Annotated in this window: 91 protein-coding genes, 5 tRNA genes and 1 pseudogene (1 of these 97 running past the window's edge); 42 read left to right on the top strand and 55 right to left on the bottom strand. The window is 68.2% G+C overall.

Annotated elements, in window-relative coordinates:
- On the bottom strand, positions 1 to 382 hold the 5' portion of the coding sequence (locus tag Q9R39_RS06465) for an OsmC family protein (RefSeq protein WP_058250071.1). Its footprint begins 77 nt before the window's first position; 382 of the gene's 459 nt are visible here — the first part of the coding sequence; the start codon lies at positions 380 to 382; its stop codon lies beyond the left edge, outside the window.
- A gap of 134 nt (positions 383 to 516) precedes the next feature.
- On the opposite strand from Q9R39_RS06465, the gene Q9R39_RS06460 reads away from it, so the two are divergent.
- Positions 517 to 1,395 (top strand): hypothetical protein, encoded by an 879-nt coding sequence (locus Q9R39_RS06460; protein ID WP_083229499.1) that lies wholly within the window; start codon positions 517 to 519, stop codon positions 1,393 to 1,395.
- Between the two features lie 36 nt (positions 1,396 to 1,431).
- Here Q9R39_RS06460 and mutM read toward each other — a convergent pair whose 3' ends face one another.
- The 6 genes from mutM to rsmD form a co-directional block, all read right to left on the bottom strand.
- On the bottom strand, positions 1,432 to 2,343 hold the full coding sequence (gene mutM, locus Q9R39_RS06455; protein ID WP_165630198.1) for a bifunctional DNA-formamidopyrimidine glycosylase/DNA-(apurinic or apyrimidinic site) lyase: 912 nt from the start codon (positions 2,341 to 2,343) through the stop codon (positions 1,432 to 1,434).
- 33 nt (positions 2,344 to 2,376) lie between these two features.
- Positions 2,377 to 3,102, bottom strand: a complete 726-nt coding sequence (rnc, locus tag Q9R39_RS06450) for a ribonuclease III (RefSeq protein ID WP_065628999.1) — start codon at positions 3,100 to 3,102, stop codon at positions 2,377 to 2,379.
- Positions 3,095 to 3,727 carry a DUF177 domain-containing protein gene (locus Q9R39_RS06445; RefSeq protein ID WP_171011583.1) on the bottom strand — a complete coding sequence of 211 codons (633 nt, stop codon included), beginning with the start codon at positions 3,725 to 3,727 and terminating at the stop codon, positions 3,095 to 3,097. Before Q9R39_RS06445 ends, rnc begins: the two co-directional genes overlap by 8 nt.
- A gap of 93 nt (positions 3,728 to 3,820) precedes the next feature.
- Complete coding sequence (locus Q9R39_RS06440) at positions 3,821 to 4,690, bottom strand: DivIVA domain-containing protein (RefSeq protein WP_058250067.1); 870 nt, start codon at positions 4,688 to 4,690, stop codon at positions 3,821 to 3,823.
- Between the two features lie 118 nt (positions 4,691 to 4,808).
- Complete coding sequence (gene coaD, locus Q9R39_RS06435) at positions 4,809 to 5,297, bottom strand: pantetheine-phosphate adenylyltransferase (RefSeq protein WP_068972574.1); 489 nt, start codon at positions 5,295 to 5,297, stop codon at positions 4,809 to 4,811.
- Between the two features lie 16 nt (positions 5,298 to 5,313).
- Entirely contained in the window at positions 5,314 to 5,865 is a 552-nt protein-coding gene (gene rsmD, locus Q9R39_RS06430) for a 16S rRNA (guanine(966)-N(2))-methyltransferase RsmD (protein WP_068972575.1), read from the bottom strand.
- 164 nt (positions 5,866 to 6,029) lie between these two features.
- Between rsmD and ectA the strand changes: the two genes are divergently transcribed.
- The 4 genes from ectA (at position 6,030) to Q9R39_RS06410 (ending at position 9,412) form a co-directional block, all read left to right on the top strand.
- Positions 6,030 to 6,557 (top strand): diaminobutyrate acetyltransferase, encoded by a 528-nt coding sequence (ectA, locus tag Q9R39_RS06425; RefSeq protein ID WP_311277212.1) that lies wholly within the window; start codon positions 6,030 to 6,032, stop codon positions 6,555 to 6,557.
- A 228-nt stretch (positions 6,558 to 6,785) separates the two neighbouring features.
- Positions 6,786 to 8,057, top strand: a complete 1,272-nt coding sequence (gene ectB / locus Q9R39_RS06420; RefSeq protein WP_068972586.1) for a diaminobutyrate--2-oxoglutarate transaminase — start codon at positions 6,786 to 6,788, stop codon at positions 8,055 to 8,057.
- Positions 8,054 to 8,485 carry an ectoine synthase gene (locus Q9R39_RS06415; RefSeq protein ID WP_058250063.1) on the top strand — a complete coding sequence of 144 codons (432 nt, stop codon included), beginning with the start codon at positions 8,054 to 8,056 and terminating at the stop codon, positions 8,483 to 8,485. The genes ectB and Q9R39_RS06415 overlap by 4 nt, the downstream gene beginning before the upstream one ends.
- A 48-nt stretch (positions 8,486 to 8,533) precedes the next feature.
- Positions 8,534 to 9,412 carry a Sir2 family NAD-dependent protein deacetylase gene (locus Q9R39_RS06410; RefSeq protein ID WP_068972577.1) on the top strand — a complete coding sequence of 293 codons (879 nt, stop codon included), beginning with the start codon at positions 8,534 to 8,536 and terminating at the stop codon, positions 9,410 to 9,412.
- A 7-nt stretch (positions 9,413 to 9,419) separates the two neighbouring features.
- Here the strand turns inward: Q9R39_RS06410 and proB are convergent, their stop codons facing one another.
- The 11 genes from proB to Q9R39_RS06355 all read right to left on the bottom strand — a co-directional run bounded on the left by proB (position 9,420) and on the right by Q9R39_RS06355 (position 23,389).
- Positions 9,420 to 10,571, bottom strand: coding sequence for a glutamate 5-kinase (proB, locus tag Q9R39_RS06405; RefSeq protein WP_068972578.1), 1,152 nt, complete (start codon positions 10,569 to 10,571; stop codon positions 9,420 to 9,422).
- Positions 10,568 to 12,037 carry a GTPase ObgE gene (gene obgE, locus Q9R39_RS06400; protein WP_068972579.1) on the bottom strand — a complete coding sequence of 490 codons (1,470 nt, stop codon included), beginning with the start codon at positions 12,035 to 12,037 and terminating at the stop codon, positions 10,568 to 10,570. The genes proB and obgE overlap by 4 nt, the downstream gene beginning before the upstream one ends.
- Before the next feature lie 95 nt (positions 12,038 to 12,132).
- Complete coding sequence (rpmA, locus tag Q9R39_RS06395; RefSeq protein ID WP_004019626.1) at positions 12,133 to 12,396, bottom strand: 50S ribosomal protein L27; 264 nt, start codon at positions 12,394 to 12,396, stop codon at positions 12,133 to 12,135.
- A gap of 38 nt (positions 12,397 to 12,434) precedes the next feature.
- Positions 12,435 to 12,746 carry a 50S ribosomal protein L21 gene (gene rplU, locus Q9R39_RS06390; protein ID WP_004019625.1) on the bottom strand — a complete coding sequence of 104 codons (312 nt, stop codon included), beginning with the start codon at positions 12,744 to 12,746 and terminating at the stop codon, positions 12,435 to 12,437.
- Positions 12,747 to 13,029: 283 nt separating this feature from the next.
- A complete protein-coding gene (locus tag Q9R39_RS06385) occupies positions 13,030 to 16,536 on the bottom strand; it encodes a translation initiation factor IF-2 N-terminal domain-containing protein (RefSeq protein WP_068972580.1) in 3,507 nt (1,168 codons plus the stop codon).
- Between the two features lie 428 nt (positions 16,537 to 16,964).
- Positions 16,965 to 17,381, bottom strand: coding sequence for a nucleoside-diphosphate kinase (gene ndk / locus Q9R39_RS06380; RefSeq protein WP_058250057.1), 417 nt, complete (start codon positions 17,379 to 17,381; stop codon positions 16,965 to 16,967).
- A 38-nt stretch (positions 17,382 to 17,419) separates the two neighbouring features.
- A complete protein-coding gene (locus Q9R39_RS06375) occupies positions 17,420 to 17,872 on the bottom strand; it encodes a hypothetical protein (protein ID WP_065629007.1) in 453 nt (150 codons plus the stop codon).
- A 225-nt stretch (positions 17,873 to 18,097) separates the two neighbouring features.
- Positions 18,098 to 18,487, bottom strand: a complete 390-nt coding sequence (locus Q9R39_RS06370) for a DUF4233 domain-containing protein (protein WP_058250055.1) — start codon at positions 18,485 to 18,487, stop codon at positions 18,098 to 18,100.
- Positions 18,484 to 20,016, bottom strand: a complete 1,533-nt coding sequence (locus tag Q9R39_RS06365; RefSeq protein ID WP_311277211.1) for a folylpolyglutamate synthase/dihydrofolate synthase family protein — start codon at positions 20,014 to 20,016, stop codon at positions 18,484 to 18,486. The genes Q9R39_RS06370 and Q9R39_RS06365 overlap by 4 nt, the downstream gene beginning before the upstream one ends.
- Positions 20,013 to 22,676: a valine--tRNA ligase gene (locus Q9R39_RS06360; protein WP_139115598.1), complete on the bottom strand. Its 2,664-nt coding sequence runs from the start codon at positions 22,674 to 22,676 to the stop codon at positions 20,013 to 20,015. Before Q9R39_RS06360 ends, Q9R39_RS06365 begins: the two co-directional genes overlap by 4 nt.
- Positions 22,677 to 22,771: 95 nt before the next feature.
- On the bottom strand, positions 22,772 to 23,389 hold the full coding sequence (locus tag Q9R39_RS06355) for a molybdenum cofactor guanylyltransferase (protein WP_082652852.1): 618 nt from the start codon (positions 23,387 to 23,389) through the stop codon (positions 22,772 to 22,774).
- A gap of 67 nt (positions 23,390 to 23,456) precedes the next feature.
- Here Q9R39_RS06355 and Q9R39_RS06350 point away from each other — a divergent pair, with 67 nt between their 5' ends.
- Positions 23,457 to 25,793: an FdhF/YdeP family oxidoreductase gene (locus Q9R39_RS06350; protein WP_139115599.1), complete on the top strand. Its 2,337-nt coding sequence runs from the start codon at positions 23,457 to 23,459 to the stop codon at positions 25,791 to 25,793.
- An 80-nt stretch (positions 25,794 to 25,873) separates the two neighbouring features.
- On the opposite strand, the gene clpX is transcribed toward Q9R39_RS06350, so the two are convergent.
- The 5 genes from clpX to Q9R39_RS06325 form a co-directional block, all read right to left on the bottom strand.
- Positions 25,874 to 27,154, bottom strand: a complete 1,281-nt coding sequence (gene clpX / locus Q9R39_RS06345; protein ID WP_058250051.1) for an ATP-dependent Clp protease ATP-binding subunit ClpX — start codon at positions 27,152 to 27,154, stop codon at positions 25,874 to 25,876.
- Between the two features lie 209 nt (positions 27,155 to 27,363).
- Positions 27,364 to 28,059 carry an ATP-dependent Clp protease proteolytic subunit gene (locus tag Q9R39_RS06340; RefSeq protein ID WP_058250292.1) on the bottom strand — a complete coding sequence of 232 codons (696 nt, stop codon included), beginning with the start codon at positions 28,057 to 28,059 and terminating at the stop codon, positions 27,364 to 27,366.
- 64 nt (positions 28,060 to 28,123) lie between these two features.
- The gene (locus Q9R39_RS06335) at positions 28,124 to 28,723 is read right to left on the bottom strand and encodes an ATP-dependent Clp protease proteolytic subunit (protein WP_078113597.1); all 600 of its coding nucleotides are present in this window, start codon (positions 28,721 to 28,723) and stop codon (positions 28,124 to 28,126) included.
- A 279-nt stretch (positions 28,724 to 29,002) separates the two neighbouring features.
- Positions 29,003 to 30,370, bottom strand: coding sequence for a trigger factor (gene tig / locus Q9R39_RS06330; RefSeq protein ID WP_068972583.1), 1,368 nt, complete (start codon positions 30,368 to 30,370; stop codon positions 29,003 to 29,005).
- A gap of 88 nt (positions 30,371 to 30,458) precedes the next feature.
- Positions 30,459 to 30,532 (bottom strand) — tRNA-Pro (locus Q9R39_RS06325).
- A gap of 233 nt (positions 30,533 to 30,765) precedes the next feature.
- Between Q9R39_RS06325 and Q9R39_RS06320 the strand changes: the two genes are divergently transcribed.
- Positions 30,766 to 30,839 (top strand) — tRNA-Gly (locus Q9R39_RS06320).
- A 57-nt stretch (positions 30,840 to 30,896) separates the two neighbouring features.
- Here the strand turns inward: Q9R39_RS06320 and Q9R39_RS06315 are convergent.
- The gene (locus Q9R39_RS06315) at positions 30,897 to 31,067 is read right to left on the bottom strand and encodes a hypothetical protein (RefSeq protein ID WP_175401035.1); all 171 of its coding nucleotides are present in this window, start codon (positions 31,065 to 31,067) and stop codon (positions 30,897 to 30,899) included.
- Between the two features lie 139 nt (positions 31,068 to 31,206).
- On the opposite strand from Q9R39_RS06315, the gene Q9R39_RS06310 reads away from it, so the two are divergent.
- On the top strand, positions 31,207 to 31,392 hold the full coding sequence (locus tag Q9R39_RS06310; protein ID WP_058250048.1) for a hypothetical protein: 186 nt from the start codon (positions 31,207 to 31,209) through the stop codon (positions 31,390 to 31,392).
- 271 nt (positions 31,393 to 31,663) lie between these two features.
- Positions 31,664 to 32,398, top strand: a complete 735-nt coding sequence (locus tag Q9R39_RS06305; RefSeq protein ID WP_240198622.1) for a L,D-transpeptidase — start codon at positions 31,664 to 31,666, stop codon at positions 32,396 to 32,398.
- Positions 32,399 to 32,428: 30 nt separating this feature from the next.
- On the opposite strand, the gene Q9R39_RS06300 is transcribed toward Q9R39_RS06305, so the two are convergent.
- The 4 genes from Q9R39_RS06300 to Q9R39_RS06285 all read right to left on the bottom strand — a co-directional run bounded on the left by Q9R39_RS06300 (position 32,429) and on the right by Q9R39_RS06285 (position 35,333).
- Positions 32,429 to 33,382 carry a PE-PPE domain-containing protein gene (locus Q9R39_RS06300; protein WP_078113595.1) on the bottom strand — a complete coding sequence of 318 codons (954 nt, stop codon included), beginning with the start codon at positions 33,380 to 33,382 and terminating at the stop codon, positions 32,429 to 32,431.
- Positions 33,383 to 33,490: 108 nt separating this feature from the next.
- The gene (locus tag Q9R39_RS06295; protein WP_311277210.1) at positions 33,491 to 33,928 is read right to left on the bottom strand and encodes a homocitrate synthase; all 438 of its coding nucleotides are present in this window, start codon (positions 33,926 to 33,928) and stop codon (positions 33,491 to 33,493) included.
- A 103-nt stretch (positions 33,929 to 34,031) separates the two neighbouring features.
- On the bottom strand, positions 34,032 to 34,835 hold the full coding sequence (locus Q9R39_RS06290) for an Fpg/Nei family DNA glycosylase (protein ID WP_078113593.1): 804 nt from the start codon (positions 34,833 to 34,835) through the stop codon (positions 34,032 to 34,034).
- A 15-nt stretch (positions 34,836 to 34,850) separates the two neighbouring features.
- Positions 34,851 to 35,333: a ribose-5-phosphate isomerase gene (locus Q9R39_RS06285; RefSeq protein WP_058250044.1), complete on the bottom strand. Its 483-nt coding sequence runs from the start codon at positions 35,331 to 35,333 to the stop codon at positions 34,851 to 34,853.
- A 22-nt stretch (positions 35,334 to 35,355) separates the two neighbouring features.
- Here Q9R39_RS06285 and Q9R39_RS06280 point away from each other — a divergent pair, with 22 nt between their 5' ends.
- The gene (locus Q9R39_RS06280; protein ID WP_058250043.1) at positions 35,356 to 36,402 is read left to right on the top strand and encodes a M48 family metallopeptidase; all 1,047 of its coding nucleotides are present in this window, start codon (positions 35,356 to 35,358) and stop codon (positions 36,400 to 36,402) included.
- A 33-nt stretch (positions 36,403 to 36,435) separates the two neighbouring features.
- On the opposite strand, the gene Q9R39_RS06275 is transcribed toward Q9R39_RS06280, so the two are convergent.
- Complete coding sequence (locus Q9R39_RS06275) at positions 36,436 to 37,056, bottom strand: DsbA family protein (RefSeq protein WP_078113592.1); 621 nt, start codon at positions 37,054 to 37,056, stop codon at positions 36,436 to 36,438.
- A 194-nt stretch (positions 37,057 to 37,250) separates the two neighbouring features.
- Here Q9R39_RS06275 and Q9R39_RS06270 point away from each other — a divergent pair, with 194 nt between their 5' ends.
- Together Q9R39_RS06270 and pepN are read left to right on the top strand one after the other, a co-directional pair.
- Entirely contained in the window at positions 37,251 to 38,516 is a 1,266-nt protein-coding gene (locus tag Q9R39_RS06270; RefSeq protein ID WP_078113591.1) for a TetR/AcrR family transcriptional regulator, read from the top strand.
- Between the two features lie 19 nt (positions 38,517 to 38,535).
- A complete protein-coding gene (gene pepN / locus Q9R39_RS06265) occupies positions 38,536 to 41,139 on the top strand; it encodes an aminopeptidase N (RefSeq protein WP_078113606.1) in 2,604 nt (867 codons plus the stop codon).
- Positions 41,140 to 41,157: 18 nt separating this feature from the next.
- Here pepN and Q9R39_RS06260 read toward each other — a convergent pair whose 3' ends face one another.
- On the bottom strand, positions 41,158 to 41,838 hold the full coding sequence (locus Q9R39_RS06260) for a response regulator (RefSeq protein WP_058250040.1): 681 nt from the start codon (positions 41,836 to 41,838) through the stop codon (positions 41,158 to 41,160).
- The gene (locus tag Q9R39_RS06255) at positions 41,835 to 43,394 is read right to left on the bottom strand and encodes an ATP-binding protein (protein ID WP_078113590.1); all 1,560 of its coding nucleotides are present in this window, start codon (positions 43,392 to 43,394) and stop codon (positions 41,835 to 41,837) included. Before Q9R39_RS06255 ends, Q9R39_RS06260 begins: the two co-directional genes overlap by 4 nt.
- 143 nt (positions 43,395 to 43,537) lie before the next feature.
- On the opposite strand from Q9R39_RS06255, the gene Q9R39_RS06250 reads away from it, so the two are divergent.
- Positions 43,538 to 44,959: a cation:dicarboxylate symporter family transporter gene (locus tag Q9R39_RS06250; protein ID WP_078113589.1), complete on the top strand. Its 1,422-nt coding sequence runs from the start codon at positions 43,538 to 43,540 to the stop codon at positions 44,957 to 44,959.
- A gap of 68 nt (positions 44,960 to 45,027) precedes the next feature.
- On the opposite strand, the gene Q9R39_RS06245 is transcribed toward Q9R39_RS06250, so the two are convergent.
- The 3 genes from Q9R39_RS06245 to Q9R39_RS06235 form a co-directional block, all read right to left on the bottom strand.
- Positions 45,028 to 45,522: a DUF5130 family protein gene (locus Q9R39_RS06245; protein ID WP_171011575.1), complete on the bottom strand. Its 495-nt coding sequence runs from the start codon at positions 45,520 to 45,522 to the stop codon at positions 45,028 to 45,030.
- Complete coding sequence (locus Q9R39_RS06240; RefSeq protein ID WP_058250036.1) at positions 45,509 to 45,763, bottom strand: hypothetical protein; 255 nt, start codon at positions 45,761 to 45,763, stop codon at positions 45,509 to 45,511. Before Q9R39_RS06240 ends, Q9R39_RS06245 begins: the two co-directional genes overlap by 14 nt.
- Positions 45,764 to 45,913: 150 nt before the next feature.
- On the bottom strand, positions 45,914 to 46,495 hold the full coding sequence (locus Q9R39_RS06235; RefSeq protein WP_078113605.1) for an HNH endonuclease: 582 nt from the start codon (positions 46,493 to 46,495) through the stop codon (positions 45,914 to 45,916).
- A gap of 133 nt (positions 46,496 to 46,628) precedes the next feature.
- On the opposite strand from Q9R39_RS06235, the gene Q9R39_RS06230 reads away from it, so the two are divergent.
- Positions 46,629 to 47,075 (top strand): globin, encoded by a 447-nt coding sequence (locus tag Q9R39_RS06230; protein ID WP_226513045.1) that lies wholly within the window; start codon positions 46,629 to 46,631, stop codon positions 47,073 to 47,075.
- 77 nt (positions 47,076 to 47,152) lie between these two features.
- On the top strand, positions 47,153 to 48,943 hold the full coding sequence (locus tag Q9R39_RS06225) for a glycoside hydrolase family 13 protein (RefSeq protein ID WP_311277209.1): 1,791 nt from the start codon (positions 47,153 to 47,155) through the stop codon (positions 48,941 to 48,943).
- A 13-nt stretch (positions 48,944 to 48,956) separates the two neighbouring features.
- Here Q9R39_RS06225 and Q9R39_RS06220 read toward each other — a convergent pair whose 3' ends face one another.
- From Q9R39_RS06220 to ettA, 5 genes are all read right to left on the bottom strand, one after another.
- Entirely contained in the window at positions 48,957 to 49,646 is a 690-nt protein-coding gene (locus Q9R39_RS06220; RefSeq protein WP_058250035.1) for a hypothetical protein, read from the bottom strand.
- Positions 49,646 to 50,134: a thioesterase family protein gene (locus Q9R39_RS06215; RefSeq protein ID WP_078113587.1), complete on the bottom strand. Its 489-nt coding sequence runs from the start codon at positions 50,132 to 50,134 to the stop codon at positions 49,646 to 49,648. Before Q9R39_RS06215 ends, Q9R39_RS06220 begins: the two co-directional genes overlap by 1 nt.
- Before the next feature lie 73 nt (positions 50,135 to 50,207).
- Complete coding sequence (locus Q9R39_RS06210; RefSeq protein WP_078113586.1) at positions 50,208 to 52,469, bottom strand: molybdopterin-dependent oxidoreductase; 2,262 nt, start codon at positions 52,467 to 52,469, stop codon at positions 50,208 to 50,210.
- Positions 52,470 to 52,537: 68 nt separating this feature from the next.
- The gene (locus Q9R39_RS06205) at positions 52,538 to 57,271 is read right to left on the bottom strand and encodes an NAD-glutamate dehydrogenase (RefSeq protein WP_078113585.1); all 4,734 of its coding nucleotides are present in this window, start codon (positions 57,269 to 57,271) and stop codon (positions 52,538 to 52,540) included.
- Positions 57,272 to 57,311: 40 nt separating this feature from the next.
- Positions 57,312 to 58,985 carry an energy-dependent translational throttle protein EttA gene (gene ettA / locus Q9R39_RS06200; RefSeq protein WP_065629023.1) on the bottom strand — a complete coding sequence of 558 codons (1,674 nt, stop codon included), beginning with the start codon at positions 58,983 to 58,985 and terminating at the stop codon, positions 57,312 to 57,314.
- Between the two features lie 270 nt (positions 58,986 to 59,255).
- Here ettA and Q9R39_RS06195 point away from each other — a divergent pair, with 270 nt between their 5' ends.
- The 5 genes and pseudogenes from Q9R39_RS06195 to Q9R39_RS06175 all read left to right on the top strand — a co-directional run bounded on the left by Q9R39_RS06195 (position 59,256) and on the right by Q9R39_RS06175 (position 64,243).
- The gene (locus Q9R39_RS06195) at positions 59,256 to 60,248 is read left to right on the top strand and encodes a glycoside hydrolase family 26 protein (protein WP_078113584.1); all 993 of its coding nucleotides are present in this window, start codon (positions 59,256 to 59,258) and stop codon (positions 60,246 to 60,248) included.
- On the top strand, positions 60,245 to 61,477 hold the full coding sequence (locus Q9R39_RS06190; protein WP_078113583.1) for a PP2C family protein-serine/threonine phosphatase: 1,233 nt from the start codon (positions 60,245 to 60,247) through the stop codon (positions 61,475 to 61,477). Before Q9R39_RS06195 ends, Q9R39_RS06190 begins: the two co-directional genes overlap by 4 nt.
- A pseudogene (locus tag Q9R39_RS06185) lies at positions 61,474 to 63,451 on the top strand (glycosyltransferase family 2 protein). The gene Q9R39_RS06190 and the pseudogene Q9R39_RS06185 overlap by 4 nt, the downstream one beginning before the upstream one ends.
- Positions 63,451 to 63,789: an STAS domain-containing protein gene (locus Q9R39_RS06180; RefSeq protein ID WP_058250027.1), complete on the top strand. Its 339-nt coding sequence runs from the start codon at positions 63,451 to 63,453 to the stop codon at positions 63,787 to 63,789. The pseudogene Q9R39_RS06185 and the gene Q9R39_RS06180 overlap by 1 nt, the downstream one beginning before the upstream one ends.
- Positions 63,790 to 63,829: 40 nt before the next feature.
- A complete protein-coding gene (locus Q9R39_RS06175) occupies positions 63,830 to 64,243 on the top strand; it encodes an ATP-binding protein (RefSeq protein WP_058250026.1) in 414 nt (137 codons plus the stop codon).
- 32 nt (positions 64,244 to 64,275) lie between these two features.
- Here the strand turns inward: Q9R39_RS06175 and Q9R39_RS06170 are convergent, their stop codons facing one another.
- Entirely contained in the window at positions 64,276 to 64,704 is a 429-nt protein-coding gene (locus tag Q9R39_RS06170) for a single-stranded DNA-binding protein (RefSeq protein ID WP_058250025.1), read from the bottom strand.
- Positions 64,705 to 64,863: 159 nt separating this feature from the next.
- Here Q9R39_RS06170 and Q9R39_RS06165 point away from each other — a divergent pair, with 159 nt between their 5' ends.
- On the top strand, positions 64,864 to 65,448 hold the full coding sequence (locus Q9R39_RS06165) for a chorismate mutase (protein ID WP_068972493.1): 585 nt from the start codon (positions 64,864 to 64,866) through the stop codon (positions 65,446 to 65,448).
- 13 nt (positions 65,449 to 65,461) lie between these two features.
- Here Q9R39_RS06165 and Q9R39_RS06160 read toward each other — a convergent pair whose 3' ends face one another.
- Positions 65,462 to 67,486, bottom strand: coding sequence for a cytochrome c oxidase assembly protein (locus Q9R39_RS06160; RefSeq protein ID WP_078113581.1), 2,025 nt, complete (start codon positions 67,484 to 67,486; stop codon positions 65,462 to 65,464).
- A gap of 133 nt (positions 67,487 to 67,619) precedes the next feature.
- On the opposite strand from Q9R39_RS06160, the gene Q9R39_RS06155 reads away from it, so the two are divergent.
- The 3 genes from Q9R39_RS06155 to Q9R39_RS06145 all read left to right on the top strand — a co-directional run bounded on the left by Q9R39_RS06155 (position 67,620) and on the right by Q9R39_RS06145 (position 69,878).
- Positions 67,620 to 67,693 (top strand) — tRNA-Arg (locus Q9R39_RS06155).
- A gap of 110 nt (positions 67,694 to 67,803) precedes the next feature.
- On the top strand, positions 67,804 to 68,166 hold the full coding sequence (locus Q9R39_RS06150) for a hypothetical protein (protein ID WP_058250023.1): 363 nt from the start codon (positions 67,804 to 67,806) through the stop codon (positions 68,164 to 68,166).
- Entirely contained in the window at positions 68,166 to 69,878 is a 1,713-nt protein-coding gene (locus Q9R39_RS06145) for an alpha/beta hydrolase (RefSeq protein ID WP_058250022.1), read from the top strand. Before Q9R39_RS06150 ends, Q9R39_RS06145 begins: the two co-directional genes overlap by 1 nt.
- A 145-nt stretch (positions 69,879 to 70,023) precedes the next feature.
- Here Q9R39_RS06145 and Q9R39_RS06140 read toward each other — a convergent pair whose 3' ends face one another.
- Positions 70,024 to 71,343 carry a uracil-xanthine permease family protein gene (locus tag Q9R39_RS06140; RefSeq protein ID WP_058250021.1) on the bottom strand — a complete coding sequence of 440 codons (1,320 nt, stop codon included), beginning with the start codon at positions 71,341 to 71,343 and terminating at the stop codon, positions 70,024 to 70,026.
- A gap of 138 nt (positions 71,344 to 71,481) precedes the next feature.
- Here Q9R39_RS06140 and Q9R39_RS06135 point away from each other — a divergent pair, with 138 nt between their 5' ends.
- From Q9R39_RS06135 to cmrA, 3 genes are all read left to right on the top strand, one after another.
- Positions 71,482 to 72,030 (top strand): PadR family transcriptional regulator, encoded by a 549-nt coding sequence (locus Q9R39_RS06135; protein ID WP_058250020.1) that lies wholly within the window; start codon positions 71,482 to 71,484, stop codon positions 72,028 to 72,030.
- A 73-nt stretch (positions 72,031 to 72,103) separates the two neighbouring features.
- Entirely contained in the window at positions 72,104 to 74,167 is a 2,064-nt protein-coding gene (locus Q9R39_RS06130; RefSeq protein WP_058250285.1) for an NADPH-dependent 2,4-dienoyl-CoA reductase, read from the top strand.
- 41 nt (positions 74,168 to 74,208) lie between these two features.
- Positions 74,209 to 75,015 carry a mycolate reductase gene (gene cmrA, locus Q9R39_RS06125; RefSeq protein ID WP_058250019.1) on the top strand — a complete coding sequence of 269 codons (807 nt, stop codon included), beginning with the start codon at positions 74,209 to 74,211 and terminating at the stop codon, positions 75,013 to 75,015.
- Between the two features lie 19 nt (positions 75,016 to 75,034).
- Here cmrA and Q9R39_RS06120 read toward each other — a convergent pair whose 3' ends face one another.
- Entirely contained in the window at positions 75,035 to 76,591 is a 1,557-nt protein-coding gene (locus Q9R39_RS06120) for a helicase HerA-like domain-containing protein (protein ID WP_396275645.1), read from the bottom strand.
- A gap of 62 nt (positions 76,592 to 76,653) precedes the next feature.
- On the opposite strand from Q9R39_RS06120, the gene orn reads away from it, so the two are divergent.
- From orn to Q9R39_RS06095, 5 genes are all read left to right on the top strand, one after another.
- Positions 76,654 to 77,253 carry an oligoribonuclease gene (orn, locus tag Q9R39_RS06115; RefSeq protein WP_068972491.1) on the top strand — a complete coding sequence of 200 codons (600 nt, stop codon included), beginning with the start codon at positions 76,654 to 76,656 and terminating at the stop codon, positions 77,251 to 77,253.
- A 102-nt stretch (positions 77,254 to 77,355) separates the two neighbouring features.
- Positions 77,356 to 77,428: transfer RNA gene (locus tag Q9R39_RS06110), tRNA-His, on the top strand.
- A gap of 160 nt (positions 77,429 to 77,588) precedes the next feature.
- On the top strand, positions 77,589 to 77,933 hold the full coding sequence (locus tag Q9R39_RS06105) for a YciI family protein (RefSeq protein ID WP_010841666.1): 345 nt from the start codon (positions 77,589 to 77,591) through the stop codon (positions 77,931 to 77,933).
- 3 nt (positions 77,934 to 77,936) lie between these two features.
- Positions 77,937 to 79,244 carry a DUF6596 domain-containing protein gene (locus tag Q9R39_RS06100; protein ID WP_311277207.1) on the top strand — a complete coding sequence of 436 codons (1,308 nt, stop codon included), beginning with the start codon at positions 77,937 to 77,939 and terminating at the stop codon, positions 79,242 to 79,244.
- Between the two features lie 343 nt (positions 79,245 to 79,587).
- Positions 79,588 to 81,639, top strand: a complete 2,052-nt coding sequence (locus Q9R39_RS06095; protein WP_078113576.1) for a neutral/alkaline ceramidase — start codon at positions 79,588 to 79,590, stop codon at positions 81,637 to 81,639.
- A gap of 57 nt (positions 81,640 to 81,696) precedes the next feature.
- Here Q9R39_RS06095 and Q9R39_RS06090 read toward each other — a convergent pair whose 3' ends face one another.
- From Q9R39_RS06090 to Q9R39_RS06080, 3 genes are all read right to left on the bottom strand, one after another.
- Entirely contained in the window at positions 81,697 to 82,887 is a 1,191-nt protein-coding gene (locus Q9R39_RS06090) for an Ig-like domain-containing protein (protein WP_058250283.1), read from the bottom strand.
- A 313-nt stretch (positions 82,888 to 83,200) separates the two neighbouring features.
- A tRNA-Lys gene (locus tag Q9R39_RS06085) sits at positions 83,201 to 83,273 on the bottom strand.
- 127 nt (positions 83,274 to 83,400) lie between these two features.
- Positions 83,401 to 83,625, bottom strand: coding sequence for a DUF3618 domain-containing protein (locus Q9R39_RS06080; protein ID WP_058250014.1), 225 nt, complete (start codon positions 83,623 to 83,625; stop codon positions 83,401 to 83,403).
- A gap of 150 nt (positions 83,626 to 83,775) precedes the next feature.
- Here Q9R39_RS06080 and bcp point away from each other — a divergent pair, with 150 nt between their 5' ends.
- A complete protein-coding gene (gene bcp, locus Q9R39_RS06075) occupies positions 83,776 to 84,252 on the top strand; it encodes a thioredoxin-dependent thiol peroxidase (RefSeq protein ID WP_055474734.1) in 477 nt (158 codons plus the stop codon).
- Between the two features lie 10 nt (positions 84,253 to 84,262).
- On the top strand, positions 84,263 to 84,889 hold the full coding sequence (locus Q9R39_RS06070) for a TetR family transcriptional regulator (protein WP_055474733.1): 627 nt from the start codon (positions 84,263 to 84,265) through the stop codon (positions 84,887 to 84,889).
- 13 nt (positions 84,890 to 84,902) lie between these two features.
- Here the strand turns inward: Q9R39_RS06070 and Q9R39_RS06065 are convergent, their stop codons facing one another.
- Both Q9R39_RS06065 and Q9R39_RS06060 read right to left on the bottom strand, forming a co-directional pair.
- The gene (locus tag Q9R39_RS06065) at positions 84,903 to 85,295 is read right to left on the bottom strand and encodes a holo-ACP synthase (RefSeq protein WP_055474732.1); all 393 of its coding nucleotides are present in this window, start codon (positions 85,293 to 85,295) and stop codon (positions 84,903 to 84,905) included.
- Positions 85,296 to 85,333: 38 nt separating this feature from the next.
- The gene (locus Q9R39_RS06060) at positions 85,334 to 94,597 is read right to left on the bottom strand and encodes a polyketide synthase (RefSeq protein WP_311277206.1); all 9,264 of its coding nucleotides are present in this window, start codon (positions 94,595 to 94,597) and stop codon (positions 85,334 to 85,336) included.
- A gap of 584 nt (positions 94,598 to 95,181) precedes the next feature.
- On the opposite strand from Q9R39_RS06060, the gene Q9R39_RS06055 reads away from it, so the two are divergent.
- Both Q9R39_RS06055 and Q9R39_RS06050 read left to right on the top strand, forming a co-directional pair.
- Complete coding sequence (locus Q9R39_RS06055; RefSeq protein WP_065629038.1) at positions 95,182 to 95,607, top strand: HIT family protein; 426 nt, start codon at positions 95,182 to 95,184, stop codon at positions 95,605 to 95,607.
- Positions 95,604 to 96,413: an NAD-dependent deacylase gene (locus Q9R39_RS06050; protein WP_311277205.1), complete on the top strand. Its 810-nt coding sequence runs from the start codon at positions 95,604 to 95,606 to the stop codon at positions 96,411 to 96,413. Before Q9R39_RS06055 ends, Q9R39_RS06050 begins: the two co-directional genes overlap by 4 nt.
- A gap of 12 nt (positions 96,414 to 96,425) precedes the next feature.
- Here the strand turns inward: Q9R39_RS06050 and Q9R39_RS06045 are convergent, their stop codons facing one another.
- The 3 genes from Q9R39_RS06045 to Q9R39_RS06035 form a co-directional block, all read right to left on the bottom strand.
- Positions 96,426 to 100,607 carry an AAA domain-containing protein gene (locus Q9R39_RS06045; RefSeq protein WP_311277204.1) on the bottom strand — a complete coding sequence of 1,394 codons (4,182 nt, stop codon included), beginning with the start codon at positions 100,605 to 100,607 and terminating at the stop codon, positions 96,426 to 96,428.
- A gap of 105 nt (positions 100,608 to 100,712) precedes the next feature.
- Positions 100,713 to 101,045, bottom strand: a complete 333-nt coding sequence (locus Q9R39_RS06040) for a rhodanese-like domain-containing protein (protein WP_058250009.1) — start codon at positions 101,043 to 101,045, stop codon at positions 100,713 to 100,715.
- 200 nt (positions 101,046 to 101,245) lie between these two features.
- Positions 101,246 to 103,018, bottom strand: a complete 1,773-nt coding sequence (locus Q9R39_RS06035) for a DEAD/DEAH box helicase (RefSeq protein ID WP_058250008.1) — start codon at positions 103,016 to 103,018, stop codon at positions 101,246 to 101,248.
- Positions 103,019 to 103,254: 236 nt separating this feature from the next.
- On the opposite strand from Q9R39_RS06035, the gene Q9R39_RS06030 reads away from it, so the two are divergent.
- The 3 genes from Q9R39_RS06030 to Q9R39_RS06020 all read left to right on the top strand — a co-directional run bounded on the left by Q9R39_RS06030 (position 103,255) and on the right by Q9R39_RS06020 (position 107,591).
- Positions 103,255 to 105,042 (top strand): long-chain fatty acid--CoA ligase, encoded by a 1,788-nt coding sequence (locus tag Q9R39_RS06030; protein WP_311277203.1) that lies wholly within the window; start codon positions 103,255 to 103,257, stop codon positions 105,040 to 105,042.
- Positions 105,043 to 105,111: 69 nt separating this feature from the next.
- Positions 105,112 to 106,413, top strand: a complete 1,302-nt coding sequence (gene opgC / locus Q9R39_RS06025; protein WP_058250006.1) for an OpgC domain-containing protein — start codon at positions 105,112 to 105,114, stop codon at positions 106,411 to 106,413.
- Positions 106,414 to 106,421: 8 nt separating this feature from the next.
- The gene (locus Q9R39_RS06020) at positions 106,422 to 107,591 is read left to right on the top strand and encodes a PLP-dependent aspartate aminotransferase family protein (RefSeq protein WP_058250282.1); all 1,170 of its coding nucleotides are present in this window, start codon (positions 106,422 to 106,424) and stop codon (positions 107,589 to 107,591) included.
- Positions 107,592 to 107,773: 182 nt separating this feature from the next.
- Here the strand turns inward: Q9R39_RS06020 and Q9R39_RS06015 are convergent, their stop codons facing one another.
- Complete coding sequence (locus Q9R39_RS06015) at positions 107,774 to 109,327, bottom strand: methyltransferase (RefSeq protein ID WP_311277202.1); 1,554 nt, start codon at positions 109,325 to 109,327, stop codon at positions 107,774 to 107,776.
- A gap of 46 nt (positions 109,328 to 109,373) precedes the next feature.
- Positions 109,374 to 110,132: an HNH endonuclease family protein gene (locus tag Q9R39_RS06010; protein ID WP_311277201.1), complete on the bottom strand. Its 759-nt coding sequence runs from the start codon at positions 110,130 to 110,132 to the stop codon at positions 109,374 to 109,376.
- A gap of 191 nt (positions 110,133 to 110,323) precedes the next feature.
- Between Q9R39_RS06010 and Q9R39_RS06005 the strand changes: the two genes are divergently transcribed.
- The 3 genes from Q9R39_RS06005 to Q9R39_RS05995 all read left to right on the top strand — a co-directional run bounded on the left by Q9R39_RS06005 (position 110,324) and on the right by Q9R39_RS05995 (position 113,070).
- Positions 110,324 to 112,009 carry a hypothetical protein gene (locus Q9R39_RS06005; RefSeq protein WP_311277200.1) on the top strand — a complete coding sequence of 562 codons (1,686 nt, stop codon included), beginning with the start codon at positions 110,324 to 110,326 and terminating at the stop codon, positions 112,007 to 112,009.
- A gap of 112 nt (positions 112,010 to 112,121) precedes the next feature.
- Complete coding sequence (locus Q9R39_RS06000) at positions 112,122 to 112,481, top strand: Lsr2 family protein (RefSeq protein WP_226513021.1); 360 nt, start codon at positions 112,122 to 112,124, stop codon at positions 112,479 to 112,481.
- A 310-nt stretch (positions 112,482 to 112,791) separates the two neighbouring features.
- Entirely contained in the window at positions 112,792 to 113,070 is a 279-nt protein-coding gene (locus Q9R39_RS05995) for a hypothetical protein (RefSeq protein ID WP_311277199.1), read from the top strand.
- A 174-nt stretch (positions 113,071 to 113,244) separates the two neighbouring features.
- Here Q9R39_RS05995 and Q9R39_RS05990 read toward each other — a convergent pair whose 3' ends face one another.
- Both Q9R39_RS05990 and Q9R39_RS05985 read right to left on the bottom strand, forming a co-directional pair.
- Entirely contained in the window at positions 113,245 to 114,465 is a 1,221-nt protein-coding gene (locus Q9R39_RS05990) for a hypothetical protein (protein ID WP_311277198.1), read from the bottom strand.
- A complete protein-coding gene (locus Q9R39_RS05985) occupies positions 114,462 to 114,989 on the bottom strand; it encodes a hypothetical protein (RefSeq protein WP_311277197.1) in 528 nt (175 codons plus the stop codon). Before Q9R39_RS05985 ends, Q9R39_RS05990 begins: the two co-directional genes overlap by 4 nt.
- Positions 114,990 to 115,343: the final 354 nt, after the last annotated feature.

Raw genomic sequence — 115,343 nt, 5'->3', positions numbered from 1 at the left:
CGCGTTCGACGACGACGAGCAACCGGGCCGCGGCGTCGGGCTCGAGTTCGGACAGGTCGATCTCGAGGATCTCCTCGATGCGCGGGTACACCTCGTTCTCGCGGTCGGCGTCGCCGCTGACGCGGATCGTCGCGTCGTAGTCGTCACCGAGGCGTCGCGCCAGCGGCCGGTCCGACGACATGCCGGTGCAGGCGGCCAGCGCGATCTTGAGAAGTTCACCCGGGGTGAAGACGCCCTCGACGTCCTGCGAGCCTATCAGCACCTCCGCGCCGCGCGAGCTGCGACCGGTGTACCGGCGCGTGCCGGTTCGCTCGACCCACAGATCGGTGTGGGCCTGGTCGGCGGGAACCCCGGACGCGGGGGCAGTTGCTTCGGTGGTCATCGAAGACGGGTCCTCTCAAGATGTTGTCGGCCGGCGCCGCCGGCATCGCGACCAATAGTAAGAGCCCCGGCACGTCGATTGTTCCCGGCGCATGTCTGCCGAGGTGAGTCTGCCTGGTGGCTAGGGTCTTCCGCATGCGTCGCAGAACCGCAGTCACGAGGACCCACCGACCGACGATGCACGTGCTGGATCCGTTGAGCCGTCGGTGGTGGCGAGCGGTCGGCCGGCGGGTCGACATGTCGACGCCTGAGTTCGCATTCCTGGGCGCGCCGCACAATGGCCGGCACGAGGTCGGCGACGCCTGGCTGCGCCAGTACGAGAAGCAGGGTGCGGTCGCGCCGCCGTCGCCGACCGCCGGCCTGTTCGAAGACATGGCAGTGCTCGACGGACCGGACTTCCGGGCATCAGCGCTGCACCCCGCGGTGCGAGACTTCTACGAACGGACCGGATCGTGGCGGATGGAGGTCTGGTCGCAGTGGAACCCGCTGTTCGCACCCGGCGGGATGGCGGTCGCAGCGTTGTTCGGGCGGCGCGTCGAACAACTCGCTCTGCCGACCGAACCGCTATCTGTCAGCCGTGGCATGTCCAGCGAGATCCGGGTCGTCACCGACCACTCAGGACACAGAGTGGGCGCGGCGTGGCTGCGACGGCTCCGCCTGGACAATTCCCCTGTGTACAGCGGGTTCTATCGATCGGCTTCGCTTCCAGGACAACCGCAGCCGCACGTCGCCGTCGCGTTTCCCCTGGAACTCGGCAACATCCACGTTTTCCTTGCTCCACGCGCCGAGGCCGACGGGGCGCTCACCTTGACATCCCGCTCTCGACGATTCGGGGCGGACGGCGCCTACGTGTCGGTCCTGTTCGGCGATCAGTGGTATTCGGCGCAGCCGACACTGGCGGAGTCGTTCCGGGTATACGTCGACGAGGAAGGCGTACTCCGCACCGATCATGAGTTGAAGGTCGGACGATTCCGGGCGCTTCGCCTGCACTACCGCCTCGAACGCCAGGCCTGATACTCCCGATGCAGCACCGCCGCGGATACCGGACGGTCAGCCCGGGTTCGCCTTCGACGCCCGCTGGCATCGCGGACACGAGAACGAGCCACGGTTCATGAACTGCTCGCGGCGCATGATCGCGCCGCACCGACGACACGGCTCCCCCGCCCGTCCGTAGGCGTTCAGGGACCGCTCGAAGTAGCCGGACTGTCCGTTGACGTTCACGTAGAGCGCGTCGAACGAGGTACCGCCGACCTTCAGCGCATCCGCCATCACGTCGGTGACGGCATCGATGAGTTCGCGCAGTTTCTTGCGACTGATCGTCTCGGCGATCCGCGAGCCGTGCAGACGTGCGCGCCACAGCGCTTCGTCGGCGTAGATGTTGCCGACGCCGGAGATCACCGTCTGATCCAGCAGGACCCGTTTGATCTCGGAGTGTTTGGCGCGCATGCGATCCACCACGCGGACGGGATCGAAGGCCGGGTCGAACGGATCGGTTGCGATGTGCGCCACCGAGACCGGGATGTCGGCGGGCGACGGGTCGGTCGTGTCCGTACTCCCCGAGGGCGCATACACATCGGGTGTGTAGTCGTCGAGATGCCAACCCCCGAAGGTCCGCTGATCGACGAAGCGGAGTTCGTTCTCGTCGTCGAGGACCGCGCGGATCCGCAGGTGCGTGTGATCGGGAGTTCCGGTCCGGGCGATCAGCATCTGGCCACTCATCCCGAGGTGGACGACGAGCGCCGCACGGTCGGCGGAGTCGGCGACATCGATCCACAGGTACTTGCCGCGGCGCCGGACGCCGGTCACCCGCTTGCCGGCGAGCCGACCGATCAGATCCGGCTCACCGCCGGCGTGACGACGGACCGCGCGCGGATGAAGGACCTCGGTCGAGGCCACCACCCGACCGACGAGATGGGTCTCGAGACCGATGCGGACGGTCTCGACCTCGGGGAGTTCAGGCATCGCAGATCGCGAAAAGCCGGCTGACAGAAGGGTTCACGACGCCGACGCGCGCTCGGTCAGCACTTTCCAGGCGTGTGCGGCGGCCTGCTGCTCCGCTTCCTTCTTGGTCCGGCCGACACCCTCGCCGAGGCTCTCGCCGGCGACCAGCGCGGTCGCGGTGAACTCCTTGTTGTGGTCGGGACCGGTCGCGCTGATCTGATACTGCGGCGGACCGAACCCGCGCTCCGAACTCAACTCCTGCAGCGACGTCTTCCAGTCCAGCCCTGCGCCGAGGTTGCCGGCACGTTCGAGGCGCTCGTCGAACAGACGCAGGATGACGCGCTGCGAGGTCTCGAGTCCGTGACTGAGGAAGACCGCGCCGAACAGCGACTCCAGACCATCGGCCAGGATCGAGTCCTTGTCGCGCCCGCCGGTCATCTCCTCGCCGCGGCCGAGGAACAGGTACTTGCCCAGACCGCCCTCGTCCCCGAGACCACGCGCGACGTCGGCGAGCGCATGCATGTTGACGACGCTGGCCCGGATCTTCGCCAGCTCGCCCTCGGGTCGATCGGGATAACGCAGGTAGAGACGCTGGGTGATGACGACACCGAGCACCGAGTCCCCGAGGAACTCCAGGCGCTCGTTGGTCGGCAGACCGCCGTGTTCATACGCGTAGGAACGATGGGTCAGTGCCAGCGTCAGCAGGTCGTCGGGAATGTCGGTGTCCAGCGCGTCGAGCAGGGCCGCACGCGGACCGTCCGCACGCACGGCCTCAGTCACGATGTCGTTCCGGGTCGGGGTCGTTTGCGGCACCGTCCGTCGGCGAATCGTCCTTCCCGAGGTCGGCGAACTTGTCGGCGAGTCCGGCCCAGCGCGGGTCGATGACCTCGTGGGAGTGACCCGGTTCGGCGATGGCCAGACGCACCCCGCAGGTCTGGCACAGACCCTCGCAGTCCGACGAACAGAGGGGCGACATCGGCAGTTCGAGTGCCACGGCGTCGATGATCGACTGTTCGAGGTCGATACGGTCGTCGGCGATGCGATGGATGTCGTCGGCGTCGGTGGTCTGCTCGGTCGCGCTGTCCGGGTAGGCGAACAACTCGGTGAGGAAGACCGTCACCGTGCCGTCGATCGGCTCGAGGCAGCGCGAGCACTGACCGACGGTTTCACCGCACACCGTCCCGGTCACCAGGATTCCCTCGGACACCGCCTCCAGACGGAGGTCGAGGTCGACATCGGAATCCGCTGGGATCCCGACCATCTCGACGCCCAGCCGTTCGGGTGTCCGGACAGTACGGTGCACCTCCGACATCGTGCCCGGGCGGCGTCCCATCGAACGCACATCCAGCACGAAGGGCTCGCGCCTGGGAGTAGAACCGGGACCGTGCGACGGCTCTGATGTCACAGCATGATCAGCCACAAACGCCCACCATACGCTCGCACCCGGGAATGATCGACCGACGCCGGCGGCGTGTGGACAGCCGGGTCGACGAGCGTGTCACACCGCGAGCGGCGAACCGTGGTCGCGGTCGTAGGTGTGGCGGGCCGAGGTCTCGCGCGAGCGGGGATCGTCGCCACGGGACTCGCGCGAACGCGCACCGTCGCCACGCCCGGACTCGTCGACACCACGGGGGTACTCGACATAGTCGTGCATGCCGGCGCCGGTCCGTAGCTGGTGCCGACCCCGGTTCACCGATCGCAGCGTGCCGGTCAGGATCTCCTCGAATTGCGCGAGCTTCTCGTCCACGTAGACGTCACAGTCACCGCGCAGGCGGTCGGCCTCGGCGTGGGCGGCGTCGATGATCCGCTCGGCCTCGGACTTCGCCGCGCCGACGACCTCGGTCTCGGAGACGAGGCGCTGCTGCTCGGCGATACCGTCGGCCACCGACTTGTCGTAGGAGTTGTTGGCGGCGTCGATGGTGCGCTGCGCCTCGGCCCGCGCCCGGCCGGTGACGGCCTCGAACTCGCGCGCCGCGCTGGTCTGCAGACGGTGTGCCTCCTCGGCGGCGTCCTCCACCAGCGAGCCCGAGTGCGCGCTCGCCTCGTCGACCATACGGTCGGCCTGCGCCTTCGCCTCGGAGAGGATCCGGTCGGCCTCGGCGCGAGCGTGCGCGAGCACCGCCTCGGACTCCGAATCCGCCTTGGACACCGTCGTCTCGGCGTGCTCGCGGGCATCACCGATCAGCGTGTCACGCTGGTCGAGGACGTCCTGCGCGTCGTCGAGCTCGCCGGGGATGGAGTCCTTGATGTCGTCGAGGAGTTCCAGCACGTCGCCGCGCGGCACGACGCACCCGGCGGTCATCGGCACACTCCGCGCCTCTTCGACGATCGCGACCAGCTCGTCGAGAGCCTCAAATACCCGGTACACAGCCACCCCAATCCGGCGCTTGCCTGGTTGCAACAGTTGGTGATTCTGTGACTATTGTGCCGAATGTTGCGCTTGTGACTCGTGAAGCGCGTGGGGTGTGTCGCGCCCGACCGGTGGGTCAGGCCGAGCGCTCGCCGGACAACCGGCTCATCAGGCTCTTGTGGACATGTGCGGACAAGAATGGCGTCACGTCTCCACCCAACTTCGCCACCTCCTTCACCAGCGAGCTCGAGACGTGGGCGAATCGTGGGTCGGTCAGCAGGAAGATCGTCTCCACATCGGCGAGCTCGCGGTTCATCTGGGCCATCGGCACCTCGTAGTCGAAGTCGACGGCGGAGCGCAGCCCCTTCATGATGGTGTGGATCGACTCCTGCCGCAGGTAATCGACGAGCAGGCCCTCCCACCGGTCCACCCGCACATTCGCCAGGTCCGCACAGTCCTCTTCGATGAGTTCGATCCGCTCGTCCACACCGAACATGCCGCGCTTGTTGGGGTTGACCACCACGGTGATCACGACCTCGTCGAAACACGCCGCAGCGCGTTCCACCACGTATCGGTGACCGAGGGTGAAGGGATCGAAGGAACCGGGACACACTGCCGTCGTCATGGCCCGAACTTACCGGTCAGACCAGGCGGGCGATCTCCACCCGGGTGTCGCCATAGGACTTGTCGACGACCACCTCGTACTCGGATGGCCAGATCTCGCCGGTGGACCGCGTCGAGCGTTCGACGACGATCAGCGCGTCGTCGTCCAGGTGTGACCGCAGTAGCTCCAGGTCCGCGGTGATCCGGTCGGCCCGGAGGTCGTACGGCGGATCGGAGAAGACGAGGCCGAACCGCCGTTCCGCGGCGCCGGCGAGGTAGGCCGACACCGTGCGCGTATGTACGGTGGCGTTCGGGGCCACCCCACAGGCCCGCACGTTGGCGGATATCGTGACCGCGGCCCGGCGCCCGGAGTCGACGAACGTCGCCCCTGCAGCACCACGCGAGATCGCCTCGAGACCCAGCGCCCCCGATCCCGCGTACAGGTCGAGGACCCAGACTCCGTCCAGATCGGATCGGGCGGCCAACATGTTGAACACCGATTCGCGGACCCGGTCAGAAGTGGGCCGGGTACCCTCGCCCGGAACACGCAGTCGCCGCCCACCCAGCCGGCCGGCGATGATCCTCGTCATGAGGCCATTCTGCAATCCCGGAAGCCACCCGAACCAATCCGGACTCACGTCTTTGTGACCCGCTTCACATTGTATGTCTGAACAGGGACAAGGTAGGCGTTCCGCGGACCAATTTCCGCAGGTACATGACTTCTACGACACGCATTGTTAACGTCGTTTGCGTTATGAGCCCTTCCCAAACAAGAACGGCCCCGACAACAACCCTCACCGTCGATTACCGGGTTCCCACGGTCGACGACGGTATCCGCCTCTGGGAAATCGCTTCGGACTCTCAGGTTCTCGACGTCAACTCGAGCTACTCCTACGTGCTGTGGTGCCACGACTTCGCCACCACCTCGATCGTCGCCGAAGTCGATGGCCGCGCAGTCGGTTTCGTCACCGGCTACCGGCGGCAGAGCGACCCCTCCACCCTGATGGTCTGGCAGGTCGCCGTCGACGACGAGGTGCGCGGACACGGCATCGCGGCGACCATGCTGCACGAGCTGTTCGACCGCGTCAACCGTCAGGGCATGGTCGCCATGCACATGACGATCAGCCCGGACAACGTCCCGTCCCAACGCTTGTTCGCCTCGGTGGCCAAGGCCCGCGGACTTCGTTTCGAACGTCGAGACCTGTTCGCGGCGAACGCATTCCCCGACTCCCACGAGCCGGAAGATCTCTACATGCTCGAGCCGGAGATCCCCGAGCCCTGAGTCCTGCGCGATCCCGGTCGTCGCCATGACCACAGGGCCGACGCCTCAGATGCGGCACGCGCGCTAGGTTTCCATCCTGCCGACCCCGTAATCGGTAGTCCCGCATGACATCCCGACCAAAGGCCGACCCCAGCCCGTAGGGCTCAGCCGAACCCGGCGATCGCGATGAGGCGACCTCGAGCCGGGCACATGAACCCCACGTTGTCACACCAGAAGGAAGCACACGACATGCCACTTCTCGACACCCACATGGACGATTCAGTCTTCACCGCCCACGAATCCGAGGTGCGCAGCTACTGCCGTAACTGGCCGGCTGTGTTCACCACCGCCAAGGGCTCCTACATCACCGATCAGGACGGCCGCGAATACCTCGACTTCTTCGCGGGCGCCGGGTCCTTGAACTACGGCCACAACAACCCGGTCCTGAAGAAGGCCCTTCTCGAGTACATCGAGGCCGACGGCATCACCCACGGTCTGGACATGGCGACCGTCGCCAAGGGGAACTTCATCGAAAAGTTCACCAGTCACATCCTCGAGCCGCGCGGACTCGACTACAAAATCCAGTTCCCCGGCCCCACCGGTACGAATGCCGTCGAGTCGGCACTCAAGCTGGCGCGCAAGGTGACCGGTCGCGAGTCGATCATCAGCTTCACCAACGCCTTCCACGGCATGACGCTCGGATCGCTGTCGGTGACCGGTAACTCGATGAAGCGTGCCGGCGCTGGTATCCCGCTCGTCCACGCGACGCCCATGCCCTTCGACAACTACTTCGGCGGCGTCATGGAGGACTTCGCCTGGTTCGAGCGTGTGCTCGACGACTCCGGCAGCGGCCTGAACCGCCCGGCGGCGGTCATCGTCGAGACCGTCCAGGGTGAGGGCGGCGTGAACGTCGCTCGTGCCGAGTGGCTGCGGGCACTGTCGGATCTCTGCCGGCGACGCGACATCCTGCTGATCGTCGACGATGTCCAGATGGGCTGTGGCCGCACCGGCGAGTTCTTCTCGTTCGAGGAAGCCGGCATCAAGCCCGACATCGTCACACTGTCGAAGTCGATCAGCGGCTACGGGCTGCCGTTCGCGCTGACCCTGTTCAAGCCCGAGCTCGACGTGTGGACCCCCGGCGAGCACAACGGCACCTTCCGCGGGAACAACCCGGCCTTCGTGACCGCCGCCAAGGCGATCGAGACCTACTGGGCCGACGACGCGCTGACCCGCGACATCCATGCCAAGGGCGAGCGGATCCACGAGGTCTTCACCGACCTGTGCAACCGCTACGACGGCATCTCCACCCGGGGGCGTGGCATGGTGCGCGGACTCGCGTTCGAGGACCATACCGCCGCGGGCAAGGTCTGCGCGCAGGCCTTCGGCGCGGGACTCTTGGCCGAGACGTCGGGCCCGTCCGACGAGGTGGTCAAGCTGCTCCCGCCGCTGACCATCTCGCGCGAGGACCTCGACCGCGGCCTGTCCATCCTGTCCGATGCAGTCAAGGAGGTGCTCGGATGATCGTCCGAACCACTGAAGAAATCACCGGGACCGACCGCGACGTCGCCGACCCCAAGGGCAACTGGGTCTCCAAGCGCATCATCCTCGGCGGCGACAATGTGGGCTTCTCGTTCCACGAGACCACGATCAAGGCCGGCTCGGTCAACGAGTTCCACTACGCCAACCATGTCGAGGCCGTCTGGCTCGTCGAAGGCACCGGCACGCTCCTCGACCGAGAGACCGGCGAGACCTATCCGCTCGCGCCGGGCACGATGTACCTGCTGAACGGCCACGAGCGGCACACCGTCACCGCCGACACCGAGATGCGCATGCTGTGCGTGTTCAACCCGCCTGTCGTGGGCACCGAAGTCCACGACGAGAACGGCGTGTATCCGCTGGTGACCGTGCCGCAGCCGGCCGGCAAGCACGCGGAGACGCCCGTCACCTGACGGCTCTCGCAGACACCTCGAGTACGCACCCTGCCTATCCTGGGCAGGGTGCGTACTCGTCTCCAGCTCGGCTCCGCCCCGGCCGAACACACCCCCCTCGACGATGACGTCGCGGACCGGATCGCACTGGCCGCCGACATCCTCGCCGGACGCCGTTTCGCGGTTCTGACCGGCGCCGGCATCTCCACCGACTCCGGCATCCCCGACTACCGGAGTCCCGGCTCGCCGCCGCGGACGCCCATGACCCTCGAGATGTTCCTCTCGTCGCCGGACTTCCGACGCCACTACTGGGCACGCAACCACCTCGGCTGGCGGCACATGGACGCCGCGGTCCCCAACAGAGCCCATCTGGCGCTCACCGAACTCCAGCAGCGCGGGTGGATGTCGCGGGTGCTCACCCAGAACGTCGACATGCTGCACACCAAGGCCGGCACCCGCGGGGTCATCGAACTCCACGGATGCTACGGCCGTGTCCGCTGTGTGAACTGCGACTGGCGTATCTCCCGTCACCGGCTCGCCGGACAACTCGAAGAGATCAACACCGAGTTCGCGCGTCGGGTCAGCGGCCGCGGTGCCATCGAAGTCGCGCCGGACGCCGACGCCACCCTGTCCGACACGTCCGACTTCATGATGATCGACTGCCCGAACTGCGGCGGCATCCTGAAGCCCGACATCGTCTACTTCGGCGAGACGGTCACGAAAGACGTTGTGGACGAGGCGTATTCGGTGGTCGACGAGGCCGACGCCCTGCTTGTCGTCGGGTCGTCGCTCACCGTCATGTCCGGCCTGCGATTCGCGCGGCGCGCGCACCGCGCCGGCAAGCCGCTGATCATCGTGAACCGCGGGGTCACCCGTGCCGACGAGATCGCGACCTTGAAGATCGATCACGAGGCCGGTTTCGTGCTCCCGGCGCTGGCGACGTTCTGACCTCTGGTCAGCGGCCCACGACCACCAGATCGTCGGCGTGCACCACCGGACGCTGTAGTTCAGGTGGGAGGTCGCCGGTGGAGCGGCCGACCATCGACGCGATGTCGTCGACGCCGTAGGCCGCGACTCCCCTGGCCCGCACCGTGTCGTACTGGTCGACGAGTTCGACGACGTCGCCCTCGTAGAACCTGCCGGTGACCCCGACGATCCCCGCGGCGAGCAGTGAACGCCGCCTGCGCGACACCGCGTCCACGGCGCCGTCGTCGAGCACGATCCGACCCCGCGCGTCGGCGGCGTGACGCACCCAGAACCGACGCGCGGACAGCCGCTCGGGCCGGGCGGCGAACACCGTGCCCACCGAGGCGTCGGCCAGCGCCTGCGCCGCCGACGAGGCGGCCGCCAGCAATACGGGCACGCCGGCATCCGCCGACAAGCGGGCCGCGGCCAGCTTGGAGGCCATGCCACCCGTACCCAGCGCGCCGCCGGAGCCGGCGATCACCCCGTCGAGATCCTCGGGGCCGTTGACCTCGGGTATCAACCGGGCGCGACGGCCGTCGACGTCGACCCGGCGCGGATCACCGTCGTAGAGGCCGTCGACGTCGGAGAGCAGGATGAGCGCATCGGCACCCGACAGGTGGGCGACGAGCGCGGCCAGCCGGTCGTTGTCCCCGAAACGGATCTCGTTGGTGGCCACGGTGTCGTTCTCGTTCACCACCGCCACGGCGCCGAGTGAACGCAGACGGTCAAGTGTCCGTTGGGCATTCGCGTGGTGACTACGGTTGGAGATGTCGTCGGCGGTGAGCAGGACCTGACCCACCGTGCGGCCGTAGCGCGCGAACGACGTACCCCACGCATGCGCGAGGGCCAGCTGCCCGACGCTTGCCGCCGCCTGCTTGGTGGCGAGATCCGTGGGCCGTTTCTTGAGTCCGAGCGGGGCGATCCCGGCCCCGATGGCCCCCGAGGACACGACGATGACATCCGAGCCGGCCCGCATCCGGGCCTCGAGCGCGTCGGCCAGTGCGTCGAGGCGGTTGCGGTCGAGTCCCTCGGTGAGGTCGGTGAGTGCCGACGAGCCGATCTTCACGACCACGCTGCGCGCGTGCGCGATCCGGTCGCGTACCGACCCCTCGTGAACGCGGTCGGCGGAACCGGTGCTCACGGGAGGTCCCGCTCCCCGCCGTCCTCGTCCGGCAGCCCGCGCCGCAGGCGACGCGCCTGTTTGCGTTCGGCGGCGCCGACGCGATCGGAACGATCGAGCCGGATGTCGGTGCCGCGCCCGGTGACTGGGACGTCGTCGCCCATCGGCGTGGACGGTTCCCAGTCGAACGTGACCGCACCGATGGTGACGGGCGCACCCGGTTGTGCACCCCGCTTCACCAGTTCGTCTTCGACGCCGAGCCGGTTGAGCCGATCGGCGAGGTAGCCGACGGCCTCGTCGTTGTCGAACTGCGTCTGCGCGATCCACCGCTCCGGGCGCGAACCCCGGACGATGAAGCCGCCCTCGTTGTCCGGGTCGGTCTCGATCGTGAAGCCGGTGTCGTCGACGGCCTTGGGGCGGATGATCGCGCGCCGGGCGACCTTGGCGGGCTGGGCATCTCGGTATTCGCGCACCATCCGCGCCAGTGCGAAGGTGAGCTCGCGCAGACCTTCGTGGGCGACCGCCGAGATCCGGAACACCGGCCAACCACGTTCGGCCAGTTCGGGTTCGACGAGGTCGGCGAGCTCGGCGGCGTCGGGTACGTCCAGCTTGTTGAGGATCACCACGCGGGGGCGGGAGGCGAGGTCGCCGAGTCCGTGGTCGTCGTCGAGTGCCGGGACGTACGCGGCCAGCTCGGCTTCGAGCGCATCGATGTCGGAGATCGGGTCGCGCCCGGGTTCCAGTGTGGCGCAGTCGACGACATGCGCGAGCACCGCGCAGCGCTCGAGGTGGCGGAGGAACTCGAGGCCGAGCCCGCGGCCGGTCGAGGCGCCCGGGATCAAACCGGGGACGTCGGCGATGGTGAACACGTCGCCCGCGGTCTGCACGACCCCGAGGTTCGGGACCAGCGTGGTGAACGGGTAGTCCGCGATCTTCGGCTTGGCGGCCGAGAGCACCGACACCAGCGACGACTTGCCGGCCGACGGGAAACCGACGAGCCCGACGTCGGCGACCGACTTGAGTTCCAGGACCAGCGAACGCTGCTGCCCCTCTTCGCCCAGCAGGGCGAAGCCGGGGGCCTTGCGCGCCTTCGACGCGAGCGCCGCGTTCCCCAGCCCGCCGCGGCCCCCCTGCGCGGCCTCGAAGACCGTCCCCTCGCCGACCAGATCGGCGAGGATCGTGCCGCGCTCGTCGAGGACGACCGTGCCGTCGGGAACCTTGAGGACGAGGTCGCCGCCGGTGGCGCCGTCGCGGTTGTCTCCGGCCCCGGGCTTGCCGTTGGAGGCCTTCGCGTGCGGGTGGAAGTGGAAGTCGAGGAGCGTGTGCACCTGGGGGTCGACGACGAGCCGCACGGACCCGCCGTTGCCGCCGTTTCCGCCGTCGGGTCCGCCGAGAGGCTTGAACTTCTCGCGATGGACCGACGCGCAGCCGTGGCCGCCGTTCCCCGCGGCGACGTGGATGGTCACGCGGTCGACGAACCGAGACATCGAAATCCTTCTTCCGTCAAAAAAGAACAGGGCGGGCGGGGTACGCGATGACCCTGCCCGCCCTGTGTAAGAGCTTGTCGTGCCGGTTGCTCAGGTCAGACCGAAGCGGTTTCCGGGACGATGTTGACCGTCTTGCGGCCACGCTTGGAGCCGAACTCCACCGCGCCCGCGGCGAGCGCGAACAGGGTGTCGTCGCCACCGCGACCGACGTTGACGCCGGGATGGAACTTGGTGCCGCGCTGGCGGACCAGGATCTCACCTGCGCTCACCTGCTGGCCGCCGAAGCGCTTCACGCCGAGTCGCTGGGCGTTGGAATCGCGACCGTTGCGCGAGCTGGACGCGCCCTTCTTGTGTGCCATGTGTCAGTCCTCCTGAGGTCTTCTCGAAGCGGGTCGAACTACTTGATGCCGGTGACCTTGAGGACCGTCAGCTTCTGACGGTGACCCTGGCGCTTGTGGTAGCCGGTCTTGTTCTTGAACTTGTGGATGCGGATCTTGGGGCCCTTGACGTGGTCGACGACCTCGCCGGTGACCGAGATCTTGGCCAGCTTGTCGGCATCGGTGGTCAGGTTCGACCCGTCGACGACCAACGCGACCGGCAGGCTCACCGTGCTGCCGATCTCTCCGTCGATCTTCTCGACCTTCACAGTGTCGCCTTCAGCGACCTTGTACTGCTTACCGCCGGTCTTGACGATCGCGTACGTTGCCATCGAAGTATTCCTCTTACTCGTCTACTCGGACCCTGGGGGCGCGAGCGCTCCTGGGGCGTTTGTGTTGTGCGTGCCGGGGCGGGCCGCAGGGCACCCGGGCATGTGGCCGGGGAAGCTGCGGTTCGCACCAGAGGGCCTGCCGACGGACTACGCACCGTTGCTGTGCCGAAGCGGGCAGAACAGCGCAGACCCTCCGCGGGAGGCGACTTTCCAAGGTTACGGGAACGTCGGCGGTCGGGTCAAACTAGCCCGACCCGGGTCCGACGCGGCCCGGTCACCCGGATCAGTCGTCGGCCGGTGGCGGTCCCGCGGGACGGCCCGCGCTGCGCTTGCGCGGCCGGCGCCGTACCGCGACCGCCGCCTCCGAGTTCCCGGTGGAGACCGGACCCGAGGTCGTCACCGGCGTCTCCGCAGCGACATCCGCCGCGGTCATCACCACGGTGTCCGGCGGTGTGGTCGTCTGCGCCGGACGCCGGACGACCCGTCGACGACGCCGTGCGGCCGCCGGAGCCTGTCCGTCGGTGGCCGAGCCGGCCGGCTCTGGCTCCGTCTCGACCGCCGCAGGTTCGGACTCAGCCGATTCCGTCCCAGCCGAATCCATCTCAGCCGGTTCCGTCGCCACCGGATACGGCAGGGTCTCGGTCGGCTCGGCAACAGCGGTGTCCACCCGGCTGTCGGCCGTCTGCTGCGGCGACGACGCCTCGACGACGGGCTTCGGCGCGTCCTCGGCCCGACTCGTGGTGTCACCGTCGGTGGTCGCGCCGGACTCCTGGTCGTGTTCGTCGTCGTGCGCGTGCGCCGCCATCGCCCGGAACATCGGGTGTTCGGCCGGCTTGTGAGCGGGCGCGACGGCCGGGGCGACTGCCTCCGGTTGCGCGTCGGCCTTCTTCTTGCCTCGACGGGACCGCTTCGAACCGGCACCGTCGCCACGCGAAGAGTCGTCGGTCTTCACCTCGACGGGATTCGCGTGCACGATGATGCCTCGACCGCTGCAGGCGGTGCAGGTGGTCGAGAACGCTTCCAGCAGACCGGTTCCCAGACGTTTACGTGTCATCTGGACGAGGCCCAGCGAGGTCACCTCGGACACCTGGTGACGGGTGCGATCACGAGCGAGCGCCTCGGTGAGCCTGCGGAGCACCAGATCCCGGTTCGACTCGAGGACCATGTCGATGAAGTCGACGATGATCATCCCGCCGATGTCGCGCAACCGCATCTGCCGCACGATCTCCTCGGCGGCTTCGAGGTTGTTGCGCGTCACCGTCTCCTCGAGGTTGCCCCCCGAGCCGGTGAACTTGCCGGTGTTGACGTCGACGACGGTCATCGCCTCGGTGTGCTCGATGATCAGCGTGCCGCCGGAGGGCAGCCACACCTTGCGGTCGAGCGCCTTCGCGAGCTGCTCGTCGATGCGGTGCACGACGAACGAATCCGGCGCGTCGGCGTGCGGCTTGTCGAATTTCTCGACCCGCTCCATGAGATCCGAGGCCACCGAGCTGACGTAACCCTCGACCAGGTTCCAGGCCTTGTCACCTTCGACGACGAGCTTCTTGAAGTCCTCGTTGAACAGGTCACGGACGACGCGCACCAGGAGGTCGGGCTCCTCGTACAGCGGCTTCGGGCTCGACGACCCGCCCTTCTTGGCCTGGGCCACCGCCTCGTCGATGGACTTCCACTGCGACTCGAGGCGGGCGATGTCGGCACCGAGTTCCTCGGCGCTGACTCCCTCCGACGCGGTGCGGATGATGACCCCGGCCTCGTCGGGGACGAGCTTCGCCAGGATCTGCTTGAGACGTTTGCGCTCGACGTCGGGCAGCTTGCGGCTGATCCCGGTCGACGAACCGCCGGGCACGTACACCAGGTAGCGGCCGGCGAGGGAGATCTGCGTGGTCAGACGGGCGCCCTTGTGACCCACCGGGTCCTTGCTGACCTGGACGAGCACGTTGTCGCCGGGCTTGAGCGCCTGCTCGATCTTGCGCGAACCGCCGTCGAGTCCGGCAGCGTCCCAGTTGACCTCACCGGCGTAGAGCACGCCGTTGCGTCCGCGACCGATGTCGACGAATGCGGCTTCCATACCCGGAAGGACGTTCTGGACGCGTCCGAGGTAGATGTTGCCGACCATCGACGACGACGTCGCGGTCGTCACGAAATGCTCGACGAGGACACCGTCCTCGAGGACCGCGACCTGCGTGTAGTCCTCGACCGCGGCGTGCTCGTGCCCGTCGTTGCCGGAGATGCGGCTGTTCGCGCTGCGCTCTCGGACGACCATGACGCGGTCGACCGCCTCACGGCGTGCCAGGAACTCCGACTCGGTCAGGATCGGCGGACGACGCCGGCCGGCATCGCGCCCGTCGCGCCGGCGCTGACGCTTGGCTTCGAGTCGGGTCGACCCCGAGATGCCCTGCACCTCGTCGCGGGCGCGCTTGCTGCGCGGCTCGCGCTCGTGCACCACCGTGTTCGGCGGATCGTCGGGAGACGCCTCATCGGGTTCGCCGCCACCTTTGCGACGGCGACGGCGACGGCGGCGGCGAGTCGACGAGGAGTCACCGGAGTCGTCGTCATCGGATGCGTCTTCGGCGTCGGCGGAGTCGGCATCGTCACCGGACTCGTCGGCGCGGTCGCCCGTGGCGCCGGACGCCTCGGAGTCCTCCGCCTTGTCCGCACCCGAACGACGGCTGCGGCGGCGGGTGCGTTTGCCCGACGGACGGCCCTCCTCCGAGCGCGAGTCCTCGGCCGACTCGTCGGACGTGGTGTCCTCCGAGTCCGTGTCGGCATCGGTTGCCCCGTCACCGGTCGACTCGTCGGCATCGGACGCCTCGGCGTCGGACTCATCCGTGTCCGAATCAGAGTCGCCCCCCTGGTCTCCCCTACCGCGCCCGCGTCCACGACGTCCGCGTCGACGCCGGCGACTCCGGCCCGACCCGGAATCATCAGCGTTGGAATCATCGGCGTTGGAATCATCGGCGTCGTCGGCGCCGGATTCGTGAGGGGTCGAGACGTCGGCGTCCCGGTCGGCCGCAGTCGAATCATCGGCTCTCGACCTGTCCGAGCGGGCGGGCGCGTCCGCTGATGTCGAGGTCGAGGTCTCGGCAGCGACGGACTCGTCTGCCGGGGTGTCCGCCGACTCGTCCTTCGCGCCCGTCTCAGCGCGGGTCTTCGCACGACCCGAGCGGGCGGCGCGGGGCTTGTCGGCCGGGGCCTGAGGCTGCAGGAACAGCGGCTGCGCGCCGGTCGAGGCGTCGGTCTCCGCGGCCGGGGTCGCCACCGGTGCGTCGTACTGGGCGGCCGAGAACAACGTCGGGGCTGCGGTCGGTGCCGCGGGCGAGTCGTCGGCGGTGGTCTGTGCAGCATCCTCGGTCGATGCGACTTCGGCCGTCGGTGCGTCGTCGGCGGGCGCCGCTTCGGCGGACACCGCCTCGGTTGGTGCGGCTTCGACCGATGCCGCCTCGGCCTGTGCCGCGTCCGTCGGCGGGGTGTCGGCAGGGGCCTCGGCCGGCGTCGTGTCGGCAGCGGCGTCAGGCAGAGCCGCGTCGCCGGCCGGGGCGGCCTGCGGCGGCGTCTCGCCGGTCTCGTCGACGCCGGAGCGCACCCGTTCGGCCACGGCTTTCGCCAGGTCACGATCGACGCTGGATTGCGGGCTGCGGGTCTGCACGCCGAGATTCGCCAGGTGAGCCAGAACCTGTCGACTCGTGAGGCCCAGGAAGCGGGCCAGGGCGTGCACACGAAGTTTGCTGGGAAATTCTTCCGCCGATTCCGACGCTGCGTTCGCGTCAGCCGGCGACCCGTTGTCGGTCACTCAGTCTCCTCGAACCCCCGGGCGCGTCGGGCTGACGCGGCCACGCGAGGGTCTGCTCTGTGTCCCGGTCCTCGTCGGACCGGTGTTGTGTGGTCTGCGCGTCGTCGCGGCGGTCCGTCTCACGGGTCGTCTGACGACGCTCTTGCTGTGTCGATGACCGCGTCCCTGATCGCTTTCCACGCCACCGGGCACAGGCGGAACCTGAGTGTTCGCCCGCTGGCAGCAGGGCGAACTCGGTGGGGTCAGCTGCGGTTCCGTGGCGTCGCGGTGCGTCAGTGCCGCACCGCGACGCGCCGGTACCGGGGCGCGTCATCCGGTCGTCGTCGACAAAGTGTGTCGGCGATAACTGTGCAAGTATCCCACACCGCGGTCGGATGACCGCAAAGGATGAGCGTTTGACGTTGCGCGTCGAGCCGAGGCGCTCGCGTTCAGCCCTCGAGTCCGGGGAACCAGAGAGCGATCTCGCGCTGTGCCGATTCGGGCGAATCGGACCCGTGGACCAGGTTGTACTGGGTGTCGAGCGCGAAGTCGGCACGGATCGTTCCGGGCACGGCCTTCTCGACCGGGTCGGTACCGCCGGCGATCTGGCGAAACGCCGCCACCGCGCGGGGCCCCTCGAGAACGGCCGCGACCAGCGGACCGGACGTGATGAACTCGAGCAGCGAGGGGTGGAACGGCTTGCCCTCGTGCTCGGCGTAGTGCCCGCGAGCGACCTCGTCGCTCGCGGTCTTGAGTTCGAGAGCCACCAGGGTCAAGCCCTTGCGCTCGATACGGCTGATGATGTCGCCGACGAGGTTGCGTTCGACGCCGTCCGGCTTGATGAGTACGAGAGTGCGTTCAGTCACGACTGACACCCTATCGACCGGCTACGGTCACGTACCGGTCAGGAGCAGTACTCGCCGGCGACCGGGAAGAAGCCGTAGTCGAAAAGGCTGCCGGTTCGCGAGCGCGGATCGACGACCACCTGCAGACAGCCGCCGGGCGAGGCGAGCGCGCCGGCGAGCGCGAGATCGAACTGTTGCGCCAGACCGAGATTCGCGGGCCGGTACTGGGCGGGCACCGGGAGGCTGGCGATGGCCTCGGGCGCCTTCATGGTCGCGGCACGCTGGGTGATCTCGTGGGTGGCGACATAGCTGTACTCCCCCGGACCGACGGGAACAGGTGCGTCCGCGGCGGGTATGAGGTTCGCGATCCCGATGGGTGCCTGGTCCTGCTCCGGTTCGGCCGCCGCCGTGGCCGGGACGGTCAGTGCGAGCGCCGCGCCCGCGAGGACGACGACGGGGAGCACGGGGCGTCGGGTTCGGGCGGAGGTGGTCCGGAAGAGCTGGAACTGCACGTATGTCCTCACATCGGGTGTCTCGAGAAGGGGTTCGACAAGCTGCGAGGATCGACTTGTCGGCCCCCGCGGCATGGGCCATTGTTACAGCAAGCCCACCTGGCCGCCCGGGTTCGGCGATAACGGTCCGGCCACAGGTCTTGCGGCCACCAAACCCCGCCCTGAGCAACGAGAACACCGCTGGTCGGACAGCCGGCGGCGAGACGGCCGTGGCCGCCGGACCGATTACTCGATCGGCTCCTGGCCGGGCAGCATCCCGCGTTCGACCCGTTTCTCGACGTCGGCCTTGATGTAGCGGATGTACAGCCAGACCGACCCGAAGACGACTCCCACCACCGCGATCGACCAGTGGAAGAGCCCCCCGATGATCAGGACGACCTGCAGGCCGAGATCGAGGTTGATCGCGTACGGCCGGCCCTGCATCCCGGCGGCCAGGATCATCGCGATGACGACGAGCGTGAGGTATCCGCCGGACAACCAGGTCAGCCCGTCGCCGAGGCGCCACACGATAGGGAACGCCAGGATCACGACGATGACCTCCAGGATCATCGTGCCGGCCATCACGCCGCGGAGCCCCTTCCACGGATCGTTCGTGGGTGGGGTGTACCGGGTCATGAGGGTTCCTTACCGAAGAGTGTTCGCGCGGCACCGGCGGTCACGACGGACCCGGTGATGACCACGCCCGCACCGGACACGCGTTCGCCGTCGGCTTCCTCGGCCAGTGCGATGGCCTCCTCGACGGCGTCGGGCAGGAAGGGTTTGACGACCACGCGGTCCTCGCCGAACACCTCCCGCGCGTACTCCGCGAGCGTCTCGGGCTCCAGGGCCCGTGGCGACCCGTTGTCGGTGACGACGACCGCGTCGAGCACCGGCTCGAGGGCTTCGAGGACTCCGCGGGCGTCCTTGTCACCCAGCACGCCGATGACGCCGACGAGTCGACGGAAGTCGAACTCCTCGGCCAGCGCCTGCGCCAGCGCCGCGGCTCCGTGGGGATTGTGCGCCGCGTCGGCGAACACCGTCGGGGCGCTGCGCAGTCGCTCGAGCCGTCCGGGGTTGGCGACGGACGCGAAACCCGTACGCACCGCGTCGATGTCGAGCTGACGATCGGCGCCCGCACCGAAGAACGCCTCCACCGCCGCGAGCGCCAGCGCCGCGTTGGCCGCCTGATGTGCACCGTGCAGCGGCACGAAGATCTCGTCGTAGACACCGCCGAGGCCCTGGATGGTGAGCATCTGCCCACCGACGGCGATGACCGAGTCGAGGACCGCGAACTCCGATCCCTGGCGGGCGACGATGGTGCCCGCATCGACGGCCGCGCGCAGCAGGACGTCCATCACCTCGGGGCTCTGTTCGGCGATCACCGTGACGGGATCGACGGTGCCGGCCGCATCGGGTTCGGCGGGCTTGATGATGCCGGCCTTCTCCCCCGCGATGGCGGTCAGGGTGTCGCCGAGATAGTCCGCGTGGTCCATCGCGATCGGTGTGATGACCGAGACCGTGCCGTCGATGACGTTGGTCGCGTCCCATCGACCGCCCATGCCCGTCTCGACGACGGCGACGTCCACCGGCGCCTCGGCGAAGACCGCATACGCCATCGCGGTCAGCACCTCGAACTTGCTCATCCGGGGTCCACCCGCCGCTGTCGACGAATCGTCGACCATGGTGATGTACGGCTCGAGTTCCCGATAGGTGTCGATGTAGGTGCGTGCCGGAATCGGCTTGCCGTCGACCGAGATCCGCTCGGTGACGCGCTGCAGGTGCGGACTCGTGATCCGGCCCGTGCGCCGGTGCAGCGCGGACAGCAACGCGTCGACCATCCTGGTGACCGACGTCTTGCCGTTCGTCCCGGCGATGTGGATCGCGGGGTATCCGTGCTGGGGGGATCCGAGCAGATCCATGAGCGTCGCGATGCGGGTCAGCGACGGCTCGATCTTGGTCTCGGGCCACCGGGTGTCGAGCTCGGCCTCGACCTCGGCGAGTTCGGCGAGATCGTCGGTGCTGTCAGTGACGCGCAGCCGCGCCGGCTCGGCGTCCGGATCGGGTTCGTCCTCCCCCAGGATCGCCGAGAGACCCAGGGGGTCGCCTGCCGCATCCATTCCCAGGACGGCTGGATCCTCTTCGGGGAAACCGGTGTCGTCGCTCACGCGCCGGCCAGACTCGCCAGCTTCGCGTTCAACCGTTCGACCTCTTCGGTCGCGATCCGCTGACGGTCCCGGATCTTGGCGACCACGTGGTCGGGCGCCTTGGACAGGAACTGTTCGTTGCCCAGTTTCGCCGAGGTCGTCGACAGTTCCTTCTCGGCCACCGCCAGGTCCTTGGCGAGCCGCTTGCGTTCGGCTTCGACGTCGACGGTGCCCGAGGTGTCGATCGCGACGACCACGGTGGCCACGCTCAGGCGGACCTCGATGGTCGCGGTCGCGCCGAAGTCGGGACCGGCCGGGTCCAGGCGCGCGAGGGAGGTCACGTACGGCAGCAGGTGTTCGAGCCCGGCTTCGCCGAGTCCGTCGAACTGCACGGCGACGCGCTGGCCCGGACGGAGACCCTGATCGCTGCGGAAACGCCGCACCTCGGTGATCAGTCGCTGCAGATCGTCCACGCGGGCGGCCGAATCCGACGACCAATCGCGTCCGGAAGTGGTCGGCCAGGGGGCGACCACGAGCGATTCACCCCCGGTGAGCGCCTTCCACAGCACCTCGGTGACGAACGGCATCACCGGCGACAGCGCGCGCAGCAACGGCTCTAGGACCGCGCCCAGCACGAGCGACGTTGCTTCCGAACGCTTCTCGTCGTTCTCGGCGAACTGCACCTTCGCGAGTTCGAGGTACCAGTCGCAGACCTCGTCCCACGCGAAGTGGTAGAGCGCCTCGCATGCCTTCGAGAACTCGTAGGACTCGAACCCGGCGTCGATCTCGGCGAGCACCTCGTCGAGCCGGCCGAGGATCCACCGGTCGGCGTCGGTCAGCGTCTCGGCGTCGGGGAGCTCGCCGACCTTCGCGCCGTTCATCAACGCGAACTTGGTGGCGTTGTAGAGCTTGGTGGCGAAGTTGCGCGACGACTGGGCGTGGTCCTCGCCGACCGAGATGTCCGAACCGGGGTTGGCACCGCGGGCGAGCGTGAAGCGCAGGGCGTCGGCCCCGAAGCGCTCCACCCAGTCGAGCGGGTCGATGCCGTTGCCCTTCGACTTCGACATCTTGCGGCCGTGCTCGTCGCGCACCAGGCCGTGCAGGAACAGGTTGTGGAACGGGATCTCGTTGCCCGGACCCAGATCCTTGCCCACGTAGGTGCCGAACATCATCATGCGGGCCACCCAGAAGAACAGGATGTCGTACCCGGTGACGAGAACCGAGGTGGGATAGAACTTCTCGAGATCCGCGGTCTGATCGGGCCAGCCCATCGTGGAGAACGGCCACAGCCCGGAGGAGAACCAGGTGTCGAGGACGTCGGTCTCCTGGACGTAACCCTCGGGGGCCTGCTCGTCGGGTCCGACGCACACCACCTCGCCGTCGGGTCCGTACCAGATCGGGATGCGGTGACCCCACCACAGCTGACGCGAGATACACCAGTCGTGCATGTCGTCGACCCAGCTGAACCAGCGCGGCTCCATCGACTTCGGGTGGATCACCGTGGACCCGTCCCGCACCGCGTCGCCGGCCGCCGCGGCCAGCGTGGAGACCGCCACCCACCACTGCATCGACAGGCGCGGTTCGATCGGCTCGCCGGTGCGCTCCGAATGCCCGACGCTGTGCGGGTACGGACGCACCTCTTTCACGATCCGGCCCTGTTCGGCCAGCGCCTCGCGCACCTTGACACGCGCCTCGAAGCGGTCCATGCCGTCGAATTCGGTTCCGGTGTCGGCGATCCGGGCGGATTCGTCCATGATCGTCGGCATCGGCAGGTTGTGTCGCTGACCGAGCGCGAAGTCGTTGGGGTCGTGTGCCGGCGTGATCTTGACTGCGCCACTACCGAATTCGGGGTCGACGTAATCGTCGGCGACGATCGGGATCATCCGGTCGACAAAGGGGTGCGGCAGTGCGGTGCCGACCAGGTGGGCATACCGTTCGTCGTCGGGGTGCACCGCGATCGCGGTGTCGCCGAGCATCGTCTCGAGTCGGGTCGTCGCGACGACGATGTGAGGCTCGGTGTCGTCGAGTGACCCGTAACGGAAGCTGACGAGTTCGCCCTCGACGTCGGCGTAACTCACCTCGATGTCGCTGACGGCGGTCTTGAGGACCGGCGACCAGTTGACGAGGCGCTCAGCCTGATAGATCAGCCCGTCGTCGAACATCTTCTTGAAGACGGTGTGCACCGCGCGCGACAGGCCCTCGTCCATCGTGAAGCGTTCGCGCGACCAGTCGACGCTGTCGCCGAGCCGGCGCATCTGCTCGCCGATGTTGCCGCTGATCTCGGCCTTCTCGGCCCACACCCGGTCGATGAACGCCTCCCGGCCGAGGTCGTCGCGCGTCTTGCCCTCGGCGGCGAGCTTGCGCTCGACCATCGTCTGCATCGCAATCGCCGCGTGGTCCATGCCGGGGAGCCACAGCACCTCGTAGCCCTGCATCCGACGACGACGCGAGAGCGCGTCCATCAGGACGTGCTCGTAGGCGTGGCCCATGTGCAGCGAGCCGTTGACATTCGGCGGCGGGATCACGATGGAGAACGGCGGCTTGTCACTCGCCGCGTCCGCGGTGAAGTACCCGGCGTCCACCCAGCCCTGGTAGAGCGACGCCTCGTGCTCAGCGGGGTCCCAGGACTTCGGCAACCCGGTCTCGGGTACGGCAGTCCGGGGCGACGCTGTCTCGGGCAACGCGGATGTCTGGTCGGGTGATGTCACGGCCGCTATTCTATGTTTTCGCCGGGCCGGACCTCGCCCGGGACCCGTCCGCGCCCGAGCGCTTCGTGCTAACCCGCAGAGACGCGCAATCTGTGCAGGTCCTCAGGCGCGTTGACGTTGACCAGCCAGTCCGGATCGGAGATCCCCACCCGATGGGTGTTGAGCGCCTCGATCGCGCCCAGCATGCGCCGTTCACCGCCGGCGACGACATCCGCGATCATCGCCGCGGCATCCGTGCGGTAGATCCCCGCCATCGGATGATCCCGCTGGGCGTCGTGGGCGATGACCGCCTGGGTCGAGTCGGTCAGCCCCAGCCGCAGCTCGTCGATCAGCTCCGGAGCGATCAGCGGCATGTCCGTGGCACAGACGAACGCGAACTCGGCACCCGCGGCAGCCGCTGCGGACAGGCCTGCGACGAGCCCGCCGAGCGGACCCGTCCCCTCCTGTTCGTCGGTCACCCAGTGCACCTTCGACGAGTCGATCCCCGGCGCCGCCCGGTCGCGGATGTCGTCGACGCCGCGGAATGCGGCGGACGTCTCGCCCGCGACGACCAGCACCGGATCGCAGCGCTGGGACACCACCCGCACCACTCGCGCGAGCATGGGTTCACCGTCCCAGTCGAGCGCGGCCTTGTCGCTGCCCATCCGTCGCGAACGTCCGCCCGCCAGCACCAGGCCGGCGAGCACCGAGGTATCCGATCCGTGTTGAGTCACATCGCTCAGTGTGCGCGATCTGGCGCACGGGCGGGGCAAGATGGACATCATGAGCAACACTCGCAACACCGAGACTGCGGCGACGCACCCCGCCGACGAGCCGCGCGAGGTCCGGCGCACACACCCGAAGACCTACGCCGCCGGAGTCCCGGCCGTCGCAGTCGCCCTCAAGCGCGGAGTCGAGCAGATGGGCGCGCTCCGGACAGCACAGACCTTGATCAAGCTCAATCAACGTGATGGGTTCGATTGTCCCGGATGCGCCTGGCCGGAGACGCCGGGCCACCGCAAGCATGCCGAGTTCTGCGAGAACGGCGCCAAGGCGGTCGCCGAGGAGGCCACACGTCGAGCCGTCGCCCCCGAGTTCTTCGCCGCCCACAGCGTCGACGACCTCCGGACACGCAGCGGCTACTGGCTCTCGCAGCAGGGACGCCTGGCGCACCCGATGTACCTCGGTCCGGGCGACACCCACTACCGCCCGCTGAACTGGGACGAGGCCAACGCCGTCATCGCCGACGAGTTCGCCGCGATGGACTCGCCTGACGAGGCCGTGTTCTACACGTCGGGTCGCACCAGCAACGAAGCCGCTTTCCTGTACCAGCTCTTCGCCCGGAGCCTGGGTACGAACAACCTCCCCGACTGCTCGAACATGTGCCACGAGTCCTCCGGCGCCGCTCTCGGCGCGTCGATCGGCATCGGCAAGGGTTCGGTCACCGTCCCCGATCTCGAGGCGGCCGATCTCATCCTCATCGCCGGCCAGAATCCCGGCACCAATCACCCGAGAATGCTCGCCACCCTGGAGAAGGCGAAGCACAACGGGGCCCGGATCGTGGCGATCAACCCGCTGCCCGAAGCAGGCCTGATGCGTTTCAAGGATCCACAGAAGGTCGGCGGGGTCATCGGCGCGGGTACCAAGCTGGCCGACGACTTCCTCCAGGTCCGGCTCGGGTCCGACATGGCTCTGTTCCGCGGCGTCGCACGTCTGCTCCGTGACGCCGAACGAGCCGCCCCCGGAACGGTTTTCGATCACCAGTTCCTCGACGAGTCGTGCGCCGGGGTCGAGGAGTACCTCGACCTGCTCGACGACGTCGACCTCGACCGGGTCGTCGAGGTCACCGGCGTGACCCGCACCCAGATCGACGAGCTCGCACGGACGGTCGCCACTTCGCGCCGCATCGTGCTGTGCTGGGCGATGGGCTTGACCCAGCACCGCCACGGCGTCGCGACGATCGCCGAAGGCACGAACCTGCTGCTCCTGCGCGGCATGATCGGCCGCGTCGGCGCCGGCCTCTGCCCCGTGCGCGGTCATTCGAACGTGCAGGGCGACCGCACCATGGGGATCTTCGAGAGGATGCCAGAGTCCTTCCTCGCTGCTCAGGACGCCGAGTTCGGCATCACGTCCCCACGCGAGCACGGGTACGACACCGTCGCCGCCATCACTGCGATGGCCGCCGGGAAGGTCCGCGTCTTCGTCGGGATGGGCGGCAATTTCGTGTCCGCCTCACCCGACACCGACGTCACCGCCGACGCCCTGCGGCGCTGCGCACTCACCGTGCACGTGTCCACCAAGCTCAACGAATCCCACCTCGTCACCGGCCGTCGCGCACTCATCCTGCCCACCCTCGGGCGCACCGACCGGGACATCATCGACGGTGTGGCACAACGTGTCTCGGTCGAGGACTCGATGTCGGCGGTCCACCTGTCCCGTGGGTCGCTGCCGCCGGTGTCGGCGCACCTGCGCAGTGAGGTCGCGATCATCTGCGACCTGGCGACCCGGGTTCTCGGTACCGCTCACCCGGTTCCGTGGCAGGAACTGAAACGCGACTACGACCGCATCCGCGACCGGATCGAGCGGGTCGTCCCCGGCTTCCACGACTTCAACATCCGCGTCCGCCGCAGTGACGGTTTCGTGCTGCCGCACCCGCCGCGCGACACCCGGTCGTTCGACACGCCCAACGGCAAGGCCAACTTCGCAGTCCATCCCCTCGAATGGGTGGACGTCCCGGCCGACCGCCTCGTCCTGCAGACACTCCGCAGCCATGACCAGTACAACACCACCATCTACGGCCACGACGACCGTTACCGGGGCATCTCCGGCAACCGCCACATCGTGATGGTCAATCCCGACGACATCGCGTCCCTCGGCCTGCGCGCCGGGCAACTCGTCGACATCGTCTCGGAGTTCGACGGCGAGGCCGGAGTCGAGGAACGACGGGTCCGCGGCTTCGAGGTGGTCCCGTATGACACACCGCGCGGCAACGCGGCCGCGTACTACCCCGAGACCAACCCGCTGGTCCCGCTCGGATCGGTGGCAAAGGAGTCGAACACACCGGTCTCCAAGGCGGTGGTGATCCGCATCGAACCGGCCGAATCCGCCTAGCCGGAGACGACAGCAGCGAGCCCCGTCCGGTCGTCCGGGCGGGGCTCGCTGCTGTCGTCGGGTGAGTGGTGAGCTGCGGGTCAGGCGCTCTTGTCGCGACGTTCGTCGCTGGAAGCCTTGCGGGGCACGATCGTCGGGAGGACGTTGTCGCGGACTGTCTCCCCGGTCACGACGACCTTCTCGACGTCGTCACGGCTCGGGATGTCGTACATCACCGGCAGCAGGACCTCTTCCATGATGGCCCGCAGGCCGCGGGCACCGGTGCCGCGGTGGATGGCCTGATCGGCGACCGCCTCGAGGGCGTCCTTGGTGAACTCCAACTCGACATTGTCCATGTCGAACAGCCGGGTGTACTGCTTCACCAGCGCGTTCTTCGGCTCCGAGAGGATGCTCACCAGCGAGTCCTTGTCCAGGTTCGTCACCGAGGCGACGACCGGCAGACGGCCGATGAACTCCGGGATCAGGCCGAACTTGATCAGGTCCTCCGGCATGACGTCGGCGAACTGATCCGAGGTGTCCACCTCGTCCTTGCTCGCCACTTCGTTGCCGAAGCCGAGACCGCGCTTGCCGATCCGCTCGGACACGATCTTCTCCAGACCGGCGAACGCGCCGGCCACGATGAACAGCACGTTCGTCGTGTCGATCTGGATGAACTCCTGATGCGGATGCTTGCGTCCACCCTGCGGCGGCACCGACGCCTGCGTGCCCTCGAGGATCTTCAGCAGCGCCTGCTGGACTCCCTCACCGGACACATCGCGCGTGATCGACGGGTTCTCGCTCTTGCGGGCGATCTTGTCGACCTCGTCGATGTAGATGATCCCGGTCTCGGCACGCTTGACGTCGTAGTCGGCGGCCTGGATCAGCTTGAGCAGGATGTTCTCGACGTCCTCGCCAACATATCCGGCCTCGGTCAGCGCGGTTGCGTCGGCGATCGCGAACGGCACGTTGAGCATCTTCGCCAGGGTCTGCGCCAGGTACGTCTTGCCGCATCCGGTGGGGCCGAGCATGAGGATGTTCGACTTCATCAGCTCGACGGTCTCACCCGTCCGGGCGTCCTTCTTCTCGCCCGCCTGGATGCGCTTGTAGTGGTTGTAGACCGCGACCGCGAGCGTCCGCTTCGCCGTGTCCTGGCCGATGACGTACTTCTCGAGGAAGTCACGGATCTCCGTCGGCTTCGGCAACTCGTCGAGCTTGACGTCGCCGTTCTCGGCCAGTTCCTCTTCGATGATCTCGTTGCACAGGTCGATGCACTCATCGCAGATGTACACGCCGGGGCCGGCGATGAGCTTCTTCACCTGCTTCTGGCTCTTGCCGCAAAAAGAGCACTTGAGCAGGTCGCCGCCGTCTCCGATTCGTGCCATCTCGCGCTGTACCTACTTCCTCGTTGCCGGACTGTCGTGTCTGGTCCGTCGCGTCGCACGCAGCCGGGCATGGGTCATTTGATCGACACTCGAATGCCCAGTAACCCGACGGTACCCGCGTGTCGCTCGAACTTCGACCGATAAGGCCAAATGTCGCGGCAGAAAATCACCGGGACTTCTGCACTGCCACAACTACTTCTTGGCCAGGACTACTTCTTCATCGACTTCTTGCGGTACTCGAAGACCTCGTCGACGATGCCGTACTCCTTGGCCGCGGCCGCGGTCAGGATGTTGTCGCGGTCGGTGTCCTTGCGGATCTTCTCCTTGTCCTGACCGGTGTGGCTGGCCAGGATCTCGTCGAGGCGGTCGCGGATGCGCTCGATCTCGGCGGCCTGGATCTCGAGGTCGGAGACCTGACCCTGGTAGGCGCCACCGGTGCGCGGCTGGTGGATCAGGACCGTAGCGTTCGGCAACGCCGCACGCTTGCCCGGGGTTCCGCCGGCGAGGAGGATCGCCGCCGCCGAGGCCGCCTCACCGAGGCAGACGGTCACGATGTCGCAGTGCACGTACTGCATCGTGTCGTAGATGGCGAGCATGTCGGGCACGCTGCCACCGGGCGAGTTGATGTACATGGTGATGTCGCGGTCGGGGTCCTGCGATTCGAGGACGAGCAGCTGCGCCATGACGTCGTTGGACACGACCTGGTCGATCGGCGTGCCGACGAACACGATCCGCTCTTCGAACAGCTTCGCGTACGGGTCGTACTGTCGCTGGCCGTTCGGGGTGTGCTCGATGAACGACGGCAGGATGTACCGCGCTTCGATGTTCTTCAGCGCGAGGGCCGACGCGGGGATGCCGGCGGCGACCTCGGCGGGCATGCCGTCGAAGGAAAGGGAGTTGGTCATCTGTTGCTCCATTGGGTAGAGGTGGCTCGGCGGTGGGTACGGGAGCGGTCGTCGGACCGGGGTCTCACCGACCCGGGCGCGCGATCACCTTGTCGACGAAGCCGTACTCCTTGGCCTCTTCCGCGGTGAACCACTTGTCGCGGTCGGCGTCGGCCTCGATCTTCTCGAGCGGCTGACCGCTGAACTCGGCGTTGAGCCGGTTCATCTCCTTCTTGGTGAGCGCGAATTGCTCTGCCTGGATGGCGATGTCGGCCGCGGTACCACCGATGCCGGCGGACGGCTGATGCATCATGATGCGCGCGTGCGGCAGTGCATGTCGCTTGCCCTTGGCGCCGGCGGCGAGGAGGAACTGCCCCATCGACGCCGCCATACCCATCGCGTACGTCGCGACGTCGCATTCCGCGAGCTGCATGGTGTCGAAGATCGCCATTCCGGCGGTCACCGACCCACCGGGCGAATTGATGTAGAGGTGGATGTCCTTCTGCGGGTCCTCGGCCGAGAGCAGCAGGATCTGCGCGCACAGCCGGTTCGCGATGTCGTCGTCGACCTGGGTGCCCAGGAAGATGATGCGCTCGCGCAGCAGACGCTCGAACACCGAATCGGTCAGGTTCAACCCAGCCACACCCGAACTCATCGTGGGTGTGTGGATGGTCGGCTCACTCACGGGTTCCTACCTTTGCCTTGTTGTCATGACCTGCGCGTCACCCGCGGGTGACGCGCACGCACATCGAATGCTTCTCTGATGACGTCCTCACCGACACTAACCAATCGACACCCGCGGACACTCCCGAGGACACGCCTCTTCGCTGAGAGCAGAACGGCCTTCGGCACCGTGAACGGCCCGTGCGTGATGGTGGACCGACGGCGATCGCCGGCCCTCGTACTTCGAGGACCGGCGATCGCGGAGGAAACGTGCGGGCTGTGCTGGACCGCGGGAGCCCGATCAGTTGTCGGAGTCGGACTCGTCCGCAGCGGACTCGTCGGCGTCGTCATTGCCGCCGAAGTACTCGGCGGTGTCGACGGTGGCGCCCTTGGTGTCGGTGACGGTCACGTCGCCGACGATGCTCGCCAGCGACTTGCCGCGCCGGACGTCGGCGTAGACCGCACCGACCTGGTTGGCCTGCGTCAGCTGCTGGATGAACTCCTGCGGCTGCATGCCGTAGCGCTGGGCGGTGAAGATGATCTGCTGGGTCAGCTCGTCCTGGCTGACCTCGGTGTCCTGCTGATCGGCGATCGCGTCGAGCAGCAGCTGCTGCTTGACCGACTTCTCCGCCTCAGCACGGGACTCGGCATCCCACTCCTCGCGGGTCTTACCCTGCGCCTCGAGGAATTTGGCGACCTGCTCGTCGTCGTGTCCGAGCGCGTGGATGACCTGGTGCTGCTGACCCTCGACCTCTTCGTCGACGACCTTCTCCGGCAGCGGGATCTCGACGGTCTCGAGGAGCTTGTCGAGCACCGCGTCGCGGATCTTGTTGGCCTGCTCCAGCTTCGCGGACTGCTCGACCCGCTCGGCGAGGCTGGCGCGCAGCTCCTCGACGGTGTCGAACTCGCTGGCCATCTGGGCGAACTCATCGTCGACCTCGGGCAGCTCGCGCTCCTTGACCGACTGCACGGTCACCTTCACGAGGGCCTCCTCGCCCGCGTGATCGCCGGCGACGAGCTTGGTCGTGAACTCTTTGTCCTCGCCGGCCTTCAGGCCGATGAGCGCCTCGTCGAGTCCGTCGATGAGCTGGCCGGAGCCGACCTCATGGGACAGCCCCTCCGTGGTGGCCTCCTCGACGGCCTCGCCGTCGACGGTCGCGGCCAGGTCGATCGACACGAAGTCGCCGTTCTCCACGCCGCGCTCGACGCCCTTGAGGGTGCCGAAGCGGGCGCGCAGGCCTTCGAGCTGCTCGTCGACCGCCGCCTCGTCGACCTCGATCGCGTCGACCTCGACCGACAGGGTCGAGTAGTCGGGCAGGGTGATCTCGGGACGGACGTCGACCTCGGCCGTGAAGGTGACCGACTCGCCGTACTTCAGCTCGGACAGGTCGATCTCGGGCTGGCCGATGGCCTTGGTCTCGGTCTCGGCGACGGCCTCGGAGTACTTGGCCGGGATGGCGTCGTTCACGACCTGCGCGAGAATCGAATCGCGGCCGACACGGGCCTCGATCAGCTTCGCGGGCGCCTTGCCCGGACGGAATCCGGGGATCCGGATCTGCTGGGCCAACGACCGGTAGGCCCGGTCGAAGTCTGCCGACAGCTCCTCGAACGGGACCTCGACGTTGAGCTTGACCCGGGTCGGGGTGAGTTGCTCGACAGTGCTCTTCACGCCTGAATACTCCTTATATCTACGGTGGTGGAAGTTCGGTCGTTCGCGGGCCGTGCACCGGGTGACCGGTCGGGCCACATCGATCAAGTCGGGATGACAGGATTTGAACCTGCGACCCTCCGCTCCCAAAGCGGATGCGCTACCAAGCTGCGCCACATCCCGGGGTCCGAACACGCGAGGGAACCCCGGAGGGCGACCGCGCATCAGGGCCAACAAGAGATAGTACGTGCCACCGCGGCCGGGCCCGCGCACGGGTGCCGCGGCGACGCCGGAACCGATGGTCGTCCGTCGGATGCCACCTCGTCGCATCCACCCCGATTTCGGTTCCGGCGCCGCTGCCGGTACAGTCACTCATCGCACGCGACGCCGGGATCTCGACGGTCACCGCGAGCAACGCGGGTGTAGCTCAATGGTAGAGCCCTAGTCTTCCAAACTAGCTACGCGGGTTCGATTCCCGTCACCCGCTCCACCGGCTCGGAGACACTATCTCCGACCCTTTTTCGTCGGTCCGGGCTACTCCGTGCGCCTAGTTGGGCGGCTCCGGCGGCTTGTTCCACGGCAACGGCAGGGGCGCGTACTCGTAGACGATCTCGGGAGTCGCCTCCTCCTCCGGGTGCCCGGGTGCCGACGAATCGCCGGGGCCGGTCGAGACGATCGGTGGTGGGCAGGGCGCGAACTGGCCTGGCGTTTCCCTCACGTTCCTCCGCTGCCTGCGAACCACATGCGATTCGGGTCGGCGATGTCACAGATCCCCGCCCAAGTCACCCGACCGGACCACATCCCGCCGGTCCGGACTCGTCCTGTGATCCACGCCACACCTGGCGTACCGTTGACCCATGTCCTCCAGCCACACGAAAACCCAACGCCGGTGCGGATCCTGCGGCGCACCCCTGTACGTCCGCCGAGACGTGACCGAGTCCGAGGCCGGCATCGGTCGCGTCGACGTGATGCTCGTCTGCCGGGACGAGGCGTGTTCGCAACCTGCGCAACACCTTCGCACCGAACATCCACAACCCGCCTGAGCGGGAACACGGCGCCCCGAACGAGCAGTCCCCAGTGGGACAAACGATCCTGTTGCATACGAGGGTCCAGCGGCCACAATGAGTCCACGCCGGAACCCGCTGCGTATGCGCGACCTCGAATGTGACGACCGTCACACGCGGTGTCGACAACGACGCTACCTCGGGTTTTGCCACGTCGTACTGAGGGTTCGCGATGGCGGCGTCATTCGGCGTGACCCGCTCCTTGGACCCAAGGCAACGGTTGTGTAACGATGGTTCCGCGCTCAGGCCGATGCGCGAACGAACCATCGAACCGAAGGTACGACCTGTGTTGAACTCTCACCTGCCGACCCCGCGCGCCTCGCGCCGCCGTTCGGCCCGACGACTCGCGGCTGTCGTCTTCGGCGTCCTGGCCATGACCCTCGCACTTCCCGGCGTCGCCAACGCCGTCCCGGTCACCGTGATCCCCGGCCTGCCGCCGGTCGAGATCCCCGCGGTCCCCGGTCTGCCGACCCCGCCGGCGCCGACCACCCCCGAAGCTCCGCAGCCGCCGCCGTCGACGACCGAGGAGAAGCCGGCCGGGCCGGTCATCCCGAACGTCAAGACCGAGACCGGTTACATCGCCCTGGCCGACGACAACACCCACACCATCACCTGGTGGCACAACGGCAAGGTCGTCCGGACGATGCCGATCTCGATGGGTTCGGACAAGAACCCCACCTCGAACGGCGTGTACTACACCAAGGAGAAGTACCGCGACATGTACATGGACTCGTCCACGTACGGCGTCCCGGTCGACTCCGCCGAGGGCTACCGCACCTACGTCGAGTACGCGACCCGGATGTCGTGGGACGGCATCTTCATCCACGGCGCCCCCTGGTCGGTCAATCAGCAGGGTCGCAGCAACGTGAGCCACGGCTGCATCAACGTCACCAACGATCACGCCAAGTGGGTCTACGACAACGTTCCCCGCAACACCCCGATCGTGGTGCGCAACACCATCGGTGGGAAGTATCAGAACACCTAGTCTCGAGCAGACTACGAGGGCCGGTCACCGTCAGGTGACCGGCCCTCTGTCGTGTGACCAGGTGGCGGCCTGGTCGGCGAACGTCGCCTGGACCTGAAGCCACTGGGCGATGACCTGACAACCGGTGGACGCCGGATCGGTGATCGAGGTCCGCCGATAGGGGTCGCTCCGATACGACGTGTGCCGGCCACCCACGGCGTTGGTCAGCCACACACCACCCACCCGGATGCGCGACGGGAGGTAGCACCTGACCTCACGCCACGCCGCCAGCATCCGCCCGGGGTCGCGCCGCCACTGCGCCGGCCGGACCGACGTCCGCCGTGCGTTCTGCAAGTCGTTGGCGCGCAACACATCCCACGCACTCCTCCCCCATCGGCCGAGCCCGGCCAGCGTCATAGAGCCGGTGAGGTCGGCGACGTCGCGGACAAGCGAGTCCGCGTCGGCGTTGCAGATCACGTCCTGGGACGCGCCCACCCAGTACACGGGCAGCCCGGTCGGCAGATCCGCTCCCGGGCCGGCGACTCCCCACCCGTCGCAACCGGGCACCACGCCCGGCGGCTGGTGCGGGTCGGCGACCAGCCCGACACCGAGTACCCGGTCCAGGTCGGATGCAGTCTCGGCGTCCCCGGTCGCCAGATCGGCGACCGCGGATCGGATGACCACGGCCCCCTGCGAGTAACCCACCAGCGCGACCGGTCCTGCCGTGGCGCGGATGGCCGCCCGCAGTCGGCCCGCACCGATCCCGACGCTCTCGACGAAACTCATCCCGCCCGGACGCGGGGCGGGACCATAGCTCGCGGGGTATCCGATCCACAGACAGTCGAAGCGGTCATCGAGTTCGTCGGCCACTCCGGTGAGGAGCCCGGACACCTCGGTCCGTGGGTCACCGGGGTACGACTCCCCCGTCCCGCCGACCACGAAGACGGTGATCGGCGGTGCCCCGCCGGGCCGTGGCGGGGTTCTGACATGCTGCACCTCACCCATGGTGGGTCCCGGACGTATGAACCGCCCGCAGGAGCGCTGAGGGCTTCCTGAGATTCCCACCTCGACCGTGTCACGGCGCCGCGGCCCGCACCTCGCAGCCGTGACCGATCAGGATGCTTGCGCCGGTGGCGGTTTGGCGACGTAGTCGGCGGTCTCGATGATCGCCACGAAGAAACCGCTGCCCTCGATCACATTGGCGCTGTGCACCAGGCCGGCCGGTATGTAGATGCTCGCGGGCGCCTCGACCTCATAGACCTCGTCCCCGAGCGTGATCTCGTAGACCAGACGGTCGAGCGACAGCAGGATGTTGATCTCCGGGCAGTCGTGCACGTGCGGCTCGCAGTAGTCACGTGAAGCCGCCGAGACGGCCCGCATCTCGTGTGCCACGACGCGCTTCTCCGCCTCCGGGAAAAGGTCCCCACCGGCCAGCACGCGACGGGTGATCGGCGCGTCGGCCGCCGCGTGGAAAGGCACGTCTCGGAGTGGGGACACCTCGCCCCGCGAGATCAGTCCGGCATGAGACCGGATGCTTTCGCTGATTGTCACACTGCCCCCTCTTGTCTCCCCGACCGTTCGCGTGAGTAAGAACCTCACGGCTCCGCACATGCTACTAAGGTTCGGCTATCCACACCGACCGGGCAGTAACCTGTCAGGTCTGGCAGACGGGGCACCAATACAGTTTTCGGGCCTCCAGATCGGCGATCAGGACGGGTGTCCCGCAGATCCGGCATGGCTCGCCCGCCCGCCGGTACACGTAGGTCCGCGGACGGTTCGGGGCGTAGGACGGCGCCCCGGAATCGTCTTCGGGCCGGATCACGTGAATGCGTCCACGACGCACGCCGATCTTCATGAGAGTCACCAGGTCGGACCACAGCGCGTCGAATTCGTCTCGGAGAACACGCTTTCCGGGTCTCATCGGATCGATGCCGGCGCGGAAGAGGATCTCGGCGCGATACACGTTGCCGATCCCGGCGATGACCTTCTGGTCCATCAGCAGGGCGCCGACGGGCCGCGCGGACCGCGAGATCGCCGCCCATGCCCGGTCGGGCTCGGCGTCGCGTCGCAGCGGATCCGGACCGAGTCGGGCGACCAACGCCTCGAGATCGGCGGGGTGGTAGATCTCACACGCCGTCGGACCCCGAAGGTCCGTTCCGGCGGTCTCGGTCTCGATGCGGAGTCGAACCTGCCCGACCGGTTCCGGCACGGGCACCGCGAGTTCGGTGAACGAGCCGTACAGCCCGAGGTGGATGTGCACCATTCGTTCGGCACGCCCGTCCCGGTAACGATGGACGAGATGCTTGCCCCAGGCCTCGGCCGCGTGGAAGGTGAGTCCGTCCACCATCGCCGCACCGTCGGCGAAGCGACCCTGCGGGCTGCTGACGCGAACCCGCTGCCCGCCGAACAGTCGCTGCTGCCGGCGGGCCAGTCGATGGAGAGTGTGGCCCTCGGGCACGGACTCGGCCGAGACCTACTGGGCCGGGGCCCCCGGCACCTCGGGAGCCTCGCCGGTGCGCTCGTACTCCGCGAGGATGTCGATGCGCCGCTGGTGCCGCGCCTCTTCCGACCACGGGGTGGCCAGGAACGCGTCGACGATGGCCAGCGCCTCGGCGGTGCTGTGCATCCGGCCGCCGATGCCGATGAGCTGTGCGTTGTTGTGCTGCCGGGCGAGCTGGGCGGTCTCGACGCTCCAGGCGAGTGCGCAGCGCGCGCCGGGGACCTTGTTCGCGGCGATCTGTTCGCCGTTGCCGCTGCCGCCGAGCACGATTCCCAGGCTGCCCGGGTCGGCGACGGTCTTGGCCGCGGCGGCGATGCAGAACGCCGGGTAGTCGTCGGCGGGGTCCATCTCGTGGGCACCGCAGTCCACGACCTCGTGGCCGGTGGCCTCGAGATGGTCTGCGATCTGGTTCTTGAGTTCGAATCCGGCATGGTCGGCACCGAGGTAGACACGCATGGCGTCACTATAGATTGAGGGCGTGGACACGCCCCTGCCCGTCCCCCGCGAGCCGGCCGCCGGCACACCCGCCTCCGGCGCACCGATCCCCAACGTGCCCGGCGTCGCCGACCCGCCGCCACCCGCGCCCGCCGACCCCGGTCGACGGTGGCTGCGCCCGGCGCACTACGCCGCGCGGCCGCGGCTGCACCCCTGGGAGATCCCCACCCTCGTGCTGGTGATCCTCGCGACGGTGGTCGGGTACGCGGCGATCATCGTCCTCGTCGCGCTGGGCACCCTCGACCAACTCCTGTTGGGCGCGTTGCTGTTTCCGCTCCTGCTGTTCGTGATCCGCGGCCTGACCTATGCATCACCGCGGGTCAACGGCGTACAGATGACGCCGACCCAGTTCCCCGACGGACACCGGATGGTCGTCGAAGCCGCAGCCCGCTTCGGACTGGAGTACGTGCCGGATGCCTACGTCGTCCTCGGCAACGGCGCGATCAACGCATTCGCCTCCGGGCACGGGTTCCGGCGATTCGTCGTCGTGTACTCCGACCTGTTCGAGGTGGGCGGCGCCGCCCGGGACCCGCAGGCGCTCGAGTTCATCATCGGCCACGAGGTCGGGCACATCGCCGCCGGGCACACCTCGTACTGGCGACAGCTCTCGACGATCGTCGGCATGAACATCCCCGTGCTCGGCGCCGCCCTGTCCCGCGCGCAGGAGTACAGCGCGGACAACTACGGGTACTACGCCAGACCCGGTGGGGCGCCCGGGGCGATGGGGGTCCTGGCCGCCGGCAAGTACATGCTCTCGGCGGTGGACTTCGACCAGTTCGCCGACCGGGCGACCCACGAGCGCGGGTTCTTCACCTTCCTGACCAACGCGATGTCGTCGCATCCGGTGCTGACCTGGCGGGCAGCCGCGCTTCGCGACCGGACCCGCGCGGGGGCGATGCTGCTGCGTCCCAGCCAGATCGTCCGGGGCGTCGGGAGCGGAAACGTGGTGGCGGTGCCGCCGCCTCCCCATCCGGCGACCCTCGGGCCCGACGGACTGCCCAACGGCATCGAACCGCCACCACGCTTCTGACGTACGGAACCGCAAGCGCGCAACCGAACCCGATCAGTCGAACTGCGGATCCTCGTTGCGCGTGCGCTTGAGCTCGAAGAAGTGGGGGTAGGACGCGAGTGCGCGCGCACCGTCCCACACCGTCCCGGCGTCCTCACCACGCGGGATCCGCGACAACACGGGGCCGAAGAAGGCGACGTCGTTGACGTGGATGGTGGGCGTCCCGACATCGTCGCCCACCTTGTCCATCCCGGCGTGGTGGCTCTCGCGGATGACCTCGTCGAACTCGGTGCCGTCGGCGGCCTCGGCGAGCGAGGCGTCGAGGCCGATCTCCTCGAGCGCGCCCGCGATGACCTCGTCGAGATCCTTGATGCCCTGGTTGTGGATGCGGGTCCCCATCGCCGTGTACAGCGGCGCCAGGATCTCGTCACCCTTCTGCGCGGCGGCGGCGGCGATGACCCGGACCGGACGCCAGGCGTGCTTGAGGCCCTCGCGGTACTCCTCGGGGATGTCCTTGCCCTCGTTGAGGACGGCGAGGCTCATGATGTGGAAATTGACCTCGATCGGCCGGACCTTCTCGGCCTCGAGGATCCAGCGTGAGGTGATCCAGCACCACGGGCAGAGCGGGTCGAACCAGAAATCGACGCGATCGGTGGGCTGGGCCTGCTCTGACATGGAACATCCTCTCGAGAGTCGACATTGAACACGTGCCGCCGACGATCGGCCGGTGGCGCCGTCGGACGGCTCAACACCCCGGCGGTTCGAACTGTTCCCGATGCGCGGAGCAGTCGCCGGCGCTGTGGATTCGCGGGGCCCGGTCCGGGCACGGTGTGAGATGGTGCAAGAACCGCCGAGGAAGAGGACCCGGGATGCCGTCGTCGCCACCGTCCGATCCGGACGAACCCGCCCGGGTGGTCGCGCGTCTCCGGCCGCTCGAACCCCGATCTCTCGGACAGCGCTCGGCACAGATCGTCCGGGCCGCCACAAGACTGTTCCAGGACGCGGGATTCCGAAACGTCAGCATCGAGCAGATCGGCGCCGCGGTCGGTCTCACCGGGCCGGCGGTGTACCGACATTTCCCCGGCAAACACGACATCCTCTCGCAAGCGCTGACGACGCAGGTGGAGCTCGTCGCGACACTCATGGCCGACGCCGAGGAGCACGGCCGCTCGCCGGTCGAGCAGCTCGCACTTCTGCTCGACGGGCTCGGTGACCTCACCGCCCATCGGGACGTGTCGACGCTGTGGCGTCGCGAGCAACGCCATCTGCAGCCGGCCGAACTCGATGTGATGAGAAGCTATTTCGGCCGGCTGAGCGAACACTTCGCCTCACTCATCGCCGCGGCGCGTCCCGACGTCGTGCCGTCGGAGGCGGCGATGCTGGGTGCCGCTGCACTCAGCGTGTACACCAACACCTCCGAGATGCGGGGCTCGTTGTCGCCCGCCCGCCTCATGGAGGTCCAGCGCGCCGTGGCGGACTCCATCCTCGCGTGCCGGCTGCCGGGGCCACCGGAGCCGGACCCCGATGCCGAGCGCGCACCCGCGCACCGTCGCCCCGCCTCCCGTCGCGAGCGCATTCTCGACGCCGCCACCCAGTTGTTCTCCGAGCGGGGCTTCACCGACGTCCGCATCGACGAGATCGCCCGTACCGCCGATGTCTCGATCGCGACGCTCTATCAGGAGGTCTCTGGCAAATCCGATCTCCTGCGGGCGGTGCTGTGGCGCGGTGTGCAGGGCATCCTCTACGTCACCGCCCATGCGTTGAGCCGCGCCGGTTCCGACGACCCCCTCGACGTGCTCATCCGCGTCTTCGTCGAGTACGCACTCGACGTCCACGGCCGCATCATGCCCGTCTTCACCAGCGACCTCATGTATCTCCCGGACACCGAGCAGACGCAGCTCCGGAACGCGCAGCTGGATTTCCGGGCCGAATGGATCGACGCGATCCGGTCCCGTAACCCACTGCTGACCGCGGCCGACGCGAATGCGCTCGCCCAGGCGTTGTTCGGCTACACGTGCGAGATCATCGAGTCGCCGCAGCTGTGGTCCCGGCCCGGGGTCGCCGCCGAACTCGAGACGATCGCACGGGCGATCCTGAACCCCGCCGGACTGCGTGGAGCACCGCCGGAGTCCTGACCTGGATAAGCTGGCCTGCGTGACTGCTCCGAACCTCACCAGAGACCAGGCCCGCGACCGCGCAGCGATTCTCGACGTGTCGAACTACCAGATCGACCTCGACCTCACCGACGGTTCCGGGGCGCCCGGGACCGAGACCTTCCGCTCGACGACGACGGTGCGGTTCACCGCGACGGAGGCCAGCGAGACGTTCGTCGATCTCGTGGCACCCACCCTGATCTCGGCCACCCTCAACGGAGCCGACCTCGACGTCTCCGGTTTCGACGAATCAGTGGGTATCCCGCTGTCGGGCCTCGCCGCCGAGAACACGCTCACCGTGGTCGCCGACTGCGCGTACTCCAACACCGGCGAAGGTCTGCACCGGTTCGTCGACCAGTCCGACGACTCGGTGTACCTGTACTCACAGTTCGAGACGGCCGACGCCAAGCGGATGTTCGCCTGCTTCGATCAGCCCGATCTCAAGGCGACCTACACGGTGACCGTCACCGCTCCCGCGGACTGGAAGGTCATCTCCAACGCCGCGCACGCGGAGGCTCCTGGCGAACCGGACGGCTCCACATCCGCTGTAATGCACCGATTCCGGGAAACAGTACCGATGAGCACCTACCTCGTCGCACTCATCGCGGGGCCGTATGCGGAGTGGACCGACGTCTACTCCGACGAGCACGGCGACATCCCGCTCGGCATCTACTGCCGCGCATCGCTCGCCGAGCACATGGACGCCGAGCGCCTGTTCACCGAGACCAAACAGGGCTTCGGCTTCTACCACCAGAACTTCGGGATCCCTTACGCCTTCGGCAAATACGACCAGCTGTTCGTCCCCGAGTTCAACGCCGGCGCGATGGAGAACGCCGGCGCCGTGACCTTCCTCGAGGACTACGTCTTCCGGTCCCGCGTGACCAAGTACCTCTACGAGCGCCGCGCCGAGACCGTCCTGCACGAGATGGCCCACATGTGGTTCGGCGACCTGGTCACCATGCAGTGGTGGGATGATCTGTGGCTCAACGAGTCGTTCGCGACCTTCGCGTCCGTGCTGTGCCAGGCCGAGGCGACCGAATACGCCAGCGCCTGGACGACATTCGCCAACGTCGAGAAGTCCTGGGCCTACCGGCAGGACCAGCTGCCCTCGACCCACCCGGTCGCGGCCGACATCCCCGACATCGCGGCCGTCGAGGTCAACTTCGACGGCATCACCTACGCCAAGGGCGCGTCGGTCCTCAAGCAGCTGGTCGCGTACGTGGGTCTCGAGGACTTCCTCGCCGGGTTGCGCAGCTACTTCGCCGCGCACCAGTTCGGCAACGCCACCTTCGCCGATCTCCTCGGCGCATTGGAGAAGTCGTCGGGCCGGGACCTGTCGGACTGGGGCGACCAGTGGTTGCGCACCACGGGCATCAATGTCATCCGGCCCGACTTCGAGGTCGACGACTCCGGCGCCTTCACGCGGTTCACCATCGTCCAGGACGGCGCCGCCCCGGGCGCCGGCGAGACCCGGGTACACCGACTGCGCGTCGGTGTCTACGCCGACAACGGATCCGGTGCCATCGAGCAGACGCACAGTGTGGAACTCGACATCGAGGGCGAGCGCACCGACGTCGCCGACCTCGTCGGTGTGCATCGTGGAGATCTGGTGCTGCTCAACGACGGTGACCTCACCTACGCCTCGGTTCGGCTCGATCCGGAGTCGCTGGCGACGGCGACCGCCCGGATCGGCGACATCAGCGATCCGATGCCGCGCACCCTGGTCTGGTCGGCGGCGTGGGAGATGACCCGTCAGGCCGAGATGCGTGCCCGTGACTTCGTCGAACTCGTTCGGCAGGGCATCGCTGGGGAGTCGGAAATCGGTGTGGTGCAACGAGTTCTGCTGCAGGCGACGACCGCCATCGAATCCTACGCCGACCCGGAGTGGGCGGCCACCACGGGCCGTCCCGGATTCAGCTCGCGCATGCTCGAACTCGCCCGCGCGGCCGAGCCGGGTTCCGACCATCAGCTGGCGTTCGTCAACACCTGGCTCGGCGGCCGGATCAACGACGACCAGACCGAGGTGGCCCGGGCGCTGCTCGAGGGCGCGGATCCCGCCGACCACGGGCTCGAGGGTCTCGCCGTCGACACGGACCTGCGGTGGAAGCTGGTGACCGCGCTGGCCACCGCCGGGGCGATCGACACCGATCCGGAGTCGACCCCGGTCATCGACGCCGAGGCCGAGCGGGACAACACCGCCACCGGCACGCGTTCGGCGGCGCTGGCGCGGGCGGCGCGTCCGCTGGCAGAGGCCAAGGCGGACACCTGGACTCGCGCCATCGAGGACGACTCGTTGTCGAATGTGTACACCCGCACCATGATCGGCGGATTCGCCCGTCCCGGCCAGGGCGAACTCCTCGAGCCCTACGTGGAGAAGTACTTCGAGGCGGTTCCGAAGGTGTGGGCACGCCGGTCGAGCGAGGTCGCGCAGACCGTCGTCATCGGCCTGTACCCGAGTTGGGCGATGTCGCAGCATGCCCTCGACCTCGCCGAGGACTTCCTGTCCGGGGACCACCCGTCCGCGCTGAAGCGGCTGATCTCCGAGGGCCGCGACGGCGTCGCCCGCTCGCTGCGGGCGCGCGCCTACGACGCGCAGGAGAGCTGAACCCCGCGGACGCCGGGTTCAGCGCCGTCGCCACCGGTAGCGCACCTGCGGGCGGCCCGCCGAGCCGTACTCGGTATCGCGTTCGAGTACGTGGTCGTCGGCGAGCCGCTCGAGGTAGCGCCAGGCGGTGACCCGCGACGATCCGAGGGCGCGCGCCACTTCCGAGGCGGTCAGCCCGTCGGGGCTGTCACGGACCGCCCGGCTGACCGCGTCCTCGGTCTGCGGCGCCGCGCCCTTCTTCGCCGATCGACGGGTGTCGCTCGTGCGCAGCTCGGCGAGCGCCCGGTCGACGTCGCGCTGACTGACCGCGTCGGCGTCGCCGGTGAGGGCTTCGCGGTAGCGCAGGTACTGCTCGATCTTCTCCCGGAACGCGGCGAAGGTGAAGGGTTTCAGCAGGTAGAGCAGCACCCCGCGCGACATCGCGCTCCGGACGGTGGCGAGGTCGCGCTGGGCGGTGATCGCGATGACGTCGGGCGCCGGGCGGACACCCGACAGCGCCGAGGCGAGGTCCACGCCACGTGCGTCGGGCAGACCCAGGTCGAGCAGCACCAGATCCACCGGTCCGGCGGTGGCCATCCGCAGCGCCTCCTGCGCGGTGGACACGGCACCGACGACCTCGAATCCGCCCAGCCGGACGAGATAATCGCGATGCGCCTCGGCGATCACGGGTTCGTCCTCGACGATCAGGACGCGGATCATCGTCCGCGCTCCCCCGCGTCGGCGCGCACGCGTACCGAGATGACCGAGCCGTAGGTGTTCTCGGCGCTCATCGTCCCGTGCCGGCGGGCGACGACCTGGGCGACGAGGGCGAGACCGAGGCCGCGCCCGGCGGCGTCACCTCCCGGCTTCGTCGAGTAACCCCGAGTGGTCGCCAGGGCGAGCAGGTCGGCATCCATGCCGCTGCCGCTGTCGGCGACGACGATGTCGAGCACGCGGTCGTCCCCGACGACCGTCACCTCCACCCACGGGTCCGCGGGGTCGCAGGCGTCCAGGGCGTTGTCGATCAGGTTGCCCACGACCGTGATCATCTCACCGGGCGTGAGGAGCCCGGTGGCGGCGTCGCTCACCTGCGATTCCTCGGTCAGGGACAGCGGAATCCCGCGTTCGGCCGCCTGCGCCGTCTTCCCCAGCAGGAGGGCGACCAGCGCGGGCTCGGCCACCGCCTGGGTCATCCGGTCGATGAGGTGCTGGGAGAGCTCGAACTCGGTCGTCGCCAGCCGGATCGCCTCGTCGGGCCGGCCCATCTCCACGAGGGCGACGATCGTGTGCAACCGGTTGGCGGCCTCGTGCGCCTGCGATCGGAGGGCCTCGGCGAACCGCGTCATGGAGTCGAGTTCGCCCATCGCCTCCGAGAGCTCGGTGCGGTCGCGGATGGTGACCACCGACGAAGCGCGTCGGCCGGCCACCGGGGAACGACTCACCAGCAGTACCCGGCCGCGGTCGGCGTAGGTCACGTCCGTCTCCTCGTCGCCGTCGGTGAGGAAGGCGGGCAGGTCCGCGGGGGCCGTGTCGGGTCCGATCTCGAGCAGGCGGTGCGCCTCGGAGTTGACGAGTGCCGGTCGTCCGTCCTCCACGACGACCAATCCCTCGCGCACGGAACGCAACACGGCGTCGTGGTGGTCGTACATCAGCCGTAACTCGTCGGGCGCGAGTCCACCGGTCTGCCGCAGCAGTCGTCGCCGGATCCACCACACGCCGCCGACGGCGGTGAGCAGTGCCGCAAACGCGGCGAGGGCGATCATCGGCAGCTGGCCACGCCACGCCGACGTCAGCGAGCGCTGGGTGATCCCGGCGGCGACCATCCCCACCACCCGGCCGTCGGCATCACGGACGGGGACGATCGTCCGGATCGACGGGCCTAGCGTGCCGGTGTAGTTCTCGGTCACGGTCTGCCCTCGCAGTGCCGCGTCGATGCTCCCCAGATACGGTTCGCCGATCCGCGCCGGGTCGGTGTGGGTGTAGCGGGTCCGGTCGGGCGCCAGCACGGTGATGAACGCGATCCCGGTTGCCGCGCGCACCCGCTCGGTGACCGGCTGCAGCACCGCGCTGGGATCCGGAGACGTGAGGGCGGCGACGGTCGACGGCGACTCCGCCAGGCTGACGGCCACCGCTGTCACCTCGGCCCTCGCCGCGCGGTCCGCGTCGATGCGGGCGTCGACGGCCGCCAGAACGCTCTCGGCGACGACGACCACCGCGAAGACCGCCAATGCGAGCGCGGCGACCTGTCCGGCGAGCGTGCGCGGGTACCACCGCATCCCTGCCGACCTCGTTCCTGTCCGGAGTGATGACTCCGGACGTGCTGGGTATGAACGTAATGAACACAATCGTGACCCGCGTCACCACATCGGGCCACAATCCTAATCACTGTTGTCCGAGGTGTACGAGGAGAGAATCACCGATGAACATTCGAGGTAGGTCCGGCGACTCACCGGCCGGGGACGGTTCCGATCCCATCCTGACCACGCCCGGCACGCCATCCAAGGCCAAGCGCGACCGCACCCATTGGCTGTACATCGGTGTCATCATCGCGGTGATCGCGGGCGTCGTGGTCGGGCTCGTCGTGCCGGGCGTCGGCAAAGACCTCGGAGTGCTGGGGACCATGTTCGTCAGCCTCATCAAGATGATGATCGCCCCGGTCATCTTCTGCACGATCGTGTTGGGCATCGGCTCGGTTCGCAAGGCGGCGACGGTCGGCAAGGTCGGCGGACTCGCGTTCGTCTACTTCCTGGCGATGTCGACGGTTGCGCTGGCGATCGGCCTGGTCGTCGGCAACATCATCCAGCCGGGCGACGGCCTGAACATCGACTCGGTGTCGGGCAAGGGCCAGGAACTCGCCGAGGACGCACACGAGTCCGGCGGAACCCTCGACTTCATCCAGGGCATCATCCCGGAATCGATGCTGTCCGCGCTGACCGAGGGCAGCGTCCTGCAGGCGCTGTTCGTCGCGCTGCTCGTGGGGTTCGCGATCCAGGCGATGGGCCGCACCGGCGAACCGATCCTCACCGCGGTCTCCTACTTCCAGAAGCTCGTCTTTAAGGTGCTCACCATGGTGCTCTGGGTGGCCCCGATCGGCGCGTTCGGTGCGATCGCCAGCGTCGTGGGACAGACAGGCTGGGCCGCGGTCCAGCAGCTGCTGACGCTGATGCTCGCGTTCTATCTGACCTGCCTGGTGTTCGTGTTCGGCGTGCTCGGGGTGCTGCTGCGCACCGTGTCGGGCGTCTCGATCTTCAAACTCGTCAAGTACCTCACCCGCGAGTACATCCTGATCTTCGCGACGTCGTCCTCGGAGTCCGCGCTGCCTCGCCTGATCGCGAAGATGGAGCACCTCGGCGTGGAGAAGACCACTGTCGGCGTCGTGGTGCCGACCGGGTACTCGTTCAACCTCGACGGCACCGCCATCTACCTCACGATGGCGTCGATCTTCATCGCCGACGCGATGGGCGACCCGCTGTCGGTCGGTGAGCAGATCGGCCTGCTGGCGTTCATGATCATCGCGTCCAAGGGCGCCGCCGGCGTCAGCGGTGCGGGATTGGCCACCCTCGCCGGCGGACTCCAGGCCCACCGCCCCGACATGCTCGACGGCGTCGGCCTCATCGTCGGCATCGACCGGTTCATGTCGGAGGCCCGCGCGGTCACCAACTTCTCCGGCAACGCGGTCGCGACGCTGCTCGTCGGCTCGTGGACCAGCACCATCGACAAGCAGCGCGTCGACGACGTGCTGTCCGGCCGGGATCCGTTCGACGAGAGCAACATGGTCGACGACGAGCTCGACGACGACCCCACCGCTCGCGGAGCCCACGAGAAGGTCCTCACCCACTGACGACCCGCGACGAAGGCCGCCCCACCGGAATGGTGGGGCGGCCTTCGTGTATCAGGGTGTGCGAGCGATCAGCCGCCGGCGGCGGCGGTGGCCATCACGCGCAGCGAGGCGATCAGCCCGTCGATCAGGTTGCCCTGACGGAAGCCGGTGACCGCGGCGGTGACACCGAGAGCCGCGACGCGATCGTTCACGCGGGTGGACACCTTGTTGCCGGAGACGATGACCACGTCACGCGAGTTCGGAGAGACGGCGATGAGGGTGCCGTACGCGGGCTCGGGCGATTTCGCGAGGATCGCACGGGCGCTGGTCTCCAGCTCACCGTCGAGGTCGCCGATGTAGACCGAGAAGCGCACGAGGGCCTTCTCGCTGGCGGCCTTGAGCGTCTCGTCGAGCGCGATCAGATCCTTCTTGCTGAACGGCGGCGTCGTCGGAGCGTCGGCCGGGTAGCGTGCCGCGGAAATGCGACCGCTGTTGGTGAAGACGGCGCCCAGCGGCAGTTCGGCGGCCGACCGGGCCGCGACCTCGGCGCTCACATTTGCGTGCGTAACCTCACCATTTGCCACTGGCCGAGCTCCCATCGACGTCGCCGGGTTCCGCATGCCGCGGAAGTGCCATCGGTTCGATGTCGGTGGCACTGAAGAGAAGCGGTGCGTGTTCCCACTGCTGGTCGAGGGTGTATTCCTCGACCTTCGGGTACTTGACCCCGGAGGAGAACACCATCGCGACAACACAGAGCAGAACAGCAAGCACCGTGAGAATCGTGACTGGCACTCCGATGGGGACGATCAGGCTGTCGACGTCCATGTCACCCTTTCGATGGTCGCGCCGGACCCGCCCGGTTGTCGGCGCAGGTCATCGTTGATCAATCTAACCCACTGGCCGCCGCCCGGCCCACGGGGGCCTACAGCGCGTCGTAGACGTGTGAGGCGACCCCGTGCGACCGGATCATGCCCCTCACGCGGCGCCGGCATCGAGGTACTGCAGCCACGCCGGATCGATGTCCTTGATGGTGGCCAGCACACGCCAGTGCCTGCCCTTCGGCACGGTCGGAACCGTCCGCAGCGTCCACCCCAGCTCCCCGAGCAGACGATCCGCCTTCCGGTGATTGCACGAGGCACAGCACGCCACGCAGTTCTCCCAGGTGTGCGTCCCGCCCCGACTCCGCGGGACCACGTGGTCGATCGTCGTCGCCCGTGCACCGCAGTAGCCGCACCTGGTCAGGTCACGACGCATCAGAGCGGCCCGGGTCATCGGCACGGTCGCCCGGTACGGCACGTGGACGTATCTGCGGAGGCGGATCACGGTCGGAACCGGGACCGCACCACCCACGGAGTGCACCGCCTCGCCCTGTTCGTCGGCGTGCACCAGATCGGCGCGATCACGGAGGATGAGGACGACCGCACGCCGGACCGTCACGGCCGTCAGCGGCTCGTACGTGGCGTTGAGGAGCAGCACCCGGCGGCGTGTCCAGGCCCCGGCGCCGGGAGCGGGACGGCTCTGCCCGCGTCCCGTCTTCGCGTGTGATCTGTGCGTCATCTCGCCTCCCGCCACCCCGCCGAGCACAAGTCCACCACGGTGGCGGTCCCCGTGACAGCTGTTTCACGGTGTCCGGCCAGCTCACGGGGCCGACCCGGCGTCGACGTTGAGACACCGCGCCCGGGTGAGGACAATGGCGAGGGTGACTGGCGAACCCAACACATCCCCTCCGACCCCACCGGCGCCGGCAACCCCCGCGCGCACCTTCTACGACGAGGTCGGCGGTGCCGAGACGTTCCGGCGACTCACGGCTGTGTTCTATCGCGAGGTGGCGCGCGACGAGGTGCTGCGCCCGCTGTATCCCGAGGAGGACCTGGGTCCGGCCGAGCGTCGGATGCGGATGTTCCTCGAACAGTACTGGGGGGGCCCGCGAACCTACTCCGATGAGCGCGGCCATCCCCGACTCCGCATGCGTCACAACCCCTTCCGCGTCGGTCCCATCGAGCGGGACGCGTGGCTGCGCTGTATGCACACCGCAATCGCCTCCATCGACGACGACACCCTCGACGCCCCGCACCGCCAGGCGCTGATCGACTACATGGAGATGGCGGCGCAATCGATGATGAATTCACCCATCTGAGAGCGTTTTCTCTCCCGACACGCCGCCCGACTCGCCGACTGACCTGGATTTCTCCGAGAAAACTCAGGTAGGGCACAATGACCACGGTGAGCGATGAGACACCAGAGGTCGTCCCCGCCGAGCCATCCGACGGGGGTCAGCCCGACGACGCCGCGTTCGACGACGGCGCGATCGAGTCCGACGTCGATGCGGTCGAGGAGCCGGCTGCCGGCGAGGCCGTCGTCGCCGCCGACACATCCGTCGCACCACCCGTTGTCTCGCAGCTGGATCCGGCCGACACCACGTGGTGGAAGTCCGCGGTGTTCTATCAGATCTATCCGCGCTCGTTCTCCGATGTCAGCGGTGACGGCGTCGGCGATCTCGCCGGTGTCATCGACAAACTCGGCTATCTCGAACTCCTCGGGATCGATGCGATCTGGCTCAGTCCGATCATGGCCTCTCCCATGGCAGATCACGGTTACGACGTCTCCGATCCCCGGGACGTCGATCCCCTCTTCGGCGACCTCGACGTCTTCGACGAGCTCATCGCCGAGGCCCACGAACGCGACATCCGGGTGACGATGGACCTCGTCCCCAACCACACGAGTGATCAGCACGAGTGGTTCCAGGCCGCGCTGGCCGCGGCCCCCGGCAGTCCCGAACGCGAGCGGTACATCTTCCGGGACGGCCTCGGTGACGACGGCGACGAGCCGCCGAACAACTGGCACAGCATCTTCGGCGGACCCGCCTGGACCCGGGTCACCGAGGCCGACGGCTCGCCGGGACAGTGGTACCTGCACATCTTCGCCAAGGAGCAGCCGGACCTGAACTGGGAGAACCCGGACGTCTTCGCCGATCTCGAGAAGACGCTGCGTTTCTGGCTCGATCGGGGTGTGGACGGCTTCCGCATCGACGTCGCGCACGGCATGGCCAAACCCGCGGACCTGCCCGACATGGACCTGTCGGAGACCAAATTGCTGCAGAACTCCGACGACGACCCGCGGTTTAACAACTATGCGGTGCACGAGATCCACCGCAAGATCCGCAAGGTCCTCGACGAGTACCCCGGGGCCGCCAACGTCGGTGAGATCTGGGTCAGCGACAACGAGCGATTCGCCGAGTACCTGCGTCCCGACGAACTGCACCTCGGGTTCAACTTCCGGCTCGCCAAGGCGCCGTTCGAATCCGGTGCGATCAGGGAGGCCATCGAGAACTCACTCGACGCGGTGTTGTCGGTGTCGGGTACTCCGACGTGGACGCTGTCCAATCACGATGTCGCCCGCGAGGTCACGCGATACGCCGTCGCCGACCCGGAGACCGGGGCACTCGACCTCGAGCGCGGCACGAGGCGCGCACGAGCGATGCTCGTCGTCGAAATGGCCCTGCCCGGAACGGTTTTCCTCTACAACGGGAGCGAACTGGGACTGCCGAACGTCGACGACCTGCCCGACGACGCACTCCAGGACCCGGTGTGGGAACGGTCCGGACGCACCGAACGCGGGCGGGACGGCTGCCGCGTCCCGATCCCCTGGGAGGGGACCGAGCCGCCCTTCGGATTCAGTGCGACGTCCGAGACCTGGCTGCCGATCCCGGATTCGTGGCGCGCGCTCACTGTCGAAGCCCAGCTCGAGGACGTGGGGTCGATGCTGTCGCTGTACCGCGCAGCCATCGACCTGAGGGTGACCCGTCCGGAGTTCACCGGTGAGCACCTCGAGTGGTACGGCGCGCCGGAGGGATGCCTGGCGTTCCGTCGTTCCGAGGGTCAGCTGGTCTGTGCGCTGAACGCCGGCGATGAGCCGGTGCCCCTTCCGCCCGGCGAATTGCTGCTCGTCAGTTCACCTCTCGTCGACGGGATGCTGGCGCCGGACGCAGCTGCCTGGCTGGTGTGACCGGCTCACACCACTAGTTCAGGACGGTCACCGCGAGATCGCGGTGCCGGCGCTGGTACACCGAGCCGAAGCGTGCATCGATCCGAATCCACGCCGCCGACATCCGGATTCGTACCGGTTCGTCGGCTGCGATCGCCCCGGTGTCGGAGGTCTCGGTGACCGCTCGTCCGTCCGCGTCGCGGATGAATCCCATGCCGGTCAGGGCGAAGACCGATCGCATGCTCACCGCGGCCCGCAGCGCACCCTCCTCCGACGTGACCTCGAGGACATCCTGATCGAGCAGACCCGTTGCGGGACCGTGCCCGCTCCCCTCCTCGCGCGCCACCCGGGCGCCTTCCCGGGACAGTTCGACCACGCTGCGGGCGGGTACGTCGTCGATGTGCCGGAACCCGACCGCAGCGGGAAGCGCTCCGCGCCAGGCACTGTCGAGTGAGAAGCCGGGATCGACCGCGGTGCCCGGGCCGGCCGATTCGACGGTCGCACGCAGTGTCGAAGCGTCGCACACGATGTCGGTCGGCGCGATTCGTCCGGTCACCGACCGGGTGGCGAGGACGTCGAACCCGGTATGTGCCCACAAGGCCACCAGACCGTCCGAACGCGCGACCACCCGGACGACGGCGGCATCGTCGAGACGTACTGCGTGCGAGAGGAACGCGAGGGCGTTCGATCGGTCCGAGGACGCGAACTCGATGAACCGCTCCATCAACTCGGCCCGCCGCGTGTGGCCGATTCCCCGGCAGGGCGGCGGAATCCGGCGAGGTAGACCTTCTGTTCCGGGGTGAGCCGGGCGATGCGCTGGGCCGCCATGTCGAAGGCGACGAGCTGTGTGCTGGCGACCACGGCGGGGCGAGAGGCGGGGTCGGCACCCGCCGCGCGCACTTCGTAGCCGACGGTGAAATCGACGGCCCGCAGGCGTTCGACGAACATGGTGACCTCGATCGGTCCCTCGGAATGACGCAGCTGCGCTTGATATCTCACGTGTAGGTCGGCGACGAGGCAGCCGTCGCGCAGGGGCGCGGTCGGTCGGCCGTCGTAGAAGAGCCAGGGAATGCGCGCCTCTTCGAGCAACGTCACCATCCGGGCGTGGTTGATGTGCGCGTAGACATCCATGTCCGACCAGCGCACCGGCACCTTGACCAGGTATCCGTCAGCGGTCGTGGTCCCGGCGTCCTCGTTGAGCACGTGCGTCATCCCCTGTCAGATCGGTGTCGGCGGGCGGCCAGCGCGGCCACCCCGGCCCAACCCTACGCACTACCCGACCCGGTCAAGCAGGCGCGATCTCCACCGGCAGACCGTTGAGGACGACGGTCCCCGAGAGCGGGTCCAGCAGGGCGCCGTCGTTCAGGTCGTTCACGTTCACACCCGGCTCGGCGGCAGCGACGCCCAGTCTGATGCCGTCGACATCATGACCCCACCCGTGCGGCAGCGACGCGACCCCGGGCCGGATGTCGGTGGTGATCTCGACGGGAACGGTCAGCGAACCGCCCGCACCACGGACCTTGGCGACGTCGGAGATGCCGAGTCGGTCGGCATCGTCGGGATGCATGAGCAGGGTGCAGCGATTGGTACCGCCGGTGAGGGCCGGGAGATTGTGCATCCAGCTGTTGTTCGACCGCAGGTGGCGGCGGCCGACCAGCAGCAGGCTGCCGTCGGCGGCCGGCGCCGGGTCGCCCCCGGCGTCCACCGCTGCGCTCAGGCGTGCGAGGTCGCCGATGAGCGGGTCGGGAGCGAGTTCGATCTTGCCGGATGCCGTGCGGAGCACCCCGGGCAGGCGCGGCCGCATCGGCCCCAGGTCGATGCCGTGCGGCGCGGCCAGCACATCCGCGAACGTGAGGCCGTTGCGCGCGCCGAAGGCGTCGCCGTACGCCCCGAGGCGGAACAGCATGTCCAGCCGACGCTGGTGCCCGGGCGCGTCGGGCAACTTCGCGACGAGCGAGGCGACGTCACGGCCGGCGACGGGCGAATAGGGGTCGGTGACCTCCTTCGACAGAGTCGCCGCGATGACCTGTTCGTCGACGAGCCCCGGGTCGGCGTCGACCCCGGCCCCGGACAGGCCCATGATCAGCCGGCACACGATCTCGATCTCGTCGGGACGGCCTGCCGGCAGCGGTAACACGGGCGGCGAGTAGCGGGCGGTGGCCCGGACCGCCAGGTTGTTCAGGATGGCATCGAAATGCGGACTCTGCGACGGGCGCGGCGGCGGCAGCACGACGTGTGCGTGCCGCGTCGTCTCGTTCAGATAGGGGTCGACGCAGACCACGAACTGTGCGTCGTCGAGTGCGCGTCCCAGTCGTGCGCCGTTCGGCGCGGACAGGACGGGGTTACCCGACACCGTCACCAGCGCCCGCAACCGCCCCTCGCCGGGCGTCTCGAACTCCTCGGCCATCGCGACGGCGGGGAGCTCACCGCCGACCTCCGCGTGACCGGAAACCCGGCTGCGCCACCGCCCGGTACGGAACCCCCGGCCCGCACGGGCCGGGCGGGGCGACGGAGCGGTCGGTGCGAGCGGGAACATCACTCCCCCGGGCCGGTCGAAGTTGCCGGTGAGGATGTTCACCACGTCGATGAGCCAACTGCCGATGGTCCCGAATTGCACTGTGGTGGTGCCCATCCGGCCGTAGACGGCGGCCGATTCCGACGCGGCGATCGACCGGGCGAGAGCCCGGATGTCGGCGGCCGCCACACCACAGAACGAGGCGACCCGTTCGGGAGTGTAACCGCTCAGCTCGTCGCGCAGCGCCTCCACACCGAGGACATGCGCGGCGATCCCGCCGAGGTCGTCGGCGACGAGATCCTCGTCGAACAGGCACTGCACCACCGCGCACAGCAGCGCCGCATCCGTTCCGGGACGCGGCGCGATGTGGGTGTCGGCGAGCTTCGCCGTGCGGGTGCGTGCCGGGTCGATGACGGTCAGGCGGCCGCCCCGGCGGCGCAGCGCGGTCAGTTTCCCGGGGAAGTCGGCGGCGGTGGTTACACTGCCGTTGGAGACCACCGGGTTCGCACCGATGATCACGAGATGATCGGTGCGGTCGAGGTCCGGGACGGCGAAGGTCCCGGCATGACCGACGAGGTAACCGGTGGCCGCCTGCTTCGGCATCTGGTCGAGGGTGCTGGCGCTGAACACGTTGCGGGTGCCGAGTGCCCGGATGAGCAAGGGCGCGTATATCGTGCCGGCGACGGTGTGCGCGGACGGATTGCCGAGGTAGAAGCCGATCGACTCGCCGCCGGAGGTCGAGATCACCTCACGCAGCCCGTCGACCGCAGCGGTCAGCGCTGTGTCCCAATCGGTTTCGACGAGCCGACCATCGCGCCGGATGAGCGGACGGTCGAGACGATCGGGATCGTTGTCGAGCTGGGCGAAACTCGCACCCTTCGGACACAAGTAGCCGGCACTGAACACGTCGTCGGCGTCACCGCGCGCGGCGGTGACGATCTCACCGCCGGTCGTGCGGTCCCGGCCGATGGTGAGGGTCAGACCGCAGGTGGCCTCGCAGAGCGGGCAGATGCGCGGTGCGGTTCGGGTCATGTGCTCAGGCTAGGCGCTCGGCACACCTGACTGCGACGGATTCGACGACGGCAGCCGTCGCCTGCGCATCAGCGGATCACGCTCCGCAGCTGCCGGGCCGCGACGGAGAGCGTGGCCAGATCCGCGGTCCCGGTCTCCTCGATCTCCCGGAGCACGCTACGTACCCGGCTCAGCCGGTTCGACCGCGAGGACTCCCACTCGGCGATCTTGTCGGCCGTGCTCTCGCCGGGTTCGCTGACCTCCAGGATCCGCAGGGTCAGCGCACGGAGCGCACCGTGCATGTCGTCACGCACTGCCAACCGGGCCAGCGCATGCCATCGATCGCCGAATTCGAGTCCCGACACCGCCGTGAGCAGCTGTTCGAGACCGAAGTGCTCCATCACCCCGAAGTAGAGGTCGCCGACCTCGCCGGCGTCCCGGTCGGCGATCTCGGCCGCGTCGATGATGTCGAGCAGACAGAAGCGGTGCAGGCTAGCCGCGACGGTGTGGGCGAGGTCCTCGGGAACGCCGTGCTCGATGTAGGTGTCGGCGCGCTCGGCGACATCGCGTGCCGAACTCGGCCCGTACCAGTCGTCGATGACCTCGGACAGTGCTGCCACCCGCTCGCCGTAGCGGGTGATCTCGGCGGCCATGGCCAATGGTTGCGGCCGGAAGGCGAGCAGCCACCGCGAGGCGCGGAACAGCAGACGGCGCGCGTACAGCATCATCTCGTCGACGGCCTCGACCGGAGCCGGTGCATGCCGGATGCCCTCGAACACCTCATTCATGCCGAAGACCTTGTTGGACACCACATACGCGCGGACGCCCTCCTCGGTACTGCAGCTGCTCCCCTCGCTCAACCGGAACAGGTGGGTCATCCCGGCGTGGTCGATCACGTCGTTGACGAGGGTCGTCGCCACGATCTGACGCCGCAACCGGTGTCCGCTGATCGCGTCGGAATGCTCGGTGCGCACCGCGTCCGGGAAATAGCGCGCGACGCGGGGTGCGAACACGTCGTTGTCGGGGAGGTCGGTGGCGAGCAGGTCGGATTTGGACTCGAGCTTGACGTGCGCCATGAGCGTCGCGAACTCGGGCGACGTGAGACCGCGGTGGAGCTCGCCGCCGACCCGCTTGCGCAGCTCGCGCGGCTCGGGCAGCGCCTCCAAGCGTAGGTCGACGCCACGTTTGGCGGCGAGGTGTTCGAGCATGCGGGCGTGCACCTCCACCCGCAGCAGCTCGAATGTGCGGCAGAATCCGAGCTCGGAGTTCTGCGAGATGTTGTCGGCGAGAACGAGTTCGGCGACCTCGTCGGTCATCGACTCCAGCAGGGGGTCGCGTTCGTCGGCGTCGAGGCCGCCCGCCGAGACCGCCGCGTCCAGCAGGATCTTGATGTTCACCTCGTGGTCGGAACAGTCGACCCCGGCCGAATTGTCGAGGGCGTCGGTGTTGATCCGGCCCCCGGCGAGGTCGAACTCGATGCGACCGCGTTCGGTGACCCCGAGGTTGCCGCCCTCCCCGATCACCTTGGCACGCAACTCGTTCCCGTCGACGCGGATCGCGTCGTTGGACTTGTCGCCGACACTCGCATGTGATTCGGTCGACGCCTTCACGTAGGTCCCGATGCCGCCGTTCCACAGGAGGTCGACCGGAGCGAGCAGGATCGCGCGTATCAATTCGGGGGGTGAGAGTTCTGTCGTACCGTCTTCCATGCCTAGCGCGTCCACCATCTCGGGGGTGATCGGGATCGACTTGCGGTCGCGCTCCCACACCCCGCCGCCGGCACTGATGAGGTCGGTGTCGTAGTCCGCCCACGACGACCGCGAGAGGCCGAACAACCGCTTCCGTTCGGTGAACGACGCCGCCGCCTCCGGATCGGGGTCGACGAAGATGTGCCGGTGATCGAACGCGGCGACGAGCCGGATGTGCTCGCTGAGCAGCATCCCGTTGCCGAACACGTCGCCGCTCATGTCGCCGATCCCGACGACGGTGAAGTCCTGCGACTGCGTGTCGGTACCCATCTCGCGGAAATGCCGCTTGACCGACTCCCACGCGCCCCGGGCAGTGATACCCATGGCCTTGTGGTCGTATCCGGCCGACCCGCCGGAGGCGAAGGCGTCGCCGAGCCAGAACCCGTACGACTTCGACACGTCGTTGGCGATGTCGGAGAACGAGGCGGTGCCCTTGTCGGCCGCCACCACCAGGTAGGTGTCGTCGGAGTCGAGCCGGACGACCCCGCGGGCGGGGATCACCTCCCCGGTCGCGAGGTCGATGTTGTCGGTCACGTCGAGCAGGCCGGCGATGAACTGCCGGTAGCACGCGATCCCTTCCTCCCGCTGCGCCTCCCGGTCCCGCGCGGCGTCACCGGTCGGCGGCGGCGGCCGTTTGACCACGAAACCGCCCTTGGCGCCGAGCGGCACGATCACCGCGTTCTTCACCGCCTGCGCCTTGACCAGGCCGAGGATCTCGGTGCGGAAATCCTCCCGGCGGTCCGACCAGCGCAGGCCGCCACGGGCGACCGAGCCGAATCGGAGGTGCACCCCCTCTACGCGTGGTGAGTAGACGAAGATCTCGTGCAGCGGACGGGGTTTAGGGGTCTGCGGGATGTCGCGCGGACGGAGTTTGAACGAGATGACCGGACAGTGATCGGAGTCCGACGACCCGCCGTCGACGAAGTAGTTCGTGCGGTCGGTCGCCGACAGCACCGCCGCGAACGCGGAGACGATGCGGTCGGCATCGAGGCTCAACACGAGTCCGATCTCCTCGTCGAGCTTGTCGCGTACCCGCTTTCGGCGCTGTTCGTCGGCGGTGTCGGGATCGAACGACGCGACGAACAGGTCGACGAGGCCGCGGGTGATGGCGAGGTGTTGGCCGAGGACGCTGGCGACGTGGGCCGAACTGTACGAGAACCCGCATTGGCGCAGGTACTGCCCGTAGGCGCGCAGCATCGCCGCCGACCGCCAGTCCAGGCCCGACCTGATGACGAGTTCGTTGTAGGCGTCGACGTCCGCACCGGCGAGCCAGATCCGGCGGAACGCCTCGGTGAACCGATCGGCGAGGTCGTCGGCGTGGTCGAGGTCGACGGTCATCCCGGCCGCGAGTTGGACGCTGAATTCGTAGGCCCAGCAGACGGTGTCGTCGAGCCGATGGATCTCGTACGGGTGCTCCTCGAGGACATCGAGACCGAGACTGTGCAACACCGGCAGGACATCGGTCAGTGTCGCCGACGCACCGCAGAGGTACAGCGTGAAGATCCACCGGTCCGGCTCGCGCCCGTCGGTCGCCGTCTCGGCGGCGTCGAGGGTCACGTCGATCTCACCCGGTTCCAGACCGACGACGCGGATGAGGTCGGCGAGGGCCGCATGCGGCTCGCGGAGCTCCTTGTAGTCCTCCGACAACGAGGACAACTGGCGCAGCAGCACGTCCGGGCCGCCGTCGAGTGCCGGGATGTCTTCTGCGACAGCCAGTTCGCGCACCCGCTCGTCCCAACCGCGGATGGCGGCGACCAGCGCCGCCTGCACGCGTGCGTGGGCCGGTGATCCGGTGTCGACCGAGCCGAGTTCGGCCGCCGTCGTCGGGTCGATACAGACCAGCACCTGCAACAGTGCCAACGGCATCTCGCTGACACGCGCCGTGTACTCCAGCCCGGTCCCGTCCACCTCGGCGACGAGCGCGCGCTCGAGGGCGAGACGGGTGGACGTGTTGTAGCGGTCCCGGGGCAGGTAGATGAGGGCGACGGCGGTGCGTCCGTCGAAGTTGGTGCGCAGGAACAGCCGCAGCGACCGCGTCGCCACCGCGTCCAGCATCTCGGTCAGGCGGCGTTCGAGCTCGTCCTCGGTGGACGAGAACATCTCCACCAGCGGATAGTTCTGCAGCAGCTCGATCATGGACTGACCGGCGAAGGAATCCTCCTCGACGCCCGCCTGCGCGAGGACGTCGTGCACCTTGGCGCGCAGGACCGGGACGTCGAGCACCGCCTGATGATTGCCGGCGGAGGTGAGGGTACCCAGGAAACGATGCTCGCCGTCGTGTTCGCCATTCGCATCGAACGTCGGAACCTGCACGAGCACAGGGAAATTGGTGCGCTGGATGCCGGTCGCCACGAACACCCGGCTGACCCGCGGGACCAGCGGACGATTAGTCACCGACGGGAAGTCGCGGCTGATGGAGTCGGTTCGCCACACACCGAGACGGTCGGCGTCCCCGGCGGGCCCGTCCCCGCCCACCCGCACATGGCCCAGCGGGTGGAAGTGGTTGCCGGCGAACCACTCGAGCAGTGCGGCGTACTCACCACGGTCGGCGTCGGAGACTCCGGCCCCCGGCAGCGGCGCCTCGGCCATCCCGGCGGCGCACTCGGCCATCCGAGAGCGCATCGCCGACGCATCGGCGTCGACGTCGATGACCCGCGAGACGACCTCGCGGAGGTCGTCGCGCAGCGGTTCAGGATCGATGCCCGGGTGACGTGCGAGGCCGCAGACCGCGATCCAGGACTCCGGGGTCGTCTCGCCGGAGTCGACGGCGACGAGTGTGCCGTCGGGGTCCCGCTGAACGGGTATCACCGGGTGGTCCATGCGATCGACGGTGAGGTCGTGCGCCTCGACCGTCGCCAGGACGGCTTCGACGAGCATCGGCATGTCGTCGTTGACGACGAGGATCTCGACGGTGCCGCCCTCGCCCGCGGTCACCCCGACGAGCGCCTCTCCGCGGCGGCGGACCCGCGCGTCATCGAGATGTCTGCGCACCCGGTCGGCGGCCGACTCACCTGCCGACCCGTCGGTCCGCGACCTGAAGTAGTGGTCCACCGCGTCCGGAACGAGTGACGTCACATCTGCCGATGCTAGTCACCCGCGCCGGGCGGAACCGGGATTAATCGCGAGTCAGTTTGCGGTGCGTGACCCGGTGCGGGCGGGCGGCGTCGGCGCCGAGGCGATCGACCTTGTTGGCCTCGTAGGCCTCGAAGTTGCCCTCGAACCAGAACCACTGCCCCTCTTCGACGTTGCCCTCCCACGCCAGGATGTGGGTACAGGTGCGGTCGAGGAACCAGCGGTCGTGGCTGATGACCACGGCACACCCGGGGAACTGCTCCAGCGCGTTCTCCAGCGAGCCCAGGGTCTCGACGTCGAGGTCGTTGGTCGGCTCGTCGAGAAGGATCAGGTTGCCGCCCTCTTTCAGGGTGAGCGCGAGGTTCAGGCGGTTGCGCTCACCACCGGAGAGCACCTCCGAGCGCTTCTGCTGGTCAGGGCCCTTGAACCCGAAGGCGCTGACGTAGGCGCGCGAGGGCATCTCGTTCTGGCCGACCTCGATGTAGTCGAGCCCGTCGGAGACGACCTCCCACACCGTCTTCTTGGGGTCGATGTTGGCGCGGCTCTGGTCGACGTAACTCAGCTTGACCGTCTCGCCGACCTTCACCGTGCCCGAATCGGGCTGCTCGAGGCCGACGATCGTCTTGAACAGGGTCGTCTTGCCGACGCCGTTCGGACCGATCACACCGACGATGCCGTTGCGCGGCAGGGTGAACGACAGGTCCTTGATGAGAACCCGGCCCTCGAAGCCCTTGTCCAGGTGCGAGACCTCGACCACGACGTCGCCCAGGCGCGGCGGCGTCGGGATCTGGATCTCCTCGAAGTCGAGCTTGCGGGTCTTCTCCGCTTCGGCCGCCATCTCCTCGTAGCGTGCGAGGCGGGCCTTGTTCTTGGTCTGGCGGGCCTTGGCGCCGGAGCGGACCCAGGCGAGCTCTTCCTTGAGCCGCTTCTGCAGCTTCTGGTCCTTCTTGCCCTGGACCTCGAGACGCTCGGCCTTCTTCTCCAGGTAGGTCGAGTAGTTGCCCTCGTAGGGGTGCAGCTTGCCGCGGTCGACCTCACAGATCCACTGCGCGACGTGATCGAGGAAGTACCGGTCGTGGGTCACGGCCAGCACTGCTCCCGAGTAGTTCGCGAGGAACTGCTCCAGCCACAGCACCGACTCGGCGTCGAGGTGGTTGGTCGGCTCGTCGAGCAGCAGGAGGTCGGGCTTCTGCAGCAGCAGTTTGCACAGTGCGACGCGGCGACGTTCACCACCGGACAGGTGGGTGACCGGCGAATCGGCCGGCGGGCAGCGCAGCGCATCCATCGCCTGCTCGAGCTGGGAGTCGAGGTCCCAGGCGTCGTTGTTGTCCAGGTCCTCCTGGAGCTTGCCCATCTCTTCCATCAGCTCGTCGGAGTAGTCCGTCGCGAGCTGTTCGGCGATCTCGTTGAAGCGGTCGAGCTTGACCTTGATCTCACCCATGCCCTCCTCGACGTTCTCCTTGACCGTCTTCTCCTCGTTGAGGGGCGGCTCCTGCAGGAGGATGCCGACGGTTGCGTCGGGGTCGAGGAACGCCTCGCCGTTCGACGGCTGGTCCAGGCCGGCCATGATCTTCAGGATCGACGACTTGCCCGCGCCGTTGGGTCCCACGACGCCGATCTTGGCGCCCGGGTAGAAGGACATGGTGACGTCGTCGAGGATGACCTTGTCGCCGTGCGCCTTGCGAACCTTCTTCATCGTGTAGATGAACTCAGCCACGTGAAAACTCCTTCGGACCTGCTCGATGCCGTGTGATCTGTCTGCCGCGGACGCGGGGGGTGCGCGCCCGGGCGCACACACAATGGGGACAAGCCTAGTCGCCGTCGCATGCCGGGCGACGGTCCGGTGCGTCTGCGCCGGTTCGGTGCACCGTCTTTCGCGGTTGACGCGCGGGTGGGCAGGTTTGCCGAGAGAATGTCGTGGGGACGAGAACGGGGGAATGGGTGAGCGCCGTGCCGGTGTGCGGCGGCGAGGCGATGGGAGCGGTCGATGGGTGCGGTACCCAGATGGACGATCGTGTCCGTGGTCCTGGGTGTCATGGTCGGGTCGATGGGCGTCGTCGCCTGCGAGCCGGCGCCGCGCGAGTGTCCGCCGACCATCTCTCCCCTGCACGCCCCGGCCGGGGACTGCCTGCGGTTCGGTGTCAGCACCCCGAGCGGCCCGCTCCGCCCGGCCGAGGTCGCCGCGGTCACCGACCTCGTCGGGGTCCGGCCGACCGTCAACCTGTTCTTCGAGGACTTCACCGCGATCCCCCCGATCGCCGCACTCGACGCCGTGGTCGCCTCGGGTGCCGAACCGGTGGTCACCTGGGAGCCGTGGCGCCACCTCGGTGGTGACGACTACGACTGGGGCGCGTTCACGATGTCGTCGATCGTGGCCGGAGCCCACGACGACTACCTGTACCGCTGGGCCGACGAACTCGTCGCCTGGGGCGGGATCGTCTACCTCCGGTTCGCGCACGAGCCGAACGGCGACTGGTACCCGTGGAGCCCCGCCGGCGGGACCTCCCCCGAGCTGTACATCGCCGCGTGGCGCCATGTCCACGACCTCTTCGCGTCCAAGAACGCGACCAACGTGAAGTGGGTGTGGGCCCCGAATGTCCCCCTTTCCGACGACGCTCCGCTGTCACGCTGGTACCCGGGCGACACCTACGTCGACGTCCTGGGGATCGACGGCTACAACTGGGGCGCGGTGCCCGGCCACCGATGGACTCCGCCGGCGGAGTTGTTCGCCGATTCGTTTGCACAGCTTCGTAACTTGTCCTCCGAGAAACCGATACTCGTCACAGAGGTCGGGTCGACAGAAGCCGGTGGTTCCAAAGCCGACTGGATCGCCGACCTGGTGACCTACCTCGACGACGCCGACGACGTCACCGGCTTTGTCTGGTTCGACCACGACAAAGAAGCGGACTGGAGATTGGGCAGCACGGCAGCAGCGGGCGCCGCGATGGCGCACGCACTCGAGAAAGCGGGACTGAGGTGACCCTGGTGGACGCGCACATCGATGCCGACATCGAAGAGGCACGACTGCATTCGATGCAGCAGTTGAACGTACTCGACTCGCCCCCGGAGGATCGGTTCGCGCAGATCACCCGGATGGCGAAAGCCGTGTTCGGCGTACCGATGTCGACGGTGTCGCTGCTCGACCGAGACCGGCAGTGGTTCAAGGCGGTCGACGGCATCGAGCTGCAGAACCTGCCGCGGGAACAGACGGTGTGCCAGGTGACGGTCGCGCGCGCCTATGACCACCCCGACGATCCGGCGCTGATCATCCCCGACGTCTCGAAGGTCCCGGCCTTCGCCGCGATCCCGCAGATCGCCGCAGACGACGGAATCCGCTTCTACGCGGGATATCCGCTGTACGGCCCCGGCGGACATCCCGTGGGGACCTTCTGTCTGTACGACACCCGGCCGCGGGAACTCACCACCGATCAGGAGGCGGCGTTCCGCGAGCTCGCCGCATGGGCGCAGCGGGAGATCGCGAACAGCGACGACCTGGAACGCGCGGCACTGGTGCAGCGTCAATTGCTGCCGCCGCCCCTCGGAGTCGTCCCCGGATGGTCGATCGCGGCGATGTGCCTGCCCGCCTTCGCCGTCGGCGGGGACTTCTACGATCACTACCCCTGGAGCGACGGCCTGGTGTTCACCGTCGCCGACGTCATGGGGAAGGGACTCGGCGCGGCGATCCTCACGGCGACGGTTCGATCGGCGATCCGAGCCGCATCCCGCGCACTCGACGCCGCCGGACATGGTGCGGCCGACGCCGACCTCGCGAAGGTGGTCGAGACGGTGGCCGATCAGCTCGCCGACGACTTCGCCGGCACCGAGACGTTCGCGACCGCGTTCCATGCACGCCTGCACACCGACGAGGGGCAGCTCGAGTACGTGGACGCCGGCCACGGTCTGTCGATCGTCCGCCGGGCCGCCGGAGGTGTGGAGTCGCTCCCCGGGGGCGGTCTGCCGATCGGCATCCTGCGCGACGACACCTGGGACTCCGCCCGGGTCCACCTCGATCCCGGCGACATGGTCGTCATCACCTCCGACGGGCTGCTGGACCTCTTGCCGTCTGGTGACGAGTCGGCGTTGCAGGCACTGTTCGCCGACACCTCGACCCCGTCGGAGGCGTGCTCGATGGTGAGCGAACTGGTCGCCTCACGGCCGCCGATCGACGATGTGACCGTCGTGGCCATTCGTCGAGACGATGCGGGATGAGCGAGAGCGTCGAGAAGGCCACCCTCGCACGCACGGCCCCGTCGCCGTGGCTGCGGCTGGGTGATCGTCGCCGCCGCGATCCTCGGGATCAACTACATCGTGTGGCGCTGGCTGGCGTCGGTGAACTGGGACGCGTGGTGGATAGCGGTTCCCCTGGTCGTCGCCGAAACGTACAGCCTGATCGACTCATTGCTGTTCGGGCTGACGATGTGGCGACTGCAGCATCGCCCCGACCCGCCTCCCCCGCCCGAGGGCGCCACCGTCGACGTCTTCATCACCACCTACAACGAACCCCTGGATCTGGTGATGAAGACCGCCGTCGCGGCGAAGGCGATCACCTACCCGCACACCACGTGGATCCTCGACGACGGTGATCGACCCGAGCTCGCCGAGGCCGCGGCCCAGGCAGGCATCGGGTACATCACGCGATCGTCGAACTGGCTCGACAAACCACGACACGCCAAGGCCGGCAACCTGAACAACGCCCTGATGCAGACCGACGGCGAGTTCCTCCTCATCCTCGACGCCGATCAGATCCCCGAACCGCAGATCCTCGACCGCACGCTCGGCTACTTCCACGACGACAAGATGGCCCTCGTCCAGACGCCGCAGTATTTCGTGAACGTGCCGCCCGGGGACCCGCTCGGCAGCCAGGCTCCGCTGTTCTACGGGCCGATCCAGCAGGGCAAGGACGGGTGGAACGCCGCGTTCTTCTGCGGATCCAACGCCGTGCTGCGCCGGGAGGCGCTGATGCAGCTCGGCATCACCCAGTACGTCTCCGCCGTCTCCGACGGCATCGATCGCGCCCTGCGCACCGCGCGTTCTGTCCTCAAGTCGACGCGCAAGCAGGTCGGGAAAGACAACCCCACCGCCTCGGCCGCGCTCGACGCCGTCGACGAGGCCGTGAAAGACGCTCGCGCGCAGCTGAAGAAGAAAGAGCCACTGGCCGAGATCACCTATCGCTTCCAGGCGCGCGTCGAGGAGGCGGCACGCGGGCTCGTCGACGCCGACGTCGAGGCCATGCGCGCCGACCTCGAGGCCATCGAGGCGCTCACCGAGCTGAGCGAGCAGGAAGCCGGTGCCGGCGCCGTCGACTACGACGCACTCGCGGTCCTCGCCGAGCGCGAGTGGTCGCCGCTCGGCGCCATCGAATCCATCCGCGCCATGGTCGCGGCGGTCGACGTCGGGCGATCCGACGAGGCCCAGCCCATGCTGCCCCTGGCCACCATCTCGGTGACCGAGGACATGGCGACCTGTATGCGGTTGCACGCCCTCGGCTGGAACTCCGCCTATCATCACGAGAATCTTGCCTTCGGCCTGGCGCCGGAGGACCTGAAAACCATGGTGACGCAACGGCTTAGGTGGGCGCAGGGCACGATCCAGGTGATGCTGCGGGAGAACCCGCTGGTACAGAAGGGCCTCACCCTCACCCAGCGACTCATGTACTGGGCGACGATGTGGAGCTACCTCGCCGGTTTCGCGGCCATCGCCTACATCGCGGCACCGGTGGTCTACCTGGTGCTGGGCATCCTGCCGGTCGAGGCCTACAGCTGGGACTTCTTCCTGCGGCTGATCCCGTTCCTGGTGGTCAACCAGATACTGTTCCTGGTGGTGGCACGAGGCACGCCGACGTGGCGCGGCCAGCAGTACAGCCTCGCTCTGTTCCCCGTCTGGATCAAGGCGTGCACCACCGCATTTCGCAACGTCTACATGAACCGTCCGCTCGGTTTCGCGGTGACCCCGAAGACCAAGCAGTCGCAGGATGCGTTGCCCTGGCACATCGTTCGGCCACAGCTGATCGCGATGGCGTTGCTCGTGGTGGCCTCGGTCATCGGTATCGTGCAGCTGTACCGGGGCGCCGTCTCCGTTCTCGGCGTCGGCGTGAACCTGTTCTGGGTAGTGTTCGATCTGGTGATCCTGAGCGTTGTCATCACCGCGGTGCGGTACCGCGGTCCCGATGAGGAAGGGCAGTGATGGCGAATTTCGCAACACGTAGCGTCGACGGCGGCGCCGTGGCGATCCGGCCCGAGGGCCGGCTCAACATGGTTGTCGCCCCGCGACTCCGAGACCAGTTGCACGAGTTGGTCGGGTCCGGTTCGGCCCGGATCGTCGTCGACTTGTCCGGCACCGACTTCATCGATTCCTCGGGCCTGGGCGCACTCGTCTCCGGGTTGAAGGTGGCACGCCAGGCCGGCGGCGACCTCCGGATCGCGGCCCCGACGCCGCAGGTGGTCACCGTCCTGGAGTTGACCAATCTCAATCGCGTTCTGCGCGTCCACCCGTCGGCCGACGACGCCTTCGACGGGGCCTGACGGGACCCGTCCCACTCACCCAGAGATCGAGGACCCGGCGATGACCGAGAACACCGCGACCCGCACCCTCGAGGAGATCACCTCGCTCGAGACCATGGACCACATCCACGCACTCCTCGCCGATCTCCTCGCGGAGTGCCCCATCGACGACATGGACGCGATGCAGTTCGAGCTCGCCGTGGCCGAGATCGGCGCCAACATCATCGAACACGCCGGGGACGGAGCAACCGTCACCCTGTGCCTCGAGCTGGAGGTCGCACCGGACCGGATCGAAGCCCGCTACTCCGACGACGGCAGTCCCGCCCGCGTCGATCTCGACGCCGTGAGCCTGCCCGACGACTTCGCCGAGCGTGGCCGCGGCCTGGCCATCGCGATCAACGTCCTCGACGAACTCGCCTATCGTCGTGCCGACGGCAAGAACCACTGGCGACTGGTCCGGAACCGTTCGGACTGAGTCGTAATCGGCTCAACCCCACGATCGTGCGTTCACGCCGCCGACTCGCGGGTCTCGGGCGCGGTTGCGACGACCGGCGCGTCGGCCGCGCGCCCCTGGGCGGGCGTGCCCCGATAAGTGACGACGCAGCGACTCAGGTCGAGTCCGACGGCCACGGCCGTCATCTCGAGATCGGAGCGACGTGAGCCGTCCGCCGACGGGTACTCGTTGGTCTTGATCTGACCGTGCGCGATCACCGGTCGACCCTTGGCGATCGCCAGGCCGACCCCGGTCAGCAGGCGCCGCCAGCAGCTGACCGTCAGGTACAACGTGGGTCCGTCCGACCACTCGCCGGTGTTCTTGTCGATCCGCCGCGAGGTGCACGCCACGCGGAAGGAGATCACGTCCTCCCCGGTGGTCGTCTGCCGCCGACGGGGATCGGACACTACGGTTCCGATGACGGTCGTGTACGTCTCAAACATGGTCGTCTCCTACGGTTGTCGGCCACGGGAAGGTGTGGCCGCACCAGCATCACCCGCAGCGGGGCCGTCAACCGTCGAGGCCGCACGACTGTGGAGAACTCGACGGGTTACCCACAGATCGCGATCCACCTGACGCTCGCCGCCCATACACTTCGCAGGGTGCGCATCCGAAGGCTCCTGGTAGGTCTCATCGCAGCGGCAACAATGCTGGTTGCCCCGCCCCTCGCAGGCGCTGCGCCGGTCGCTTCGCCGACATTGACCGGTCTGACCGAGGCGATCGCGGGCCGGCTCGCACTGGCCGACACCGTCGCCGCGACGAAATGGGCGTCCGGCGCGGCCATCGACGACCCAGCGCGCGAACAGGTGGTCCTCGACACCGTGTCGCAGCTGGCCACCGACCGCGGTCTCGACCCCGCCTACGTACGCGGTGTGTTCCGCGATCAGATCGAGGCTAGCAAGACCGTCCAACGCGGACTGTTTGCGCAGTGGCGGCTGCCTGGGCAGACTGCTCCACCTGCGACGTCCGATCTCGGTCCGGTCCGGACCGCGATCAACGAGTTCACCGTGGCCATCGTCGACCAGCTTGCCGCCGCAGGCGAACTCGTGACGAGCTTCCGGTGTCCCCCAGAGCTGATCACTGCGACCGGCCGCACCGCTGCCGATTTCGGCTTCGATCCCCTGCACACCGGCGCCTTGATCCAGGCCGGGTCGTCGGTCTGCACGGTGTCGACGGGGTCCGGCTGAGACCTGTTGCCGCTCAACCGCGCTTGTTGAGTTCCTTCAACATCTCGTTGTAGCTGCCGAGGTCCGCGTCGTGGTCGCGGTCCGCGTTGCGGTCGAAGCGTCGCGCCAGCTTCGTATCGCTGCGCTGCCACTGCACGAACAGCGCGAGCAGGACCACCACCAGGGGGATCTCGCCTGCGGCCCAGGCTATTCCGCCCCCGACACGTTGGTCGTCGAAGAGTCCGTAGTTCCACGGGAGATTGAGCCCGCGGTAGTAGGTCTCGGCGATGACCGCGGTCGTCATCATGAGGGCGATGCCGAAGAACGCGTGGAACGGAATCGAGGCCATCACGAGGCCCAGCTTTGCCACGGGTGACACCTGACGCGGGGCCGGGTCGATGCCGATCACCAGCCAGTAGAAGAGGTAGCCGCTGATCAGGAAGTGCAGATTCATCAACAGGTGCGCCGCGTGGTACTGGACCACGGACTCGTACAGACCGCCGAGATAGAGAACGTAGAAGCTGCCGACGAACATGACCGCGGCGATCAGCGGATGCGTCAGGATCCGGGACGGCGCCGAGTGCACGCCCAGCTGAATCCACTCGCGCGGGCCCGGCGGATTGCCCCGACCGGCCGGCGGCAGTGCCCGCAGGGCGAGCGTGACCGGGCCACCGAGCACCAGCAGGACCGGCACCATCATCGACAGCAGCATGTGCGCGATCATGTGGATGCTGAACATCGCCGGGGCGTAGCGGCCCAATCCCGATGACGTCGCCAGCAACAGCAGCAGACACCCGAGGAGCCACGCGACGGTGCGACCGACCGGCCAGGCATCACCCCGGCGCCTCAGGCGGATGACTCCCCGGAGATACACGACGGCGAGCACGATCGCCGCGAGCCCGAAGATCAGGTCGAAGCGCCACTCGGTGAGAAGGCGGACGAACGTCGGCGGCCCGTCGAGGTCGTAACCGATCGCGTTCTCGGTCGCCGAGATCTGGGTGGTGTCCACGAGTGGAGGCGGCGTACGGCTCAGGCCGACGGCCAGGCCGAAGGTCGCGGCGAACACGGCGAGTTCGACCAGTCCGAAGCGGACGAACAGCGACGGCTTGTCGTCGGCGTCCAGTTGGGCGATGGTGACACGACGATGCCACGCGCCGAGTCCGCCGAGCACGACCAGGGCCACCACCTTGGCCACGACCAGACGGCCGTAGGTGTCGGTGAACAGGTCGCCGAGCGGCACCCGCACCAGGGCGTTGACGACACCGCTGGCCCCCACGACGAGGATGCACCAGAACGCGACGCGCGAGAACCGGCGCACCGCCAGGGCACGCCATCGTCCGTCGGCGAGGGCGTAGACCACGACCGCGGCGAGACCGCCGAGCCACAGGGTCGCGCCGATGATGTGCAGAATCAGGCTGTTGGTGGCGACGTCGTGGTTGCCACCCGACGAGGAGTGGCCCGCGAGCGCGGACGGCATCAGGCTGAACACGGAGAACGCGATGACCGCGATGGTCGGACCCCAGTGCAGGGTCATCCGGGCGATGATGGCCGCGACCAGTGCGAACACCGCGGTCCAGAACCAGGTGCGCACCTCCGCGACCTGGCCGTAGGCGGTCAGCAGGTTCGCCGGGCGGATCGCCTCCGCCAGCGGCGCCCCACTGACCTCCGACGCCGAGAACGGCATCAACAGCAGAGCGGAGACCGACCACGTCAGCGCGCTCGCCGCCGCGATCCGGATGGCGCGGTAACCCCCGACGTCGAGGACGCCGCTCGCCTGGGGCGGCACGAAGAACGCGGCGAACACGGCCGACCCGAGCGCGATCGCCGCGGCGAACTCGCCGATCGCGGTCAGAGCAGGTGCGCCGTAGGTGGTCAGCGGCCCCGGATCGGGCACACCGGTCAACCGGAGCGCCGACGCCGCGGAGATCGCGGTGACGGCGACGGCGACGATCGCGGCGAGCCAACCCGATGCCCACAGGATCGCGGTGACGACGCCGCGCGGTTCGTTCATCGCGTCGCGATGCTGCTCCGCGGAGGCGGGCGTCGACGTGCGGGTCATCCTCCAACTGTAGGACCGGTCACTGACGTGATCCCAATTCGACGTGGCCCGCCGTGGCGCACGGCATAGCGACGACGGTGTCGTAGACTCTCTCTGCCCGGCCGCTCGTGCGCCACGTCACGCTCGCCGGTCAGCCTCCGTAGCTCAGGTGGATAGAGCAAGGGCCTTCTAATCCCTAGGTCGCAGGTTCGAGTCCTGCCGGGGGCACGTCATGTGCCTGTCGCCGACCGCTCGAAGTGGATCGGGAACCGTTCGGGGCACGCCGTGCGTCATAGTCCTGCCCCACACCTCGGTGGGTCGCGACTCCCTGGAGGATCATGACGCTCCCCCGCTCTCTGTCCGGTTTTCCGCCCCTCTCATCTGGTCGACGAGACCAGAAGGGTTCAGAAGCATCGCTGTTCGGTGTCGATCCCGCCGAGGTCGAGGGCATCGCGCGCACCTGGCGGGCCGCCGCGATCGCGATCCACGCCGCGGATGTCGAGGCCGTCGGAGCGGCGCTCGGACCCTCGAGTCGCGTCGTGCGTGCCCTCGCCGCCACGATCGGACCCGCACGGCTGGCGGTGGACTCCATCGGTGAACGCCTGATGACGATGAGCCAGATGCTGCGAGCGTTCGACGCGACGACGGCAGACGCCGACGCGCGGTCGGGCACCCGGTTCCGCTCGCTTCGGAACCGCTGATGCGACCCACCCTCTCGCAGTTGCGCGCGTGGGATCCGCAGTCGATCGCCGCCGCCGGGTCCGCTGCCTCGACGCTCGCCGAGCGCATCGACACCGGCATCGGTCGGGCGGTGCGTGCCTTCGACGACGCCTCGGGGTGGTCGGGCGGCACGCACGATGCTGCGCACCAAGCCATCTGGGCGGAACACGATCATGCCGGCGAGGTCCGCAACGTGGTGCAGATGATCGCCGACGAGGCCACCGATGCCGCCGCCGACCTCGGCTACGCCCGCGACTTCGCACTTGGTGTCGTCCGGGGCGCCGAGGGGCTGGGCTTCACCGTCTTCGACGACGGCGAGGTGACACATCCACAGCACGAATTCGACGGTCAGGCCGCCCTTCTCGCGGAATCCATCGCCGAGGCTCTCGACACCGTCGACGCCCTCGACGAGCGCTACGGTGCACGACTCGAGACCTTCGCGGCCGACCTCGCGTCGATGACGGCGGGTCAACCCGACGTCACACTGCCCGGGGGCGCCGAGATGGACGCGGATCAGGCCGTCCGCATGCTGGAGACGCTCACGCCGACCCAGGTCCGCGACATCATCCAACAGATGGATGCCGACGACGTCCGACGCCTGATGCAGGCGAACCCACACGTCGTCGGGAACCTACCGGGCGTCCCGTTCGCGATCCGCGCCCAGGCCAACGAGATCAACATCCGCAACGCGCTTCTCGACGAGATGGCGGCCGGTCGCGGGCACGGCCGAAGAGCTCGGACCCTGCGCGGACTCCTCGAGCCCAGCCCCGACCCGATCGCCGACGAGACACCCCGCGGCGACGACGGACTCGTCGAGCGGACCTTCATCACCTTCGTCAACACCCCGCGCGGACGCCTGGTCGAGATGATCGGATCGTTGCGGCCCGGTACCCCGAACACGGCGACCTACGTGCCCGGGACCGGCACGAACCTCGACACCGTGGTCGGCCACAACCGCACGGCCGCAGCCGAACTCGCGGCACGCACCGGCGGCCCGGTGTTCCTCTACCTCGACGGCGACCTCCCGCCCGACCTCCGCTCGGCGGCGAGTCCGAGCTTTGCCGCGGCCATGGCGCACCGCCTGGAGCTGTTCGGTCGTGAACTCGACGCCGAGATCGCGCATCTCGCACCCGGCGCGACCACCACCTACATCGGCCACAGCTACGGCGGGTCGGTCGTGGGCTCGGCCGAACAACTCGGTTTGTCCCCCGACCGCGTCATCTACGCGTCGTCGGCGGGCACCGGCATCTACGACACCCCGCATCCCGACGGCGTGGATCGATACTCGCTGACCTTCCCGGGCGACCCGATCCACTACGTCCAGTCCTTTCCCGGAAACCCCCATGGCCATGACCCCGACACCGCGCCCGGCGTGATCAGGCTCGACACCGGCACAGTCGACCTCGACGAGCGCACATTCGACGCAGATCGACGCAGGGTCGACGGTGGTCTGGTCACCCACGGTGCCTATTGGAACGACCCGGAATCCACGGCCTTCCAGAACATGGTGAAGGTCATCGTCGGCGCCGAACCCGACCTCTACGTCCCTCGCAAGCCCGACGTCGCCGAACTCCCGCCACCGGTCGGCGCACCCGCTCCCCTGTGGTGGCTCTATCTGTTCAACGATCGCGCCGACGGGGACATCGACCTGCCGGGGCCGATTCCCGACATCCCGCTACGGCTGCCGTGGTGAGCCGCGACTCGAACACACGCCAGGCTTTCGAGTAGTCGTCTGTTCAATCCCGGTCCCCTCGCGACCGTCCACCTGCGAACCTCAACTCGACTCCTGGACCTCGATCGAAGTCGATCAGTCGAGTTGGGGGTCGTCGGTCGGACACCTATGCGTCGCCGTGGTGAGTGCCCGTCCGGCCGACATCCACCGTCCCCCGCCACACGCCGATGAGGCGCATGGAGTGATAGATGACCAGTGCCGCGACCGAGCCCAGCGAGATGCCGGCGAACACGAGGTCGCCGACCTGCCAGGTGTAGTCGGCGATGCCGATGATGAGCGGGATCGCCGCGGTGAACTGATTGATCGGTTTGGAGAAATCGACCTTGTTCGCCACCCAGATCTGGACGCCGATGACACCGACCAGACCGTAGAGCGCGGTCGTGACACCGCCGAGCACGCCAGGCGGGATCGCGGCGATCACGGCGCCGACCTTGGGCGACAGTCCGAGCAGGATCGCCGCGCCGCCGGCCACCCAATAGGCTGCTGTCGAGTACACCTTGGTCGCCGACATCACGCCGATGTTCTCGGCGTAGGTCGTCGTGGCCGACCCGCCGCCGCTGCCGGCCAGCATGGTGGCCACTCCGTCCGCGGCCAGCGCCCGACCCATGGTCGCGTCGTAGTCCTTCCCGGTCATCATCGCGACCGACTTCACGTGGCCGATGTTCTCGACGACGAGCACCAGCACCACGGGGAGGAACAACGGCAGGACACCCAGGTCGAACGTTGGCGTCTGGAAGTCGGGCAGTCCGATCCAGGCGGCGTCGCCGATGGCGGAGGTGTCGATGTAGTCGTTGTCGCTGTCGATCCGGTCGAGGATCAGCGCGAGGACATAGCCGGCCACGACGCTCAAGAAGATCGCCAGGCGACCGAGCAGCCCGCGGAACAGCACCGCGGATGCCACCAGCAGCACCAGCACGATCGTCGCCAGGACGGGATCGGCGACGAAGTTGTTCTTGGCCGCCGGCGCCAGATTGAGCCCGATCAACGCGACGATCGCGCCGGTCACGACGGGTGGCATCAGGGTCTCGATCCACCGAACACCCGCGAAATGGCTGATGAGCCCGATGACGACGAGCAGAGCGCCGACCGCCACGAGTCCCCCGAGCGCCGACGACGCCCCGTCGGAGGCGACGGCGGCCGTCACCGGCGCGATGATGGCGAAACTCGAACCCAGGTAACTGGGCAGGCGGTTGCGGGTGATCAGCAGGAACAGGATCGTGCCGACGCCGGAGAAGAACAGCGTCGTCGACGGTGGGAATCCGGTCAGCACGGGGACGAGGAAGGTCGCGCCGAACATGGCGACCACGTGCTGCAGGCCGATGCTGACCGTCCGCGGCCAGGTCAGCCGTTCCTCCGGTGCCACGACCGCGTTGTCGGTCAGCTTCCAGGACAGCAGATTCCGAGACCTCGTCTCCGGTTCACCCATGCCGAACAGTGTGCGGCACGGATGCTGACGACGCCTCACTTCGGGTCCTCCTCGGTCGGCGTCGCCGCCGCCCGATATGCAACTCGACTCATATACACCTTGTTGCATAGTGCGTTGTTGCAGTGGTAGCTTGCTCTCATGGCGCTCGAACACGCGATTCTGGTGTCGCTGGCCGAGCGACCGGGAACGGGCTATGAGATCGGTCAACAATTCGACCGCAGCATCGGCTACTTCTGGTCAGCCACGCACCAGCAGATCTACCGGACGCTGAAGAAGCTCCTCGACGACGAACTGGTCAGCGTCGAGTCGATCAGTCAGGACGGCCGTCCGGACAAGAAGGTCTACACGATCTCCGATGCCGGGCGCGACGCCCTGGCCGACTGGGCGATGAGTCCGACCCCACTGCAACCGCTCCGCAGCGACATCGGCGTGAAGCTGCGGGCCGCGGAGTTCGGCGACCTCGCCGCCATCATCGGCGAACTCAAGGCCCACCGCGACGAGCACCTCGCGCAACTGAAGCTCTACACCGGCTTCCAGGCCGACTACTACCCCGATCCCGACACGCTCACCGGCCGCAAGCTGCACCAGTACCTCGTCCTCCGCGGCGGCATCCGCCAGGAGCAGGGATACATCGAATGGTGCGACGAGGTCATCCACGGACTCGAACGGGAATTGACCGAGAGCTGAGTTAGCCAGTCCCGCAACACCTTCGATACCGCCAATCCGTCCACCCAGGTTCACCGAGATGAAAGGTCGCGCCATGTCAGCCCCGACGGCACAACCGAACCAGCACTATCCGCACCTGTTCACGCCCCTGCAGATCGGCGGCATGACCATCGAGAACCGACTGGTCATGGGTTCGATGCACACCGGTCTCGAGGACCGGTTCTGGGACACCGACAAGCTGGCCGCGTACTTCGCCGAACGCGCCAAAGGCGGTGCGGGACTGATCATCACCGGCGGCTTCGGCACCAGCCGGACGGGTTTGCTCGCCTTCGCCGGCGGCAAGATGACCAACGTCGTCGACATGACCCGCCACAAGCGCGTGACCAAGGCCGTGCACGACGAGGGCGGCAAGATCGCGATGCAGCTGATCCACGCCGGCCGCTACGGATACACGCCGTTCAAGGTCGCTCCCGGCACCGATCCGTCGCCGATCCACCCCTTCAAGCATCTGAAGATGACCGAGCCGATCATCCGCCACGTCATCAGGTCGTTCGGGCAGTCCGCCAAGCTGGCACGCAAGGCCGGCTACGACGCCATCGAGATCATGGGCGGCGAGGGCTACCTCATCAACCAGTTCCTCTGCCCCCACACCAACGACCGCACCGACAAATGGGGCGGCAACACCGAGAACCGCCAGCGTTTCCTGGTCGAGGTCATCAAGGAGATCCGCCGTCAGGTCCCCCGCGACTACCCGGTGATCCTGCGTCAGTCGATCGCCGACCTGATCCGCAAGGGACAGACCTGGGACGAGGTCGCGCTGATGGCTCGCAAGGCCGAGCAGTACGGCGTCGACGCCATCAACACCGATATCGGCTGGCACGAGGCCCAGGTTCCCACCATCGTCACCTCGGTGCCGCGCGGCGCGTTCGTGAAGTTCACCGAACGGCTCCGCGACGAGGTCTCGATCCCGCTGATCGCGGCCAACCGCATCAACACCCCGGAACTCGGCGAGGAGATCCTCGCGAACGGACGCGTCGACGCCATCCAGATGGCCCGGCCGTTCCTCGCCGATCCCCACCTGGCGAACAAGGCCCGCGAGGGTCGCTCCGACGAGATCAACACCTGCATCGGCTGCAACCAGGCCTGCCTCGACCACGCCTTCGTCGGCAAACACGTGTCGTGCCTGGTGAACCCGATCGCGGGACGCGAGACCACGCTCATCCTGGGTCCGACACGAAAGGCCAAGCGCCTCGCCGTGATCGGCGCGGGCCCGGCCGGCCTGTCGGCAGCCGTCGCCGGCGCCAAGCGAGGCCACAAGGTCACCCTGTTCGAGGGCGGCGACTCCATCGGCGGCCAGTTCTCCATCGCCGCACGCATTCCAGGCAAGGAGGAGTTCAGCGAGACGATCCGCTACTTCACCCGTCAGATCGAGGTGCTCGGTATCGAGGTCCGGCTGAACACCCGCGCCGACGCCGAGCAGATCATCGCCGAGAAGTTCGACGACGTGATCGTCGCGACCGGCGTCGTGCCGCGCATCCCGAGCTTCCCCGGCGTCGATCACCCGATGGCGATGTCGTACGCCGACGCCGTGCTCGGACATCGGGAGATCGGCAAGCGTGTGGCCGTGATCGGTGCCGGCGGCATCGGTTTCGACGTCAGCGAGTTCCTCACCACCGACGAGTCGCCGACGGTGAATCTCAAAGAGTGGGAACAGGAATGGGGCGTGACGGAGGATCCGGAGAAGCCCGGCTTCGTCACCAAGCCGCGGCCGCTTCCGCCGGTGCGTCAAGTCTACCTGGTCCAGCGCAAGGTCGGTAAGCAGGGCAAGTCCCTCGGCAAGACCACCGGATGGGTCCATCGCGCGACGATGAAGATGAAGGGCGTCGAGCAGATCAGCGGCGCCACCTACGACAAGATCGACGACCAGGGGCTGCATCTGAGCTTCCGCGACGACGAGGGCAACGTCACCGACACCCGCGTGCTCGAGGTCGACAACGTGGTGATCTGCGCGGGCCAGGAGTCGGTACGCGATCTGGTCGATCCGTTGACGCTGGCCGGGGTCACGACGCATGTGATCGGCGGGGCCGATTACGCCGGCGAGCTCGACGCCAAGCGCGCGATCCGGCAGGGCACCGAGGTCGCCGCCGGCATCGACTGACGCTCGGTCTCGGCGCGAGAGGCGGCGGCTACCATTGCGACATGCCGGTACCGCCGCCCTCCGCCACCGCCCGTGCCGTCGTCACCGGGGCCTCGTCCGGAATCGGACGGGAACTCGCACGCGCGCTGGCCGCCCGGGGTCATTCGGTCATCCTCGTCGCCCGCCGGGGCGACCTTCTCGAGGAACTCGCCGGCGAACTCCGCACGGCACACGAGGTCTCGGTCGAGGTCCGCGCGGTCGACCTGTCGGACCCGACGAAGGTGGAAGTGCTCGCCGCCGAGTTCGCCGGCCGCGACATCTCGATCCTCTGCAACAACGCGGGCATCGCGACCTTCGGACCGGTCGCCGACCTCGATGCCGACTACGAACGCGCGCAGGTCCGCCTCAACGTCAACGCCGTCCACGACCTCACCCTGGCGGTGCTCCCGCAGATGGTCAGGCGCGGCTCGGGCGGCATCCTGATGGTCGGGTCAGCCGCCGGAAACATGCCGATTCCCAACAACGCGACGTACGCGGCATCGAAAGCCTTCGTGAACAGCTTCAGCGAGTCCCTGCGCGGCGAGGTGTCCGGGCAGGGCGTGCACGTCACCCTGCTCGCGCCCGGCCCGGTGCGCACGCACACTCCCACCCCGGACGAGGCGTCCATCGTCGACAAGGTCGTCCCGGACTTCCTGTGGCACTCCTCGGCCAAGGTCGCCGAGATGAGTCTGGACGCGTTGGCACACAACAAGATGCGCGTCGTGCCCGGCACCCTGTCCAAGGCGATGTCGGTGGCCGGCGGGTACACACCGCGCGGGGTGGTGGCCCCGATCGTCGGCGGCTTCTACCGCAAGTTCAGCGCAGAGTAGGAGTCGTCTAGACCGCCGTTCAGCGCCGGCGGCGACGCCCCGTGCCGAAGATCGCGCGACTGAACTCACGTCCGGCCGCGCTGGCCGCCGATCGCAGGAAACTCTGCATCGGCTTGCTCGTGAGCACCTCGGTCAGCAGCCCCGGCTCCTCCGGCATCGGCTCCGGGGCCGGCGTCGGCGGCACGGGTGCCGGTGCGTCGGCGGGCTCCCCCGGTGCGAGGGTGTTGGCGGCCAGGATCTCGTACGCCGACTCGCGGTCGATGGGCGTGCCGTACTTCGCGTACAACGGCCCGGCTTTCGCCGCCGAGGTGACGGCGTCGGCGCCGATGGCCTCCATCGCCGACCGGGGCGCTCGGACCACCGTCCACGCGACCGGGGTCGGCGCACCGCGCTCGGACAGCACGGTCACGACCGCCTCGCCCGTACCGAGAGAGGTCAGCACCTGCTCGAGGTCGTAGACCTCCGACACGGGGTAGGTCTTGACCGTCGTACGCAGCGCCTTCTGGTCGTCGGGGGTGAAGGCCCGCAGCGCGTGCTGGATCCGGGCACCCAGCTGGGACAACACTTCTTTCGGGATGTCCGTCGGCAGCTGGGAGCAGAAGAACACGCCGACGCCCTTCGACCGGATCAGTTTCACCGTCTGGACGACCTGCTCCACAAAGGCTTTCGACGCGTCGTCGAACAGCAGATGCGATTCGTCGAAGATGAAGACCAGCTTCGGTTTGTCGAGGTCGCCCACCTCCGGCAGGAACTCGAACAGATCGGCCAGAATCCACATGAGGAAGGTCGAGAAGAGCGCGGGGCGGGCCGCCTGGGTACCGAGCTCGAACAACGTGATGATGCCGCGTCCGTCGGGCGTCGTCCGGATGAGGTCGGCGGGATCGATCTCGGGTTCGCCGAAGAACGTGTCACCGCCGTCGGCCTCGAGATTCGACAGCGCCCGCAGGATCACGCCGGCGGTCTGCCGCGACACCCCGCCGATCCCCTTCAGCTCGGCCTTGCCCTCGTCGCTGGTGAGGAAGGCGATGACCGACCGCAGATCCTTCAGATCGAGAAGCGGCAAGGCCTTCTTGTCCGCCCAGTGGAAGATGAGGCCCAGCGTCGACTCCTGGGTGGCGTTGAGCCCCAACACCTTACTGAGCAGGATCGGCCCGAACGAGGTGATGGTCGCACGGATCGGTACCCCGATTCCCTCCGAACCCAGCGAGACGAACTCGACCGGGTGCGCTGCCGGTTGCCAGTCGTCGCCGGTCTGGTGGGAGCGTTCGGCGATCTTGTCGTTGCCCACGCCCGCTCGGCTGAGTCCGGACAGGTCGCCCTTGATGTCGGCCATGACGACAGGAACGCCGTTGCTCGACAGTTGCTCGGCGATGAGCTGCAGCGTCTTGGTCTTTCCCGTCCCGGTCGCGCCGGCGACGAGACCGTGCCGGTTCATCATCGACAGCGGGATTCGGACCTTCGCCGCGGGATCCACCTGCCCCGCCACCGAGACGGCGCCCAGTTCGAGTGCGGCGGTGCTGAACGCGTATCCGGCGGCGATGTGCTGCGCCGGACTGGAGGCTTCGGTCACAAGCACACGATAGACCTCGGGGGCCGATGTCCCACGGATTCGCGCGCGAGGTTGGCTAAGGTTGTCGGGTGCAGGACAAACTGGTGTGGATCGACTGCGAGATGACCGGACTCCGACTCGAGTCGGACAAACTCATCGAGATCGCGGCCCTGGTGACCGACGGCGACCTCAACATCCTCGGCGACGGTGTCGATGTCGTGATCCACGCCGACGACGAGGCGCTGGCGTCGATGCCCGACGTGGTGACCAAGATGCATGAGGCCTCGGGTCTCACCGAGGAGGTGCGGGCGTCCACCGTCACCCTCGCCGAAGCCGAGAAGCTGGTGCTCGACTACATCCGCAAGCATGTGACCACCGCCGGCGCGGTCCCCCTCGCGGGCAACTCGATCGGTACCGACCGTGGATTCATCACGCGGGACATGCCCGAACTCGACGCCTACCTGCACTACCGCATGGTCGACGTCAGCTCGATCAAGGAATTGTGCCGGCGCTGGTACCCCAAGGTCTATTTCGGCCAGCCCGAGAAGGGGCTCGCGCACCGGGCCCTCGCGGACATCCGCGAGTCGATCCGGGAACTCCGCTACTACCGCGCCGCGGCGTTCGTGCCCGCCCCCGGCCCGGACACCGATGCCCTCGCCGAGATCGTCAAGGACCTCGGCCCCGCCTGAACACGCAGGTCGGGTAACCGATTGGAGTTCTGCGGCACCGACCCGCTAGAGTGTTGATGGCTCTGAGACCCGGCGCTGACGCCCAGGTTTCCGACGCCGATGGTGGATGTAGTTCAGTTGGTAGAGCACCAGGTTGTGATCCTGGCTGTCGCGGGTTCGAGTCCCGTCATCCACCCCGACGAAGCCCCGTCTGCGATCCGCAGGCGGGGCTTTTTGGTGCTGCGGTCTCTTCCCCGGCTTGCTGTCGATATCCGGAATCGCCGTACGTCACCATGGTGTCGGACCGATCCGGTTCGGCATCATGGCCACATCAGTCGGCCGAGACTGGAGGAACGATGAAGTACGCATTGCTGCTCATGGGACATGTCAACGATCCGGCCTGTGGTGAGGACGGTGGCGCCAGCCCCGAAGAGTTCTTCGCCTTCGACGAGGAGATCACCAAGGCCGGTGTCGTCGTCAACTCCTTCGCGCTGGAGGACGAGCGCGCGGTGGTGCACACCGACGACAGCGGCGAGCGGGTGGTCGCGTCGTCCGGGCCGTTCGCCGAGGTGCGGGAGTTCGTCGGCGGGGTGTACGTCATCGACGTCGCGAACGTCGACGAGGCGATCGAGTGGGCCCGCCGCAGCCCCGGTTCGGCGCCCGGCGGCCATGTCGAGATCCGGCCGCTCGCACCGTACTGAGCGATGACGAACAATTCACACCGTTCGGCGGCCACGGATTCCGCAGGGTCCGTGGCCCGCCGGGCGGTGTCGGCCGTCGATCGCGACGTCCGTTCCCGTGTACTCGCCACGCTCACGAAGAAGTTCGGCGATCTCGACCTCGCGGAGGACGCGTTGCAGGACGCGATCGCGCAGGCCCTGATCACCTGGTCGCGTACCGGAGTCCCGGATTCACCGGAGGCATGGCTGACGACGACGGCCAAACGCAAGGCGCTCGACGTGGTGCGGCGTGAATCCGTCCTCGCCGGGAAACTGGCCCGCCTGCACACCGAGAGCGAACGTGCCTCCACCCCTGCGGAGTTCAGAGACCCGGCCGAGGCGCCGCCACCGGGGTTGCCGGACGAACGCCTCGGCATGTTCTTCGCCTGCACCCATCCCGTGCTACGCGCCGAGGATCGAGTCGCGCTCACCCTCCGGTTCGTCGCCGGGCTGACCACCGCGGAGGTCGCGCATGCGCTGCTGATCCCGGTACCGACGACCCAGCAGCGAATCGTGCGCGCCAAGAAGCGAATCGGCGCGCTGGGTGTTCCGTTCGCGCCGCCGCGCGAGGGCGATCTCCCGCGTCGGCTCGGCGGGGTCCTGCGAGTCATCTACCTGCTGTTCTCCGAGGGGTTCGCGCGCTCGACCGGGGACGCGCACATCCGCGACGATCTCACCGGCGAGGCCGTCGCCCTCGCGCGCACCCTGCGCGCACTGCTCCCCAACGCCGAGACGACCGGACTGCTCGCCCTTCTGTTGCTCACCCAGTCCCGCCGGCCGGCTCGACTCGACTCCGACGGCCGACCGGTTCCGCTGGATGACCAGGATCGCCGGCTCTGGGACCGGGCGCTCGTCGCCGAGGGCGTCGCGCTCGCGGAACACGCTGCGGCACAAGCAGACGCCGGTCTGTACACGATCCAGGCGGCGATCGCGGCCGTGCACGCCGAGGCCGCCACCGCGGACGAGACCGACTGGACCCAGATCGCCGTCCTGTACCGACTACTCGAAGTGCACGATCCCGGACCCGTGGTGCGCGTCGGTCGCGCAGTCGCCGTCGGACGCGCGTACGGCCCGGCGCGCGGTATCGCGATGCTCGATCGATTGCAGCCGGACACACAACTCGACCGGTTCCGGCCCTTTCACATCGCCCGTGCCCTCACGCTGAGCGAACTGGGCGACGACCGCAGTGCGGCCGACGCGTACCGCCGCGCACTCGACCTGCCCGGCAACGAGGCCGAGGACGACTATCTGGCCGACGCACTGGCCGGACTCCAGTCGGGCACGCAGATGTAGTGCGTCGTTGCTCCTGGCGCAACGAAGAGCTACATCTGGCCCGTCGTTTCGGGGTCGCACCCGACCGGGGACCTTCGTCCCCGAAAGTCCCCGAAGCCGGGCGCATGGGCATGCCTCGCAGTAACGTTCACCACATGCCTTCCTACTGGGTCATGCCTGCCGTTGCCCTGATCTCGTGCATCATCATCGGGATCGGGTTCATCATCGGGATCCCGGGCGGCGACGACAACGACTGAGTTCGACGTCCTGAACTGATCTCGACCACACGGCCGCGCCGTCAGGGTGTGTGCCGCGATGACACCGCACGTCTGCCGGTGTCGTCCGACGCCCGGAAGGACGGCACGTGGACCTCACGCGCAGACAGTTGATGGCCGGTGCCGCCGCGACCGCCGCCGCGGCCGGGCTCGGGTCCGGCCTGTCCGCCGCCCCGGCCGGCGCGTCGCCCCCGGGGTCGACGAGTTACCTCGTCGGCTGCGGCATCGGAGATGTCACGGGCGCGGTCGCCGGCCAGGGCATGATGGGGTATTCGAATCCAGAGCAGGTCGCGGCCGGGCTCCTGCAGCGTTGCTGGGCGCGGGCCTACATCATCGTCGATCCCGCCACCGGGCAGCGCGTCGTCTTCCTGACCGCCGACCTCGCGTGCCTGTTCCAGTCGCACCACATGGGCCTGATGGTCAAGCTGCGCAACCGATTCGGCTCCTTGTACACCGAATCGAACGTGAATCTGAATGCACAGCACACGCACGCCTCCTGCGGCGGCACGTCCTGGGACTACGCGTATTCGCTCGCCGCGTTCGGGTTCAAGAAGAACTCCTACGACGCCGAGATCGACGGCATGTTCGCCGCGATCGTTCGCGCGCACGAGAATCTCGCGCCCGGCAGCGTCACGATCGGCCGCGAGGAACTGCACGACGCCAGCCGGAATCGATCCCGGGTCGCCTTCGACGCGAACCCGTCGGCAGACAAGCGGCACTTCCCCGATGCGATCGACCCTCAGGTGACGGTGCTACGACTGCGGCGGCACGACGCCTCCGGCGGCCGGGATGTCGGTGCCATCACCTGGTTCCCGACACACGGCACGTCTCTCACCGACCGCAACGTCCTCATCGCCGGCGACAACAAGGGTTACGCGAGCCACCTGTGGGAGCGCACCCAGCCCGGGTTCGTGGCCGCGTTCCCACAGACCAACTCCGGCGACATGACGCCGAACCTCGCACTCGCGCAGTTCGATCCGCGCGGACCGACATCGGACAACAGACGCAACTGCGAACTCATCGGCGAGCGTCAGTACGTCGCCGGACGGCGAGGCTTCGAGGCGGCCCGCCCGATGACCCGGGGCGGCGTCGACTCCATCGTGCGGTACGTCGACATGTCGGCGGTCCGGATCTCCGGTACCTACACACCCGACGGCCGACCGGCGTCGACCACCCCCGCGATGATGGGTGCCGGCGCGGTCGCGACCAGCAGCGAGGACAACTACGAGAAACCGCTCCCCTTCCTCGTGGAGGGCATGACCAATCCCCTCGTCACCGCGCTCGGCGGAGACCGCGTCCCGCCGATCGTACCGTGGATGCGAGACATGCAGGCGCCCAAACTGATCGCGTTCCCGCTAGGTCTGCTGCCGCCCTCGGGCTGGATCCCGGCGGTGGTGCCGCTGCAGCTCATGCGCATCGGCGAACTCGTGCTCGTCGCCGTACCCGCCGAGGTCACCGTCGTCGCGGGTCTGCGGCTGCGTCGAGTGGTCGCCGACGAACTGCGGACCGACGTCGACAACGTCCTCGTGCAGGGGTTCGCGAACGCCTACACCCAGTACGTCACGACGCCCGAGGAATACGACCTGCAGCACTACGAAGGCGGCGAGACCCAATTCGGGCGGTACACCCTGTCCGCCTACCTGCAGGAGTTCGCCGCGCTCGCCGCGGCCATGTCGTCCGGACGCCGGATCGGCCGTGGTCCGGCGCCGGTCGACAAGTCCGGACTGCAACCCGACCTGGTGCCCCCGGTCCCCGCCGACCGTCCGATACCGGGCCGACGCTACGGCGACGTCCTGCGTGAACCCGACGCCACGTACCGCCCCGGTTCGATCGTGACCGTGCAGTTCGTCGGCGCGCATCCCAACAACGACTTCCGGCACGGCCGGACCTATCTCGAGGTGCAGCGGCGTACCGGCAGCGAGTGGACGACGGTCGCCGACGACAACGACTGGTCCACGGAGTTCCGGTGGGCGCGCCCGGCCGGCAGCACCGACACGTCGCGGATCACGATCACCTGGCGGTCGCCGACGGACGCGTCCGGGATGTACCGCATCCGCTACTTCGGGGACAGCCGCGATGCGAACGGGTCGACGAGGCCCGTCTCTGGGACGAGTCGCACGTTCCGCGTCGGGTCCCGCTGACGCACGGACGCCACCGACCGCGCTGCGGTTCGGTGGCGTCCGAAGGCGTGCTGAGCGTCAGGCGTTGTCGGCGTTGCCCTTGCGCCACACCGACCATGGGATGTTCCAGTCGCCGAGACCATCGGTGCCCGACAATGTTCCGCCCGTGGTGTTCTTCACGATGACCGGGTCGCCGCGGAGGGTGTTCTCCATGACCCAGAGAGCGTTCTCCGGACTCAGGTTCAGGCAGCCGTGACTCGTATTGGTGTTGCCCTGCGCCCACACCGACCATGGTGCGGAGTGGAAGAAGATGCCGCTGTAGGACATCCGGGTCGCGTAGTCGACCGGGGTGCGGTAACCGTTCGACGAATTGACCGGCACGCCGTAGGTCGACGAGTCCATGATGATGTGGTCGTGCTTGTCCGAGACCAGGTAGATGCCGTTGTCGGTCTCGTCGCCGGCCTTGCCCATCGACGTCGGCATGGTCCGGATGACCTTGCCGTCGCGTTCGAAGACGACCTGCTTGGTGTTGTCGTCGGCCGTGACGATCATCGAGCGTCCGACGGTGAAGTTGGTCCGCACGTTCTCCTGGCCGAAGAGTCCGTCACCCAGGTCGATGCCGTAGGTGTTGACCGCGACCCGCACCTTGGTGCCCGGCTTCCAGTACTCCGCCGGCCGCCACCGGACCTCGCTCGGGCTGATCCAGTAGAAGGCCCCTTCGACCGGAGGGTCGGTGGTGATCCGGATGGCGCGCTGCGCCGCACGACGATCCGCGATCGGCTCGTCGAACTTCACCGCGACCGGCTGTCCGATACCGACGGTCTCGCCGGGACTCGGTGTCAGATACGCCTGCGTCAGGTTGTTGGGGCTGCTCGTGGTGAAGGTGACCTTCTTGGTGACCGCACCACCGATGCCCACCGCGTCGGTCTCCAGGGTGTAGGTGCGGTTGTAGCCGAGGGCCTCGTTGCTGACCCACACCGTGTCGTTGTCGGCGAGGGTGCCCTTGACGGGGGTGCCGTCGGACTTCTTGATCAGCACCCGGCTGATGGTGCCCTCACTGGTCTTCACCTTGATGGGCGCACCCGGCTGCACGCCGACGGCGTTGTCGTTCAGGGGACGTTCGGCCCACTCGGTGATCTCGAGACCCGGCTTGAGCAGATCGTCGAAGAGACTCGAACTGCTGACGTTGTCGGAGTACGACGCCTCCTGCGTGCACGACGTCACCAGCGCGACGATTGCCAACATCACACCGCTGATGATCAGCGGCATCCGCCGAGTACGACCGATCCCCATCTCACTCCCGCCTGTCGACGCCCCGACCCCGAACCGGTCGGTCACGCTGCCCCGCAACCTTGAGAACACTGCACACCCCGAATCCGAAACGGACATTCCGAACCCCGATGTCGCGGACCAGTGTACGAGAGATCGGACCGAACGCTTCGGCCGTCATCCATTCGAGCGGCGTGTTGCGCACCCGAAACGCCGAACGTTCATCTGCCGTTCATCGACCACCGGCCGCGGTCGAAACCGTCTGAGACGCCACAAGACGCCTCGCTCGATGCGAGGCGTCTTGAGTACTCTGTGCGCCATCAGGGACTCGAACCCCGAACCCGCTGATTAAGAGTCAGCTGCTCTGCCAATTGAGCTAATGGCGCTTGGCGGTGCGAGATGGAACCTTACAGGACCCCCGCGGCAGAAGTGAAATCGCCTGGTCGGAGTGGCTTCTGCCGTTCGACGGGCCCGTGCGGACGAGGTCGCGCCGCCGATTGCTGGATCAGCGGGTCATCGCGAGGCGACCTTGCGGACGACGACGAGCAGGACCAGGGCGCCGACCCCGGCGAGTGCGTACTTCACCGCAGGCGTCTGCAGTGTCGCGAGAGCCTTCGACTTGGCGTCGTCGGCGAGCCGCTGGGGGTTGGCGCGCTCGGCCAGCGCGTCGAGCGTGCTGGCGAGGTCCTCACGGGCCTTGGCGATGTCCTGCTCGATACGTTCGGTATCTCCGGCCACGTTGCATCCTTCCGGCGCTTCTCGTTGGTCTTCTCACTTCCCGGCCGCCGCACGACCTCTCGGCGCCGGGGACGAACCGCCAGATGGCAGCGACTCGATGCTACGACATCCCGGCATCCGGGCATGTCGCCATGCACTAGCCTGGCTCTCATGGCTGAGACCACCACCCGACTGTCCGTGGGCGACACGGCGCCGTCGTTCACGCTGCCCGACGCGAACGGCGACCCGGTCTCGTTGTCGGACTACGCCGGCCGCAAGGTCGTCGTCTACTTCTATCCCGCAGCGGCCACCCCGGGGTGCACCAAGCAGGCGTGCGATTTCCGCGACAACCTCGGCGAGCTGAACGAGGCCGGGATCGCGGTCCTCGGCATCTCCCCCGACAAGCCCGCGAAGCTGGCGAAGTTCGTCGAGGCCGAGGGCCTGACGTTCCCGTTGCTCAGCGACCCGGAGAAGAAGGTGCTCACCGAGTGGGGCGCATTCGGGGAGAAGAAGATGTACGGCAAGACCGTCACCGGCGTCATCCGGTCGACGTTCCTGGTCGACGCCGACGGCACGATCGAACTCGCGCAGTACAACGTCCGGGCCACCGGACACGTCGCCAAGCTGCGCCGCGACCTGTCCGTCTGAGCCGGCCCCGATGCCCGAGTCCGCCGAACCGCTGGTGCCGCGCAAGCGGCCCACTCAGGAACGCAGCAAGCGCAAGTTCCAGGCGATGCTCGAAGCAGCACGCGAGCTGTTGATCGACGTCGGGTTCGAATCGCTGACCTGTGAGGAGATCGCGACCCGGGCCGAGGTCCCCATCGGCACGCTCTATCAGTACTTCGCGAACAAGTACGTCATCGTGTGCGAGCTGGACCGCCAGGACACCGTCGACGTCCGCGAGGAACTCACGGCGTTTTCCTCGGAGGTGCCGTCCCTGGAGTGGCCCAGCCTGCTCGAGAAGTTCCTCGATCACCTGGCGGCCCTGTGGCGCACCGACCCGTCGCGGCGGGCGGTGTGGCTGGCCGTCCAGTCGACACCGGCGACCCGCGCCACGGCGTCGCTGAACGAACGGGTGCTCGCCGAACAGGTCGCGCGGATCATCGCGCCGCTCACGCCGTCGCAGCGCGAACGCCGCGAGATGATGTCCCAGGTGCTCGTCCACACGGCCTACTCGCTCCTGAGCTTCTCCGTACAGGACGGCCACGACCACGACGAGACCGTCGCCGAACTCAAGCGGATGCTCGCCGGCTATCTGCTGCTCGAGGAGTCGACGACGGTCTGAGAGCCGCGCGGGGCTACCTGCCCTCGAGGATGGCCACCGCCGCAGCGGTGTCCCCGTCGTGGGTCAGCGACACATGCACGGTCGTGTCGCGCAGATGCTCGCCGATCTCGCCCGACAGACGGATGGCCGGACGGCCCCACGTGTCGGTCACGACCTCGATGTCGCTGTGCCGGATCAGCGGCAACAGCGGCGACCGCGAGAAGCGGCTCACCGACCACGCCTTCACGACCGCCTCCTTGGCCGCCCAGCGGGCGGCCAGATGCCGGGCGTCGTCGCCGGTCCCGGCGGCCGAGTCCCGACGCTCGCCGACCGTGAACCGGTCGGCGAACGTCGTACCCGGCTGCCGGAGCTGCTCGCCGAACTCCGGGATCGACACGATGTCGATTCCCACACCGAGAACGCTCATCCCTTGGTAGTCGCTCGCGCCATTCGCCTCACCGGGTGTCACCGACCACCCGCCACCGGCTCACCGGCGACGTAGACGTCGGCGCCGTCCAGACGGGTCTGCGGATCGAGGAGCATGCCCGCCTCGGCGTCGTGCTCGTCGACCGACTCGTCGAAGCGACGGTTCGGCGGACGCTGGTAGGCAGGCTCGCCACCGCAGATCGACTGCAGGAAGCGCTGACTACCCTGGCGGGTCCGCTCGTCGGCGCGCTGACGGTAGGCGTCGCGCTCCTCCGGGTTCAGCGAGGCGATGAACGCCTCCGGGTGCACCACCGCGATCAGTCCGGACACGTGACCGAAGCCGAGGCTGGTCAACAGGCCCGCCTTGAGCGGGAACCGCTCGCCGAGCTGAAGGGTCTCCCGCGGCCAGACCAGGTGCGGGTACTCGGCCATCTTGTCGTCGACACAGTCGAGGCTGCGGTTGGGCGGGATCACGCCGTCACGCAGGATCTGGCACAGACCGATGAGCTGGAAGGCCGCCGCGCCACCCTTGGCATGACCGGTCAGCGACTTCTGCGACACCACGAACAGCGGTGCGCCCTTGCCGCGGCCGATGGCCGCCGCGAGCCGCTCGTGCAGTTCGGACTCGTTCGGATCGTTCGCCTTGGTGGAGGTGTCGTGCTTGGACACGACCGCCACGTCGTCGGCGCTGACGCCGAGCGAACCGAGCGCACGTGCCAGCGGCGAGGACAGTGACCCGCGAGCCGCGCCCAGGGCACCGAGACCCGGAGCCGGGATCGAGGTGTGCACACCGTCGCCGAAGCTCTGCGCCCACGCGACCACACCGAGCACCGGCAGACCCATCTCGGCCGCGACATCGCCGCGGGCGAGCAGGATCGTGCCGCCGCCGGCCGATTCGACGAACCCGCCGCGTCGACGGTCGTTGGCCCGCGAGAACCGGCGGTCGTCGATGCCGCGCGCGGTCATCTTCGCCGAGTCCGCGGTCGCCGACATCGAACCGAAGCCGACGATGCCCTCGATACCCAGGTCGTCGAAGCCGCCCGCGACCGCGAACAGCGCCTTGCCGAGGCGGATCTTGTCGACGCCCTCCTCGACCGACACCGCGGCCGTCGCGCACGCCGCCACCGGGTGGATCATCGCGCCGTAGCTACCGACATACGACTGGACCACGTGTGCCGCAACGATGTTCGGCAGCGCCTCCTGCAGGATGTCGTTCGCGTTCGCCTCCCCCAGCAGGGTGTTGACGTACAGGTCGCGCATCGAGGTCATGCCGCCCATGCCGGTGCCCTGCGTGTTGGCCACCAGACCGGGGTGCACCCAGCGCATCAGCTCGCTCGGGGTGAAGCCCGACGACAGGAACGCGTCGACCGTGGCCACCAGGTTCCACAGTGCGACCCGGTCGATCGACTCCACCATGTCGGGGCTGACGCCCCAGCGGGTCGGGTCGAAGCCGGTCGGGATCTGACCGCCCACGGTCCGGGTCAGCGCGAACTGACGCGGGACGCGGATCTCGGTGCCCGCCAGGCGGGTGACCTGCCAGTCGCCGTCGGCGTTCTGCGCGACGCGGGTCTTCTCCGGGTTGGCACTGGCGAACGCCCGCGCCTCGGCCTCGGAGTTGACCGTGAAGGTCAGGTCCTCGTCGACGAAGACCGAGGTGAGCAGCGGCGAGGTGTTGTCGACCATCGCGCCGTCGTCGGCGTAGCGGCGGATGCCGCAGCGCGCGACGACCTCGTCGTGGTACCGATCGGCGATCTCGCTCTCCGGCACCGGGTCTCCGGACTCGGTGTCGTACCAGCCCGGCTTCGGCGCCGAATCCCAGTGCACCAGTCCGGTGTTCCAGGCGAGCTCGAGAACACCGGCGGCCGACAGCTTCTCGTCGACCTCCATCTCGAAGCGGGTGCGGGCCGAACCGAACGGGCCGAGCTCACCGGCGCCCACGATGACCACGAGGTCCTCGGGTCGGGCGTCGATCGCGGGCCACTCTGGACGCATCGCCTTCGGCGCGCGCGCCGGTGCGGGCAATGCCGCGACGGTTGTCGCCGGCTTCGCCGCGGTGTCCTCGGACTGCTCGGCCGACGCCGCCGCGGTGGCCGCGAGCGCCTTCAGATCGGTCGAGCTGTCCAGGCCGCCGGTGAAGTCGGCCAGGATCGGCGTGCTCACCGCGCTCGACCGCTGCTCGGGCGTGCACAGCGTCAGCAGGTTCGCCGCCATCTCCTCGGTGCTCCAGGTGCGCACACCCGCCGCCTCGACCGCGTCGACCATGCCGTCGTTGTGGCCCATCAGGCCGGTGCCGCGCACCCAGCCGATCAGCGCATGGGCGAGAGTCGTCTTGGAGCCCCAGGACTCCTCGGCCGACCACCGCTGGACGAGAGCGTCGAGCGAGGCCTTGCTCTCGCCGTACGCGCCGTCGCCGCCGAACATGCCGCGGTTCGGTGAACCGGGGAGCACGACGTGCACGCGGGCGGCGATGTCGTGATCGGAGTGGACGTCGGCGAGACCGCCGATGAGCCGCTCCACCGACCACAAGAGAACCTTCATCTCCAGCTCGGCACGACCACCGGCGTCGGTGAGGTCACCGGCGACCCGCGGTGCGGCGAACGGGAAGAGCAGCGTCGGCTTCATCGCCGGCTTCACCACTGCCGTTGTGCCACCGAGGTTCTCGGTTTGCTCGGCCGCGATCCAGCCGACCAGGTCGTCGACGTCGGCATAGGAGGCCATGTTCGCCGGGGCGATCCACAGCGCGGCACCGGCCCGGGCGTTCTCGCGGTACAGCTTCTTGTAGAACGCGAGACGGTCGGAGTTCAGTCGCGACGTCGTCGCGATGACGGTCGCACCACCGGCGAGCAACCCGGCGACCACGCCGGCGGCGATGGAGCCCTTGCTCGCGCCGGTGACGACGGCGATCTCACCGCTGTAGCCACCCTTCTCCGGGCTCTCCGCAGCATGCGCGATCGCGCCGAAGATGCGGCCGTGCACGGCGTTTCCGTTCGCGAGGGCCTTGCCCTGCCACCAGGTGGCGTGGTCGGCGACGGTGTCACCGGCTCCGGCGAACCCGCCGACGATGGTGTCGAAGTCGGCGTCGAGGTCCTGCTCGTCGGTCAGCCAGAGTCGGACGAGATCCTCACGGGCGGTTGCCCACCGGTCGTCGATGAGGACGACCTTGGCCGCGTCGAAGGCCGGCGCCACCGTACGGGCCCAGTCCGACCCGAGTTCGGCGCTGACCAGCTCGGCGAGCTCGGCGTTCGGGTCGGCCACGGCCTCGGCGAGATCGGCGACCTCGGCGAGTCCGAGCTTGTCCAGCAGGGTGTACGCGGCCGAGGCCAGCGCGCCGGACCGGCCGGTGATCTGCTCGGTGAACTCTCCCAGCGCCGCGGCGTCGACCGTTGCGCCACCACCGGATTCGGCGGCCGGCTTGCCGACCGGGATGCCCTTGACCGCACCCACCGCGGACACGGCCTTGTCGATGAGGGTGTCGAGTGAATCGGTGTCCGTCAGCGGGCCGTCGAGCAGATTGCCCAGCGCCTCGCCGCGGACGGACGCGCCGTCCCTGGTGCCTAACGCCAGCGCGACGGTGGTGTGCAGACCCCACCCCGGACCCAGCTGCCAGACACCCGACACGCGGTCGGTGATGTAGTTCTGGCGCTTGCCCAGCGGGCCGAGCACCTTGCGGACCTGGTCGCTGACCGCATCGGTGAGCACCGCACCCAGCGGCCGGTAGCCACGGGCGAGGGTCTCCACGGTCGACGACAGCGCGGTCATGTCGGCTTCGGCGGCACCGTCGATGGCGCCGAGTCCGAGCTCGCCGCCGATGTCGAGGAGCAGCTGGTTACGACGCGACGACACACCGTCGCAGAGCGCCTCGATCGTGTCCGCGGACCCGATCTGGTCGACGCGCATCTTGGTCCACAGCGCGATCACGGACTTCACCGCATCCGACGGCGTGAACGCGATGTCGTCGGGACGCGGGCCGCCGGCTGGTGCCGCCGGTGCCGCGGGAGCAGCAGGCGCGGGCGCCGCCGCGGCGGCCGGAGCCGCGTCCGCCGCCGACGTCTCGGCCGCTGCGGGAACGTCGAGCTCGTCCTCGTCGGGCTCGTGCCCGGCGTCCTTGGCCAGGATCGTATCGGTGTCGCGCTCGACGTTGAGCACCTCGGTGGTGGCCGCGGCGTAGTCGTCGAGCTTGAGGGTGTTGGTGGCCAGACCCGACAGCGTCGGGGCGCCCTTCAGACCGATCTCGACGAAGCGCTGGACTCCCAGCCCGTTCCGCTCGGGACCGCTGAACAGCAGTTCCTGGGTCTCGATCCACCGCACCGGGCTGGCGAACTGCCAGGCGAGCAGCTCGATCAGGATCACCCGGGCCAGTTCGCTCGGGGTCGCCTCCCAGGCGTCCCAGTCGGCGAGGACCTCGTTCAGCGGATCCGACGGCACCAGCGCCGCGATCTCCTCGACGAAGTCGCGTCCGAGGTTGAACAGGCGCGGCACCAGGTTGGGGATGTAGCGGCCGATCAGGATGTCGATGTCGATGTCGGCGGGCAGCAGCTCGGCGAGCTTGCCGCGGAATTCCGGGACCCCGGCGCGCAGCACGCTCGAGTGGAACGGGACGTCGATGCCCGGGATCAGGATGAACGCGCGCTTGCCCCCGAACTCCGCACGCCGCCGGTCGATCTCGGCCTCGAGCAGTTCGAGACCGCGAACCGTGCCGGCGATCGCGTACTGCGAGCCGAGGAGGTTGAGGTTGACGACCTCCAGGAACTCGCCGCCCGCGGCGCCCACGCCGGACACGAAGTCGGTGACCTCGGCGTCGGCCAGACCGAACTGGCTCGGCCGGATGGCGGCCATCCGATAGTCACTGCGCCCCTGCTCATCTCGCGGGACGAGGTGATGCATGGCCTCGCCGCGCTGGAACACGACTTCGAGGACGGCCTCGAGCGGGAGGACGCCGGCACATGCGGCGAGCGCGTTGTACTCACCGACCGAGTGACCACACGTGATGGCACCCTCGACGAAGCCACCGGACTCCTTGAGCTCGGCGATCTGCGCGACACCGAGCGTCGCCATGGCAACCTGGGTGAACTGCGTCAGGTACAGCACGCCGTCGGGGTGGTTGTAGGTGGTCCCGTTGGCGACGAGCGTCGTCGGGTTGTCGCGGACCACGGCGAGGATCGAGAAGCCCAGCGCCGCACGGGTGTGCTTGTCGGCACGATCCCAGATCTTGCGGGCGGCCTTCGACCGCGAGCGGGCGTCGAGTCCCATGCCCTTGCTCTGGATGCCCTGGCCGGGGAACGCGTAGACGGTCCGCGGCGCGGCGAGCAGACCGGTCGCGCTCATCACGAGGTTGTCGCCGACCTTGGCGCTGACCTCGACGACCTCGCGGCCGTTGTCGAGACCCACGCGGTCGACGCGCACCGAGATGCGGTCGCCGAGCCGGACCATGCCGAGATAGCGTGCGGTCCAGCCGATCAGCGGACGAGGCGATGGCGTCGGATTCTTCGCGTCGGTCGCGGTGACGACCTGCTGCGCGGCGGCCGACAGCCACATCCCGTGGACGATCGGGTCGCCGAGACCGGCCAGCTTCGCGGCTGCGGCGTCGGTGTGGATGGGGTTGCGGTCACCGGACACGACGGCGAAACCGGTCATCCGGTTCGGCGCGGTGATGGTGGCCGTCCGGAGCAGCTTGCGGGTGGCCGACTGCTCGGCGGCGGGTGCACCGCCGGCCCGGGCCGGGTCGGTGAGCTCGGCGGCGCCCAGACGCCCACGGATCGCGAAACGCTCCTCGAGCGTCGCGATCGGGCCGGCTGGTCCGGCGATCTCCACCGTGACCTCGACGACACGACCGACGTCGGCATCCCGGACCGCGCCGGTCCGTGCGGTGACGGTCAGTTCGGCTGCGGTCGCGGGGATCTCCCCGGTCAGCGCGATCGCGTGATCGAGGTGGACCAGGTCGAGCAGACCCTCGACGACCGGGTCACCGGAATCGGTGCGGGCGGCGCCGATGACGCTGAACACGCTCGGCCAGCACGCGCCGACCAGGGTGTCGGGCACGGCGAAACCGAACGGGTCGGTCGGGGTGGTCGGGCGCAGGTGCGGCGGCAGGGAGAACCCGGTCACCGCAGCGTGATCGGCGACCGAATCCGGCTGCCAGGAGACGGTCGTGACCGACACGCCGTCGGTCACCTCGGCCAGGCTGCCGCCGGCGGCCACGGTGAGGATCTCGCGCATCGCGGTCGACGCGTCGTCGAGGCCCACCAGCGGCGAACCACCGTCGCGCAGGCTTTCGCCGGCCAGCAGCGGGATACGCACGGAAGCGCCCGAGATGGGGACGACGAGGTCGAAACGGGTGGCGTCGGAGTCGGCGGAGACCTGCTCCAGGACGGCGCCGCTGACGGCGTGTTCGGCCCGCTCGGGTCCGACCACGGTCCAGGCGTCGCGATCGCCGAGCAGCGCGATCGGGCTCGCCACGATCCGGCCGGCCCAGCTGACGTCGTCGGACTCCAGCACCGAGGTCAGCACGCCGGCCTCCTCGGCCAGCCCGGCCCGGTGCCGGGAGGCGACGGCGACCGGGCGCTCGCCGGTGGCCTGCAGATCGGACGCGACCCGGGCCTCGAACCGATCGAGCAGTTCGCCCACGGGCTCGTCGACGCGGGTGATGCCCGCGACGGCGACCGGCCCCGGGATGACGCAGACGGCGTCGGCGCCGTAGCGCGGGTCGTGGGCCTGCCACAGGGAGTCACTGCGCCACCAGCGGCGCACGTCCTTGTCGATCACCGGCACGAAGTTGACGGGCTTGCCGGGGGTGCGGCACAGCTCCAGGAAGAACGCGACGTCCGCGGGATGCAGGATGTCGGTGTCGATCTCGGGGTACACGCTGCCGAGCGCGTCGATCGCGGCATACGCATCGGCGGCGGCGGTGACCTCGGCGAACATCGTCGGGATGGGCCCCGAGTCCTGCGGGTGCATGCGCGCCTCGGTGCGCTGCAGCATCTCCACGAAGCGCTGCTGCCAGGTGATGTCGGCCCACGGGACCTGCTCGCCGCGGGCGTCACCGACGGCCAGCGCGGCGTACCGGTCGAGCCACTCGCGGTAGGTCATGGTGGCGACGTCGCCGAAGTACGGCTTCGCGGTGTCGGCCATCGCGGCGATGATCTCGTCGCGGCGGGCGGCCACGGCGTCGGCGTCACCGGCGACCTCGTCGAGCAACCGGCCGCAGCGCGACGCGGTGTTGTCGACCTCGTGGATGTCGGCGCCGAGCTGCGAACGGCCGGAGGCCATTCCGGCGGTGGCGTGACCGGCACCGATCCACTCGTCGATGCCGGCGGTGTCGACGAGGAGCTGCTTGACCTCGGGGGTGGTCGTCGCTTCCTTGGCCGCCATGGCGGCGGTGCCGATGAGGATGCCGTCGAGCGGCATCGTCGGGTAGCCGTAGCCGGCCGACCAGCTGCCGGTGAGGTATTCACTGGCGCGCTCGGGCGTGCCGATGCCACCGCCGACGCAGATCACGACGTTCGGGCGGGCGCGGAGCTCGCCGTAGGTCGCGAGCAGCAGGTCGTCGAGGTCTTCCCACGAGTGGTGGCCACCGGCGCGGCCGCCCTCGATCTGCACGATGATCGGGTGATGCGGAACCTCGGCCGCGATGCGCACGACGGACCGGATCTGCTCCACGGTGCCGGGTTTGAAGGCGACGAACCGGAGTCCGGCCTCGACGAACTCGTCGACGAGCGCGACCGCGTCCTCGAGTTCGGGTATGCCCGCCGAGACGATGACGCCGTCGAGCGGGGCTCCCTGCGCGCGGGCCTTCTGCACGATGCGCTTGCCGCCGAGCTGCAGCTTCCACAGGTAGGGGTCGAGGAACAACGCGTTGAACTGCGCCTCGCGTCCCGGCTCGAGCAGATCGGTGAGCGTGGCGATGTTGCGCGCGAAGATCTCCTCGGTGACCTGACCGCCACCGGCCAGCTCGGCCCAGTGTCCGGCGTTGGCCGCGGCGGCGACGATGGCCGGGTCGACGGTCGTCGGCGTCATGCCGGCGAGCAGCATCGGCGAACGTCCCGTGAGGCGGGTGAAGGAGGTCTCGACGACGGTACGGCCGTCGGGCAGCTCGACGAGGGTCGGCGCGAACTGCGACCACGGGGTCGCGACCTCGGGCACGCCGCCGGGGCTGAACAGGTTGCGCTGTCCGACTCGCAGCGCGGCGGGCACCAGGCCGACGCCCTGCCCGCGGACCAATGATGCGGTGAGACGGGTCGCGATGTCCCCGGGACCGAAGTCCAGGACCCACTTGGCGCCGCCGGCCACGATCGAGTCGACCGAGGCGACCCAGTCGACGTGCCCGACGAGGATGTCGTGGGCGTGGCGGGTGGCGAGGTCACGGTCGATGCCGCAACGGTCAGCCCACTGGCCGACCAGCTCGACAGCCTCGGCCATCGCCGGGTGGTGGAAGGCCACCGACACCTGCAGGTGGTCGAACTTCGGCGCGAACGGCGCCCCGCCGGTGAGCTTGCGCTTGCGCTCGTCGGCCTCGGTCGCGGCGACCCGCTCACAGAGGGCGGCGAACGCGGCGAGGTGCCGCGGTGCCCCGGACAGCACGACGGCGGTGCGGCTGTTCTTGATGGCGACCACCGGGGCGGTCGTCAGATCGTTGTCGGACAGGCCGGCGCGGTACTGCGCCAGGATCTCGTCGACGCGAGCCGGGCTGACGTTGGTGAGTGCGAGCATCGGCGTGCCGTCGGTGGTGACGCCCAGCCCGCGGCGACGCGCGGTCAACGAACCGGCGGCGCCGATGAGGTGCGCGACGGCCAGCAGCAGGCCCTGACCGGACTCGGCGATCCGGCCGTCGGCGCCCACCGCATCGGTGGCCAGCGAGCCCTGGGAATGCCCGACCACGGCCTTCGGCGGGAGCACGGCGGTGTCCAGGCCCTGCTTGCGGAGTGCCTCCACGGCGGCGAGCTGGGTGAGCAGCACACCCGGACCCGAGAGGGTGAAATCGGCGAGAGTGGCCTCGGCGGGCACGTCTTCACCTGCGTCGTGCGCGTGCACCCAGGTGAGCGGGTGGAACCCGGACACCCGTGCCACGACGAGTTCGTCGGCAACCGGCTCGACGAGCCGTTCGGCGGAATCGACGATGGTGGCGACCCGGTGTTCCAGGTCGGCGTCGACGACCAGCTCGGTCAGCGTGGGCAGCCATGCGCCGCCCTGCCCGCCGAAGCTGATCGCGTAGGGCTCGCCCTGCGTGAGCCGCTCGATGAGCGTGGTGGTGGGCCGTTCTGCGTTGGCGGCGCCCTGCGAGCCGGAGCGGAACTGGTCGACGGTCACGGATACTCCTCTGTGGTGGTCGGTCTCAGAGTGTGGATTTGCGGAGTGCGTAGGTGCGGTGCAGTAGATGTCTGTGGGTGTTGTGCGGTTGGTCTGCGAGTCGCGGCGGCGCGAGAAACGCTGTCGGCAGCGGCCTTTCCGTGCGCTGACGTGATCGGTCTCGCCGCCGTCGCACACGACCGGCCGCGGTGGCGACACCGCCGGATCGAACTAGCTGGTACAACAAAGGAACACGCCTGCCGCACAACAACATTGGCGCGCACCGGTTTTGTCCGGAGCCGGCGTCGGCGTGAACGTGACACCTATGATGACACACGAAAGTGAGGGAACCCTCATGTTTGTCGGTGACCTGTCGGTATACCGACCAGTAACCGCGCGGGTAACTTTCGGCACCGTGTCAACCACCATGGGAAGCGTCGGAAAACCGCCAGGCCAGGCAACATACCCAGGGGTACGCGTGCGCCCGAACTTTCGCTCGGTCAACCGTTATCAAACCGTTATGTGATGTGGGGCACCGTTGCGCGTCGCGGTCCAGCCGTGCCGCAGGCCGAGTGCCCTCGAGACACCCCACTAGAGTCGGCCGCATGAGCAGTTGCATCTTCTGCGCCATCATCGCGGGCACCTCCCCGGGTCGCATCGTCTACTCCGACGACGACGTCCTCGGGTTCCTCGACATCCGGCCCGTGACCCGCGGGCACACCCTCCTCGTGCCCCGGGTCCACTCCTCCGGGCTCGACGACCTCGACCCCACCCTCGGCGCCGCTCTCTTCCGCGCCGGCCAACGAGTCGCCACCGCGATGAAGACCGGACCGGTGTCCGCCGACGGGGTCAACCTGGCACTGAACGACGGCCGCGCGGCCTTCCAGACCGTCTTCCACACCCACCTGCACGTCGTCCCCAGACACGACGGGGACAAGCTGAGTTTCGCCAAGGGCTTCCTCGTCCGCCGCGACCCAGACCCCGACGAGACCGCCGCTGCGGTGCGCGCCGGGATCGAGTCCGTCGGATGACCTTCGCCGACGAGCCCGACCCGGACACCGGGGCCGAGACCCGGATTCCGGACGCGGTGGCCGACCTCGTGCGCCGCGCGGAGTGGATCACGGTGTTCAGCGGCGCGGGTATGTCGGCCGAGAGCGGCATCGCCACCTTCCGGGACGCCCAGACCGGTTTGTGGGACAAGTTCGATCCCGCCGAACTCGCCACCCCGGAAGCGTGGGCGCGCGACCCCGCACTGGTCTGGGGGTGGTACCGCTGGCGCGCACGCGAAGTATTTGCCGCGCAGCCCAATGCGGGCCACCGCGCGCTCGCCGAACTCGCCACGAGCCGCACCGTCATGATCGTGACGCAGAATGTCGACGATCTCCACGAGAGGGCCGGCAGCGACGTCGTCAGCCACCTGCACGGCAGCCTGTTCGCCCCCCGGTGTTCGGTCTGTGGGACCCCGTACGACGGCCCGGGCGCATTCCCCGATCCCGGCGACACCGGTACCGCACCGGACGACCCGCGCGTCGACCCGCCCACCTGTCCGCGCTGCGGCGGGAAGGTGCGGCCCGGCATCGTGTGGTTCGGCGAAGCACTGCCCGAATCGGACTGGCAGCGAGCGGATCAGGCGTTCCGTGCGGCCGAGGTGGTGCTCGTCGTGGGCACCAGCGGGATCGTCTACCCGGCAGCCGCGCTACCCGAACGCGCGGTGCGCGCGGGCATCCCGGTCATCGAGTTCAACCCGTCGCCGTCCGCGCTGTCCGACATCGTGACCCACAGTCTGCGGATGCCCGCCGCGGTCGGTCTGCCGGCGTTGCTCGCGTCGCTCGGCTGACGTGGTGCGGCGTCACTCCCCCGCGGTGAGATCGATCGGCTGCCATCTCCCGACATCATCCGTCGTCTGAACCGCGACGAGCGACCCCGGCTTGCATCCGCGCTCGTCGAGCACGGCGGCGACATGGTCGAGCACGCGATCGGGATCGAGTTCGAACTCCGACTCGCGCACGCGGACGAATTCCCAACCGCAACGGCGCAATTCACGCTCGCGTTCCAGATCCGACCGAGCCTGCTGCCCGGTCCCGGCGAACTCGTCGGCATCACACTCGACGGCCATGCGCGCATCGGCCCCCAACACGACCAGGTCGACGATCCGGTTGTTGACCGTGACCTTCGGGGTCACGTGATAGCCGAGCGCCGCGAGACGGTTGAACACGCGCTGTTCGAGGAGGTTGTCGAACGGGCTCACGCGGCGATCGTCGGGCACGTCGGACGGCATGGCTCCGATCGACGGACCCTCGTTGGCGGACACATAGGACAGCAGCGAGGCACGAAGGTCGTTGGGGCGCAACTCGTCGAGTCCGATCGAATGGAACAGCCACAACTGGTCCATGGCCCGGGTGGCCGCCACGTTGACCCGGCGTTGGGACTCCGCGCGGGTCAGCGCGGAGATCGCACCGGCGTCCGAGACGACCATCGACAGGAAGACCACGCGCCGCTCGTCTCCCTGGAAATCCGGGGGTGAGCCGACGCGGATACGCCGCGAGCGCCAGGTGTCGGTGTCGATCGCGGCGCGCAGCGCCTTCTCGATCGTCTCCACCTGCTTGACGCCCTGCAACGCGATCACACCGAAGTCCAGATCGTCGTATGCCGGATCGACCAAACACCCCCGGAGGGCGTCGACGATGGCGGCCGCCTCGGCCTCGTTGCTGATGCCGTTGCCGGTCCCGGTGGCCGTTCCGTCGACCGCGACCGTCCGCAATGGTTCGAGCCGGTCGGAACCGTACTGGCGCACCGGAATCAGCGGCGCGGACCCGTAGAACTGGCGCGACGAGAACTCGATGATCTCGGGCATGGACCGGAAGTGTTCCCGCAGTCCCACGACGTTGCCGAAACGGCTGCGCAACAACGAGAACAGGCTGGACCGCGGCGTCAACCCGTCGCGTAGGTATGTCGGGAGGTCGGGCAGCGTGGCATCGAGTTCGGCGAACGCGGAATCGAGGCTGGTGCCGCTGAGACCGACGGGCGCGCACTGCTTGTCGTCACCGACGACGATCACGCGCGGGGCCAGCCAGAGAAGGAAGGCGCTGGTGATGTCGGCCTGGGACGCCTCGTCGACGATGACGACGTCGAAGGAGTTGCGGCGCGGTGGGAGGGTCTCGGCCACCTGGCTGATCGACATGATCCAGGCGGGCACGGCGTTGCGCGCCTCGGCCATGGCCTCGCGCGCCGCGCGTCGGAAACGATTGGCGTGCTTGCCCGATCCCTTGCCCAGGTTGATCATGTGGTCGCGGTAGGACTGGACGGCCTGCAACTCGCCGGCCGTGGTGCGCGCCAGCACCTCGCGGACGGCGCGCGCAGAGGCCAGCCGGGTGGTGAGGGCCGCGATGTCGACCTCGACGGCATCGAGGTCGGACTGCAGCCGGTCCTCGGCGAACGGATCGCTGCGTTCCTCCGCCCAGGTGTGGGCGAACCGCCACGCCCACGCCGCGCCCATGTCCCGGGCGCGTTCGGTCCAGATCGGGTCCTGCGCGCTCGACCACATCGTCTTCGCGAGTTCGGGTGCCCGGCTGCGCAATCGGAGCCCGAGAAGCTCCAGGGCATTCTGCTCGTCGGCCTCGGCTGCGGCGGCCGCGAACGCGCGCCGCGCGTCTCGGATCGCGACCGGGTCGGCCGTGGCGAGTGCCGAGAGCAGCGCGTCACCCTCCGGCGACGGCCCCTGTTCGAGTTCGGTCGTCAGGCCGTACACGCGGTCGGCGAGTTCCTGTTCGGCGAGGACCGCGCCGTTGGCGGCCGCCACCGATCGCGCCTGATCAGCCACCTCGGCTGCCTCGGCGACGGTGCGTGGTCTCGGGCCGCCGGGGCTGATCGCCTCGAGTTCACGGACGAGATGCTCCCGGCCGGTGAGCAGCCTCGAGATCCACGCCAGTTGGTTGTCCAGGCGGACGAGGTGGTCGAGCTGCGCCGACCGCGACCCCGACGCGTCCACCGGGACGTGCAGGTCCGCCAGGATGCGATGCACCTGATGTACCGCGTCGATGACGGTGAGGTGATCGGCGACCCGGCGCAACGAGGCCTCGTCGCGAGGAGGCCGACCGTCCACGGTGGCCCGCACCGGCGACTCCTCGACCGCGCGCTGCTCGGGCGAACGCCGCAACCGTCCCCGCCACTGACCGCCGTCTCGCAGGAAGTCGGCGGCGGCGTCGAACAACGCGGCGTCGCCGGGCCGCGCCCCGTCGACGACGACCGCATGCGCGCCCAGGTCACGGTCCCGACGAGCGGCCTCGGCGATGACCGGTGACAGCGTCGTCACCCGCGACCAGAGGTGCGCGGCGCGTCCGGCGAGCAGCCGGTCCGCCATGTCGACGATCGGCTCCGGGTACGACGCCACCTCGCCGGAGGCGACGGCGAGTTCGTCGCAGATGTCCTTGATCCGGACCAATCGGTCACTGTCGACCCCGTCGAGCACCGACAGCAGCGTCCCGGCGCCGGCCATCGGCTCGCGGGGCCGCGCGGCGATCCGGGTGCAGATGGAGTCCATCTCCGCCGGCTCGGGCAGGTGGTGGTCGAGGTCGACGAACCGTTGCGCGAGACGCGATCCGGAGCCACCGGTGCTCGCGAGCAGGTCTGCCAGCCGGACGAACTCGGCCGAGTCCAGCGGGGGCACCGCGCCGTGGACCGGCCCGGGCAGCCAGTCGAACGCGGCGGCGTCTGCCCGCACCCGGCGGACGATCTCCGCCGGGGATCCCCGATAGTCCCCCGCGACCCATTCGTGGACCTCGGTCTCTTCCGCACGGAGGTCCCAGAGTTCGCGGAGCAGCTGATCCCGTTGTCGCAGAGCGTGATCGCGGCGCGCGGCCAGGTCGGCGATCTCCGCGTCGGCGACCCCGGGCGTGAACGACGCCTTGCGTTCGGCGAGCTCGGTCACCGCATCGACGATGCCCTCGGAACTGTCCTGGGACACGTCGGCGATCGACACCGTGAGCGCCCGCAGAGCGGGCGGCAGCATGTCCCGGAGCACGTGGAGCGCATGGGCTTTCTCGCTGACGACCAGGACGCGCTGTCCTTTCGCCAGCAAGGCCGAGGTCACGTTGGCGATGGTGTGGGTCTTGCCGGTTCCGGGCGGACCCTCGACCACCACACCGGTGTCGGACCCGAGCCGGGCGAGCACATCGCGCTGTTCGGCATTGGACGGCAGCGGGAACAGCGCATCGGCGACCAGGTCCGCTGGATCGAGGACGCCGGGGGCGCGGAGGGCGGCGAGTCGGTCGGGCGCCTCGATCGGGCGGACGAGCTGGGTCAGTGCGACCGGTACCTCCGACTCCTCGTCCCGCAGGTCGTCGATGATGGCGTCGTAGAACGCGGGGGAACTCCCCACCCCGCGACGGCGGAGGACCACCGCGGGCCGGCTCTCGACCGTCAACGACACACGCTCGGCGTCGACTTCGATCGCCTCGCGCCACTCGGCCATCAGCTCGGAGGTCTTCGGCGACAGCACCGAGGTCTGCGCCGACAGCTTGCCGCGGATCCCGACCGCGCCCGCGAGATCGAGACCGTCGAGAGCAGCGAGCAGATGGGTATCGCGAACTGCGGGAGACGAGCCCGCCCCGAGCGAGAACCGGATCGTGTCGTCCGCGTCGCGGTCGGCGACCAGAACCTGACTGAGGAGATGTTCGCGGACCAATGGGTCGGCGTCAGCGTCTGTCGCGTCCCGCACCGTGACCAGTGCGGACGCGATGACGAGTTCGAGTTCTTCGGGCTCCGCGCCGAGCGCGTCGACCAACGCGGCGAATTCGGCATGGACCGCGCAGGCCCGAGCGGCGTCGGGGTCGTCCGGACCGACCTCGACCACCACCTGGCCCGGCACCGCGTTCGACCGGACGGCGACGGCGGTGGACGGACCGACCCAGACATGGCCGGGGTGGTCGGAGATGTCGTGGACGTCTCCGGAGCGAGACCGGACGAGATCGGCCAGAAACGTCATCAGCCGGGTGACCTGATCGCGCAACGTCTCGCGCGTGTCATCCTGCATACCGATGTGTTCCTCTCGTCGCCGGCGACTCCTACGCTACAAGACGCTGGTCAGAGGAACTCCGTGCCTCCGCGCGGGTCGGCCGGATTCCCGACACCGAGCCGGTCAGCCGACGGAGCTCGAACGCAGCGCGCGGTATCCGCCGTCGACATAGCGCACGTTGGTGTATCCGCACTCGGCGATCTGTTCGGCGATCCGCGGGGCCTCTGAACGGACCGACACCACGGCGATCTCGGTGTCGCGGTCGCGGATCACCGGGAAGGTGCCCGACGGAGTCGGGGTGAACCGCTTCGGCACCTCGGTCGGGTCGACCACGAGGGCACCGGGCAGACTCCCCTGATGCCGAACCACCTGGGGACGCGCGTCGACGACGACCGCGTTCCCCTCGCGGCTGTGATTCATTGCCTCGACTGCCGAAATCGAATTCACCACTGACACCGGTGACTCACCAATCCTGTTGCTCGAATTTGTCCGTGTTCATGCGTTCGCGACGGCCATCGGGTGACGGCCGTGGCGTAATGACCCCCGTCGACCAGGTTACGGAACGATCTCGAATTGACAAGTTTTCTCACACAGCTCTCAGAAGGGCGCAGTCATGCGCTCCTTCTGGTAGGCGATCCGCAGCGGAACCGTCGGGGTCAGGAATGGCGGCCGCGCCCCGCGACACGCGGGGACGGACGCTTACCCCAGTTGTCGCCACGACGACCGTCCCGACCGCCGCCGTGCCCGCCCGCCCCGCGCTTTGCGCCCCCGCGCGTGCGCGGTGCGCCCATGTCCTTGCGGATGTCGATCGGGTTCTTCCCGATCTTCGTGTGCCGCAGCGACGAGAGGGTCTCGTTGTCGAGATCATCGGGAAGCTCGACGAGGCTGAAGTCGTCGCGGATGCTGATGTTGCCGAAGTCGGCACGGGTCAGGCCGCCCTCGTTGGCGATGGCACCGACGATCGCACCGGGCGACACCTTGTGCTTGCGGCCGACGGCGATGCGGTACGTCGCGAAGCTCGCGCCCGGGCGCCGCGGAGCACGCTCACGCTCGGAGCGCTTCTCCGACTGCGGCGGGTCCGGGGTCATCAGGAAACCGCCGTCACGTGTCTCGAGCGCCAGCGCGGCCGCGATGTCGGCCATCGCGACGTCGTTGTCCCGCGCATAGTTCTCGATCAGCCCGCGGAACAGATCCAGGTTGTCCGACGACAGGTTCTGGGTGATCGAGTCGGCGAACTTCGCGACCCGCTGTGCGTTGACATCGTCCACGCTGGGCAGGCCGATCTCGGTCAGCGTCTGCCGCGTGGCGCGCTCGATCGCACGCAGCAGGTGGCGTTCGCGCGGCGAGACGAACAGCAGCGCGTTTCCCGAGCGGCCGGCGCGCCCGGTACGGCCGATGCGGTGCACGTAGGACTCGGTGTCGTGCGGGATGTCGTAGTTCACGACATGCGAGATGCGGTCGACGTCGAGCCCGCGGGCCGCGACATCGGTCGCGACGAGGATGTCGATCGAGCCGTTCTTCAGCTGGTTGATGGTCCGTTCCCGCTGCGCCTGCGCGAGGTCGCCGTTGATGGCGACCGCGGAGAACCCGCGAGAGCGCAGCTTCTCGGCGAGTTCTTCGGTCGCCTGCTTGGTGCGGACGAACACGATCATCGCGTCGAAGGTCTCGACCTCGAGGAAGCGTGTCAGCGCGTCCAGCTTGCGCTGGTGGGAAACCTGGAGATAGCGCTGCGTGATGTTCTGCGCGGTCGCGGTCTTGGACTTGACCGTGATCTCCTGCGGCGAGTTCAGGTACTTCTGCGCGAGGCGCCGGATGGCACTGGGCATGGTCGCCGAGAACAGCGCGACCTGCTTGGTGTCCGGGGTCTCGGCGAGGATGCGCTCGACGTCCTCGGCGAAGCCCATCGTCAGCATCTCGTCGGCTTCGTCGAGGACCAGGAACTCCAGACCGGAGATGTCGAGGGTCTTGCGATCGAGGTGGTCGATGACCCGACCGGGTGTGCCGACGATGACCTGCGCGCCGCGACGCAGACCCGCGAGTTGGACGCCGTAGGACTGCCCGCCGTAGATCGGCAGCACCTTCACCTCGGGCATGTGCGCCGAATACTTGCCGAAGGCCTCGGAGACCTGCAGTGCCAGCTCTCGCGTCGGCGCGAGGATCAGCGCCTGCGGGGTACGCGCGGAGGTGTCGAGGCGGGACAGGATCGGGATGGCGAACGCGGCGGTCTTGCCGGTACCGGTCTGCGCGAGGCCGACGACATCGCGTCCGTCCATGAGCGGCGGGATGGTCGCCGCCTGGATGGGCGACGGGGTTTCATAGCCGACGTCGGTGATGGCCGCGCGTACCCGCGGGTCGATCTCGAGGTCGTCGAACGAGCCGACCTGCGGGTCGGCGGGGGCGTCGTGCTCGCCGTGATTCGAGGTACTCATGCGGCGGAAGTCTCATTCATCGCCCTCAACTGTAATGGCCGTCCACCAGAAAGTCGGCATCACGCCCGGGCGGGGTCGCACCAGCCCCCTGAGCAGGGCACGAGCCACGTTCGGTCACCGGTGTGATGCATCTAACGAATACTGGTACTGTCAGTGCCACTCATCCGGCCATCGGTCCCGGTCACACGCACACCGGTGTCCGGAATGTCCATTTGTTCTCCCGTCTCAGGAGTGCCATGCAGCAGCAGTACGCCACCCCGTCCGATCTGACGATCGACGACAAGGCGACGACCGTCGACACGATCCTGCGCTACCGCGCGGAGCGCCCCACGATGCCGCTCTTCCGCAAGCGCTCGCACAACCAGTGGGTCAACGTCACCGCCAAGCACTTCACCGACGAGGTGGACGCGGTCGCGAAGGGTCTGATCGCCTCGGGTGTGCAGGCCGGTGACCGCGTCGCGATCCTGTCGTCGACGCGCTACGAGTGGACCGTGCTGGACTACGCGATCTGGCGCGCCGGGGCGTGCACCGTCGCGATCTACGAGACGTCCGCCCCCGACCAGGTCCAGTGGATTCTCGAGGACTCCGGCGCCAAGCTGCTGTTCGTCGAGAACCATGAGCACTACACCCGCCATCTCCGGGTCATCGACGAGACGCCCACCCTCAACGAGACCCTGGTCATCGACGACCACGCGCTCCCCACGGTCACCAAGCGCGGCGCGAAGACCGCCGACGCGGACCTCGACCAGCGTCAGGCGAATGCGTTGTCGTCGGATGCCGCCACGCTGATCTACACCTCGGGCACCACCGGACGGCCGAAGGGCGTCGTCCTGACGCACGCGAATTTCCTCGCCGAGACGGCCGCGACCCGCGACGCGGTCGGCGCCGGTATGCGGGAGGGCAAGTCGACGCTGCTCTTCCTGCCGCTGGCGCACATCTTCGCCCGCGTCGTCGCCGTCGGCTGCGTCGAGAACGGCGTGATCCTCGGCCACACCAACGACCTGACGAACCTCGTCGCGGACCTGGGCGTGTTCAAGCCGAACTACGTGCTGTCGGTGCCGCGCGTGTTCGAGAAGGTGTACAACTCGGCCAAGCAGAAGGCCTACGACGGCGGCAAGGGGTCGATCTTCGACAAGGCCACCGACACGGCGATCGAATACAGCAAGGCGACGGAAGCCGGCAAGGTCGGCCTCGGCCTGAAGCTCCGGCACGCCGTCTTCGACAAGCTCGTGTACGGAAAGCTGCGCGACGCCCTCGGCGGCCAGTGCGAGGGAGCGATCTCCGGTGGCGCTCCGCTCGGTGCGCGCCTCGGCCACTTCTTCCGCGGCGTCGGCATCCCGGTGTACGAGGGCTACGGATTGTCGGAGACCACGGCCGCGGTGACGGCCAACAACGAGGAGAACCAGAAGGTCGGTTCGGTCGGACGCCCGATCCCCGGCGTCACCGTCGCCATCGCCGACGACGGCGAGGTCCTGCTCAAGGGGCCGGTCGTGTTCGGTGGGTACTGGAAGAACCAGTCCGCCACCGACGACGCGATCCGCGACGGGTGGTTCCACACCGGTGACATCGGCACCCTCGACGACGGCTACCTCTTCATCACCGGCCGCAAAAAGGAACTGATCGTCACCGCGGGCGGCAAGAACGTCTCCCCGGCGCAGCTCGAGGACACCATCCGGGCGCACCCGATGGTGAGCCAATGCCTCGTCGTCGGCGACAACAAGCCGTTCATCGCCGCGCTGATCACGATCGACCCCGAGGCCGTGCCCGGTTGGTTGGACCGTCATGGCCTGCCCGCCGACACCCCGATCTCGGACCTGGTCGAGAACGCCGATCTCAAGGCCGAGATCGACGCCGCGGTCAAGGAGGCGAACACCAAGGTCTCCAACGCCGAGGCGATCAAGAAGTTCTCGATCCTGGACACCGATTTCACCATCGACACCGGTGAGCTCACCCCGACCATGAAGCTCAAGCGCAATGTCATCCACGACGCGCACAAGGAAGCGATCGCCGACCTCTACACCTGAGCGGATCTCTCACGACTCGCCGCGGCCCGGGATGCCCCCGGGCCGCGGCGCTGTCTATCGTGCAAGTCAATGAAACGAGACCTGGCCATCGATGCCACCCGCGGGGTGGCCATCTGGAGCATGATCACCGCGCACTTCGCGCATGAGTCCGTGCTGGCCACCCCGACCCACGCCTTCCCGTACGTCGACGGCATGTCCGCGTTCGTGATGCTCTCGGGCGTCGTGCTGGGTCTGGTCTATCAACGATGGGTCGCTCGCCATGGGCTGGCTTTCGCATACAAGCGTCTTGCCAAGCGGATCGTCGTCCTCTATCTGTGCCAGCTGGCGATCGCCCTCGTCGCGGTCGCGGCCGCCCTGGCCGGTCACCGATGGCTGACACTCCTGCTGCCGGTCGACGGGTGGGGTGACGGCCTGCGCCTGGCGCTGACCATGGATTACCTGCCCAGCGGGGGCAACATCCTGCTGCTGTACATGGTCTTGCTCATCTCCGCCTTCGGGCTGTTCCCCCTCCTGCGTCAGGGCTGGTGGCGCTGGGTGCTCGCCGGTTCGATCGCCCTGTACCTGATCTCGCTGGTCCACTCCCCCGACTGGTTCTATCTGAGCGCCTACCAGGCGGCACCGCACATCCAGAACGTCGCCGGCTGGCAGATCATGTTCGTCCCGGCACTGGTGATCGGCTGGAACTGGTCGCAGTGGCGTGTGACGGAGTTCGTCGACCGCTGGATCATCGCGATCGTCGCCGTCGCGCTCGCGGTGGCACTGTTCTTTCACTTCGGCATCGACTACGGGCCGTGGGCCCATCTCGAACCGGCGGTCGCCGACAAACTCGACTTCCGCCCGGCCCGCGCGATCGGCGCCTATCTGGCCATTCCGGCCGTCTACGGGATCTTCCGACTGTTGCTCAGGTGGTGGCATCACAACTGGCTGCGCCCACTCGTCATGACCGGTACCCGCAGTCTCGACTCCTACGTCATCCAGGCGATCGCCCTCGTCGTGGTGCCGATCCACATCGCACACCGCCCCTGGAACACCGTCACGATGGACGCCGTCGCGCTCCTGGTGTTCGCCGCCTGCTGGGGGTGGGCCGAGTTCCGGTACTTCGCTCACGTCGACAAACTGCACAAACTACCGCTGCGGATGGTCCGGCTCGTGCGTCCGCATCGACCCGACATCGTCCCCGGCCCCGAGCCCGGCGTCCCCACCCCGGAGAGCTCGGACGTCACCCGGGAACCCCGACCGGTCGTCGACGACCTGCCCGGCGTCGACCGGACCGGGACAGCCGAAGACGGGCCAGAACGAGACGGGCCAGTCCGGGCCGGAACAGCGCCGGCCGGGACACGTGCGACCGAGCCGATGGGAGTTCATCCGTGACGGGTGAGATGACACGCAGCGTGCACGCCGGAAACGATTCGTCGGGCCCGTCGGTGCGGACGCCCATCACGATGGCGAACTCGTATCACCTCCCGCCCGAACCCGAGGCGATGAGCTGGTCGGGCACCGAGCAACTGTTCTACACACGCAACACCGGCGCCAATCAGGTTGCGCTGCAGGACAAGCTGGCCGCACTGGAAGAGGCCGACGACGCCGTCGTCCTGGCCTCGGGCGTGGCCGCGCTGCACGCGGTGTTCTTCACGTTCCTGTCCGCCGGGGACCACGTGGTGGTGTCCGACACCACCTACGAGGCCACCTGGAAGCTCTGGTCGGAACTGCTGCCGACCAAGTACGGGATCGAGGCGACCTTCGTCGATGTCGGCGATCTCGACGCCACCCGGGCCGCCCTGCGCCCCAGCACCCGCATGCTGATCGCCGAGACGATCGCCAATCCGACGACGAAGGTCGCCGACATCGGCGCGCTGGCGCAGATCGCCGCCGACGCCGACGCCCTGCTGCTCGTCGACGCCACCTTCACGCCGCCCACTCTGTACCGTCCGCTCGCCGACGGCGCGGACCTCGTCGTCCATTCGCTGACCAAGTACATCAACGGGCACGGCGACGCCATGGGCGGTGCCGTGCTCGGCCGGTCGGAGCTCATGTCGCAGATCCGGGAACAGGCGATGGTCGACGTCGGCGGCGTCATCTCGCCGTTCAACGCATGGCTGATCGCCCGCGGCGCGATCACCCTGCCGCTCCGGTTCGCCCAGCATCAACGCAATGCCGAGCGGGTCGCGGCCTTCCTCGACGACGACCCGCGCATCACCTACGTGCGGTACCCGGGTCTGGCGTCGCATCCCGAACACGACCTCGCGGCACGACAGTTCGGCGGCCGCGGCTTCGGGGCCATGATCGCGTTCGCGGTGCGCGGCGATCCGGCCACCCAGAACCGATTCGTCGCGGCGCTGACGACGATCACCTCGGCGGTGTCGTTGGGACACGACGAGTCACTCATCGTCCATGTCGGCACCGACGGCCCACGGGTCGCGGCCTACCCCGAACCGTTCCGCGAGTGGGGACATCTGCGGTTCTCCGTCGGGCTGGAAGACGCCGACGATCTCATCGCGGATCTCGCCGCGGCGCTCGACGCGACCTTCCCGGCCACCCCCGCTGGTTGAGCCGGCACCGAGCGAAGCCGAGAGCCCACCCCCGCTGGTTGAGCCGGCACCGAGCGAAGCCGAGAGCCCACCCCCGCTGGTTGAGCCGGCACCGAGCGAAGCCGAGAGCCCACCCCCGCTGGTTGAGCCGGCACCGAGCGAAGCGAGGCGCCGTGTCGAAACCACCTCCGCCACAACCCCTCTCAGGTCGACTCGTAGAGAATCCCCCGGCCGATCGCTTCGCGGAGGACGGGCAACGCGGCTTCCGCGAGGGCCTCGGCGTCGACGCCGTGGAAGCCGGCGAGCAGTTCGAGCAGTACGCCCAGCGGGACCTGCCCCCGACTGCCGGCAAGCAGTGCGCGCGAGACCTCGTCGACGCCGAGTACGGCGCCCGGACCACCGGGCCTGCGCACAGTTGCCGACACCTGTTGCCAGCCCTCGTCACCCGGGAGCGAGTGCTCCTCGAGCATGACCGGGGCCACCGACAGCCGCCGAGCGAGCAGCTGTTCGTCCGTGGTCTCCCGTAGGTAGCGCCGTCGTGCGAGGAACGCCTGGGCCTCGGGACCGGTCACCTCTTCACCGGCGCCGGTGATCTCCTCGATCACGACGTCGGGCTCGCGGTGCTCGCCCTCGAGCGGGGCGCGGGCGGTGATCGAGCCCATCCCGATGGCGACGATGCCGTTGGCCTCGAACCATTCGAGCCACTCCGCACCTCGCCGCGCGGCGGTCGCCTCGTCCTCACCGGCATCGGACAACCACAGCGACACATAGCTGATGGGGTCGGCGACCTCCCGCTGGACGACCCAGGCGTCGAGTCCGGTGCCGGCGAGCCAGGAGCGGACCCGTTCCCGCCAGTCCTCGCCCTCGCGGATGACCCAGTTGGCCAGGATCTGGGCGGTGCCACCAGGATTCAGATGGGCGGGCAACTCCCGGACGAGTTGCTCGCACAACCCGTCTCCGACGACGCCCGAGTCGCGGTAGATGTAGTCCTGCCCGCCCGCGCCGACGACGAACGGAGGGTTGGACACGATCAGGTCGAACCGCTCCCCCGCGACGGGTTCGAACATGCTCCCCGCCCGCAGATCCCACGACATCCCGTTGAGGCGGGCCGTCGCCGCAGCCAGCGCCAGCGCCCGGTCGTTCGTGTCGGTGGCCACGATCTGCTCGCAGTGCGCATCGAGATGCAGCGCCTGGATGCCACATCCGGTTCCGATGTCGAGAGCTCGGCGGACGGGTTCGCGGATGACGGCCCGGGCCAGCGAGATCGACGCGCCGCCGATCCCCAGGACGTGGTCGCGGGCAACGGGTCCGGGCCGCATCGCGGCGTCCTGGTCGGCGACGACGAGGTAGTCGCGGGTGTCGTCGGCGTGCGGACGAATGTCAAGGCGGGCCCGTAGAAGCGATTCATCGACCCGGGCCAGCACGCCCTGCGTGACCAGCACATCGACGCCCGTCGTCGGAAATGCCGCCGCGACAGCGGCTTCGGGTTCGTCCGAGCCCAGCAGGAACAGTCGGACGAGGGTCGCCAGCCGGCGGTGCTGGTCGGTGACATCACGCGTCGCGGCGAGGGCCGGCCACCAGACACCGCGGACGAGGGCATCGTGAGCGCCATCGCCGAGCAGTTCGGTGACACCGTCGTTCGTGTATCCCGCCGACCGCAGATCACCACCGAGGGTCGCCACGACGGCGGGCTCGGACAGAGGATGACGATCCACGCGGTCGGCGAATGGCTGGGGTCGTCCCTGGTCCGCGGTCACGGTCCCCAAGGCTACCGACGACCGGCGCGCCCGCGGCTCGACGGGTTCAGCACGACGCGAGGACCCGACTCATCGCGTCGCGTTCGGCAGGCGTCACCCACAGCCCGTAGATCTTCTTGACCTCGATCTGCCGGCTCACGTAGGTGCATCGGTACGACTTGTTCGGCGGAAGCCAGGTCGCCGCGTCGCCGTCTCCCTTCTGCTGGTTCACGGCTCCCGAGACCGCCTGGAGATTTCGCGGGTCGTTCGCGAACTCGATGCGCTTGACCGCGGTCCACCCGGCCGCGCCCTTCTGCCAGGCGTCCGACAATGCGACGACGTGGTCGATCTGGACCAGCGCCGAGGTGTCCTCGCCTCGGGTGAACGGCATCGTCGTACCGGTGTACGGGTCGGCCAGTGTGCCGGCGAGCACCCGGCACCCGTCGGCGTGGAAGGTGATGCCGGTGAGGTCTCGCCGCAGGATGTCCTCCCGGGTCCGGCAACCGTTGCGGCCGTACTGCACGTCGACCGCGTCGTCCCACGCCCTCCCGAATCGCGACCGTTCATATCCGGTCTTGGGTGCGCGACCCTTCACCTGCAGCGACGCGAGATCGGCCTGTTCCCGGCCGGCCGCCGGTGGCAGCGTATCCGGCGACGCACCAGCCGGCGGTGACGACGGCCCGCTCGTCGAGGGCATGGGCTGGGTGCGCTCGGATGAGGGGCGCTCGAGGCCCGGACCGGGTTCGACGCCGACGCACGACACGAGCACCACGGCGACCGGCACCGCGGTAAGTACTCCCGACAACCGTGCCGCTCGACGTCTCACCCCGGAATCGTTGCACGGCGCACCGACATCCCCGTTCGCCGACCCGGTGCGCGGGTGCTCGCCGCGCACCTTAAGCTTCGTTCGACTAACTTTCCCTTCGCGGACTGCTGTGGTCACGCACGACGCCGCGGCGGCGCACGATCGCCGGCGGTGTCGCCGGGTCATCAGACGACTATTCGGGTAGTGGGTGCATGAGTTCAGGTCGGGGCAATGCGGCGCGGGGTGTACCGGCATGGGTTCTGCGGATGATCGCCGTGTTCACACTGGCGATGTCATTGCCCACACTTGCCGGCGGGTCGGGCACCGCCGCCGTGCTCGGCAGCCCGGCACCCTTCTCCGCGTCACCCCTGCGTGCGACGCCGGTCCACGATCTCACTCCGACCGTCGACCCGGAGACCGAGACCTACCCGGAGCGACTCGAGCGCATCGAGACCCTGACAAGCCCGCTGCTGCCGACGCCGAAGTCACTCGAGGGCGTCGAGACACGCTGCGCGAGCGGTGATTTCACGAACCTCGCAGTGGTGTACGACTCTGTCTTCGACGGGGTGTACGAGGTCCTGCCGCCGTCTCTGCGTGCCGCGGCGAGGCAGAGCCGGATCGCGGCGCACCGCGACATGCGCCGTCTGCACGTGTCGACCCTCGCCGTCACCGAGCACCCCCTCACCCTCGGCGCCGACGACGACGACCCCGCACTCGACTACCGCGACCCGATCTCGCAGCTCCTCGTGTCGAACCTGCTGAAGATCCGCGACGGCCGGCACACCGAGGCCATCCCCCTCGGGAACATCACCGTCATCCAGGCCGTGGAGACGGTGTGGCTGTACCTGTTCACCACGGTCCTGATCCCCGCGCGCGTCCTCGCCGGTTCGACCCCCGACCTCGGTAGCCCCTTCGCCGGCACGGACGCCGACTTCCTGGCGCCGTTCGTCACCTACAACTGGCTCATCTCGGCCTTCGTCTTCTCCTCCGAGTTCGCGGTGAAGGCCCTCCTGCGCGCCACGGCCAAGACAGTTCTCGACCAGTGCGTCGCGCGGGTGACCGACGAGCAGCGCGCCCAGGCCGGGCGCCCCAGCGACACCGTGCGTTTCGACATCCCGATCCCGCCGATCGTGTCCGAGATCGCCGACCACCTCGCGCTGGCCGACGTCGAGACCTGCACGCCGATCGGCTCACTCACCCTGGGACGGCTGGTGCGGTACGTGTCCGCGCAGGCAAAGGAGAACAACCCGGCCGATGCGCCCGCGATCCGGGCCGAGACCACACGAATTCTCGGCGTCATGCGCGGAATCCGCATCCACCACAACCTCATTCCGCTCGACCCGGCGGAGGACCGCTCCGTCGGCGAGATGGGCGCGTCGCTGTTCGGTTCGCTGATTCCGGTCTTTGGTGGCGCTCCGCTCGACATCTTCCTCGGCATCGGACACAACCTCGGCCACGGCGCGGATCCATGGGAGACGGTGTCGCTCGACGAGCTCACCGTCAGCAAGCCGATCACCGCGGCGCATTATGCGTACAAGCTGGCGCTGCATTTGATCCGGGAAGTAGGCAATGTCATCGAGCCGTCGATCGTCGGTGACAGCCCGCTACGACCCACCAGACTGCTCGTCACGGTCCTGGGCCTGCCGATGACCTACGGACTGGTGACCGCGCACCACGTAATCCGGTCGATGTGCCTACGCGTCGACGACACGACGGGCAGCGGACTCGGCGCGGAGGCCAATCGGCGGACGACAACCGACTCGACTCCCCGCATCAAGCCGACGCGAAAGCCGGAAGCCTCCCGGTCATCGGCGTCGAGAACATCGGAACCGTCACGTCCGGAAGAATCCATTCGCCATCCCGAACCGCCCCGATTCGCCATTCCCGGCCGCAATTGACTCCGTGTTGCGCATTCGGTAATCGCGATGTCGGACGATTCGCCCGAGAATCCCGACACCGGGAAAGCGCAGGTCCATGCTTCCCGCGCGTCTATCGACTACCGTTGGGGGCGTGTCGAAAATTCAGACGGTGACCTTTGTCGACGACCTGGACGGTCGCGAACTCGATCCCCAAGACGCACAGACCGTTTCGTGGTCGTGGCTCGGCGTCGACTACGAGCTCGACGTGTCCGCGGCCAATCTCGACAAGATCGAGCAGGGCAAGGTGACAGTCGCGAAACTACTCAAGGCATCGACCCGGGTCGGCGGCCGACGACGGTCGCCATCAGCACGGACGAAGACCAATTCCGCCGGGAGTGGTGCGTCGGTGAATGCCTCGATTCGAGACTGGGCAGCGGAGAACGGATATGAGGTGTCCGCACGCGGCCGCATTCCGAACGACATCGTCGAGGCCTACAACTCCGCACACTGATATAGCCCACCGTGTTGTCACATTGATCGCCAGAGCCCGATTCTTCGGACTCTGGCGATTGTTCTTCCGCGGGGCTGATTGTCGATCCCCCGCCGATTACGTTCTGCCCTAAGGAGTTCCGCCGGCAGGGCGGAAAAACCCTGCGGCGGCGTCGAATCGAGATGCCGCGCGGATTCCGCCACCGATCAGCACCTTCCCCGTCTTCATCCTGTCAATGGACATCTTTGATAAACTGATGTCCACGCATGGTGTGCCACCGACGTGCAACGCAGTCACCGTTGGAGGCCACCCGAGGGGACAGGACAACCGGATGAGCACAACGGAGAACGAGTCGGTCGACGCCGACCACGCTGACGGCGAGGCCCCAGGGGAGGTCGCCGTGGCGGCCCGGGTCAGGGTCACGCTCGACGACGGTTCGACAAGGGAGGGCGAGGTCGTCGACGACTTCGCGGACCTGGCCGGCGACACCACCGTCGAGACCCGTATCGACGACGAGCGCACCGCACGACTACGCCGCTGGGCGATCTCGACCGACGATCACCAGATCGTCTTCGCCGACGACGACGCGGTCGAGGTCCTGGCGCCATAGGTTAACCGCCCCTCCGGCCCCATGTTCCGCTGGCGACTCGTAACTCGTGTTCGCATTTGTTGTCGGAGTCTGAATCGTCCTGTTGTCAGTAGTCTGAATCGGCCAACCCGCCCATCGTGGAGCCGGGCGGGGTTCAGCGTCTGAACACAGGGAGCAGGTGGATGTCCTGCAGCGTCATTCGAGGAACGCGGATCCGGTCGTCTCGAAACCTCCGACGAGGTCGAGCTGCCATGGCTGTGCTGAGCCGACGACTAACTCGTCCCACGACCGAGCACTCGGAATCTGAGATGCCCGGCGCGCATCACCCACAACCGTTGCCGCAAAGGTTCCTGCTCTGAGAAGCGCTGGGATGTTCGCATGCCGGATTACCGACGGGTGCGCGGCGCGCAAGTAGTTCTGCTGCGCCGCGTGCGCCGCGACTTGGGCGGTCACCTTGCCGAGCGAGATCGCAGAGACCAGTCCATGCGCGGCGAGCAGCAACTCCGTGCGGCGGCGTTCCTGTGGCAAGTCGAGCATCGCGGACCCCGTCTGTGTGTAGGCCTCCGCGTGAACGTACGTCCGGATCAGCACTTCTGTGACCATGACGGTCATGCTCGGGGTTGCAACGCCGCTCCGGAGATTCCATCCTGTTCCCGGCTTCAGCCCGCTGTACGAGTGCAGGGCAAACTGCCTTAACGCCTCATTATTGGCTTCATAGAGGAACGACATCACCGGCATAGGCAAACTCATTGGAGTCACGACGTCTGCGAGCAGGTGCTGGGCCAACTTCAGGGATGCCTCGGTAAGCGCGAGGTTGCCGCGGAAGCCGCCGCCCACGACAGGAACGGCTTCGCCATTCTCCCAGCGGATTCCCCGGAACTCGCCCTGCATCACTTGCCGGATCGCTTCGACAGGCCGCGCCAGATCGTGCCCAGCTGATTTCACTCGATGCGCGCGGCCGCCGAAACCCGGACCCATATAGTCCACCGGCAGCCTCTTGCCGGCCGCCTCCCAGCGCCCCACGATTGACGAATCGCTCAGCCGCTTCAACTGGTCGCGCACCTCGACGTCGATCGTCATGTCGAACCACGAACACAACAGGCCGACGAGGCCAGCGGCGCCGACCGCGAGGTAGTCTCCAGTTCTCCACTCCAGGCGATGCTTCTGCAGCCAGTTTTCCCACGCCTGACGTTGCTTTTCAGTCAGAGCAGCATCGAGAGCAATGTCAGTCCACTGCTTCTGCTCACGGAGTTGATCGTTCAATGTTGTTAGTTGCTCATAGGTCTGGTGCCGTGGGCTGGCATCGAGTTCGATAGGCGGAGTTGTGTCGTCGAGTGCAGCGCTGATGACTTCGTCGAGTTCAGCGAGACGGCGGGCCTGGGTGTCGAGGTTGCGCTCAACATCGTCGTCGCTCATGCCGTGATCATCTCCGGCAGACGGTCGCGCACGACTTCGAGCGTCGTTGCGGCTGCACGCATCTCGCGGAGCTCGGTCTTCAGCTCCGCGAGCTCCTCCTTCAAAGACGCGTTTTCAGCGTCGGTCTTGGACTTCTCAGCCTTCAGCGCGTCGATCTTGTCAACGAGCAATTTCGTACGATCAGTCAAGTTGTTGATCGTCTCCTGCAGGCTCTCGACGACGCGACGCATCTTCTCGTCGCGGTTTGGAGAGTCTGCCAAGACCAGGCGGGCGATCAGGTCGAGCTTAACGGCCTCGGCCGCAATCGTCCGGGACGCGACCGGACTGAACCGGGTGCCGGCCGCCGCGGCGCCGGCAAAGGCGAACCCTCCCAGGCCGGACAGCAGCAATGTCCCGCCAGCGACGCCGAATCCGCCCGCGGCGAGCGAACCCCCGCCCAGCGCCGCCAACCCCGCCGAGGTAGCGGCGGCACCCGTCAAACCCATCGTTCCCCCGATGACCCCGCCCTTGCCGGCGCCGCCCATCCAGCCGTGAGCACACCGATGCCAGCTCCGACTGCTGTAGCGGCAGCGACGCGACCCCACTTGATCGACTTTCGGCGGAGTGCCTTCATCAAGCTCTCGAACTCGGCCGTCGCCGCCTGCAAGTCGCCGTCACGCAGGCCGCCGAGCTCGCCGGCGGCGAGCTCGAGATCGGCTTGTCGCGCTTTCTTGTCCCACCGAGTCCCGTCGTCCCAAGGACTGAACGTCAGAAGCTCGACCACGATGACCAACGATGCCGAGCGCTCAACCACCCGTCCAGCAAGCGTCGATGCCGAGTTCGTGAACGACTCGACCTTCTCTTCAATGGAGCGGTCCTCAAACCGCTCGGGCTCCCAC

The organism is Gordonia sp. AC31 (genome assembly GCF_031844505.1).
GTDB classification, from domain to species: Bacteria; Actinomycetota; Actinomycetes; order Mycobacteriales; family Mycobacteriaceae; genus Gordonia; species Gordonia hongkongensis.
The sequence above is the reverse complement of the archived record's forward strand: the minus strand, read 5'-3'. Positions and strand labels throughout refer to the sequence as shown.

Bases quoted from the DNA above. Each gene is read 5' to 3' on its own strand.
- Q9R39_RS06460 (WP_083229499.1), top strand. From the start codon at position 517: ATGCGTCGCAGAACCGCAGTCACGAGGACCCACCGACCGACGATGCAC.
- mutM (WP_165630198.1), bottom strand. From the start codon at position 2,343: ATGCCTGAACTCCCCGAGGTCGAGACCGTCCGCATCGGTCTCGAGACC.
- coaD (WP_068972574.1), bottom strand. From the start codon at position 5,297: ATGACGACGGCAGTGTGTCCCGGTTCCTTCGATCCCTTCACCCTCGGT.
- rsmD (WP_068972575.1), bottom strand. From the start codon at position 5,865: ATGACGAGGATCATCGCCGGCCGGCTGGGTGGGCGGCGACTGCGTGTT.
- ectA (WP_311277212.1), top strand. From the start codon at position 6,030: ATGAGCCCTTCCCAAACAAGAACGGCCCCGACAACAACCCTCACCGTC.
- ectB (WP_068972586.1), top strand. From the start codon at position 6,786: ATGCCACTTCTCGACACCCACATGGACGATTCAGTCTTCACCGCCCAC.
- Q9R39_RS06415 (WP_058250063.1), top strand. From the start codon at position 8,054: ATGATCGTCCGAACCACTGAAGAAATCACCGGGACCGACCGCGACGTC.
- obgE (WP_068972579.1), bottom strand. From the start codon at position 12,037: ATGTCTCGGTTCGTCGACCGCGTGACCATCCACGTCGCCGCGGGGAAC.
- rpmA (WP_004019626.1), bottom strand. From the start codon at position 12,396: ATGGCACACAAGAAGGGCGCGTCCAGCTCGCGCAACGGTCGCGATTCC.
- rplU (WP_004019625.1), bottom strand. From the start codon at position 12,746: ATGGCAACGTACGCGATCGTCAAGACCGGCGGTAAGCAGTACAAGGTC.
- Q9R39_RS06370 (WP_058250055.1), bottom strand. From the start codon at position 18,487: ATGACCCGGTACACCCCACCCACGAACGATCCGTGGAAGGGGCTCCGC.
- Q9R39_RS06350 (WP_139115599.1), top strand. From the start codon at position 23,457: ATGGACATCATGAGCAACACTCGCAACACCGAGACTGCGGCGACGCAC.
- clpX (WP_058250051.1), bottom strand. From the start codon at position 27,154: ATGGCACGAATCGGAGACGGCGGCGACCTGCTCAAGTGCTCTTTTTGC.
- Q9R39_RS06340 (WP_058250292.1), bottom strand. From the start codon at position 28,059: ATGACCAACTCCCTTTCCTTCGACGGCATGCCCGCCGAGGTCGCCGCC.
- Q9R39_RS06310 (WP_058250048.1), top strand. From the start codon at position 31,207: ATGTCCTCCAGCCACACGAAAACCCAACGCCGGTGCGGATCCTGCGGC.
- Q9R39_RS06305 (WP_240198622.1), top strand. From the start codon at position 31,664: ATGCGCGAACGAACCATCGAACCGAAGGTACGACCTGTGTTGAACTCT.
- Q9R39_RS06300 (WP_078113595.1), bottom strand. From the start codon at position 33,382: ATGGGTGAGGTGCAGCATGTCAGAACCCCGCCACGGCCCGGCGGGGCA.
- Q9R39_RS06285 (WP_058250044.1), bottom strand. From the start codon at position 35,333: ATGCGTGTCTACCTCGGTGCCGACCATGCCGGATTCGAACTCAAGAAC.
- Q9R39_RS06275 (WP_078113592.1), bottom strand. From the start codon at position 37,056: ATGTCAGAGCAGGCCCAGCCCACCGATCGCGTCGATTTCTGGTTCGAC.
- Q9R39_RS06270 (WP_078113591.1), top strand. From the start codon at position 37,251: ATGCCGTCGTCGCCACCGTCCGATCCGGACGAACCCGCCCGGGTGGTC.
- Q9R39_RS06260 (WP_058250040.1), bottom strand. From the start codon at position 41,838: ATGATCCGCGTCCTGATCGTCGAGGACGAACCCGTGATCGCCGAGGCG.
- Q9R39_RS06255 (WP_078113590.1), bottom strand. From the start codon at position 43,394: ATGCGGTGGTACCCGCGCACGCTCGCCGGACAGGTCGCCGCGCTCGCA.
- Q9R39_RS06250 (WP_078113589.1), top strand. From the start codon at position 43,538: ATGAACATTCGAGGTAGGTCCGGCGACTCACCGGCCGGGGACGGTTCC.
- Q9R39_RS06240 (WP_058250036.1), bottom strand. From the start codon at position 45,763: ATGGACGTCGACAGCCTGATCGTCCCCATCGGAGTGCCAGTCACGATT.
- Q9R39_RS06235 (WP_078113605.1), bottom strand. From the start codon at position 46,495: ATGACGCACAGATCACACGCGAAGACGGGACGCGGGCAGAGCCGTCCC.
- Q9R39_RS06230 (WP_226513045.1), top strand. From the start codon at position 46,629: ATGGCGAGGGTGACTGGCGAACCCAACACATCCCCTCCGACCCCACCG.
- Q9R39_RS06225 (WP_311277209.1), top strand. From the start codon at position 47,153: ATGACCACGGTGAGCGATGAGACACCAGAGGTCGTCCCCGCCGAGCCA.
- Q9R39_RS06220 (WP_058250035.1), bottom strand. From the start codon at position 49,646: ATGGAGCGGTTCATCGAGTTCGCGTCCTCGGACCGATCGAACGCCCTC.
- Q9R39_RS06215 (WP_078113587.1), bottom strand. From the start codon at position 50,134: ATGACGCACGTGCTCAACGAGGACGCCGGGACCACGACCGCTGACGGA.
- Q9R39_RS06210 (WP_078113586.1), bottom strand. From the start codon at position 52,469: ATGACCCGAACCGCACCGCGCATCTGCCCGCTCTGCGAGGCCACCTGC.
- Q9R39_RS06195 (WP_078113584.1), top strand. From the start codon at position 59,256: ATGGGTGCGGTACCCAGATGGACGATCGTGTCCGTGGTCCTGGGTGTC.
- Q9R39_RS06180 (WP_058250027.1), top strand. From the start codon at position 63,451: ATGGCGAATTTCGCAACACGTAGCGTCGACGGCGGCGCCGTGGCGATC.
- Q9R39_RS06175 (WP_058250026.1), top strand. From the start codon at position 63,830: ATGACCGAGAACACCGCGACCCGCACCCTCGAGGAGATCACCTCGCTC.
- Q9R39_RS06170 (WP_058250025.1), bottom strand. From the start codon at position 64,704: ATGTTTGAGACGTACACGACCGTCATCGGAACCGTAGTGTCCGATCCC.
- Q9R39_RS06160 (WP_078113581.1), bottom strand. From the start codon at position 67,486: ATGACCCGCACGTCGACGCCCGCCTCCGCGGAGCAGCATCGCGACGCG.
- Q9R39_RS06150 (WP_058250023.1), top strand. From the start codon at position 67,804: ATGACGCTCCCCCGCTCTCTGTCCGGTTTTCCGCCCCTCTCATCTGGT.
- Q9R39_RS06145 (WP_058250022.1), top strand. From the start codon at position 68,166: ATGCGACCCACCCTCTCGCAGTTGCGCGCGTGGGATCCGCAGTCGATC.
- Q9R39_RS06140 (WP_058250021.1), bottom strand. From the start codon at position 71,343: ATGGGTGAACCGGAGACGAGGTCTCGGAATCTGCTGTCCTGGAAGCTG.
- Q9R39_RS06135 (WP_058250020.1), top strand. From the start codon at position 71,482: ATGGCGCTCGAACACGCGATTCTGGTGTCGCTGGCCGAGCGACCGGGA.
- Q9R39_RS06130 (WP_058250285.1), top strand. From the start codon at position 72,104: ATGTCAGCCCCGACGGCACAACCGAACCAGCACTATCCGCACCTGTTC.
- cmrA (WP_058250019.1), top strand. From the start codon at position 74,209: ATGCCGGTACCGCCGCCCTCCGCCACCGCCCGTGCCGTCGTCACCGGG.
- Q9R39_RS06105 (WP_010841666.1), top strand. From the start codon at position 77,589: ATGAAGTACGCATTGCTGCTCATGGGACATGTCAACGATCCGGCCTGT.
- Q9R39_RS06100 (WP_311277207.1), top strand. From the start codon at position 77,937: ATGACGAACAATTCACACCGTTCGGCGGCCACGGATTCCGCAGGGTCC.
- Q9R39_RS06090 (WP_058250283.1), bottom strand. From the start codon at position 82,887: ATGCCGCTGATCATCAGCGGTGTGATGTTGGCAATCGTCGCGCTGGTG.
- bcp (WP_055474734.1), top strand. From the start codon at position 83,776: ATGGCTGAGACCACCACCCGACTGTCCGTGGGCGACACGGCGCCGTCG.
- Q9R39_RS06070 (WP_055474733.1), top strand. From the start codon at position 84,263: ATGCCCGAGTCCGCCGAACCGCTGGTGCCGCGCAAGCGGCCCACTCAG.
- Q9R39_RS06065 (WP_055474732.1), bottom strand. From the start codon at position 85,295: ATGAGCGTTCTCGGTGTGGGAATCGACATCGTGTCGATCCCGGAGTTC.
- Q9R39_RS06055 (WP_065629038.1), top strand. From the start codon at position 95,182: ATGAGCAGTTGCATCTTCTGCGCCATCATCGCGGGCACCTCCCCGGGT.
- Q9R39_RS06050 (WP_311277205.1), top strand. From the start codon at position 95,604: ATGACCTTCGCCGACGAGCCCGACCCGGACACCGGGGCCGAGACCCGG.
- Q9R39_RS06045 (WP_311277204.1), bottom strand. From the start codon at position 100,607: ATGCAGGATGACACGCGCGAGACGTTGCGCGATCAGGTCACCCGGCTG.
- Q9R39_RS06035 (WP_058250008.1), bottom strand. From the start codon at position 103,018: ATGAGTACCTCGAATCACGGCGAGCACGACGCCCCCGCCGACCCGCAG.
- Q9R39_RS06030 (WP_311277203.1), top strand. From the start codon at position 103,255: ATGCAGCAGCAGTACGCCACCCCGTCCGATCTGACGATCGACGACAAG.
- opgC (WP_058250006.1), top strand. From the start codon at position 105,112: ATGAAACGAGACCTGGCCATCGATGCCACCCGCGGGGTGGCCATCTGG.
- Q9R39_RS06020 (WP_058250282.1), top strand. From the start codon at position 106,422: ATGACACGCAGCGTGCACGCCGGAAACGATTCGTCGGGCCCGTCGGTG.
- Q9R39_RS06005 (WP_311277200.1), top strand. From the start codon at position 110,324: ATGAGTTCAGGTCGGGGCAATGCGGCGCGGGGTGTACCGGCATGGGTT.
- Q9R39_RS05995 (WP_311277199.1), top strand. From the start codon at position 112,792: ATGAGCACAACGGAGAACGAGTCGGTCGACGCCGACCACGCTGACGGC.
- Q9R39_RS05990 (WP_311277198.1), bottom strand. From the start codon at position 114,465: ATGAGCGACGACGATGTTGAGCGCAACCTCGACACCCAGGCCCGCCGT.
- Q9R39_RS05985 (WP_311277197.1), bottom strand. From the start codon at position 114,989: ATGGGCGGCGCCGGCAAGGGCGGGGTCATCGGGGGAACGATGGGTTTG.